The organism is Pararhizobium qamdonense (assembly GCF_029277445.1).
In the GTDB taxonomy this organism is placed as follows: Bacteria; Pseudomonadota; Alphaproteobacteria; order Rhizobiales; family Rhizobiaceae; genus Pararhizobium; species Pararhizobium qamdonense.
This window is the reverse complement of record NZ_CP119566.1, coordinates 3,973,193-4,087,471: the sequence shown is the minus strand read 5'-3', so window position 1 is coordinate 4,087,471 and position 114,279 is coordinate 3,973,193. Positions and strand designations below refer to the sequence as shown.

The following is a 114,279-nucleotide window of genomic DNA, read 5'->3' as shown; positions in this document are numbered from 1 at the left end:
GTGGATGCTGGATCGGCACTCCCGCCGTTTTCGGTGTCAGCGCTGTCCATCCTGTCGCCAAGGCCGGGCACATCCGCCATATCCGGTGTTTCCAATGCAAAGTCCGGCGTCTCGGCGCTCTGCCGTCCCTGAATGGCCGATGCGCCTGTTATCAGCAGCACGATGGTCAGGAGAATTCCGGCCAGGCCGCCGCCAAGGGTGAGCAGGTGCCGCTTCATCGAGGAAAAATGTCCTATTGGCTGGCCCAGATGATGCGGGCGATCCATTCGACGTCGCTGAGCTCAAAGGTCCGGTTGGGATGATCCGGATTGAGCGACAGCAACTCGATATTGCGCGGCGTCTGGCGCACGAGAACCTTGGCCATGACTTCACCCTCCGTGGTCTTGACCACCACGCGGTCGCCGCGGCGGATCTGCGCGCCGGGCTCGACGATCAGCACATCGCCGTCGCGATAGAGCGGCAACATGCTGTCGCCCTGGATTTCCAGCGCATAGACGCCGGCCTTGGTGCCGGGGGCGGCCGGAAACTCGACGACATCCCAGCCCTGGCCTGCGGGAAAGCCGCCATCGTCGAAAAAGCCACCGGCCCCAGCCTGGGCAAAGCCGAGCAGCGGAATGGAGCCGGTCTGCGGCGGAAAGGCGCCTTCAGGCAGTGCCCCGGCCGTTGGCCCCGGCCGCAGGAATTCCATGAACTGGTTGATCGTCGAGCCGGTCGCATCCAGCACCTTGGCGATCGATTCCGTCGATGGCCAGCGCTCGCGCCCATCGGCGGAATGGCGCTTGGACTTGTTGAAAGAGGTCGGATCAAGCCCGGCCCGCCGGGCAAGACCCGAAGGGGACAATTGATGCCGCTCGGCGAGCGCATCGATGGCGCTCCAGATCCGGTCATGTGAAAACATCGTTGCGCATCCTGCAAGCGGTGAAGCGTGACGCTTTCCTTGATATCCTGGCTTCGTGTTGACGTGGGTCTCTGCCGGTCGAGATTAGCCAAAATGTGGCAGCGAGTAAAGTGAGCAAGGAAAATAATCCTGTCGTTTCGACCTCCCGCGCACCGGCGTGATTGAAATACGCACCGCGCCGCCTATACTTCGCTGGACCTTATTCCGCTGGTTGCGAGGCGCCGCATTTGTTCTCCATCTTGAAGTCCGAAATCCTCCTTGCGGCGGCGCTTGCTTTTGCAGCCGTTGGCTTCCTGTTTGAACATGCGGTGCTGGAGGCGGGGCAAGTGGCGTCCCTTGCCGGCGCCGCGGTGCTGGTCTTTGCCATCGTGCTGGCCTCGTTGCGTGTCGCGCATCATGCCGAGGTTCTCGCCGCCAAGGTCGGCGACCCCTATGGCACGATGATCCTGACCCTGTCGGCAGTGCTCGTCGAGGTGATCATTCTGGCGATCATGATGAGCGGCGAAGAGATTTCGCCGACCCTGGTGCGCGACACCATCTATTCCGCCGTCATGCTCGATATCAACGGCATCCTGGGGCTCGCAGCCCTTCTGGGCGGCCTGAAACATGGCGAGCAATCCTATAACGACGATTCCAGCCGCACCTATAGCGTCATGATCCTGACGGCGATGGGCATTTCGATGATCGTGCCGGAATTCGTTCCGCAAGCCAAATGGCACCTCTATTCCGCCTTCACCATCGTCGCGATGGTGACGCTCTACGCGGTCTTTCTGAAGATGCAGGTCGGCGTACACAGCTATTTCTTCAGCTACAGCTACCCCAAGCGCGAGGGTGCGGAAAAGCGGACACCGGAAGAGGAGCCGGTGGCCGTATCCATCGGCATCCTGATTGCCGGCGTCGTGATCATCGGGATCCTGGCCGAAATCATGTCGGGTTTGATGACGGCTGGCCTGAAAGGATCCGGCGCGCCGCCGGTGCTTGCGGCGGTCGTGGTTGCTGCCATTTCGGCCTCGCCGGAAATCATGACGGCAATGCGCGCAGCACTTGCCAACCGCATGCAGGCCGTCGTCAATATCGCCCTCGGCGCCTCGCTCTCCACCGTCATCCTGACGGTGCCGGTGATGGAAGCAATCGCGCTCTATACCGGCCAGCCCTTCATCATGGCGATGACGCCGGTGCAGACGGTGATGGTAACGATCACGCTGGTGGTTGCGGCAATCAATCTCAACGATGGCGAAACCAATGCCATCGAGGGCATGACCCATTTCGTGCTGTTTGCCACCTTCGTCATGCTGTCGGTGATCGGACTTTGACACAGCGGCCGTGAAGCGCAGGGTTTGGCAGGTCGGCATGCGCCGTCCTTGCGCTTTATTTTCAGCTCCGCCCCCATTTTTCGCCACATGCCGCGCTGTCCTGCCTCTTCCTTGCACGCGGGCGCCGCGATATCACAGAGCGCGCGCGATTTGCGCAGCACCTGCGGGAGCCATGCGTGAATACCTCCATACTGTCGGGCATTCTGCTGACGATCTTTTCCTATTTCCTGTTCACGCTGCAGGATGCCTCGGTCAAATGGCTGGTGGTGGCGCTGCCGGTCTGGCAGATTCTCTTCGTGCGCAGCGTGACGATCTTTGCGATCTGCACTGCGATCGGCCGCCGTCCTCTCCTTGTCCGCGCGGTGCATTCCCCGGTTCTGAAGCCGATGATCCTGCGCAACCTTTTGCTGCTTGCCGCCTGGCTGTCCTACTATACCGCCGCCCGCGATCTTGGGCTGGCCGAACTGACGACGATCTATTATGCCGCGCCGATCCTGATCACCATTCTCGCCGTGCCGATCCTGAAAGAGGATGTGCCGCCGCTGCGCTGGATCGCCGTCATCGTCGGCTTCATTGGCGTGCTGGTGGCAACCGACCCGTTCGGCAACAGCATGAAGCTCTCCCTGCCGGTCTGGCTGGCGCTGCAGGCGGCCGTGTTCTGGGCGTTTTCCACGGTGCTTTTGCGCAAGACCGCGATGCAGGAGGTGACGATGGTGCAGATGACGCTGTCGAGCGGTTTCTTCATCCTTTTCACCGGCATTGCCGTTGCCGTCACCTGGGTTGCGCCCAGCCTTTTGGATGTGGCACTGATGGTGGGGACGGGGCTGATTGCCGGCATCGCTCAATATGCGCTGTTTGAGGGCATGCGCCGGGCGCCGGTCTCGGTGCTGGCGCCGTTCGAATACTCATCGCTGATCTGGGCCTTCGGGCTCGGCTTCCTGATCTGGGGCGATATTCCCGCGACCCAGGTTTTTGCCGGTGCCGCGCTGATCTTTTCGGCCGGCCTCATCATCATCCTGGGCGAACGCTTCGGACGCAGGCTGCGGGCCGGCTAATTTTGCCTGTCGATAAACCGGCGGAAGGCTTCCAGTGTCTCGACGCTGACATGATGCTCGATACCCTCGGCATCGATGCGCGCCGTTTCCGGGCTGACGCCGAGGCAGCGCAGGAAGGCCTCGACCGTCTGGTGGCGGGCCCGGCTTTCCAGCGCCATCTTCTGGCCGGCCTCGGTCAGGAAAACACCGCGATAGGGCTTTCGCGAGACCAGTCCCTCGGCGGCAAGCCGTGCCAGCATCTTGGCCACCGTCGGCTGCGCCACGCCAAGGCGAGCGGCGATATCCACCTGGCGCGCCTCGTTGCCGTCCTCGATCAGATCGGCGATCAGCTCGACATAATCCTCGATCAGCGCGCCGCGCCGTGCCTCACGGGTCTGCCGGAAGCCCTCGGAATGTATGTCCGCATCTGGGAGCGGATCCGTGCGGGGAACAGGGCGGCGCGGCAACGGGGCGATATCCTCTCAAAGATCTTCATCATGCTTTTGAGGTTTCATACCACGGGCTTGGATTTTTCATAATGATTTATCCCGTCTTCCACATTCCCGTCCTGGATGCGTTTTTATCTACCAAAACAGCCTGATCGATAAAATATAGCCTATTGCATAATGTTTTGCCTTGGCATAGGTTTTGGAAAAGTCAGCCCTTCCGCGTCCGGAGCCCGTCTATGTCCAATCCCGAAGCCGCCCTTCCACCTCAAAAGAGCTGGACGTTTGCCAAGCCGGAAGAGGATGCGCGCCCGAGCCTTCCCGAAGTCAATGCCAGCATTGCCGTCCCCTCGGGCGGTGTCTGGTTCCGTAGGCTTCTGGCCTTCATGGGGCCGGGCTACATGGTCTCGGTCGGTTATATGGATCCCGGCAACTGGGCGACCGATATCGCCGGCGGCTCGCAGTTCGGCTACACGCTGCTGACCGTCATTCTGCTGTCCAACCTGATGGCGATCCTTTTGCAGGCGCTGGCCGCCCGTCTCGGCATCGCCACCGGCCGGGACCTTGCCCAGGCCTGCCGTGACACCTATTCGCGACCCGTCAATTTCATGCTCTGGCTTGCCTGCGAAGCGGCGATCATCGCTTGCGATCTGGCAGAAGTCATCGGCACGGCGATCGCCCTGCAGCTGTTATTCGGCATCCCGCTGATCGCAGGCGCGCTGATCACGGCGGCCGATGCCTTCCTGCTGTTGCTCCTGATGAACAAGGGTTTCCGCTATCTCGAAGCCTTCGTGATTGCGCTTCTGATCGTCATTGCCGGTTGCTTCGTCATCCAGATTGCCGCCGCCGCACCGCCGATTGCTGCTGTACTTCAGGGCTTCCTGCCCTCGACCGAAGTCGTCACTAATCCGGCCATGCTCTACATCGCCATCGGCATTATCGGCGCCACCGTCATGCCGCATAATCTTTATCTGCATTCCTCCATCGTCCAGACCCGCAATTACAAGCGCACCGACGAGGGCAAGCGCGATGCGATCAAATGGGCGACCGCCGACAGCACGATCGCGCTGATGCTGGCTCTGTTCATCAACGCCGCTATCCTGATCATCGCGGCTTCCGTCTTCCACGCCAATGGCCGCACCGATGTGGCCGAGATCGGCCAGGCCTATGAACTCCTGTCGCCGCTGCTCGGCCTTGGCATTGCTTCGACGCTGTTTGCGGTGGCGCTGCTCGCCTCCGGCCTCAACTCCACGGTGACGGCAACCCTGGCCGGCCAGATCGTCATGGAAGGCTTTTTGCGGCTGCGCATTCCGCAATGGGCCCGGCGCCTCATCACCCGTGGCATCGCCATCGTCCCGGTCGTCGTCGTCACCTGGATCTATGGCGAAAAGGGCACGGCCGAACTTCTTGTGTTCAGCCAGGTCATCCTGTCGATGCAGTTGCCCTTTGCTGTCATCCCGCTGGTCCGCTTTGTCTCCGACAAAAAGAAGATGGGCACTTTCGTCATTCCGAAATATGTCGCAGCGCTCGCCTGGATCGTCGCCTCGATCATCGTGGTTCTCAATCTCAAGCTGCTCTACGATACGTTCATCGGCTGACGCTTGTTCAGGTCTGGTTCCATCGCCGGATCACCGGCTCGGTGCGGTTATGCTCGTAACCGAGCACGCTGATGCTTGCGGTATCCAGCACGAACTGCCTGCCGTCCCCGGGCGGCAGCCCCAGCCAGCGGGCGGCGAGCACCCGCAGGAAATGGGCGCTGGAGAAGATCAGCACCGCATCATCGATCTCGCGGATCTCCCGGATGATCCTGTCGGCCCGCGCTCCGGCATCCACTGCTGTCTCACCCCCAGGGCATCCGTCCCGGAACAATTGCCAACCGGGACGCGCAGTCAGGATTTGTTTCGTCGTCAGGCCCTCGTAGGCGCCATAATCCCATTCGGCAAGGTCGTCTTTTTTCACGCATCTGTCGCCAAAGCCCGCGAGCACGCAGGTGTTGAACGCCCTTTGCGACGGGCTTGACCAGACAATCGGGAAGGTCAGGCCCTGCATCCGGTCCGCCGGGCCACGGGCCGCATCCGCGCCCGCCTGGGTCAGCGGAATGTCGCTGCGCCCGGTATGTTTTCCGGAAAGGCTCCATTCCGTCTGTCCATGCCGTACGAGATGAATTTCGGGCAATGCATGGCTCATCTCACGTTCCTTCGATGACAAAGACGGCTTCCACAATGCGCAGGGTGGCCGCGCCAATCCTTCGGCTTCGGCGGACTTTTCGTCAATTCCCCTGGGGTCAAAAGGCATAAGCAAGCCCGCTTTACCGTGAACTGCAGCGCAAAAGCCTTCAATTCGCCGCGCGATGTCCCCATATGTCTGCCAAGAGGCGCGCGTTTGCGGGCCGGGAGTGAACGATAGGATTGGGTTTCATGTTGAGAGTTGGACGCGTTTTGGCAACCGTTGCGGTTGCTTCCATGATGATGCTGACGGTGGCCGACCTGGCGGAGGCCCGCCGTGGCGGCGCAAGCTTCGGCAGCCGCGGCACCCGCACATTCTCCGCACCGCCGGTTACCCGCACGGCGCCGGCCGATGCGACGCCGATCAACCGGACGATGACCCCGCAGAACCAGGCGACGACACCCGGTGCTGCCCAGCAGAATATGGGCCAGGCGGCGCGTCCCGGCGCGCAGCGTCCGGGTGGTCTCTTCGGCGGTTTTGCCGGCTCCATGCTCGGCGGTCTCGCGCTTGGCGGCCTGATCGGCATGATGATGGGCACGGGTTTCGGCGGCATGGCCGGCATGCTCGGCATGCTTCTACAGATCGCGCTGATCGGCGGCGCCGTGATGCTGGCCCTGCGCTTCTTCCGCAACCGCCAGACGGCGGCACCGGCCGGCTATGCGCCGCGCGGCAACTCGCCGATGCAGGGTTTTGGCCAGAGTTCCGGCTCCGGCTCCGGCATGCCGTCCTTCAAGATCCCGTCCATTGGCGGCGGCGCGCTGGGCGGGCTTGCTGGAGCGTCACAGGGTGCCGCCGCAAATGGCAATGGTGCCGCCCGGCCGGAGCAGCCCCGCATGGCCGATGACACGACCGACGAGATCGGTGTCGGCGAAGAGGATCTCGGCCAGTTCGAAACCATGCTGAAACAGGTTCAGTCCGCCTATGCCGCAGAAGATTACGGTACGCTGCGCAAGCTGACGACGCCGGAAGCCATGTCGTGGCTGGCCGAAGAGCTGAGCGACAATGCCACCAAGGGCCTGAAGAACGAGGTTCGCGATGTGCATCTGGTGCAGGGCGACGTCGCCGAAGCCTGGAACGAGGCAGGCGACGATTATGCGACCGTGGCCATGCGCTACGAAAGCATCGACGTCACCCGCGACCGCGCCACCGGCCGCGTCGTCGAGGGCGATCCGGACAATCTGACGGAAACCGTCGAACTCTGGACGTTCCTGCGCAAGCGCGGCGCCGACTGGCAGGTCTCGGCCATCCAGGGCATGGCGGCCTAAACGCCGCACCAAAACTGCGCCCCTCGACCGCCGGCTTTGCCGGCGGTTTGCATAGGTTCACCGTCTTATCCGGCATGTCTTCCAGTCTGATCTACCCCTCGAGGTGCCACGCGACGGCTCGGTCCTTCGCGGATGAAGGGCCGGAAACACCACGACAGCGGCCGGACGTTGTCTGCGCCTCAGAGAGAAAGCCTCGGCGGGCTAAGCTTTGCGGAAGGGCGAGAGGCTGCAGGCCTTAAAGTAGCCAAGTGAACTAGCGCTGATTTTTAGCATTTTCTGGCATGTCTGCTCCTGGTGCTGCGGCAACCGGTGGAATTCGCCCCAGGTGGCGTTTTGCTCAGCCATTAGCAGACAGATGCCGGGGGCCTGACATAGCCTGGGACGGCTGCAGACCGCTCCTCCGCAGCCAATTGTTTCGCATGCACGACATTCCAAACTCCGTCATCCATGTGCCTGTCACAGGGATCCAGCCGCCGCGCGTCTGCGCGGCGAAAGAACGCAGCAAGAGAAGAAATCCTTGCGCACCGCAGACGCGGCGCACTGGATTCCTGTGACAAGCACAGGAATGACGGAGGGGAGGTGTCCCAACCGGAAGAGCCGAGCGTGATGACCGCGTAGGACGCAAGACGCAATGGCGAGAGCCGCATTCAAGAAGGCGCTACCGTCCTCTCACAAGCCATGCAGATAATGCGCGATATCCTCCCAGTCCGGGTTCATCGCCTCAATCAGGTTGAGCTTCCATTGGCGTGGCCATTCTTGATGGTCTTTTCGCGGGTGATGGCCGTCGTCACGAGGTCATACTCCTCGAACCATACCAGCGTCTTGACGCCGTAGCGGCTGGTAGACCCCTTGGTGAGTTCGTTCTGATGTTCGAACAACCGGCCGGGCAGATCGCTCGTCACCCCGGTATAGAGCGTGCCGTTACGTTTCGAGGCGAGGATGTAGACATAGCCTTTCATGGCTGGAAAAGTGCGGCATGGGCGGCGGGCTGGCAAGGGTACGCTTTGGCGTTCTTCTTCCCTTTGAAGTTTGCTGTCTGGCGTGGAGCGTTTCATGAATTCCGTCATCCCTGTGCTTGTCACAGGGATCCATCCACCGCGCGTCTGCGCGGTTAGGGACCCATATCGTGCGGACCAAGAGAGTCTTGCGCGCCGCAGACGCGGCGCTGCTGGATTCCTGTGACAAGCACAGGAATGACGGAAGAGAGTGGGTGCTTGTCTCCCCTACCGAAGGCTTCGAGTGTAGTGTCCAGCCGACAAACCAGATGATTCGGCTGCCACACAAGCCGCACTTTTTGGCAAGAAACGTACCGAAACAAAAACAGGCCCGAAGGCCTGTTTGATCGCTCATACCGTTGCAATGCGTCACGCAGCCTTGGCCGCCGCTCCATACGGATCAAACCGCCCGTAAAACGTCTCGCCCTTCGCCGCCATGTCCTTCAACAGCGGCGTCGGCTGGAAATGTTCGCCGTAACGAGCAGCCAGCTTTTCGCACAGCGTTACGAAGGTCTTCACCCCCATTCCGTCGATATAGCTCAGCGTGCCGCCGGTATAGGGGGCGAAGCCGAAGCCGAGGATGGAGCCGACATCGGCTTCGCGTGGATCGGTGACGATGCCTTCCTCGATGGTGCGGGCGGCTTCCAGCGCGATGGTGACGAGGAAACGCTGCTTGAGGGTCTCGACATCAAAGTTTTCGGCCGGCTTCTGCTCAAACAGGTCCTTGAGGCCCGGCCAGAGCGATTTCTTGGCAGGTTTTGCCGGGTAGTCGTAAAACCCCTTGCCGTTCTTGCGGCCGCGGCGGTCGAGATCGTCGACAAGCTTGTTGATCAGCGTCATGTGGCGCGGATCGACGGAGCCTTCGCCGAGATCGGCGATCGAGGCTTTGAGGATCTTCTGGGAGAGGTCGATCGCCACTTCGTCGTTGAGCGACAGCGGACCGACCGGCATGCCGGCCATCTTGGCGGCATTTTCGATCATCGCCGGCGGCACGCCTTCGATCAGCATGTCATAGGCCTCGTGGATATAGCGGAAGACGCAGCGGTTGACATAGAAGCCGCGCGTATCGTTGACGACGATCGGCGTCTTCTTGATCGCGGCGACGAAATCGAGCGCAGTGGCCAGCGCCTTGTCGCCAGTTTCCTTGCCGAGGATGACTTCCGTCAGCATCATCTTTTCGACCGGCGAGAAGAAGTGGATGCCGATGAACTGGGCCGGGCGTTTGGAATTCTCAGCAAGGCCGGTAATGGGCAGGGTCGAGGTGTTGGACGCGAAGATGGCATCCTCGGACAACACCGCTTCGACCTTTTCGATGACGTCCTTCTTCACCTGGCGGTCTTCGAACACGGCTTCGACAACGAGCTTGACATGTCTGAGGTCGGTGTAGTCAGCCGAGGGCGTGATGCGGGCCAGCAGCGCGGCCGCCTCGTCCTGCGTCAGTCGTCCCTTACCTATGGAATCCTTCACCAGGCCTTCTGAATGGGCCTTGCCCTTGGTCGCGGCTTCGATGTCGCGGTCGATCAGGGTTACCTCGATGCCGGCGGCTGCAGCGACATAGGCGATCGAGGCGCCCATGAAGCCGGCGCCGACGACGCCGATCTGCTTCAGGTCGGACTTCGGAATACCCGCCGGGCGGCGGGCGCCCTTGCCGAGTTCCTGCATCGAGACGAACAGCGAGCGAATCATTGAGAAGGCTTCTGTGGTCTGCAGGATTTCGGTGAAATAACGCTGCTCGATCTTCAAGCCGGTATCGAAGGGAACCTGCAGGCCCTCATAAACGCATTTGAGGATGGCAAGGCCGCCCGGATAATTGCCGGAGGTTTCGCGGCGCAGGATCGCGGATGCGGCCGGCCAAAGCTGGGCTGCAGCCGGCGTCCAGATGCCGCCGCCGGGAACCTTGTAGCCCTTTTCGTCCCAGGGCTGGACGGGCTTCAGGCCATTCTTGATCATCGCTTTCGCGGCATTGATCAGTTCGGCGGGCTCGGCAATCTCGTGGATCAGGCCCATGGCCTTGGCGCGTTGTGGTGTCAGCGAAGAGCCGGTGGTCATCATCTGCAGGGCGTCCTGCGCGTTGGTCAGCCGCGGCACACGCTGCGTACCGCCCGCACCTGGGAAGATGCCGACCTTGACCTCGGGAAGCGCGAGCTTCACCGATTTCGAATTGGCAGCGACGCGGCCGTGGCAGGCGAGCGACAGTTCGAAAGCGCCGCCCATGCAGGTGCCGTTGATGGCCGAAACCCAGGGTTTGCCGGAGGTTTCGAGCTTGCGGAACAGGCCGGTCATCTGGCCGGTCAGCTCGAACAGTTTTTGCGCCGCATTGTCCGGGTCGATCTTCTTCTGTTCGGCCTGGAAGGTGAACATGCCCTTGATCATCGACAGATCGGCGCCGCCGGAAAAGGTCGATTTGCCGGAGGTGAAGACGACGCCCTTGACGGCTTCGTCGGCAACCGTCTGGTCGATGATGGCGTCGAGTTCCTTCATCACCTCGACGGTGAAGACGTTCATCGACTTGTCCGGCATGTTCCAGGTCACCAGCGCGATGCCGTCGGCGTCGGTTTCGATGGTGAAATTGGTGTAGGTTGTCATATGGGAATTCCTCTCCCTTGAAATCTTGGCTTCGCTCGATGCCGCCGCCTGAAATTAAGGGCGATCCGGCCGGGTTAAGCCCCTCCCCCTTGTGGGGAGGGGTTGGGGAGGGGCGTCCTGCCGTGCGGCGAAAACCCCTCCCGGCCCTTCGGGCCACCCTCCCCACAAGGGGGAGGGAAAGACCTCACACCCGCTCGATAATCGTCGCCGTGCCCATGCCGGCGCCGATGCACAGCGTCACCAGCGCAGTCTGCAGACCACGGCGCTCCAGTTCGTCGAGCACGGTGCCGAGGATCATCGCGCCGGTGGCGCCGAGCGGATGGCCCATGGCAATCGCGCCGCCATTGACGTTGATCTTGTCGTGGCTGATGTCGAAGGCCTGCATGTAGCGCAAGACGACGGCGGCAAAGGCCTCGTTGAGTTCGAACAGGTCGATATCGGCAATGGTCATGCCAGCTCGCTTCAAGAGCTTTTCGGTGACATCGACCGGGCCGGTCAGCATCAGCGCCGGATCGGAACCGATATTGGCAAAATGCTTGATGCGGGCGCGCGGCTTGAGGCCCATGGAGTCACCCCCGGCCTTGGAGCCGACCAGAATTGCGGCCGAGCCATCGACGATACCAGAGGAATTGCCGGCATGGTGGACGTAGTTGATGCGCTCGATTTCCGGATGTGCCTGGATGCCGACGGCATCAAAGCCGCCCATCTCGCCGGGCATCTGGAAGGAGGGGTTGAGGGAGGCGAGGTTCTGCATCGTCGTTGTCGGACGCATATGCTCGTCCTTGGCAAGGATGGTGATGCCGTTCTGGTCCTTCACCGGGATCACCGACTTGTCGAAATAGCCGCTGTCCCAGGAATGGCCGGCGCGCTTCTGGCTCTCGACCGCATAGGCATCGACGTCGTCGCGCGAGAAACCATACTTGGTGGCGATGAGATCCGCCGAAACGCCCTGCGGCATGAAATAGCCGGGGAAGTTGACCGACGGGTCCATGTACCAGGCACCGCCGGACATGCCCATGCCGACGCGCGACATCGATTCCACGCCACCGGCAATAACGATGTCATCGGCACCGGCCGCAATCTTGCCGGCGGCGAAATTCACGGCATCCAGGCCAGAGGCGCAAAAGCGCGAGATCTGCATGCCGGGCGCCCTGTTGGAATAGCCGGCCTCGAACGCGGCCGCCTTCGGGATCACGGCGCCGGCCTCGAACACCGGATCGACGCAGCCCATGATGATGTCATCGACGGTGGATGTATCCAGCCCATTGCGGTCGCGCAGCGCCTGCAGCACCTTGGCGGCCAGACGCGGCGTCGGCACTTCGTGCAGCGCCCCATCCTTCTTGCCCCGGCCGCGCGGCGTGCGCACGTGGTCGTAAATGAAGACGTCGGTCATGATTTTTTCTCCCTATGCAGCGATCATCAGACCGCGCGTCGTCTGTGTCAAATCGGTCGGGCTTCCTCTTCTCCCCAGCGGGGAGAAGGTGGCCCGCAGGGCCGGATGAGGGGGAGCCAAGACCGCAGCATGTTGCCGTAAGACCCCTCATCGCCTCGCTATGCTCGGCACTTCTCCCCGCTGGGGAGAAGAGGTTTTTACTCAAAACGCCGCTGCGTCCAGTGCCATCATCGTGTCGGCGCCGGTTTCGATGCGGGCTTTGCGCAGCGCCGTTTCCGGCATGATGCGCTCCATGAAGAATTTGGCGGTGATGAGCTTGTTCTTCAGGTAGGTCTCGCGCTCGCCGGCACCTTCCGCCAGTTTTTCCTCGGCGGTCTTGGCGATCTTGGCCCACATATAGCCGAGCACGACGAGGCCGAAGAGGTGCATGTAGTCGGTGGAGCCGGCGCCGGCATTGTCGGGCTTGGCCATGGCGTTGCCCATGAACCACATGGTGGCCGCCTGCAGGTCGTTCAAGCCCTTCTTAAGTCCCTTGGTATAGGCCGTGAGCTTTTCATCGGAGCGGTTTTCCTCGCAGAAATCGCCGATCTCCTTGAACAAAGCGGTGATGGCGCGGCCGCCGTTCAGCGCCAGCTTGCGGCCGACGAGGTCGAGCGCCTGGATGCCGTTGGCGCCTTCGTAGATCATCGCGATGCGGGCATCGCGGACATACTGGCTCATGCCATGCTCTTCGATATAGCCGTGGCCGCCGAACACCTGCTGGGCCATGACGGCGTGGTCGAAGCCCTTGTCGGTGAGCACACCTTTCAGGATCGGGGTCATCAGGCCGAGAATATCGTCGGCGGTCTGGCGGTCGGCATCATTGTCGCCGCGATGCGCGATATCGGATTTGAGCGCGGTCCAGAGCGTGAAGGCGCGGCCGGCCTCGTTGAAGGCCTTGATGGTCATCAGGGTGCGGCGCACGTCGGGATGGACGATGATCGGGTCGGCTTTTTTGTCCGAAGCCTTGACGCCGGAAATCGAGCGGCCCTGGAGACGGTCGCGGGCGTAGTTGGCAGCGTTCTGATAGGCGATTTCCGAAACGGAAAGACCCTGCAGGCCAACGCCCAGGCGGGCCTCGTTCATCATCACGAACATGGCGTTGAGGCCCTTGTTCTCCGCGCCGATGAGATAGCCAACGGCGTCGTCATAGTTCATGACGCAGGTCGAGTTGCCGTGAATGCCCATCTTGTGCTCGATCGCACCGCAGGAAACGGTGTTGCGCGCGCCAAGCGCACCATCGGCCTCCACATGGAATTTCGGCACGATGAACAGCGAAATGCCCTTCACACCTTCCGGTGCACCCTCGATACGGGCGAGAACCAGGTGGATGATATTGCCGGCCATGTCGTGTTCGCCAGCGGAGATGAAGATTTTCTGGCCGGAAATCCTGTAGGAGCCGTCGCTCTGCGGCACGGCCTTGGAGCGGAGCAGGCCGAGATCGGTACCGCAATGGGGCTCCGTCAGGTTCATCGTGCCGGTCCAGTCGCCGGCGACCATTTTCGGCAGGTAGGTTGCCTTCTGCGCGTCGGTGCCGTGCACGAGGATGGCGGCAATGGCGCCCTGGGTGAGGCCCGGATACATGGTCAGCGCCATGTTGGCGGATGACATATATTCGCCGATGGCCGTGTGGAGCGTATAGGGCAGGCCCTGGCCGCCGAATTCTTCCGGTACGGACAAACCCAGCCAACCGCCCTCGCGGTACTGGTCGAAAGCCTGCTTGAAGCCCTTCGGCGTCGTGACCGTCGCATCGTCGTTGCGTTTGCAGCCTTCCTGGTCGCCGGAAAGATTGACCGGGAACAGCACTTCCTCGGCAAGCTTGGCGGCTTCACCGACGATCGCCTCGATCATGTCGGGTGTCGCATCGGCAAAACCGGGCAGATTGTTGTAGCGCTCGATGCCGAGAACGTCGTTGAGAATGAAAAGCGTGTCTTCGACCGGGGCCTTGTAGCTGGGCATGTCTCGTGTTCCTCACCTGTAACCGTGTCATGCAGCGGCTTCTCCGGGAGCGCTCCATGTGATTTCCAGCATGCTACAAAACTTTGACGTGCGCGTAAACGTCAAAATTTGCGGAACGGCAAAATTTGATCGATGACTGGCCCTATCGGACCGGGTGTGCCGAAACTGTCTCTTCGAAGCCTCTCGACGCCAGCATGCGCGCAAATCGTTAAAAAATTTTTAGTCAGGTTAACGGGTTATTTACCACGTTTCGTGAAAGTGCGTGTTGAGATGGTCACAGTTGCAATAGTTTTGTCTTCGCGTCGTTGCAGCTCTGTCCGGATCGGTACCGGAACTACCGGAAGGCGGGGATTTGCCTTTCAGAAGCCCGGATTCCGATCAAGGCCGATGAAAGAGGCGAAGAACGATGAACGGATCGCGATCAAACACTCCACGTCCTGGCGCCCAGTCCTATGGCGACAGGTCGTCTCTCGACGCGCTGAACCGCACGATCGAGGGCCTGGAAGCGCGCATCGAAGGATTGATGGGAACGGCTGGACGCGATCAGCGGGGACGGATCCCGGCGGATGGCCCTGTCACCGTTGCCGATCCGGTCACGGAAATCATGCAGCGCCAGCGCACACTCTCGGCAACGCGGGACCGCGATGCTGTCCGGGAACGCGATGCCGTCCGGGAACGCACCTCCTCCCGTGCGGAGCCGCGTGCCTATGACGAGCGCAGCGTTCCCCCATTTCAGCCCCCAGCATTCCAGAGCCCCCCATTCCAGAACCCGGTACAGCCCCGTCGCGAGCTGCCGGTTGCCCCGCCGCTCAGCGAGCAGCTGCGCAGCGAGGTCTATCGCCGTGAGCCCGTCCGCCAGGAAAATCCGCGCCCAGACAGCCTGCGCGCCGATGCCTTGCGCACGGAGACCATCCGTCAGCAGACGGCCCAGCGTGCGGAGCCCGTCCGCAGCGAGCCGTTGCGTTCGCAACAGTACCGCAGCGAACCGCAGCGTCCCGATCCGGCCATGGCCGAGATTGCCCAGGCGCTGGTTGGTCTGCGACAGGAATTGAAGAAGGATATCGCTGACGGCCTGTCGCGCGAGATGACGGCATTGCGGATCGAAATCCGGGGCATTACCGTTGATGCATCCCAGGACCAGACGATGGCTGAGGACATTCGTGGCGATCTGCAGCGCCTGTCCGACAGCATCAACCAGCTCGGCCGCCAGGCATCGCCGTCGCAGGCCGATGCGTTGAAGGTCGAGTTCGACGAATTGCGCGTCATGATCGACGGCCTTGCCCGCGAAGACAGCGTGCAACGCATGGAAGCGCGCTGGACCGGTGTCGAAGACCGGATGAATGCGTTTGATTCCAACCGCGACGACGAACTGGTGGCGCTGGCCTACCGGCTTGACGAGATCAAGTCGCAGATCGGCTCGATGAACAGCGGCCCGGCCATTCATGCATTGGAAGACAAGCTGGTTTCGGTGGCGCAGGCGATTGAGATGATCGGCCGCCACATGCAGCCCGACGATCGCCAGATGGTATCGCAATTTGCCGATCTGGACGCGCGCCTCGACGAGATCAGCCGCGCCATCGTGGCAAGCGGCCGTGCTGCCGTTCCCGACAGCGCCGGTGTCACCCGCGTCGAGGGCCGCCTTGCCGACCTCTCCCGCCAGATCGACGGACTGCAACGGCCGGCCGACAATGGCGTCGGGTCCCGCATCGAAGCTTTGGCTGCACGGGTCGAGGAACTGGCCAACGAGGAAGCGGCGGTTCGCCTCGAGGAGCGCCTGGAACAGCTGTCGCAGATGCTGGAGCGTTCGCAAAAGGCATCCGCACAGCCGGATCTTACCGGATATCTGTCCGACATTTCGCGCAAGATCGATGCGATCGACCAGGGCTCGCTCAACGATGCGCTTGCCGGGCGTCTGGACGATCTCGCCCGCCGCATCGACCAGCTCGATGCGCCGCAGACGTCCTATGTCGGCGATGCCCGTTTCGACCGGCTGGAAGGCCAGCTGTCGGATATCGCCATCCGTCTTGAAGAAACGCACGCGGCGCCCTTTGACGACAGCGACATCCTGCGCAGCCTGCAGGACCAGATCGCCAATCTTTCGAGCCTCGTCAGCCAGCCGCGCGAGGCGGCGCCAGTGCCTGCCGAATTCGAAGGCCGGATGAGCGCGCTTGAGGATTATCTGGCGACCAGCGACGAATATATCATCGAGGCAGCCCGCCAGGCGGCCGAGGCGGTGATGGAAGCCTATTCGAAGAACGGCATCGGCCAGTCTGCGTCCGGCGGTTCGGACATGGCGGCGATCTCGGCGCTTGCCGACGACCTGAAGGTCTTGGAAGACATGAGCCGCTCGAGCGAGGAGCGCACGGCGCGCACGTTCGAGGCGCTGCACGAAACGCTGGTTCATATCGCTGAAAAGCTGGAGCGGCTGGAAGAGCGTGGCCAGGAACAGGATGCGCCGCGCGCCTTCGGTTCGCGCGGCCTCGACAGCCAGGCACCCATGCCGCGCGCCACGCAGCCGGTTTTCGAGACGCAGGACGATCCCTTCGCCGAAGCTGACTTTGGGCGCCGCTACGAAGATCTGAAGCGTGACATGCACGGGATCGCCGACGATGCCGAGCCCGCAAACCCCTCGCGTGAAGAGGTCGCGGAAGCCGTTGCCGAACAGGCGGCCGTGCACCAGAGCGATATCAAGAGCGCGCCGGCCGCTGCCGGCAAGCCCAGCCTCCTGGCCGGGATCGCCAAGCGGTTTACCGGCAAGCGGTCAGAGCCCGTGCGCGCCGTCGAACGCCAGGTTATCGATCCCTCGCCGTCGATCGATGCGGCCGATGCCATCGAGCCGGATGTGGCCAATCAGCTGCTGGAGCCCGGCTCCGGCGTTCCCGACGTGAAGAAGATCCTGGAGCGGGTGCGCGCCGGCCAGACCGGCCGCAACGCGCCGCCGAGCGAAGCGGACAAGGCGGACTTCATCGCCGCTGCCCGCCGCGCCGCCCAGCAGGCGGCCGAAGAAGTCGATTCGATGAACCGTGGCAAGGGCGGCGCCAGCGCCTCGCCGATGGGTGTCTTTTCCCGCAATCGCCGTCCGATCCTGATGGCTGTTGGTGCCGTGCTTTTGGCGATCATGTCCTATCCGCTGGTCAACACGCTGATCCGTGGCGATCAGGCGCCCGCCGTGGCGCCGGTGGCTGCGATCGAACAGCCGGTCACCAGCGAGCTGGGCAATGAAGCGATGAATGAAATGCCGGCTTCCGGCGAAACACCGGTTACGGCCAATGCGGCGCCCGCCATGCAGGCCGCCGACAACGACGTCGAGCCGCTCACCTCGTTGCAGCCACAGCCTGAGAACGAGACCTCCGTCCCGGCGGATGGTGTTGATACGCAAGTGATGCCGCCTGAAACGCCGGTTTCCGAAGCCACGCAGCCGGAGGCCAAGTTGCCCGACGCCGTGCAGCCGTCAACCGGCGCGGTCAACGCCCGCATGCTTTCGCCGGTCATCGAAGGATCAGCCACAGAGACGGCAGACGTCGCCACCGGTGCGGCAGCAACTGCGCCTGCTGCAGCCGAAGCGGCACTTACCGTTCCCGCCGACATCAAGCCGGAGGCGCTGGCCGAGGCTGCCCGCAAGGGCGATCCTCTCGCCATGTTCGAAATCGGCGCCGTCTATACGGAAGGCCGCGGCATCAAGGCCGATCTCGCCCAGGCGGCAAAATGGTATCAGCGCGCAGCCGATGCCGGCGTCACGCCTGCCGAATACCGGCTGGCAAGCCTGTATGAAAAGGGCACCGGTGTTGGCCGTGACCTGGCGAAGGCGCGCGCGCTCTATCAGCAGGCGGCCGACAAGGGCAATGCCAGCGCCATGCATAACCTTGCCGTCATGCTGGCAAGCGGCGGCGGCGCTGCACCCGATTTTGCCGGCGCCGGCAAGTGGTTTGCCATGGCTGCCGATCGCGGCATCCGCGACAGCCAGTTCAATCTCGCCATCCTCTATGCTCGCGGCAACGGGGTGAACCAGGACCTCGAAGAATCCTACAAGTGGTTTTCTGTGGCTGCCCGCGACGGCGATACCGATGCCGGCCAGAAGCGCGATGAAGTCGGCAAGGCCCTGAGCCCTGAACAGCTGAAAAGCGCCAAGGCGAAATTCGATGCCTGGAAGCTGACGCCGCTCGATCCCAAGGCCAATTCGGTCGATGTGCCGGACACCTGGGTCGGCAAGGGCACCAAGACCGCATCGGTCGATATGAAGAAGGCGCTGCGCAACATTCAGGCGATCCTCAACAATAACGGCTTCGACGCCGGCAAGCCGGATGGCGAGATGGGCCAGAAGACCGTCGCCGCCATCAAGGCCTTCCAGAAATCGATCAGCCAAAAACCGACGGGTCAGATCAACGACGCGCTGGTCAAGGAACTTCTGAAGCGGAACGGCTAAGCCTGCCTGTGTCCATCCGGGCACAGGACGGCGATTTGGCGGCTCCTGCAGGGGAACGGCGTGCGCGGCCGCAATAATGCCGCAGACCGGCCGGACACAGAGGCGCTAAAGGGTTAAAGCCTGCAAAAGGTTGACAGGCCGGACCCCGGGGCGCATGACGAAACGACGTTGAATTCGCAATTTTCACGATTGGTTTTCAAGACTGTTTCATTCCTTATCTCCCGTGGTGAATCACTTGCCACTTTGATGTTTTCCGCCCGCCTTGCGGGCTATTGGCATATTTTGAGGTCTGGCCGTGACGGTGTATCTGCCCATCGCAGAGTTGTCGGTGAACATTTTCATCATTCTGGGAATGGGCGCGGCCGTCGGCTTCCTGTCCGGCATGTTCGGTGTCGGCGGCGGCTTCCTGATCACGCCGCTCCTGATCTTCTACAATATCCCGCCTGTCGTTGCCGTCGCCACCGGCGCAAACCAGGTCGTCGCCTCCTCGATCTCCGGCGCCATCACCCATTTCCGGCGCGGGACGATCGATATCAAGCTCGGGACCGTGCTGCTCTGCGGCGGTCTGGCCGGGGCGACAGTCGGCATCTGGATCTTTTCGCTGCTGCGGCGCATCGGCCAGCTCGATCTGGTGATTTCGCTTGCCTATGTGCTGCTGCTCGGCACCGTCGGCTCGCTGATGCTGTGGGAGAGCATCAATGCGCTGCGGCGTGCGGCCAAGAACGAAACCGTGACGCTGAAGCGGCCGGGCCATCACAATTGGGTCCATCGCCTGCCTCTGAAGATGCGGTTCAAGAAATCCAAGATCTATTTGAGCGTCATCCCGATCGCAGCACTCGGCTTCTGCATCGGCATCCTGACATCGGTAATGGGTGTCGGCGGCGGCTTCATCATGGTGCCGGCAATGATCTATCTCCTGCGCATCCCGACCAATGTCGTCGTCGGCACCTCGCTGTTCCAGATCATCTTCGTGTCGGCCTATACCGTCATCGTCCAGGCCTCGGCCAACTATACCGTCGATATCGTTCTGGCCTTCGTGCTGATGATCGCCGGCGTCATCGGCGCGCAATATGGCGTGCGGGTAGGGCAGAGGCTGCGCGGCGAGCAGCTGCGGGCACTTCTGGCGCTTTTGGTTCTGGCCGTCGGCATCCGCCTTGCCATCGAGCTGGTGATCCCGCCGAAGGAAGTCTATTCGATCGTTTCCGCGGGGCTCGGCTTCTGATGCGGACCGTCTCGCAAATCATCCTCGCCGCTCTCCTGTTTGCCGCACCGCTTGCGGCAAAGGCAGAACCGGTCGATTTCACCGAAAAACTCGATATCGGCATTTCCACTGACGAGATCGCCATCACCTCGGATTTCCGAGGGGCGGATCTCACCATTTTCGGCGCCATTGACGGCGCCGATCCCGGACTGTTGGCGCAGGGAAAATACAATATTGTCGTGGCGCTGGAGGGCCCGAAGGAAAACACCACGGTGCGCAAGAAGGAGCGCGTCTTCGGCATCTGGATCAACACCAATTCGATGACCTTCGAAAAGGTGCCGGAATCCTATTCGCTGTCGAGCACGCGCGATATCGACACGATCGCACCCCCAGGCGACATGAACAATATGGGCATCGGCGTCGATCATATGCCGCTGACGCCGATCGGCTTTATCGGCGATGGCAGCAACCTCACCGAATTCCGCGACGCCTTCCGGCGGCTTCGGGAAACCACCGGCATCTACCAGCGCGATCCCGGCGGTGTGCAGTTCATCAGTTCCAGCCTGTTCAAGGCCTCGTTGCGCCTGCCGGCCGACGTGCCGAACGGATCGCATATCGTGCGCGCCTATCTGTTCCGCGATGGCCTTTTCGTCGCCGCCAAGGCGCTGGAACTGCGCGTCGTCAAGACCGGCCTCGAACAGGCGATCACCACGGCAGCACATCAGCAGCCCTTCCTCTACGGCCTCGTCGCCGTGCTTCTGGCCGTCGTCACCGGCTGGCTCGCCAGTATCGTCTTCCGCAGGGATTGATCGATCCGGCTTTGCCTCCTGGCAAAAACAGGCTATTTGCGATCGAAACATCAGGAGACTGAGCCATGAAGCCGATTTTCGTCCAGCTGCAATGCGCCCCCGGCAAAACCTACGAAGTTGCCGACGTGATCTACAAGAAGGAGATCGTCTCGGAGATGTATTCGACCAGCGGCGATTACGATCTTCTGATCAAGGTCTATGTCGATGAAGCGCAGGACATCGGAAAATTCATCAACGACAACATCGCCACCGTGCCCGGCATCAACCGCTCGCTGACGACGCTGACGTTCAACGCGTTTTAGAGCGCCGCGCACTGTTCTAGCGGCTGGGGCTTTTGTGCCGGTTGTATTTCAATGCTGCCGATGGGCGGCAAGCCGTCTCGACTGAAGAAAATGGGTAATGCCACTTTCTGGGATCCCCTTTCCCATGGGCGTCGATTTCAAGCTGATTTTAATAGGAAACTAAACTTTAGATTGTTTTATCGTCAATAAATCCATCATCATTGCAACTGGCCCAGTTGAGCAAAAGGGCACTGTGGTTTCGAATTTATGCAGGTTTTCAAAAATGGGAGTGCCAGAAATGGATAAAGCACTCGGCAAATTTACAGAATATTATTGCGGTCTGACAACAATTAAAAAAGTTATATTCACGGCACTGGCTGTATATTTTGTATTCTGTTCGCTCTTTTTCGAGCCTTATGCTCGATCAATGATTTTTGAGCATTTTAAAATCGTAAGGCTCAACGGGTGTCAACCAACAGATTACAAGAGAGGCGAGCTTTTCTGTGCAGAGCGCGCCAAGCAAAATGTCGCTTGTGAAAACCGTTCCGCAGGAAACCCATTTTATTGGTGGTGGTTGAATAAGGGTGAGCGACGCCTTTCTCAGAAATTAAACGAAAAATTTCAGGCACTCGGTCAAGATTTTCCGAAATTTGTAGAATGGATGGCCTGTCAAGGGTTCGCAATTAATAAATCTACGACGACAATAAATATTGGTTCACCATTGATATTTGGATATGGGCTTTTTGCGAATAATTTAATAGGTTTGGGGTATGCATCTTCGTTGAGAATAGAAAATATAGAGAGTGGTAAATTAAAGGTCAGGGTCGGATTTTCTTATTTATAGCTTCAGTTATCTGCGTCCTCCATCACCCCAGCAAATTCGCAAACCGCACCGAATAGATCCGATCCCGTCCCAGCATATGGGCGACAAGGCTCTGGTGGTCGAACAGGCCGCGCATGGCCTGGTGGCGCAGATCAAGGCCGCCGGTGGTGACGCCGAAGGCGGGCATGATCAGACGGCGGCCGTCGGTGGCAAAGCAGGCGCGGCGCATATATTTTTCGCGCCGACGTACCGTGGCTGACGGGTGGAGATGGCCGGCGATTTCGCCGGGCTTTGCGCTCAAAGCCGGTTCGTGTCGGAAGATCAGGCCGGAATGGATGAGTTCGTCCATGGATGCGCCGGGCAGGGCGGTTGTGCCGTCGGGATCGTGGTTGCCGTTGATCCAGATCCATTCGCGCCCGCGCGCCATGGTTTCGATCATGGTGCGAAACAGCTCCGGCATCAGGGCGGAGCCGTTGCGGTCGTGAAAATTGTCACCGAGGCTGATGACGGTTTTCGGATTGTGCCGGGCAATGATCGCATCGAGGATGCGCAGCGTCGCCAGCGTATCATAGGGCGGCAGCATCATGCCGCGCCGCGCAAAGGCCGAGCCCTTTTCCAGATGCAGATCGGACACGACGAGAATATCGAGATCGGGCAGATACAGCCCGCCGAGCGGATCGCAGATGCCGATCACGCCGTTCACGACGATGCGGGACGACAGCGCCGGATTGTCCGGAAGGGCAGAGATGGCGTGGGCGATACGGTACATGAAGTTTCCGGCGGCGTTGTTTTTTCAAGTCTTTGATCAAGCTTTATGGCGATGCCGTGGCCACCACATCCGCAAACAGTTCGTCGGCGGCTTCGGCAAGCAGAAAGTCCTGCGCGTCGCCATTGACCGATTCCCTGCCGATTTCGAGCATGACCGGAACGGCCAGCGGCGAAATCCGCTCCAGCGGGCGGTGGGTGATATGGCCCTTGATTCGCGACAGCATATCGCCAAGCCGCTCGATCTCCAAAAGCCCAGTGGATGCATCGTTGCGCGTGGCTTCCAAAAGGATGTGATCGGGCTCGTGGCTGCGCAGGACGTCATAGATGAGATCGGCTGAAACCGTCACCTGCCGTCCGCTCTTTTCCTTGCCGGGATGGCGCTGGTCGATCAGTCCGGCGATGACGGCGCAGTTGCGGAACGTGCGTTTCAACAGGAAGCTCTCGTTCAGCCAGGCCTCCAGATCGTCACCCAGCATATCCTCGTCGAACAGGTCGGCAAGCCGTGGCCGTCCGGCGGTGAAGGCGTCGCTTAGATCCTCCAGGCCCCAGATGGCGAGCGAATAATCGGTGGCGACGAAGCCGAGCGGTTTCAGCCCGGCGCGGTCGAGCCGCCGGGTCAAGAGCATGCCAAGCGTCTGGTGGGCAAGCCTGCCCTCGAAAGCGTAGATCACCATGTAATGGCGTGCACCGCGCGGAAAAGTTTCGATCAGGAGCTCGTCCTCCTTCGGCAGCATCGAAAGATCTTTCTGCAGCGCCAGCCAGTCGCGCACCTGATCCGGCAGGGTCGCATGCCGGCTGGGATCGGCGAGCATCTTGCGGACCTGCTGGGCGAGATAAGTGGAGAGCGGAAACTTGCCGCCATTATAGGAAGGGACCTTCGGATCGAGCTTGAAGCCCTGGCTGACCAGGCATTCGTTTTCGCGGATGCCTTCAAAACGCAGCACTTTGCCGGAAAAGAGAAACGTGTCGCCCGGAGACAGCATCTCGATGAAATATTCCTCGACCTTGCCGAGCGCCATTCCGCCACGGCCGATGCCGCCCCGGGCGTTGTGCTTGACCATGCGCACGTTGAGCATCGGCGATTCGATGATGGTGCCGACATTGAGGCGGTATTGCTGGGCAACCATCGGATTGGAGACGCGCCAGAGGCCTTCCGGCGTCTTGCGGATCTTGGCATAGCGCTCATAGGCGCGCAGCGCGTACCCGCCGGTGGCAACGAAATCGACGATGCGTTCGAAGGTCTCCCAGGAAAGGGTCGAATAGGGTGCGGCACTGGTGATTTCAGCATAGAGCGTCAGGGGATCGAAAGGCGCGGCACAGGCCATGCCGAGCACATGCTGGGCGAGCACATCCAGCGCGCCCTTGCCGACGGCGGGCGTGTCCTGCGCGCCGATATAGTTGGCATCGAGCGCTGCCTGGCATTCCATCACCTCGAAACGGTTGGCGGGAACTAGGATGGCGCGGCTCGGCTCGTCCATGCGGTGATTGGCGCGGCCGATGCGTTGGGCAAGGCGCGATGCGCCCTTCGGTGCGCCGACATGGATGACCATATCGACATCACCCCAGTCGATACCAAGATCGAGCGTCGAGGTGGCGACAACGGCGCGCAGCCGGTTTTCCGACATGGCCGCCTCGACCTTGCGCCGCTGGCCGACATCGAGCGAGCCGTGATGCAGCGCGATCGGCAGATTGTCGTCGTTGATGGTCCACAATTCCTGGAAGACGCGTTCGGCCTGGCTGCGGGTATTGACGAAGAGAAGCGTCGTTTTGGTCTCGCCGATCGCCCGGTAGATATCGCCGATTGCATAGGCTGCCGAATGCCCGGCCCAGGGCACGCGCTCCTCGGTGAAGAGGATGGAAATTTCCGGCCTTGCCCCGCCGGTCACGGTGATCAGGCCGGCATGATTATCTTCGCCCTCTCTCTGAGGGGCAAGCCAGCGCTGCAGCTCCATCGGGTCGGCGACCGTGGCGGAAAGGCCGATCGCCTGCATGGCGGGTGCGAGCTGGCGCAGGCGGGCGAGACCGAGCGACAGAAGATGGCCGCGCTTGGACGTGACCAGCGAATGCAGCTCGTCGAGGACGACATATTTCAGGTCCTTGAAGAAGCGCTCGGCCTCGCCATTGGCGAGAAGCAGCGCCACCTGTTCCGGCGTTGTCAAAAGGATATCGGGCGGATTGAGCTTCTGGCGCTGGCGCTTGGCGGCGGGCGTATCGCCGGTGCGGTTTTCAATGCGGATCGGCAGGCCCATGTCACCGACCGGCTTCATCAGGTTGCGCTCGATATCGACGGCGAGCGCCTTGAGGGGCGAAATGTAGAGCGTGTGGATGCCGGTAAAGGCCGAGCCGGGCGGGATTTTTCCGCGTTCAGTGAGGGAAACCAGCGAGGGAAGGAAACCCGCCAGCGTTTTGCCGGCACCGGTCGGTGCGATCAGCAACATGCTGTCGCCGCTCTGGACGCGGGACAGAAGCTCCAGCTGATGCGCACGCGGTTGCCAGCCCTTTTCCGCAAACCAGCGCAGGAAGGGCGGGGGCAGGAGAATTTGCGTCCTGGCGCGCGGGATGGAATCGATCTGGTTCACGCGAACAAATGTAGATCAAATGATGCGGATTTGAAGAGAGCCCTTTGAAATAGCGGGTATGCATAACGCCATCCGGAAGGATTCCGGTCGCCGTCAAAAATATGGCGGCTTGCGCCGGAACATTTCCGCAGTCCCGGCGTTGGAACAATTCTGCCGGAATCAAAGAGGCCGAATTCAAGCCAAATCAAGAAGGAGAGGGGCATGCCATCCTCCGCATCTGGTAAAACCATCATTCCGCCCGATCAGCATATCCTGACGGTTCAGGAGGCGCTGGAGCCGCTCTATCAGCGGCTGGAGCAGGAAGTGGAAACCAAGCTGGTGGAAGCCGCCGTCGATGCAGGCTGGTCCCCCTATGATGCACTGAGCGCGATCGATCAGCTGAAAAAACACGACGGGCTGTAGCGGCGTCGTCCGGTCATAAAGAATATGTGCCGTTGGTTAGCGCTGCGGCGTAAACACCGCGCAGGGTGCGGCGATGCCGCGCAGGCTATGATCGCCGAGGGGATCGAGCGGCTGCGTCGTTTCCGCCGCAAAGGCGCCGGAGACGAGCACCGTGCATCCGAGCGGGCGGCAGAGGCCCTCCAGCCGGCTGACGAGATTGACGGCAGGGCCGATGGCGGTGAAATCCAGCCGGTCGGCCGTCCCGATATTCCCCCACAGCATATCGCCGAGATGAAGAGCCACGCCGAACGTGAGGGGTTTTTGTCCTTGCGCAGAGCGGACTTTATCGAGGTGATCCATTCCAGCGCGTGCGGAAGATACCGCGCGCAAAGCGGCGTCGCAGGCGGCTGTCGCGCCGCGCTCGCCGACCGGAAAGATTGCCAGAACCCCATCGCCGATGAATTTCAGCACCTCGCCGCCAAAGGCATGGACGGCGCCCGCGACGCGGTCGAACCAGGCGTCGAGCGCTGCGATCACCTCTTTTGCGTCCGTTGTCTCCGACAATTCGGTAAAGCCGCGCAGATCGGCAAACAGAAGAGCGGCCCGGATCGTCTCTCCCGGGTCGCGCCGCAAACGTCCGGCCAGCACCTGCGCGGCGCTGCGGCGGCCGAGATAGGTCGTCAAAAGCGCTGAGAGCGTTGAGCGGGCAGCAAGCACGGCAAGCGGCGCTGCCGCAAAGCGTGCGACTTCGCGTAAAAGGTCTGCCTCATCCGGGGTGAATGGCCGGTTTGCCGACCAGGCGAGCGTCGCGCCACCGGCGGCCTCCTCCTGAATGCTGGGGGTGCCGAGGCCTGCCAGCCAAGTCTGTGCGATGTCAGTCCGCTTTCCGATGTCAGTACGGGCGCTGTCAGCACCGGCGATGTCAGTCTTCGCGATATCGCTGCGGCCGATATCAGCGGGTTGGACTGCGGCGGGACCAAAGGCACCCGTCAGTCCCAGCGCCTCGATCACCCGTCCGGTATCCGCCCGCCAGAGCCAGATGCGCCGCTCGATGACGGGATGCGGTGCTGCCTGCGTCAGCGCACCTCCGGTCAGCGGCAAGCCATCGGCAACAAGCCGTGCGGCCAGCGCCGTCAGGAACGCATCGCCATCAGGCATGTCGATCGCGGCATCGGCGAGGAAAGAGAGAGCAGACGGCAGTTGCATAGCGGCCATCATGCCGTGGGGCCTGCCTGCTGTCACGAGATTTTGCATCTTGCGCAACAGGCAGTTCGGCTTAAATTGCGGCCTGAATGTGAGACTGGAAGGACATCCCGATGACGGAAACGCTTCACAGTGAAATCCAGATCGCCGCGCCGCAGGCAACGGTTTTTGCGTTTCTGACAGATCCCGACAAGATCTTGCGCTGGATGGGCACCTCGGCGACGATCGAGCCGCATCCCGGCGGCATCTATCTGCTCAGCATGAACGACCGGCAGACCGCAAGAGGCCAGTTTACCGAGGTCATCCCGGTGCACCGCCTGGCCTATAGTTTCGGCTGGGAAGGCCATGACACGGTGCCGCCGGAATCCGGCCTGATCGAAATCGACCTGATCGAGAAGGACGGCGGCACGCTGGTGCGGCTCACCCATAGTGGCCTGCCCGACGAGAAGGAACGTGCCAATCACGCAAAGGGCTGGGCCCATTATCTGCGCCGCATGTCGATTGCCGCCGCCGGTGACGATCCCGGCCCGGACAGCATGAACGGATAGGATACGTTTTGGATAGTCCTCCCGGGTGCCTCGACGTCCCCTGGCGGAGCACGACGCCTCGGCGTGATTACATCGCGATATAGCGGTCCTTGCGGTGGTTCATCGCCAAGGTGACGTTCATGACGACGGCGCCCGCGATCGAACAGGCGATGATGAAGGGGCTGGCAAGGAAGAACGAGCAGGCAACGATCGCCCCGTCGAAACCGAGCTGGGTGAAGCCTGCCCGCCAGCCGAAACGATCCTGCAGATAGAGCGCCAGAATGCCGATGCCGCCCAGGCTGGCGCGATGGCGGAAAAGGGCGAGGAGGCCGGCACCGACCACAAGCCCGCCGAACAGGGCGCCGATCAGCGGATCGATCTGGGTGATCCCCAGCGCACGCGGCAACACTTCGGACATGGCCGAGGTCATTGCGACAGCGATGAAGGTCTTGACCGTGAAGGCAAGGCCCATGCGGCGGAAGGCGAGGTAGTAGAAGGGCAGGTTTACCGCAAAGAAGCAGGCGCCGAAGCTGAAGCCCGTCGCGTAATGGACGAGAAAGGCGATGCCCGGCGTGCCGCCCGTTAACAGTCCGGCGCTGGAAAACAGCGTAATCCCGAGCACGCAGAGCATGCTGCCGGAGATCACGCCCTGCGCGTCGTCGGCGATCGAATGCCGCTCGGCGCTTGAATTCATCAGGGCCGCAAAGGCCGATTTTGCAGGTGTCGCCATCATCGTCATAGTTCCCGTCGCCAGTCTCCTGCTCTTCTATCCTCAGGTTTTGCGAACGCAAGCGCTGTGACGGATTTCCCCGCTTGACGGCCGGAATAATCATGGATATAAATTATCCACGATAGAAAACGGAGGCAAGAGAATGAAGCTGGGTGACGGGGTCGAGCAAGCAATCCACAGCGTGGCGATGCTGTCCGGCCTGTCCGAAGGCGGGGTCCTGTCGGCCGCCGCAATCGCCGAGTTTCATGGCGTCTCCACGAGCTATCTGCTCAAGCATCTGCAATCTCTGTCGGGGGCCGGCATTCTCGATACGGTGCCGGGCCCCAAGGGCGGATACCGGCTGGCGCGTCCGGCGCAGAAGATCACGCTGCTCGATATCGTGCTTGCCGTCGAAGGCCCGGCCCCGGCCTTTCGCTGCAATGAAATCCGCCAGCGCGGGCCGAACCCCGTCGGCAATCACCTGTTTTCCAAGCCCTGCAATATCTCGGCCACCATGCTGAGGGCCGAGCGCGTCTACCGGGCGGAACTGGCCAAGACCACAATTGCCGATCTCGGCGTGCAATTGGCCGAGATCGACGACGGATCGATCGCAGCAAGAGGCTGCGCCTTCCTTGAACTTCATGAGCGCAAAACGGCTCGCTGAGCCATCAACACAGGAGAAGACCCATGCAAACGCGTTTCAACTTCGCCAAAGTTTCGCCTGCCGCCTACAAGGCCGTCGCTGCTCTGGAGCAGTATGTCCAGGAGAGCGGTCTTGAGCGCCGTTTCATCCACCTGATCAAGCTACGCGCGTCGCAGATCAATGGCTGCGCCTACTGTGTCGATATGCACGTCAAGGAATCCCGTCATGACGGCCTGAGCGAGCAGTGGATCAACCTGTTGTGCGTCTGGCGTGAATCGCCGGTTTATGACGTCCGCGAGCGGGCTCTGCTCGGCTGGGTCGATGCCGTCACCAACATTGCCCAGACCGGCGCGCCGGACGACGTCTTCAACGCGCTGAAGGAGCATTTTTCCGAAGCGGAGATCACCGACATCACGGTTGCTATTGGCGCCATCAACGTCTGGAACCGGCTGGCCGTCAGCTTCCGCTCGCAGCATCCGGTCGACAAGGTGGCAAAGGCCGCCTGACCGGCAAAACGGCTACGGGGCTGCGCATCCGCAACAGGTGCAGCGCCGGGGAGCGGGAAGGGCTTGTCCCGCTCTCACATCAATAGGAATAAAAGGGTTGGACGAGGGGGCGGCCGGTGCTGCCCTGGCATTGGCGCGGCGCATTGTTCGACAAATGCGCATCGGCCCCCTCGTCACCTCGCTTTGCACGCGGCGTCTCCTCCGCCTGGAGGACGCGCGTTTTACAAAGCGATATAGCGGTCGGAGCGGTGGTTGATGGTCAGGAACAGATTGAGCACGACTGCGCCCAGTACCGAATAGAACACGACCGGCGGCGTGGTGACGAAGAAGGCGGCGGCCAGCACGCAGAGATCGATGGCAAGCTGCACCAGACCGGCGCGGATGCCGAACCGCTCCTGCATATAAATGCCGAGGATGCCGACGCCGCCAAGGCTGGCGCGGTGGCGGTAGAGCGCCAGAACACCAAACCCCAGGAGAACGCCGCCCAGCAGCGCCGCCCAGGCCGGGTGGATATTGGCGATCTGGAACACATCACCCTGCAGATTGGTCAGGACCGAGGTAATGGCGATGGCAATGAAGGTCTTCACGGTGAAGGCCATGCCGAGGCGCTTCCACGACAGGTAGAAAAACGGCAGGTTGAGCACGAAGAAGGCGAGGCCGAAATTGATGCCAAGCGCATAATGCAGCAGGAAGGCGACCCCGGCGGTGCTGCCCGTCAGGAGACCGGCGCTGGCGAGCACGTAAAGGCCAAGGGCAGCGACCAGGCTGCCCGAAAAAATACCCTGCACATCCTCGACCGGCGTATGGCGCGTAGCACTGGTATTCCAGAAGCCAAGGGCATTGATAATGCTCATGTCACACTCTCCGAAGATGGCCAGGCCGCGCCCGGATAGCCCGGACGGCGATGTTGGGATGGACTGAAAATGCAGGTTCGCTCGCAGCCGTTCTGATAATCACGGCTGGGTGCAGTGCAGCAATTATCGGATTCTGCCTGTCGCAATCAAGCAAAATATGTAAGCAATGCTGACCTATTTTAACTTCGCAAGAAAACTGCGTTCAGGCCGGTTTTCGCGTAAGGAACAGAATGCCAAGCACAGGTTTTCCGCCATCATTGCGAATGGGTGTTTTGCTGACAGCGACGATCTCGAGTCCAAAGCGTTTGCAGAGGCCCTGGATATAGGTTTCGGAATGGGCGTAGCGGAGCGATGGACGCAAGATAAAATCGCCTTCCACACCGGCATCCTCGACGGAAAAAGCAAACAGGCCTGCGCGTCCCATCAGCTGTAGAGCGATGACGAAGACGCTGTCGAGGCGGCCCAGATACATCAGCACATCGGCGGCGCTGACCAGATCGGCGCGGTGCTCCGGCATGCCGGAAAACAGCCCGGACGTTTCCGGCGGCAGCGAAAGATCGGCTTGGGCTAAGTGATCATAAAGGCCCTTTTCCTGTGCCTTTGCCAGCATGTTGGCAGACAGGTCGAAGCCTTCCAGACGGTCCGCCCTGGCGCGGATGCGCTCGCCGAACAGGCCGGTGCCGCAGCCGAGATCGGCCACATCGGTAAACCGCATGCCGCCCGCATGTTCGGCGATCAGAGCCTCCAGCTTTTCCGGAACGCGATAGTCGAGCTTTTCGACAAGCGCCTTGTCGAAGCGGCCGGCATAGTCGTCGAACAGCTGCGCCACGTAGAGGCTTGACGGCTGACCGGGAGCTTCGGAATCGCCAAGAAGAGCGAGTTTCAAACCGGCCCCGAACATATCCTCCGGATTGAGCGTCAGAACTTTTTTGAGGGCGCTGATGGCTGCCTCTTTGCGGCCGGATTTTTCCTCATAGTCGGCGAGACGGAACCAGCCGGCCGCCCAGCCGGGCGCAAGCTCCAGCGCCTGGGTCATTAGGTCGGCCGCGTCCATATGATCGCCGCTATCGGCGAGCATATGCGCATATTCGGCGCGGCGGTCGGCAATGAGATCGCCGGAGGAAAGCTGGTTGAGCATCATGATTCCGGGTCTCGATTGCGCGCCGCGTGTGACGGGCTTGGGCTTTAAGCGCTTGTGGCGCGCAAGTTCAGAAATGGCAAGCGGCGATTTAACGGCGGTATCGACAGCTTGCAGCAAGGGCCATGGCGACCTATGTGAAGAAAAACAGGAGAATCATGGGCCATGGCCGATGGAGTGAACAGGTTTCTGGGCGATTCGCCCCTTCGGGTCCTCGTCAAGCTTTTGGTGGTCTCGATCATCGTCGGCTTCGTCATGGCGGTTTTTGGATGGACGCCCTATGGCATCCTCTACACGGTACGCGATTTCGTTCTCGATCTCTGGCATTCGGGCTTTGCAGCCCTTGGCCGCGTCGGCGACTATCTGCTTCTGGGTGCCGCCGTGGTGATCCCGGTCTTCATCATCCTGCGCATTCTCAGCTACCGGCGGTAACATGCACGATCAGACAGTCCTTGCTTCCCGCCGCACCTTCCTGCGCGCAGGCGCGGTTTTCTCGCTCGGCCTTCTCGCCAGTTGCGGCACGCCCAAGCTCACCCCGAGCGGCGATGGCAGCGATCAGACGGAGGCGACGCTCGGCTATATCAATGCGTTGAGAAAGCAGAAGGGTCTGCAGCCGCTGGTGCGCGATCCGGCGGCTGCGCAAGCGGCACTGTCGCAGGCGTCCCGCATGGCCAAGGCCGGAAAGATGTCGCATCTGATCGGCCTGGGCGACAGTTTCCTGTCGCGGATGAAGAGCGGCGGCGTGGGGCTTCCGGCAGCGGAAAACATCGCCATGGGCCAGGACAGCGCCGAACGGGCCTATGCCGCCTGGTTCAACTCGCCCAAGCACCTGGAGAATATGCTGGGCCCGAACTATAGCGGCCTCGGCGTTGGCGTGATGCGCAATCCGGCGTCCGGAAACCGGCCCTATTGGGCCATGGTGCTCTCAGCCAGCTGACCGCTCAAGCGCTTCTGTCAGCCCAATACTCCGTGCGGCTGCCGCGGATATCGCTGATCGAGGCCAGCTTTTCGCGGTCGCAGAGGGCAGACAGGCCGCGCACGATCTTGCCAGCCAGCGCCGGCCCCTCATAGACCATGCAGGAATAGAGCTGGACGAGATTGGCGCCGGCGCGGATCTTTTCCGCAGCCGTTTCGGCCGACGAGACACCGCCGACCCCGATGATCGGCAGATCGGCGCCGACGCGCCTGCGCATCTTGGCCAGCACGATCGTGGATTTTTCAAACAGCGGTTTGCCGGAAAGACCGCCACTCTCCTTGGCCTGCTGCTGGTCGCGCAGCCCCTCGCGCGACAGCGTCGTGTTGGAGACGATCAGGCCGTCAAGCGCATGGTCGAGCGCGACCGCGGCAATATCGTCCATTCCTTCTTCGGTCAGATCCGGCGCAATCTTCAGGAACACCGGTACGCGGGTGCCCGCTTTCCTGGCTTCCTCATCGCGCGCCGCAAGAACGGCAGACAGCAGGGCGGACAGGCTTTCGCGTGCCTGCAGGTCACGCAGGCCCGGTGTGTTCGGTGACGAGATATTGGCGGTGAAATAGCGGGCGACACCATAGAAGGTGCGGATGCCGGTGACATAGTCGGCAACGCGGTCGGCGCTGTCCTTGTTGGCACCGATATTGACGCCGATCATTGCGGAACGGGCGCAGGATTTCAGGCGCTGGAGCGCTGCCTGATGGCCTTCATTGTTGAAGCCGAGGCGATTGATCACGGCCTCGTCCTCCACCAGCCGGAAGATGCGCGGCTTGTCGTTGCCGGCCTGCGGCTTTGGGGTCACGGTGCCGATCTCGGTAAAGCCGAAACCGAGGCGCAACAGCGCTTCCGGGACCTCTGCATTCTTGTCGTAACCTGCGGCGAGGCCGACCGGATTGGCAAAGGAGAGACCGGCGACGGTCTGCGCCAGACGTGGATCGGCGGGGGCAGCGCAGGCAGGCACGAGGCCGGTCTTCAGCCCCTTGATCGACAGGCCGTGCGCCGCTTCCGGATCGAGCAGGAAAAGACCGCGGCGGGCCAGCGACTGGAACATATCGATCATTGGTCAAGCTCCGGGAAGACATGGGCGCCATTGGCATCGAGCGGCAGCGGCTTTTCCCAGATGACCGCGTCAAGCGGCAGGGAGGCATAGAGATGCGGAAACAAAGCACCGCCGCGCGAGGTCTCGTAAACCAGCGCCTCTCCCAGCTTTTCGCCATCGACCGCAACCAGCAGCAGGCCGTCCTGCCCTGCAAAATGCCGTGCAGCGGTCTCCTGTGCTTGGTCCCCGGTTGAGAAATGAACAAAACCGTCGGTCAGATCGATCGCAGCACCTTTGAATTCTCCGCTTGCGCGCGCATCCTGCCATAGAGTTGCCGGAACGATTTTATAGATAATGCTGCTCATGCCGGCGTTTCCTGAAACTGTGGACGATCTCATTGCGGGATTGCCGCAATCTTCTGAAAATGTCCACCGGCAAGCGTGACGCAGCCCTGATTTTTGACGGGCGCCGTATCATGTCGATCAAGGAGAATGCGATGAACAGGATGCTGATGCCGGTGGTAGCCCTTGGCGGCATGGTTGCGGCGTCTGCCGTGGCGGCGCAGGAACCGGCGCCCGGGCGCTATGCCATGCAGAAGACCGATAGCGGTATCGCGCGGCTGGATACGCAGACCGGCGAGGTCTCGCTCTGCCAGGAAAAGGACGGCGATATCGTCTGCCGCATGGCGGCCGACGAGCGCACGGCCTTCGAGCTGGAGCTCGATTTGCTGACCAAGCGCGTCGAAACCCTGGAAAAAGCCGCCTCCGACGGCACGCTGGGCATCAAACCCAGGCTTCCGACCAAGGAAGAGATTGACCAGACGATGGGCGTCATGGAAAGAATGATGCGCAGTTTCATGGGAATTGTGAAAGATCTGGAAAGCGGGGACAAGCCGCCGTCGGACAAGACGGAGGACATGCCCCAAAAGACCTGACCGGATCTGGACGGCACTGCGGAAGAATTGGAGGATTTTTCCGCCGTGGCAGGCCTTCGGGCCAGGCTCTGGGGAGGGAGCGTCATGACATCAGGATTGACCATCATCATTGCGGATGACCACCCGCTGTTTCGCGGCGCCATGCGCCAGGCGCTGGGCGGCATGCCGGGCAATCCGGCGATCATCGAGGCCGGCGATTTCACCTCCGCGCGGCAAGCGGCGATCGGAAATCCATCGGCCGACCTGATGCTACTGGATCTCACCATGCCGGGTGTCAGCGGGCTTTCCGGGCTGATTGCGCTTCGTGCCGAGTTCCAGAGCCTGCCCGTCATGATCGTCTCTGCCCATGACGATCCGGCCACCATCCAGCGCGCACTCGAACTCGGCGCCTCCGGTTTCCTGTCCAAATCCGCAGGTATCGACGAAATCCGACAAGGGATCGACACGGTCATGGCCGGCGATATCTTCACGCCGCCGGGCTTCCAGCGCGGCATGGAGCACGAGCCGGAAGTGGCCGCCCTTCTGCACCGTTTGCAGACGCTCACCCCGCAGCAATCGCGCGTGCTTGGGATGCTCGCCGAAGGCCTGCTCAACAAGCAGATCGCCTACGAACTCGGCGTCTCCGAAGCAACCATCAAGGCGCATGTCTCGGCCATCCTGCTCAAGCTCAATGTCGATAGCCGCACGCAGGCGGTCATTCAGCTGGGCAAGATTTCGGCTGTGGCGGCTTAACGTCCGGTCGCCAGCTTTGCCGGCGCGATATGCGTGTTGATATCACCACGCTCCTGGTTCGATCGATGGATGTCGATAACGATGTCCCTGCCGAGCAACGACAGGGCGCGCATCAGCCTCCAGACGGAATAGTCACCCACATTGCCGTTGACGATTCTCGATATATCGGGCTGCTTCAAATTGGTCAGTTCCGCAGCCGCCTTCTGGCTCAAGCTCTTGTCTTCGACGGCGAGAGCGATCTCGTTTGAAAGCAGGAATTTGACCCGCATTTCTGCGGGGTCACTATAGCCGCGGTCCTTGAGATAGTTCCCGCTTCCCAATTTGGTTGGTCCAGCTGCTGCATCCGTCATGTCTTTGAACCTATTCCGATTGCCTTCGCCTTTGCCGTGCGTCGTAACGTTCGCGCAGCAACACCCGATTTCGGGTATAAAATTGGTCTGCCTGACGTTTTCTCTCCAACAGCCGGACAACCTGTTCTGCCGGAATCTCGCCGCCCTGTTTCGACTTCTTCATGCCCGCGTCGATCAGGATCACCACCTCGTCGTAGGCCGCAAGATAGTATGTCCGGTATGTGTTGCTGTCGTGAAAGACGCGGAGCTCATCGATCCCCTTCGCATTCCCCGATAGCGCCTGGTGATGTCTTGCAGGCAGGCGCCGAAGGTTCTGGACTGCGGTTATCCGCGCATCGAATGCTTCAATCACTTCAGCGGGTTGCGCAAGGTAGTCCTCTTCGACACGCGGCGACAGGAACAGCACCTCTTTAATATCGATCGCATCGTCCGACGTCATATCAATACGAATATAGCAATTTCACTATAATTCAATCCTGTTTATTCCGCCGCCGCCTTCATCGATACCGACAGCTGCGTCAGCCAGGCGCGCATCGAGGCCGGGCGGACGGGTTTGTTTTGCAAGGTGATGCCGTCGCGCTCGGCGCTTGCGCGCACTTCGGGGGAGCGGTCGGCGGTGACCAGGAGTGCCGGAATATCGGTGCCGGAATGAAGCCGGATGGCGCGGATCATGTCGATGCCGGTGCCGTCGTCGAGGTGATAGTCGGCAATGATCGCGTCGGGGCGCAGGTCTTGAGCGGTTAAACTGCGCTGCCAGACATCGAGCGACGGTGTGGTCGTCACGCGGCAGCCCCAGCCCTCCAAAAGCAGTTTCATGCCTTCCAGGATCAGCGGCTCGTTGTCGATGCAAAGGACGCGCAGGCCATGCAGCGGCTCGACGGTGCGGATCGGATCGGATGGCGTGATCCGGGCGCTGCCCGCCGCCGTCCGGTCGATCGGCAGGGTGACGCGGAAGCGGGTGCCCTTGCCGGGCTTGGATTGCAGATCGACGCTGTGATTGAGCACGCGCGAAATGCGATCGACGATTGACAGGCCAAGGCCAAGTCCGGAGGCGGTCTTGGCGCCCTCGTCGAGGCGGGCGAACTCCTTGAAGACGGTGCGGAACTTGGACGCGGGGATGCCGATGCCGGAATCGAGCACCTGGATGACCGCATTGCCGTTTTCGCGCCGCACGCCGACGAGAATCTTGCCCGCCAGCGTATATTTGATCGCGTTGGAAACGAGGTTCTGCACCAGGCGGCGTAACAGGTTGGGGTCGGTGCGCACGGTGAGCGATGTCGGCATGACGGTGAGCTTGAGCTTGGCGGCGCGGGCAACCGGCGCAAAATCGGTCTCGATCCGCCGCAAGAGGTCGTTGAGCGGCACCGATTGCAGGCGCGGCTTCATGGCGCCGGTATCGAGCCGCGAAATATCGAGAACGGCCCCGAGGATGGTCTCCACCGATTCCAGCGAGGAATCGATATTCTGCACCAGCGCGCTGTTTTCCGATTCGCCGAGACGTTCCACCAGCGACGACGAGTAGAGGCGGGCCGCATTCAGCGGCTGCAGGATATCGTGACCGGCAGCGGCAAAGAAGCGCGTCTTGCCGATATTGGCCTCTTCGGCAGCGGCGCGCGCCTCGGCGACTTCCTTGTTGACGCGGGTGAGTTCTCCCGTGCGCTCGGCAACGCGCAGTTCCAGCGTCTCGTTTGCCTGCTTCAGCGCCATGTCGGCGGCCACGCGCTGGGTAATGTCGGTATAGGTGGTGACGATGCCCTTGTCGGGCATGGCATTGGTGCGCACCTCGATGATGCGGGCGCCGCCTGACAGCTCGAGCAGGAAGGGTTTGTCGAGCGTCAGGAAATTGGCAATCAGCCGCTTGCCGTCATCCTTGCGGATATCGCCGCGCTGGGTCAGCATCGAAACGATGTCTGCGAGCGGAAAGCCGACCTGTCCGGCGCTTTCCGGCAGGTCGAGCAGCTGGCGGAACCGGCGGTTCCAGATGATCAGGTTGTTGGAACTGTCGAAGACGGCGATGCCCTGGTCCATCTGCGAGAGTGCGGTCTGCAGCATGTCCTGATTGTATTGCAGCGCTTCAGATGCCTGATCGAGCAGCCAGGCCGTGTCCGACGAGGTGTCGTCCAGCCGCTGCAGCACGAGCGACAGAACGAGCCGGGCGGACGAGGAGCCGATGGCGCTGCCGAGCAGCTGTTCGGAAAAATGGATCAGCCCCATATCGGCCGGCAGATGATCCTCCAGCCAGCGGCCCGTCTGGCGCTCATAGGTCTGGAAGGAGCGCTGCATCCGTTCCTGGCCGAGATAGCGGGCGATGGTGGTCTTCAGATCCAGCACGGTGATCTTGGTCTTGCGCCCGCGAAAGGCTTTTTCGCTGCGCGATTTGCGGCGGATGAACACGCCTGCCTGCAGCCGCTCCAGCGGCTTTGGGGCGCGCGTCAGCGAGCCAACGACATAGGCGATCACGTTGACCAGCAGGCTGAGCGCCGAGGCATTGACCAGCGGATCGGCGTCGGCGCCGGAAAACAGGGTGGTGAAGGGGAAGAGAAAGCCGAGAACGGTTGCCGCGACATGCGAATTGTCCGGTCCGCCGAGGCTGGGCAGAAACAGGAGATAGGCCCAGACAAAAAATCCGAGCGTCATCCCGGCGATGGCGCCGCGGGCATTGGCCTGGCGCCAGACAAGACCGCCGAACAATGCCGGCGCCATCTGCGAGATGGCGGCGAAAGCAAGCAGGCCAAGCGAGGCAAGACCCGCACTCATGTCGGCGGAGCGGTAATAGGCGTAACCCAGTAGCAGCACCACGAAAATCGCCGTGCGCCGGACATTGAGCAGGGTACCCGCCACATCCTGCGAGCCGCCGCGGCCCATCAGGTTGCGCCGCAGGAATACTGGCATGATGATGTCGTTGGAAATCATGATCGACAGCGCGACCGATGCGACGATGACCATGGCCGTGGCTGCGGAAAACCCGCCGATGAAGGTGATCATGGTGAGCACCGGAATATCTGCCGCCAGCGGCAGCGTCAGCAGGTAGAGATCGGCATCGCCGGTACCGGCAAAGGTCAGCACGCCGGCAATCGCGACGGGCAGCACGAACAGGTTGATGGCAACAAGGTAGATCGGAAACAGGATGCCTGCGGTGCGCAGGTCCTTTTCCGTCCGGTTTTCCACCACCGTTACATGGAACTGGCGCGGCAGCATGATGATGGCAAAGGCGGACAGGACGACGAGCAGGATCCAGCGCGGCAGCGGCGTCTGGTAGTGCAGTGCCGTCATCACCTGCTGGTTGGCCAGAGCCTTGGCCCACAAGTCACTTGGACCGTCGAACAGGAAGAAGACCACGTAGATCCCGGCCGTGACCAAAGCGAGCAGCTTCACCACCGATTCCATCGCAATCGCCAGGATCAGTCCGTCCTGATGTTCGGTCGCGTCGGTATGGCGCGTGCCGAAAACGATGGCGAAGCAGGCGAGGAAAAGCGTCACCAGGAGCGGCAGGTCGATGAAGTCCTGCCCCGAACCGATGCCGTAGCCGCTGGTATCGACCAGTGCCGAGACCGAGCTGGAGACCGCCTTCAGCTGCAATGCGATATAGGGGATGGCGCCGACCAGCGAGATCAGCGCGACGATGGCCGCAACCATCGGGTTCTTGCCGTAGCGCGCGGCGATGAAATCGGCAACGGATGTGAGCTTCTCGGCCTTGGCAAGCGCGATGATGCGGCGGATCACCGGCAGGCCGATGGTGAACATCAGGATCGGGCCGATATAGATGCCGGTAAATTCGAGGCCGCGCTCGGCGGCAAGCCCGACGCCTCCGAAATAGGTCCAGGACGTGCAATAGATCGCCAGGCTCAAGGCATAGACCAGCGGCCTGCCCTTGCCGGCAGGTGCGGCCTTCCAGGCCTTGCGATCGCCATAACTTGCCACTGCAAACAGCAGCAGCAGGTAGCCGAAGGCGGCAGCGAAAATGATCGAGCCCGAGAGCATGTCTCCTCCTTCTCCCGTGTGAAGCATAGGACAAGACGAGGGGGAAGAAAATCGGGTCCGCCTAAGCCTTAAGTCAAAGAAACGGCGGCTCTTTCCGCATCGAATCGTGATAGGCCACGCCACGCTATTTTTGATCGCATGATTTACATGATTTCGATTTCGGCTAGCATCCGGTTTGTACCCGGTTGCGTCAGAACAGGCTGACACAGCTGGTTTAAGGCCAAAGACAAGGAGAGAGTAATGATAAATGAATTCAAGGCATTTATTGCCCGCGGCAATGTCATGGACCTTGCCGTCGGTATCATCATCGGCGGAGCTTTCACGCTGATCGTCAATTCGCTGGTCAATGACATCATCATGCCGATCGTCGGCGCGATCATCGGCAGCATCGATTTTTCCAATTTCTTCATCCCGCTCTCCAGCACCGTGACCGCGACATCGCTTGCCGCCGCGCGCGAGCAGGGCGCTGTCTTTGCCTATGGCAACTTCCTGACCGTGGTGCTGAACTTCCTCATTCTCGCCTGGATCATTTTCCTGCTGGTCAAGGCCGTCAACAGGATGCGTGCTTCTCTCGAAAAGCAGAAGAACGAAGAGCCGGCAGCACCGCCGCCGGTGGACGTCCAGCTCCTCACCGAAATCCGCGACCTGCTGAAAACGCAGCGCGTATAGGACGCGTTGCGCGGTCTTCAGGCGGGTTCGATACATCACCAGAATCGATAAATCCGTCACCGAATATCGCGTGATCGTGATGTGAAAAACAGCTAGAAGCGGCGGGCCAACAGGAGCCCGCCGATGACCATACTTGCCAGCCTCAGCCCTCGATCCCTGTCCGCTCCGGAAAGCGGCATCGTCGAACTGGTCAATTATGCACGTGGGCGCGATGGGCTCATTCCGCTCTGGGTCGGCGAGGGGGACCTGCCGACACCGGATTTCATCTCGCAGGCAGCCCAGGATTCGTTGAAGGCCGGCGAGACCTTCTATACCTGGCAGCGCGGCATCCCGGCCCTGCGCGAGGCGCTGTCGCGCTATTACCAGCGCCATTTTTCCAAAACCCTGTCGTCCGACAATTTCTACGTCACCGGTTCGGGCATGCAGTCGATCAAGCTCGCCATTGAAGCGGTGACTTCGCCGGGCGACGAGATGGTCTTCCTGACACCGGCCTGGCCGAATTTTGCCGCCAGCGCCGAACTGTCCGGCGTGCGCGCAGTTGCGGTGCCGCTGAGCTTCGAAGACGGCAAATGGCAGCTCGACATCGGCAGGCTGGAAGCGGCGATCACCGGAAAAACCAAGGCGCTGTTCGTCAACACGCCCTCCAACCCGACCGGCTGGACGGCCACACAGGAAGATTTGCGGGCCATTCTGGCGCTCGCCCGTAGACATGGCCTGTGGATCATGGCCGACGAGATCTACGCGCTCTATTCCTACACTGGTGATCGCGCGCCATCCTTCCTCGACGTGATGGAAGACGACGAGCGCATCCTGTTCGTCAATTCGTTTTCGAAGAACTGGTCGATGACCGGCTGGCGGGCGGGCTGGATCGTGGCACCGCCGGCGATCGGCCAGGTGCTGGAAAATCTCATTCAATATTCGACCTCGGGCGTGGCGCAGTTCATCCAGGCGGGTGCCGTGGCGGCGCTGGACCAGGGCGATGCGTTCGTTGCCGAAAACGTCGCCAAGGCAGCGCGCTCGCGTGAAATCCTGTGCGATGCGCTGATCGCCACCAACCGGGTGCAGACGCTAAAGCCCGATGGCGCGATCTATGCCTTCCTGAAGATCGATGGCGTCACCGATGCGCGCCGCGCAGCGCTCGATATTGTCGATAAGACCGGCGTTGGCCTGGCGCCGGGGACGGCCTTCGGCGAGGGCGGATCGCTGTTCATGCGCGCCTGTTTCCTGCGCGATCCCAAGCAGATCGCCATCGCCGCAGAACGGCTGGCAGGCTATATCGCCGCGCTCTGATCCTTGGCCCCGCAATCAGTTCCTGCACATAACCCTTGTGAATCGCGCCGCGAACGGGTTTTATCCCGCTCACTTGAACAGCGCAGGAGCAGGCAATGGCAGTATTGGTAACGGGCGGCGGCGGTTATATCGGCAGCCACATGGTCTGGGCATTGCTCGATGCCGGCGAACAGGTTGTCGTCATCGATCGCCTCTCGACCGGCTTTCGCTGGGCAATCGCGCCTGAGGCCCGTTTCTATGAAGGCGATATTGCCGACACGGCGCTGATGCAGCAGATCTTTGCCGACAATGAAATCGATTCGATCATTCATTTCGCCGGCTCGATCGTCGTGCCGGAATCGGTGGCCGATCCGCTCGGCTATTACGAGAACAACACGGTCAAATCGCGCAGCCTGATCGCCAGCGCCGTCGAAGCCGGTATTCCCTATTTCGTATTTTCCTCGACCGCAGCCGTCTATGGCACGCCGGATGTGCTGGAACCGGTGACCGAAAGCGTCAACCTCAAGCCGGAATCGCCCTATGGGTCGTCGAAGCTGATGACCGAGATCATGCTGCGCGATACGGCCGCCGCTCATGCCTTCACCTATACGGCCCTGCGCTATTTCAACGTCGCCGGTGCCGATCCGAAGGGCCGCAGCGGCCAGTCGTCGGCGCTTGCCACGCATCTGATCAAGGTTGCCTGCGCAACCGCACTCGGCAAACGGGACTCGATGAGCGTCTTTGGCACCGATTACCCGACACCGGACGGAACCTGTGTGCGCGATTATATCCATGTCTGGGATCTGGTTCAGGCGCATCTGAAGGCGCTGCAGCGCATGCGCGCCGGTGGTGGTTCGCTGGCGGCCAATTGCGGTTACGGTCATGGCTTCTCGGTGCTCGAAGTGCTCGATGCGGTGCGCAAGGTGCATGGGCAGGATTTCCCCGTCACCTTCTCGCCGCGCCGCGCCGGTGATCCCGCCATGATCGTCGCCAATCCGGCCTTGGCCAAGCAGGAGCTTGGCTGGGTGCCGCAATATGACGACCTGAACGGCATCATCCGCAGTGCGCTGGACTGGGAATTGCATCTGATGCGCAAGAATTCCTATTGATATCAGCCTATTAGCAACACGTTTAGCCGCTCCAGTTTGACGACAGCTTCACGCTCTAGGGTACCGGTCAGAATAGGCTGACTGGACCCGGAGCATGATGGAGCTTTTGCGCTTGAAAAACCCTATGACGGCAAGGCCTGGGGCTCTGCAGTCAAAGGTGGCGCTTCGTCTCCAGTCTGTCCGGCCGCTCGCAAACAGCAATTTTTCTCCCTCCCGCCCAGCCATCGCCGGTTCCGCCTGCGATCGTCTTGGCGTTTAAGCGGAGGGGCGGATGAAAGCTGTCATTCTCGCCGGCGGCCTGGGGTCGCGCATTGCCGAAGAAACGCATCTGAAGCCAAAGCCGATGATCGAGATCGGCGGCCGGCCGATCCTGTGGCATATCATGAAGCTCTACTACGCCCATGGCGTGCGTGACTTTATCATCTGCTGCGGTTTCAAAGGCTATGTGATCAAGGAATATTTCGCCAATTACGGCCTGCACATGTCGGACATCACCTTCGACCTGTCGCAGAACTCGATCGAATTTCATCGCCAGAGTGCGGAAAACTGGCGGGTGACGCTGGTCGATACCGGCGAAAACTCGATGACGGGCGGCCGGTTGAAGCGGGTCGCGTCCTACCTGAGGGATGACGACGCTTTCTGCTTCACCTATGGCGACGGTGTCGGCAATGTCGATATCGGCAAGACCATCGCCTTCCACAAGAGCCATGGAAAACAGGCCACGGTGACCGCCGTTCGCCCCCCGGCGCGCTACGGCGCCCTGCAGCTCGAAGGCACCGAAGTCCAGGGCTTTATCGAAAAGCCCGAAGGCGAAGGCGGCTTCATCAATGGCGGCTTCTTCGTGTTGTCACCCCGCGTCATCGACCGGATCGAGGCGGATCATTCAAGCTGGGAAGGGGATCCCCTGATGGGACTGGCCAGAGACGGCGAGTTGCAGGCTTATTTCCATGAAGGCTTCTGGCAGCCGATGGATACCCTGCGCGACAAGAACCATCTTGAAAACCTGTGGCAGAGCGGCGCCCCACCCTGGAAAACCTGGTGATGACGATGATGAACGAATTCTGGCGCGGCAAAAGAGTTCTGGTGACCGGCCATACCGGCTTCAAGGGCAGTTGGCTTGCACTCTGGCTGCGCGAACTGGGCGCCGACGTATCGGGCCTGTCGCTTGCGCCGCAGACCGAGCCGTCGCTGCATCGTCTGCTCGGCGGCGGCATGGACGGCCCCGGCATTATCGATATCCGCGACCGCGATGCCGTGACGCATCATGTGCTGAAAACCAAGCCGCAGATCGTCTTCCATCTGGCAGCCCAGGCGCTTGTGCGCGCCGGTTATCGCAATCCGGCCGAGACCTACGATATCAACGTCATCGGCACGGCCAATCTGCTCGACGCCCTGCGGGTCTCGGAGGATGTGCGCTCGATCGTCGTGGTGACCACCGATAAGGTCTACCACAATGCCGAGAACGGCCTTGCCTTCATGGAGAGCGATCCGCTCGGCGGCCATGATCCCTATAGCGCCAGCAAGGCGGCAGCGGAAATCGTCGCGGCAAGCTACCGCGCCTCGTTCTTTGCACCCCGCAGGATCGGCCTTGCCACGGCACGCGCCGGCAATGTCATCGGCGGCGGCGACTGGGCGCAGGACCGGCTCATCCCCGATGCGGTGCGGGCCTGGCAGGACGGCGCCATCTTGCAGGTCCGCCGCCCGCGCGCCGTGCGCCCCTGGCAGCACGTGCTTGAGCCGCTCGGCGGCTATATGGGATTGGCCGAGCGCCTGTGGCAGGCGCCAGATGGCGTTGAGAGCTACAATTTCGGCCCGGATCACGGCGAAGCGGCCTCCGTCGGCGCGGTCCTGAAAATGGCGGAACGGCATTTCGGTGGCGGCGCGATGGTGCTGGGCGACGGGACGGACGGGCCCCATGAAGCCGGTTATCTGGTGCTCGACAGCGCCAAGGCGCGCGCCGATCTCGGCTACCAGCCGCGCTGGCGGCTCGCTGAAACCGTCAAGCGGACCATGGAATGGTACAGATCGCAAGGCGAGGGGCAGGCGGCACTGGATTTGTGCCTTGCCGACATCCGCGATTTTGCCGGGCTTACCGTCCGGAACGAACCTTTGCGGGCGGCCGGATGAGCGCGCGGTTCACGGCGCATGTCACGCCACTTGAGGGGCTTGCCGTCATCAGCCGCAAAACCCTGTCGGACGACCGGGGTTTCCTGTCGCGGCTGTTTTGCGAAGAGGATCTTGTTCCCTTCGGCTGGCAGGGGCACATCGCCCAGCTCAACGAAACCGGTACGCGCCACAAGGGCACGGTTCGCGGCATGCACTTCCAGCACCCACCTTATGCCGAGATCAAGCTCGTCACCTGTACGCGAGGCCGTGTGCTCGATATCGCCGTCGATATCCGGACACAATCGCCGACATTCCTTCAGCATTTCGCCGTCGAACTGTCGGAAGACAATGCCTGCTCGCTGCTGATCCCCGAAGGTTTCGCGCATGGGTTCCAGGCGCTGACTGATGATGTGCGCATGATCTATGCCCATTCCAAGCCCTATGCGGCGGCGTCCGAGAGCGGTCTCAATCCGCAGGACCCCGCACTTGGCATCGGCTGGCCGCTGCCGGTTGTTAACCTGTCGCCGCGCGATCAGGCGCACCCGCTGCTATCACCGGATTATCGGGGGATCGCCGCATGAAATGCCGCCACTGCGGATCAGCGCATATGGTGCCCTTCCTGGATCTCGGCACCGCGCCGCCGTCCAATTCCTATGTCAATGCCGATGCGCGCCATCTGCCGGAACTCTGGTATCCGCTGGTGATCCGCTGCTGCCGGGAATGCCGCCTAGTGCAGACCGAGGATTTTGCCGATCGCGAAACGTTCTTTTCCTCAAGCTATGCCTATTTCAGCTCGTTTTCCACCTCCTGGCTTGATCATGCCAAACGTTATGTCGCCGATATGCAGGCTCGTTTCGGCCTGAACGGGACCTCCCATATCGTCGAGGTCGCCGCCAATGACGGCTATCTGCTGCAATATGCGCAGGCGCGCGGCATCGGCTGCCTGGGCATCGAGCCGACGGCAAGCACGGCGGCGGCGGCGCGCGCAAAGGGTATCGAGATTGTCGAGGAATTTTTCGGTGCCGAACTTGGCGAAAGGCTGGCTGCGGAAGGCCGTTCCGCTGATCTGACGGCCGCCAACAACGTGCTGGCGCATGTGCCCGATATCAACGATTTCGTCGCTGGCTTTGCGCGGCTGTTGAAGGAAAACGGGGTCGCCACGTTCGAGTTTCCGCACCTGCTCAACATGGTACGCGAGGCTCAGTTCGATACCGCCTATCACGAACACTATTCCTACCTGTCGCTGACAGCGGTCAACCGCGTTTTCGAGGCGAACGGCTTGTCCGTCTTCGATGTCGAGACGACGCCATGGCATGGCGGCAGCCTGCGGGTGTTTGCGCAGCGCAGCGATACCGGCAGCCACATCGTGACGGCATCGGTCGCGGCCACGCTGGCTGAGGAGCAGGCGGCGGGCATGCTGGACGATGCCTTCTACACCGGCTTCCAGGCGGCGGCGCAAACCGTGCGCGACGGCTTCCTGACATTCCTGATCGAGAGCCGGCAAAAGGGCCTGAAAGTCGCAGCCTATGGCGCAGCCGCCAAGGGCAATACGCTGATCAATTTCTCCGGCGTCAAACCCGATCTGCTTGCTTTCGTCGTCGACAAGAACCCGGCCAAGCAGGGCTTCCTGCTGCCCGGAAGCCGCATTCCGATCGTTACGGAAGAATTTCTCAAAGCTGAAAAACCGGAAAGAGTGGTGATACTGCCATGGAACCTTCAGGCCGAAATCAGGCAGCAACTTTCGTATATCAGCGATTGGGGTGGCAAGTTCGTGACCGCAGTGCCGGACCTGACGGTGCACCCGTAGCAGACAGCACCCATGCCGTTTTGCCCGATGTCGTTGCCGAAATGCCGGTCAAGAAGGCCGACGCGGCCAACGTCGAGACCGGTTGAGCGCGGCTATTTTCCGCTTTCGCCGAGAATATCCTGCTCGTGCGCGATCGAATGCCGGATCAGCCGCGCCCAGATCTCCTCGTAGAAATCCGGATCCAGCCCCGCCGCCTCCGCGCTCCGGCGGGCATTCAGCCGGACTTCATCGACGCGCGAGGGGATGTCGGCCTTCAGCCCTGCCGGTTTCTTGATCTCGGCCGCGCGGCCGATATAGCCCCAGCGTTCCTGAAAGAGCGCCATCAATGCCTGGTCGATCCGGTCGATCTCGACGCGGATCTCGCTCATCGATGTGCAGTCTGCCGGACGTTTGTGCATGCTGGTCTCCGGATGTCTTCCTGGCGGCTTGCGCGCATCGCAAGACCGCATCAGCACGCTGCTTACCAAGCCACCGGCGCCGTGAAAAGCCGAAAACCGGAGCCGATGTCAAAGGGCCGCGGGCAAGCCTCGCAAAAGCCTACGCCGCTAGTCTGCGGCAAACGGAGAAACTTCATGTTCGCCCAGCCGAAACTGACGATTTGTGTGCCCTCGCGAAACCGCCAGCGGTATTTCCAGGAAACGATCAGAAGCCAGTTGATCAACCTGCGCACGGATGTCGAATATGTTTTTGCCGATAATTCCGATGATGCCGGGATCATGAACGGTTTCATGCAGGATATTCTGGGCGATCCCCGGGTCAAATATCTGCCTTCGGTGGACCGCGTCCTGTCCATGGTCGAAAACTGGGACCGTTGCGTCGAGGCCGCCACCGGCGAATTCGTCTGCATGATCGGCGACGACGACTATGCCGACCCCGATGTCGCCGACCTGATTGCACGCACGCAGGCCGAATATGCCAAGGTCGATGTGATGGTCTGGAGCCGGTTGACCTATAATTGGCCGGGCAACCGCGAAAAACGCTGCAATGTCTCCGTTCCCTTGAAAACCGGCGTCCACAAGATCCCGCGCGCGGCGCTCTACCGGGAGTTCTTTTCCTGGAAAGGCGACAAGGCGACACCCAACATGGCGTTCGGCTTCTATCACGGCGCCGTCTCCATGCAGGTGATGAACAAGATCAAGGGCCGTTTCGGCGGCAAATATTCCGAATATCCGACGGTCGATTTCGAAAATGTCTGCAAGGTTCTCGTCACGGCAGAGCACCTTTTCTATTCGGAACGGCCGTTTTCGGTGCTGGGATCCTGCGCCGAGAGCAATTCCGCCAAGTTGACGCAACTCGCCAACGCGAAGGAGCGCAACGCACTGTTCATGAGCGAATCGGGCCGGAATATCGACGAAGACCCGCACATGAAGGCGTTTCCCTTTCCATCGATTCTGGGGCTGGCCGCCTGCATCGCCCAGGTGCAGAACTGGTTTTTGACGACCTACGGCTACAAGCCGATCGCCGGTTGGGAAGCCAATTTTGCAAAAGCCTGCGGCCTCAGCTGCAGCATGATGGATGATCGTGCGGCTTACGAAACCATCGCGGATGGATACAGAGCCGTCTTCGCGCGCTGGAAAGGCGGCAAATATCTCAAGGATTTCAAGCCGGTGGACTATATCCATCGCCCCGACACCGGTTTCTTCACGGGCATTTCCGACGATATGCTGTTGATGGATGAGGAGATCGGTGGGGTCGAGACGCCGATGGAGCTCTATCAGCTGGTCGAGCAGGTGGTCGCGCCAATGCACGAACTCACCTTTAAATCGCACGAGACCTTCAAGGCGGCGTGAGGCAGCCTCACGAAAGCCTTCGGCGATAGGATCTGTGATGGCCCTGTCTGCGGCTCCCAATGATGGCCGCATATGTCGGCGCCATGCGCACAATGTTTGAACGGATCATGAGCCGGACCATCGTCATCTCACAATCGATGTACTTTCCCTGGGTGGGTCTGCTTGAGCAGATTCGCCTGGCGGATGTTTTCGTTCACTACGACGATGTGCAATATTCAAAGGGCAGTTTCAGCAATCGGGTTCAGATCAAGGGCGTCAACGGTACAGGCTGGATGACGCTGCCTTTGCGCGACTACCATCTGGGCCAGCGCATAGACGAGGTGCTTTTGGACAGCAGGACGGATTGGCGTGGCAAGCATCGCGAAATGTTGCGCCAGGCCTATCGCAAGGCCCCGTTTCGCGACGAGATGCTTGATGTCGTCGATCGCGTCTTTGCCGGGGAAGCCGCAACGGTTGCGGATGTATCGCGCCGGTCGATGCTGGAGCTTTCCCGCTATTTCGGTTTGGACAAGACGCAGTTTTTATCCTCGGACATGCTGCCTGTCCCTGGTGCCAGCAGCGAGCGGGTCTGCGACATCGTCGGTCATCTTCAAGGAGATGTCTACGTCACCGGGCACGGCGCTCGCGCCTATCTGAACCACGCGCTTTTCGAGGAGCGGGGTATTGCGGTGGAATATATGCACTATCAGCGCACGGCGTATCCGCAACTGCACGGCGATTTCACGCCGTATGTGACCGCTTTGGACCTCATAGCCAATTGTGGTGCGCAGGGCGCAGCCATGATTCATTCAGGAACTGTCGGTTGGAAGGAATTCACGCAATGAAGACAGAAAATCTCGATGCCGTCGCAACCGAGTACCGTCCGGATGCCGCAACGGCGATCGAAAATGATCTCATCCTCAACTGGTACCCGGAGCGCATCATCCGCCGCTTCGGTTCGGTTGGCTCCATCCTCGAATTGGGGATCGGCCATGGCTTTACGCCCGGCCTGTTCAACGCTGCCTGCGAGCGGCACGTCATCATCGAAGGCTCGCAATTCGTCATCGATCAGTTCAAGACGAAAAGCCCGGACTTCAAAGGTGAAGTCGTCTTCTCCTATTTCGAGGAATTTGAAACTGACGAGCGGTTCGACGTCATCGTCATGGGCTTCATTCTCGAGCATGTGGATGATCCGGGCATGCTCTTGGAGCGCTTCAAGACGTTTCTGAAGCCGGGCGGGCGCATCTTCGTGGCCGTTCCCAATGCCAAATCGATGAACCGGCGGCTCGGTGTCGAGCTAGGCAAGATCGACGATATCTACAGCCTCAATGCCAATGACCACGCCTTCGGCCACAAACGCCAATATTGCCGGGACACGCTCAAGCATGAAATGCAGAGCCATGGTTATGCGGTGAGCCTGGAAGAGGGTATCTACCTCAAACCCCTGCCGCTCGGCGTTTTGAAGACCCTTCCCGATTTCAAGGAAAATCTCGATGCCATGCTGCGCGTTGGCATCGATTTTCCGGATCTGTGCGTGGCGCTTCTGATGGAAGGCCAGCTGCAATGACGATGATAGGCTAGGCACTGATATGCCAAACAGTGCCGTGAAAAAGTCAGGCGAAACGATCACCGTTGTGGTGACGGCAGTCGGCGCGCTGATCGGGCAGGGGATCATCCGGTCCCTGCGGCTGTCAGGCATGTCGGTGCGGATCATCGGTGTGGATCGCGACCCCTGCGGTATTGGCCCCTTTTGGTGCGATGCGTTCTTTGCCAAGCCCGCTGTTGACGAAAGTTCGAGCGCCTATCTCGATTTCTGGAAAAACCTGCTGACCGACGAGGCCGTCAATCTCGTGCTGCCAGGGCTCGAACTCGACGTTCTGTTCTTCAGCCGCAACCGGGCCGATTTTGCCGGTCTCGATGCGCGCATCGTGCTCAATGATGCCGGGGTCATCGAGCTGGCGCAGGATAAATGGGATTTCGGCCTGGAACTGGAACGGCTCGGATTGCCGGCAATTCCGGCGCGGCTCGGAGCGGGCTGGACAGATTGTGCCCGGGAACTCGGCCTCCCGCTTTTGCTGAAGCCGCGTCAGGGCAACGGTTCGCGCGGCATCGCCGTCCTGCATGACGAGGACGATTTCAACTACTGGAGCCGCAAGAGCAAGGACGCGTTTCTCATTCAGAAATTCATCGGCAGCGATGAGCAGGAATTCACCGTCGGCGCTTTCGGCTTTGGCGATGGCACCGCGCTGCGGCCGATCATTTTTCGCCGGAAACTGTCTGTCGCCGGCAACACGCAATATGCCGAGGTCGTCGATCACAAAGTGCTGACTGACATGGTGACCCGGCTGGCGGCAATCTTCAAGCCGGTGGGGCCGACCAATTATCAGTTCCGCATGGATGGCGAAACGCCTTATCTTCTGGAGATCAACCCGCGCTTTTCCAGCAGCACGTCCCTGCGTGCCGCCTTCGGCTATAACGAGGCGGCGATGTCAGTTGAATACTATCTGCACGGCAAGAGACCCGAAACGCCCAAAATCCGCCCCGGCCGTGGCTGGCGCTATTACGAAGACCTTGTGGCACCATGATTGCGATCATTTCGGATGTTCACGGCAACCTTCCCGCACTGAAGGCCGTGCTTGAAAAGATCGATGCGCTCGGATGCAAGACCATCATCTCGCTCGGGGACGTCGTTGGTTACTATGCCCAGCCGGGCGAATGCGTCGATCTGCTGCGCCAAAGGGGTATCGTCAACATCCTCGGCAATCACGATCATTATATCGTCAGCGGCGAGGGCTGCCCCCGCTCGAAGCTGGTGTCGGATATTACCGAGTATCAGCGCGGTATCATCACGCCGGATCAGGTCGCATGGCTCGCCCAGTCCCGGTCCACCATAACAGACGGCTCGACCTGTTTCGTCCACGGTGGCTGGCAGGATCCGGTCGATCAGTATCTCTATGCGATCGCAGAAACGGATATTCCCACCGGGGCCGAAACGCTCTTTGCCGGGCATACGCATGTGCAGGTTCTGCTTGACGTGAACGGCAAGACCTTCTGCAATCCCGGCGCCGTTGGCCAGCCACGCGACGGCGATCCGCGCGCTGCATTTGCCACCTATGAGAATGGGCGGATCGAGCTGCGCCGGGCCGACTACGACATCGACCAGACCGCCTTTCACATGCGGGAAGCCGGCTTCCCGGCCAAATGCTATGAAAACCTCTATATCGGCGCGCAGATCGGTGGCCGGATCGATAAGATCGTGCTGGCCTGACGCTTCTGTTGGCGTTCCACGTCAAGTGAAAAGCGGCTTGTGCAATGCCGATGCATGGCGCAAGTCTCATTGTCTGTGTGGCGTGTGTGGTCAGGCCGGATCGGGCAGGCGGACGCAATAACCGCCCGGCGATGAGGCAAGAACGAGCTTGCCGTTGATGACCGGATCGACCTCAAAACGGTCTGTTTCCTTCAGATAATCGTTGAGCGCGGTCAGTGGATCATTGCCGCGGAACCAGGATTTTGAGCGTTTTTTCGGAGACTGATCCTCGCCCACATGTCCAACGGCCGTATCGGCAACGACGAGGTAGCAGCCCGGCGTCACCAGCGGACCGTAAGCGCGGCATTCGGCAAGCACGTGGCCATAGGAATGATCGCTGTCGAGAACCACCATCACCCGTGCACCTTGGGGGATCAGATCGCGCACGGCATCGAGCGTGCTGTCATCGACAGAGCCGCCCTCGATAAGCGCAATGCGGCTGGCCATCGGATGCGTCTCGATGGCTTCGCGGTTATGCGCGCGGATGTCGATATCGACACCGATCACCTTGGCCTTGTCGTTGCCGGTCATGGCCAGGATCGACGCCATGAAAATCATCGAGCCGCCGCGCGCAACACCGGTCTCGATGATGATGTCGGGTTTCGTGTTCCAGATGATTTCCTGCGTCGCCATGATATCGGCGGGAAGCTGGATGATTGGAACCCCCATCCAGCTCCAGAGATAGGAATAGTCATAGGTATCGAGCGCAATCATCGTGTCGATCGACTGCCTGAAAACCTGTGTGTCCCTGCCGAGCGCCAGGCACATTTCTTCCTTATGGGCCTCAAACTCCTGGCGGTCGTCGGTGGTCGTCATGGGACTTGCCTTTGTCGGTGAAGGCGGCCGTCTGAGGCCGTGTGGGAGGCGGCGGACTGCGCCGGTGTTTCAGGCGGACTTCGCCATGTATGGTTTGCCGGTTGCACGGGTGCCGGTCAGGCTGTCGATGACATCGGTCACGCGGTCGATCTCCGCCTCGGTCATGTCGTGATAACTCGGCAGGTTGATGGCGCGCTCCGGAATATCCCAGGCATGCCGGTTTTCGCGCCGCTCCGCAAACATCGGCAGGCTCGTCAAGGGGTGGAAGAAGACGCGCGCATCGATATTGGCCGCAGCGAATGCCTGCTGCAGCAGCTCGCGGGTGATGCCGGTATCGCGGTCGAACACGGCCGTTGGCATCCAGGCGCCGTTGATGGTGCCGGTATTTTCGGGGTTGAGGCTGATGCCCGGATAGCCGTTCAGCTTGTCGGCATAGCTCGCGAGAATTGCGCGTTTGCGAGCGATCAGCTCTTCGACCCGCTCCAGCTGGGCGCAGCCAAGCGCGGCCTGGATGTTCGACATCTTGTATTTGAAGCCGAGATCATCCGGCCAGAATTGTTTTTTCTGGTTGCGGGCGCGGCCATGGTTGCTGAGCGTCAGCACCTTTTCGAACAGAGCGCTGTCGCTGGTCACGAACATGCCGCCTTCGCCTGTCGTCAGCGTCTTGGTGCCGTGAAAGGAGAAAGTGCCGAAGGTTCCCATCGATCCCGCGCGCCGGCCGTGCCATTGCGACCCGATCGCCTCGGCAGCATCTTCAATCACCGGGATGCCGTGGCGGCGGCCAATATCCAGCAGCCGGTCCATGTCGCAGAGATTGCCGTAGATATGGGTGGCGATGATCGCTTTGGTGCGCTGCGTCACGTGGCGCTCGACCTCGGCCGGATCGATGCACCAGCTGCCGGGCAGGATATCGACAAAGACCGGCGTGGCGCCGAGATGGACGATGGGGGCGGCTGTGGCGATCCAGTTCGTGTCGGCGAGGATCACCTCGTCGCCGCGCCCGATCCCGAGTGCGCTCAGGCCCATATGCATGGCGCCGGTGCAGCTCGATGTGGCGATGGCATGGGCGGCGCCGAGATGCCGGCGGAAACCATCTTCGAACCGGACGATATAGTCGTAGCAGCGGTCGCCCCAGCCATTGGCAGCGGCGTCGGCCGCATAGGCGATCTCCAGCTCGGTGATCGAAGGCCGTGTATAGGAAATTCTCGGCGCGGCCCCGGTCATGCGGCTCTGTTGTCCTTGGTATAGAGCGCGCCGCCGCAGATCAGCCCGATCGGCGCCAGCATCAGCCGGACCGTCCTGTAGAATTCCCGGGCGTCGCGGGCGCCGGCGATAAACCGGTCGATCAGCAGGACGCCGTCATGCAGGCCGCGCCGTTCATCCCTCTGCCGGATCTCATGATATTCCGGCCGGAAGACCGGTGCGAGATGACCGCCTTCGAACGCCTGCAGCGCCGCAAAATAGGCATTGCCCTTGGTTTTAAAGGCCTCGCGGTCCGTCTCCATCATGCAGTCGATCATCAGCGCCCGCACAAAGGCTTCGCTGCCGCCGGACCACGGCGTATCGAGTTCGCGCAGGACATGGAACTGGACCTCTGCCACCGCACTGGCAAGGCCGATGCCGGAATGGAAGGGGAAATTCCAGGGGTGGAGCGGCGGTTGGGCGGCAAAAGGCACGATGTCGATCGCCGACATCGGCCGGGCGCAGAAGGCGAGTTCATTGGCAAACAGAAGCACCTTGGCCGCCCATTCATATTGCGGCGATGGCGTTGACCAGTCCTGCGGCTCCGGCAATTGCAACAGCACGTCCAGCAGCGAGCGCCGGATGGCGGCGTGATAGAGGCCGAAAGGCATTTTCGGCACGTTCAGGCTGTTTTCCCAATAGAAGAAAGCCTTCAGCATGGCGGTCTTGTCGAACGTCTCGATATGGTAATTGGCGGGAATGGCAATCGAGCTTGCCTTGCCGGGTTCGGCATGGCGGTCGATCTGGAAAGCATTCCACGCAAGCGCATCGACATTGGGCGAGGTGGTTTCGAGAAAGGCGACCATCGTGGCGAGATCGCTTTCAAGGACGTCCGATGGATTGATCAGCGTCACCCAGTCGCCCTTGGCAGCCTGAGCCGCCTGGCGCCAGAGATGCTGGCGGGCGGCACCGGCGGCTGCATCGGTAATGGAGATATTGGCGCCGCCGGCCGCAAGCTCGATGACGCCCTTTGGGAGCGCGACATCCGCCGGCTTTGCAATGACGATCTCGAAATCGTTGCTTTGCTTTTCCAGAAGCATCGCCACCAGCGCCAAAACGTCCTGCGCGGCGGTTTCCACGGGAATGCAGATCGAGAGTTTGGTCATGGCTTGCCTCGTGCGTATCGCGGTCGCCGCCCGGGCGCCACCGCGAGCGGCGCTTCCCGAAGGCTGGTCACATCAGCAGGCAAGTCCCTTCTGCACCAAGGAGGGTGCGGTCCTGTCTCGCAGCGGAAGGCATTGCCTGCTGATATGTGCTTGAGAGGTAGCGCGGGAAACTTGAGCGAAGCTTTGCATCGAGGATGGCGAGCCCGGCGCGTCAGGCGCCGAGCGAGAGTTTGATGGCAAAACCGACAATGGTGACTGTCACTACGCCGAGCAACCACAGGCCGACGAACCACAGGAGCTTTTTCGCGACGCTGTTTTCGCCTGGCATCAGTGATAGCCCTCCTCGGGATCGATCTTGCCGCGAAACACCCAATAGGCATAGCCGGTATAGATCAGGATGATCGGGACCAGGAAGGCCGCGCCCCATAACAGGAAGGCAAGGCTGGAATCCGGCGCTGCGGCATCCCAGATGGTCACCGATGGCGGCACCATATAGGGGTAGAAGCTGATGCCGATGCCGGCAAAGCCGAGCACGAACAGCCCGAGTGCCGCCAGAAACGGCTGCGCGTCACGCTTGGCGCGGATGCCGATCAGCAGGAGCGCAAAGCAGCCGAGCACCAGCACCGGCACGATAACGCTGAAGATCGCCGTCGGCCAGCTGAACCAGCGTTCCAGGTAGATGGGTTCGAGGAACGGCGTCCACAAGCTGACGATGCCCATGGCGGCGATCGTGGCAAAGCAGGTCCGCAGCGCCACCTTGCGGGCTCTTTCAGCGAGATCGCCGGTGGTCTTCAGGATCAGCCAGGTCGAGCCGAGAAGCGCATAGCCGATCAGGATGGCAAACCCAGTGGCGATGGAAAACGGCGTCAGCCAATCCCACCAGGCCCCGGCATAGGCGCGGTCTGCGACCGGGATGCCCTGCACCAGGGCGCCGAGCGCCACCCCTTGCGCAAACGCCGCAATCATCGAGCCGCCGGCAAAGGCCCAGTTCCACAGGAACTCGCCGCGCCGGGTGCGCCAGCGATATTCGAAGGCAACGCCACGAAAGACCAGACCGAGCAGCATGGCGATGATCGGCGCATAGAGGGCCGACAGGATGACCGAATAGGCGAGCGGAAAGACCGCCAGCAAACCGCCGCCGCCAAGCACCAGCCAGGTCTCGTTGCCGTCCCAGACCGGGGCGACGGAGTTCATCATCACGTCGCGGTCGCGTTTTTCCGGAAAGAACGGAAAGAGGATGCCGACGCCGAGGTCGAAACCGTCGAGAATGACATAGGCGAGCACCGCAAAGGCGATGATGGCCGCCCAGACGAAAGGAAGATCAATGACCATGATGGCTGCTCCCATGGGTGTGTCCGGTTGCGGGTCCCGGCATGATGCCGGAGGTTCTGATCGGCCCGTCGTCGAGATCGGGCATCGGATCGCGCGGCAGGCGCTTCATCAGCCGCAGGATGTAGAAGGTGCCGGCGCCGAAGACGAAGAAATAGACGACGATGAAGGCGATCAGCGAGGCGGCGACGGCCGGGGCTGCAATCGGTGAGATCGAGTCCGCCGTCAAAAGCTGGCCGTAGATCGTATAGGGCTGGCGGCCGACCTCGGTGGTGATCCAGCCGGCGAGGACCGCAACGAAACCGGCAGGCCCCATCGTAACGGCTGCCCGATGCAGCCAGTCGCTGCTGTCGAGCGTGCCTTTGAAGCGACACCACAGGCTCCACAGGCCGATGCCGAGCATGGCAAACCCGATACCCACCATGACCCGGAAAGACCAGAAGACGACGGCGACCGGCGGCTCGAGATTGTCCGGGATGGTATCGAGGCCGGCAAGCGGTGCGTTCAGGTCATGCTTGAGGATCAGGCTTGAAAGTTTCGGAATCTCGACCGCGTAGTCGATGCGTTTTTCCGCCGTATTCGGAATACCGAACAGGATCAGCGGCGCGCCATCGGGATGGCTGTCGAAATGGCCTTCCATCGCCATGACCTTCACCGGCTGGTGTTCCAGCGTGTTCAGGCCATGGAAGTCGCCGGCCATGATCTGGATCGGCGCAACGATCGTCGCCATCCACATAGCCATCGAAAACATCGTGCGCGAGCGGCGCGGCGCGGTGTTTTTCAAGAGATGCCAGGCGCCGACGGCGCCGACCACGAAAGCGGTGGTGAGATAGGCGGCCAGCACCATATGCACCAGGCGGTAGGGGAAGGAGGGATTGAAAATCACCTTCCACCAGTCGAGCGGAATGAACTGTCCGGCCTCGTTCATGCCGAACCCTGCCGGCGTCTGCATCCAGGAATTGACGGCAAGAATCCAGGTGGCCGAGATCAGCGTGCCGAAGGCGACCATGAAGGTGGCGAGGAAATGCAGTTTCGGGCCGACGCGGTTGAGCCCGAACAGCATGACGCCGAGAAAGCCGGCCTCGAGAAAGAAGGCGGTCAGCACCTCATAGCCCATCAGGGGACCGATGACCGGCCCGGCCTTGTCGGAAAACACGCTCCAGTTGGTGCCGAACTGGTAGGACATGACGATGCCCGAGACGACGCCCATGCCGAAGGCCACGGCAAAGATCGTCTTCCAGAAATTGAACAGGTCCATATAGACCTGGTCTTTCTTCCACAGCCACAGGGCCTCCAGCACGGCGAGATAGCTCGCAAGGCCGATGGAAAAGGCTGGGAAGATGATGTGAAACGACACCGTAAAGGCAAATTGGATACGGGCGAGCAACGTCGCGTCAAAACTCTCGAACACGGTACAATCCTTTCGAGGGTCTGGCCGCCGTCTCCTGGTTTCTCCACCGCCACGGTTTGTCCCCGTCGTGGCGGATGAGCATGACGCTGGACCCCTGGGACATAGTCTGCGCCAATAGCGCTGGAAATCAATGACATCGGCGCAACCATGATGTCACACTGCGACAATGTTCCACCTGCGGCATAGTTGCATCCGGCAGGCCTTATGTATGCGCACCGTCACGCATCGGATAATGCGGGAGGGATTGTCTCGAAACGCGGCATCGGTAAAATTTTAATGGTTCGCTTAAGTGTGCCGCAAACGCTGGCGGCTATGGTTGGTCATCGAAGAACGGAACCTGCCGGACGGCCCTGTTGCATGATGACATCAGCGCCTTTGCCAGGCTTCGATCTTGATGGGCTGCACCGCCGGTCAAAGCTTTTGCCGCCGCGTGCAGGCCCGGAAATTTGATGGATCGCACCTTGCGATAGACGTGCCTACACTGTCCCGACTTGCCGCAGGAACGTCCCTTCCTGCGGCTTTTTCTTTTTTGAAATGTCAGGTCCGGGCGAGATAGGCTTCCGCCAGCTCGGTCCAGAACGCGGCGCCGACCGGCAAAAGGTCGTCGTTGAAATTGTAGCCGGGATGGTGGAGCGACTTCTCATTCCCGGTGACGCTGGAGCCGAGGAAGAAATAGGTGCCCGGCCGGTCCTTCAGCATATAGGCAAAGTCCTCGCTGCCCATGAAGGCGCGCTCGAGATCGACAACCTTGTCGGCGCCGGTAAAACGGATCGCCAGATCGCGGACGAAATCGGTTTCCGCCTTGTGGTTGATCGTCGCGTCGTAGCTGCGGGTATAATCGACGCTTGCCCGCATGCCGTAGCTTGCCGCCTGATTTTCGGCGATCAGCCGGATGCGGCGTTCCAGCTCGTCGCGCACCTTGGGATCGAAGGAGCGGATGCCGACGACGATTTCGGCGCGTTCGGGAATGATGTTGCTGGCCGAACCGCTGTGAAACGAGCCGACGGTGATGACGGTCGGGTCCATCGGGTGGATGTTGCGCGAGACAATCGACTGCAGGGCCATGACGATCGAGGCGCCGCAGACGATCGGGTCTGCGGTTTCCTGCGGTTCGGCGCCGTGACCGCCCAGCCCATGAACGGTGATCCGTGCCTCATCCACCGCAGCCATGATCGGGCCTTCGCGCAGCGCGAACTGGCCAAACGGTAGTCCCGGCTCGTTGTGGAGCGCAAACACGGCGTCGCAGGGGAATTTATCGAACAGGCCTTCGTCCATCATGATCTTGGCGCCGCCGAAATTCTCTTCCGCCGGCTGGAAGATCAGATGTACGGTGCCGTCGAAATTCTTGCGCTCGGCAATGGCGCGGGCCGCACCCAGAAGCATGGTCGTGTGGCCGTCATGGCCGCAGGCATGCATCAGGCCGGGGGTTTTCGAGGCGTAGTCAAGACCGGTTTCCTCGAAGATCGGCAGCGCATCCATGTCGGCGCGAATGCCGATCGAGCGGTTGCTTGTGCCGTTCTTCAGCGTGGCGACGAGGCCGGTCTTGGCGAGCCCCCGCGTCACCGTGTAGCCAAGGCCTTCCAGGCATGTGGCGACGAAATTGGAGGTGCGGACCTCCTCAAGCCCCAGTTCCGGATGGGCGTGCAGGTCGCGGCGGATGGCCACCAGTTCAGGCATGGAGTTGGTCAGGTTCACGTTGACAGTCATATCAGGCACCACGGGTTGGTATGCGATTTTCGAGGTAGCGGAAGGCGACGACCAGGATTCCGGTCAGGCACATGTAGATCAGCGCAAGCAGCAGAAGCGGCTCGTAGGTGATGTAGGTATCCTGCCGGACCTTGGAGATCACGGCATAGACGTCGATGACGGTAATGGTGGCAACCAGGGGCGTTGCCTTCAATTGCAGCACGGTCTCGCCGTTCAGCGTCGGCAAAGCCCGGTGAATGGCACGCGGCAGCCAGATGCGGCGAAACAGCGTCCAGCGGCTCATGCCATAGGCTCGCGCCGCCTCGATTTCGCCGGCCGGAACGCCGGCAAAGGCGCCGCGCATGACCTCGCCTTCATAGGCTGCAAAGGAGATCGTCAGCGCCGCCACCCCATAGGGCCAGGATTCACGTAGATAGGGCCACAGGAACGACTGGCGGATGGCGGGGAACTGCGGAAACAGCGAGCCCAACCCATAATAGAGAAGCCAGAGCTGCAACAGAAGCGGCGTGCCGCGAACGACGGTGCAGAACCCCTTCGCCAGCGCTTTTAACGGCCAGGGACCGGTCACCTGCACCAGTCCGAGCGGTACGGCCAAGAGAAAGCCCAAAATCGACGTGCTGAACAGCATCGCGAGCGTGATCATGATGCCATAGCCGAGCCGTGGCAGATATTGGGGAATCCAGTCCCAGCGCATGAACCAGACGATGCAGAAGATCAAAGCGGCTGCGATTGCCAGGAGGACTATGCGGTGCGGCTTGAAGAAGCTCGCAGCCGTCGGCAGGTCTTCCGGCGTGATTGCCATGGCATGCGTGGTGACGTCGGTGGCGGGGGTCTCGCTCATGATTGCTCCACGAAACCGCGCCGGGCGCGGCGCTCGATGAAGCGGATGATGAGATCGGAAATGAGGGTCAGCATCAGGTAGAGCACGCCTGCCGCACAAAAGAACAGCAGATACGCCTTGGTGGATCCGGCCGCCTGCCTCGTGACCAGCGTCAGTTCGGAGAAGCCGACGACGGCCAGCAGCGCCGTATCCTTGGTGGCGATCAGCCAGAGATTGGAAAGGCCGGGAATGGCATAGGGCAGCATGGCGGGCAGGGTGACACGGGTCATAACCTTGAACGGAGACATGCCATAGGCACGCGCCGCCTCGATCTGCCCGGCCGGCACCGCCTTGATGGCGCCGCGCAGGACCTCGGTCGTATAGGCGCCCTGCACCACGCCAATGACGAAGATGCCGGCGACCAGCCCGCTAATATCCACCTGGCCGATGCCCACGAGCCCAAGCACATAATTGAGCGCATCGGTTCCGGCATAATAGAGCAGCAGGATCAGGACCAGTTCCGGTACCGCGCGCACGATGGTCGTATAGCATTCCATCAGATCGCGGGTGATCGGGCCGCCATAGAGCCTCCCGCAGGCGCCGCCGATGCCGAGCAAAAGGCCGAACGCATAGCCGCCGATGGCGATTTCGATGGAGTTAAGAAGGCCGCGCAGCAGCACCCCGCCCCAGCCGGGCGGCTCCAATGCCAGAAGGCTCCAGTTTATGAAGGATACGGGATCGGCCATGGGTCCTCTTTACCGGGAGCTCTGCGTCTGTGGCATCACCCCCCTCTGTCACTGCGTGACATCTCCCCCTCAAGGGGGGAGATCATTCTTTTCCCGCACCGGCTTCCTTGTGGTGGACGCACAGTAGATGCGGTCAATCTCCCCCCTTGAGGGGGAGATGTCGGCGTCGCCGACAGAGGGGGGTGGGCCCTCCGCGGGCGCTCAGCGCATCACTGCCCGTAAACGTCGAAGTCGAAATACTTCTTCGAGAACGTGTCGTAGGTGCCGTTGGCGCGGATCGCCTTGATGGCGGCGTTCAGCTTGGTTTTCAGTTCGTCTTCGCCCTTGCGGATGCCGATGCCGACACCGGCGCCGAGGATGGCCGGGTCATCCTTGACCATGCCCTTCAGGTCGCAGCATTCCTTGCCCTGGTCGCTCTTCAGGAAGGCGCCAAGTGCGATGGAATCGGCCTGAACGGCGTCGAGACGGCCGGCGGCGAGGTCGTTATTGGCTTCGTCCTGCGTCTGGTATTCCTTCACGGTCGCGCCGTTTTCACCGAAATATTTCGAGGCATAGACCTGGTGGATGGTCGAAACCTGGACACCGATCGTCTTGCCCTTCAGGCCTTCCGGCGTGGCTTCAAACGTTTCGCTCTTCGGGCCGATGACGCCCGTCGGGGTGTTGTAATACTTATCGGTGAAATCGATGGTCTTCAGGCGTTCCTCGGTGATCGACATCGAGCCGATGATCATGTCGATCTTCTTGGAGGTCAGTGCCGGAATGATGCCATCCCAGGCCACGGGCGTGATCACGCACTCGAGCTTGGCTTCGGCGCAGATCGCCTTTTCAAACTCCACTTCCCAGCCTTCCCAGTTGCCGGATGCGTCCGGCGAGGTGAACGGCGGATAGGGCTCGGCCGCAAAGCCGACCTTCAGCGGTTCGGCAGCGACGGCACCGGCGGCAACGATGCCGAGCGCAAGCGACAGGGCGATGGTTTTGAGCGTCTTTTTCATGCTGTTCCCTTTTTTGTTTTCGTGGTTTTTGGTCTTAGTGGATGGAGCTGATGAATTTTTTCAGGCGTTCGGATTTCGGATTGCCGAAGATCTCGTCCGGCGTTCCCTGTTCGTCGATGACGCCGTCGGCGAGGAAGACGATGTGATTGGCGACGTTGCGCGCAAATTTCATCTCGTGGGTGACCAGGATCATCGTCCGCTTTTCCTTGGCGAGGTCACCGATGACCGTCAGCACTTCGCCGACCAGCTGCGGATCGAGCGCCGAGGTCGGCTCGTCAAACAGCATGACCAGCGGCTGGATCGCAAGCGCGCGGGCAATGGCCGCACGCTGCTGCTGGCCGCCGGAGAGAAAGGCGGGATAAGCATCGCGCTTCTCGAACAGGCCAACCCTGCGCAGGAGCGCTTCGCCGGTGGCCGTTGCCTCATCCTTGGATTTGCCGAGCACATGGACCGGAACTTCGATGACGTTCTGGAGGATGGTCATGTGTTGCCACAGATTGAAGCTCTGGAACACCATGCCGAGCTGGGTGCGCAGGCGCTGCACCTGTTTGCGGTCGGAAGGCATCAGCCCGCCGTGACCGTCTTTCTTCATGGCGATCGTTTCGCCATGCACCGTGACCGAGCCGGATGTCGGCAGTTCCAGCATGTTGATACAGCGCAGGAAGGTCGATTTGCCCGAACCGCTGCCGCCGATGATGGCGATCACGTCGCCTTCATTCGCAGTCAATGAAACGCCCTTGAGCACTTCAAGCGGCCCGAAACGTTTGTGGAGGTTTGTAACCGCAATCGCCTGGGCTGGTTCCGTCATGAAAAGTCAGTCCTGTCGAGACAGGTCGCCACGTCTGAACGCATGAAAACAGTTCCCCTGTTTGTCTGTCGTGCGGCATTTTTGCCTGTCACGCTGTTCCATGAAACGCATCGTGGCACTTGTGCAGAAATTATTCAACCGTATAATAATTTCGACGCTGCTTTTTCTGGCAGCCCCCGCTAATGAACAATTTTCCAACAGGAGTAGATGATGACGGCTTATGGTTCGCAGGAGATGTCGGCCAATCTGGCACGCGTGTTGATGCGGCGTCCGGGCGCAAGCCTTGCGTCTGCCGATCCTGCGAAATGGCACTACGGTCCGACCTTTGACGGTGAAAAGGCGGTGCACCAATACAACGAATTCGCCCGCCTGGTGGAAAAGTCGGGTGCCGAAATCCTGTGGCTGGAAGACAAGGGCGACGGGCTTGCCGACGCCATGTTCACCCATGATCCCTCTTTGATGTCAAACCACGGCGCCATCCTCCTGCGCATGGGCAAGCCGCTGCGCGAAAAGGAAACGGCGCTGCACGAGGCAGCCTACAAGGCGGCCGGCATTCCGATCTTGGGCCGCATCCTTGCGCCGGGCACCGTCGAAGGTGGCGATTGCATCTGGCTCGACGCCGAGACGCTGGTCGTCGGCCGTGGCGTGCGCACCAATGAAGACGGCATCGCCCAGTTGACCGAGATGCTCGATCCGCATGGGATCACCGTGCTTGGCTATGATCTGCCGCTCTGGCACGGGGAGGAGGCCTGCCTGCACCTGATGTCGGTCATGAGCCCGCTGTCGCGCGATCTGGCGCTGGTGTTTGCGCCGCTCCTGCCGGCGGCATTCTATCAGCTCCTGAAGGAATGGGGCATCACCCTGATCGAGGCCCCGGCCGACGAGTTCCATGCCAGCAATGGTCTGAGCCTCAACGTCCTGCCGGTCCGCCCGAACGAAGTGATCATGGTTGCCGGCTTTCCCAAGACCAAGGCTGCGATGGAAGCGGCGGGCTGCAAGGTCGAGACCTTCGAGGCCGACGCGCTGTGCATTGCCTGCGAGGGCGGCCCGACCTGCCTGACCCGGCCGGTCCTGCGGCGGGCTGCATGAACCGCCGGACGTTCCATCGCGCGCCGGAGGGGGAGCGGCGGCAGGAGTTGATCGAGGCAACCCTCGATACGATTGCCGAGCTTGGCCTGCGCGGTGCGACCGTCCGCCAGATCGCCATCCGGGCCGGCGTCACCGCCGGCCTCGTGCGGCATTATTTCGCCTCCAAGGACCAGATGGTGGAGGAGGCCTACCGTTCAGTTCTGGCCACCTTCGCCGCCAAGGCAACGGATGTCACCGGCGATCCGGGCACGCGGCTGAAGCGCTTCATCACGCTGAACCTGACTGCCCCGGTCGCCAATGACCGCAGCCTGTCGCTCTGGGCATCGTTTATCAGCCAGGTGCGGCTCGATCCGGAGCTCGCCGCCATCCACCGCGAAGGCTATCTCGGTTTCCGCAACGATTTGCAGGGCTTGATCGGCGATTTTCTGAAGGCGCACGACCGGCCTTCCGGCGAAGCCGAGTGCCGCCGCCACGCCATTGCCATCAATGGCATGATAGACGGGCTGTGGCTGGAGGCTTGCCTTGCGGGCGAGCTTTTCGAGGAGGCCGAGCTTGTGGCCATCGCCGTGTCGTCGAGCGAGGCCCTGCTGGGATTGCCGTTCGGCGGGAACGAACACGATTTTTGACTGAGGGTAGGAGAACCCCTATGCGCTATTCATCGATCACCGACCGTCTGGCCGATCTCGGATCGGAAAAATGGGCTCTGCACATCCGCGCCCGCCAGATGCAGGCAAGCGGCACGGAGGTCATCCAGCTGACGATCGGCGAACCCGACATGCCGCCGGATGCCGCGCTGCTCGCCGAGGCGCAGCGCGCGATGAATGCCGGGCGCTACCGCTATTCCAACGGCCGCGGCGAACCCTCGGTGGTCAATGCGCTGACGGCCCGCTACGCCAAGCGCCGCGCCGACGTCACGCCGCAGAACGTGCTGTGCTTTCCAGGCACCCAGACCGCGCTTTTCGCCGTCATGCTCGGGCTGGTCGAGGCTGGCGACGGCGTCCTGGTCGGCGATCCGCTCTATGCCACCTATGACGGCGTGATCCAGGCGGCCGGCGCCCATCGTGTTACCGTGCCGTTGAAGCCCGAGCATGGGTTTCACATGCAGGCCGACGATCTCGAAAAGGCGATCACGCCGCAATGCCGCGTGCTTTTGCTCAACACGCCGCACAATCCGACCGGTGCCGTGCTGACGGCAGACGAGATCAGGGCGATCGGCGGCATCTGCCGCAAGCACGATCTCTGGATCGTCTGCGACGAAGTCTACGAGGAGCTGATTTTCAACGGTCCGTTCGCCTCGCCCTTCGACGATCCGGAGCTTGCCGAGCGCACGATCGTGGTCTCGTCGATCTCCAAGTCGCATGCTGCCCCCGGTTTCCGCAGCGGCTGGGCTGTCGGCCCTGTTGAATTTGCAAGCCGCCTGCTGCCGGTGTCGGAGACCATGCTGTTTGGCGTCCAGCCTTTCATCGCCGATATGACGGCCTATGCGCTGACCCATGAGATCGGCACGTCAGCCGCCATGCGCGCATCGTACAAGACCCGCGCCGACCTGATCGTCGAAGGGCTTTCGAATGTGCCGGGGATCGTGCCGCTGCCGCCCGAAGCCGGCATGTTCACGCTGATCAATGTTGCGGGCACCGGTCTGACGGGCGAGGCATTCGCCTGGATGCTGCTGGAGCAGGAGCATGTCGCCGTGATGCCCGGCGCATCGTTCGGCAACGAGGCAGCGTCCTTCGTGCGCGTCAGTCTGACGGTGCCGGACGAGGTCATCCAGGAAGCCTGCCAGCGGATCACCAAGCTGGCGATCCGGCTACAGACGCCGAAGGAGCGCCGCGCATGAGCGAAACCTTGAAAACCGTCGGCGAGGTGCTGGTCGATCTCCTGGAAGCCAATGGCGTCGAGGTGGTGTTCGGCATTCCCGGCGTCCACACGGTCGAGCTCTATCGCGGCCTTGCAGCCTCGAAAATCCGGCATGTAACGCCACGCCACGAACAGGGCGCCGGCTTCATGGCCGATGGTTACGCCCGCGTCAGCGGCAAGCCCGGCGTGGCCCTTGTCATCACCGGGCCGGGGCTTACCAATACGATTACGGCCATGGCGCAGGCGCGCCAGGATTCGATCCCGATGCTGGTGATCTCGGGCGTCAACCGGCGTGATTCGCTCGGCCATGGCCGCGGCCTGCTGCACGAGCTGCCGGACCAGCACGGCATGATCAAGACGCTGGCGCTTTATTCGCAGACCCTGCTCAATCCGGCCGACCTCGGCCCGGTGGTTGAGCGCGCCTTCGCCATTCTCACCTCCGGCAGGCCCGGCCCCGTCCATATCGAAATCCCGACGGATGTGATGACGGCCCGCATCGCCGCACCCCCGCTCCGGCAGGCGACGGCAACCCGGCCGAGGGCGGATGCGGAAACCTTGCAAAAGGCCGCCATTTTCTGCGGCGATGCGCAGCGGCCGGTCATCCTGTGCGGTGGCGGCGCGATCACGGCGGAAGCGGAGATCCAGGAATTGGCCGAACGGATCGGCGCCCCCGTCGTCATGACCGTCAATGCGCGCGGCATGCTCGCCGGCCATCCGCTCCGGGTCCCGGCAAGCCCGAGCCTCAAGGCCGTGCGCGCGCTGATTTCCGATGCCGACCTGGTGATCGCGCTCGGCACCGAGATGGGCCAGACCGATTATGACATGTATGCCGATGGCGGCTTCCCCATCCTCGGCAACCTCATCCGCACCGATATCGACGCTGCCCAGCTGGCACGCGGCCCGCATGCGGCCCTGTCGATCCTGTCGGGCGCCAAAGCTGCGATCTCCGGTATTCTGGTATTTCTGACAGCAAAACCGGCAGCGCGGAGTGCCGAGCGCGCAGCGGCAACCCGCAAGGCGGCATTGGCAGAGCTGACGGCGAAGATGCGGGCCGAAATCGGCGTCATCGATGCGATCTATCAGGCTCTGCCAGACTGTGTCATCGTCGGCGATTCCACTCAAGCCGTCTATGCCGGCAATCTCTATTGCGATGCGCCGAGGGCAAAGAGCTGGTTTAATTCGGCGACAGGTTTTGGCGCGCTCGGCTATGCGCCGCCGGCCGCTGTCGGCGCGGCCGTGGCCGATCCGCAAAAGCCGGTCATCTGCCTCGTCGGCGATGGCGGCATCCAGTTTTCGCTGGCCGAGCTGGGGTCGGCAGCCGATATCAACGCCAATGTCATCTTCGTCGTCTGGAACAATGACGGCTATCAGGAGATCGAGAGCTTCATGGTCGAATCCGGCATCACCCCGGAAGGCGTCAAGCCATCGGCCCCCGATTTCCTGCTTGCGGCTAGCGCCTACGGCGTCCCGGCGGTTCGGCTTTCCAAGGCCGGCGATCTGACGGCGGCACTGGTGGAAGCCCGCAAGCGCGGCGGTCCCTCGCTGATCGAAATCCACCAGACGCGCACGGCAGGCGTCACGGCGTGAAAGCGGCGGGGTTGAGGATGTTCAACAGGCCTGCCTGATGGTAAGATTTGACTTTGGCGGCGGGCGATGGTTTTTAGGCCCGCTTGCACGCTGAATCGGCGTGCAATTCGGTGATTTGCCGTGAAAACGGCACGCCAACGGGAAGGACGATGTCCTCTATGGGCATGAATGGCAACAGCATCGACCGGAACCAGGCAGGCAAGTTTTTTGCCGTGCTGTGGATTCTGGCGGCGGCCATTGCCATGCAGTTCGTCGCGTCCGCCCAAGGGTTTTCGTCGCGGTTCTCCACGCAGCAAAGCGCTGGAAATTTCTCCATTCCCGAAAGCGGCACATCCGACACGGCCCTTTCGCGCCATGCCGTGCGTGCCTTTCCTGTAGCGGATCTGCGCTTTACTGCAGACCGAGCCGATGGCAAGGCTTCGCCGGGCGGGCCGGGGCCGTTTCTTCTTCCCGCTCCCGTCTTCGTTGCCGCCGTATCGTACGGCAGCATGCCGATTGCAGTTTTTTCCGATGCGGTCATCACAGGCGCTCCCGGCGATATCGCCCGTGCGCGCGGCCCTCCGGCGTTGAACGCCTGATCGCTGTCCTTGCGGACAGTTCTTGCGCGTCAGCGCATATTTTCCTTTACGCACACATCCGCTGTCCTCTGACATAGTCTGAGGAACGCGGGCTATCATGGAACCTCAACATGCGCACTTCGAAATGGGCCGTTCTGGCCTATGTCGCGATTACCCTCTTCGGGATCATCGCGGCGCTGCCCAACGTGCTGCCGGCCTCCGTCCAGCAGCAATATGCTTCCTTCCTGCCGGTCAAGCCGGTCACGCTCGGCCTCGACCTCAAGGGTGGTTCGCACCTGGTTCTGGAAGTGGATGCGGCTGGCCTGCGCCAGGCGCGTCTTAACACGCTGCTCGACGATATCCGGGGCGCACTGCGCACCGAGCGTCTTCCGACGTCCTCGGCCCGCATTGCCGGCGATTCCATTGCCGTCAAGATTCCCGAACAGGCTGATCGCGACAAGGTGATGCCGAAAATCCAGGAACTGGCAGCCCCGGTTGGCACGCTCGGTTTCGGTACATCGACCTCCGATATCGACGTCAGCACGGCCGGTGACACGATCACCATCCGGCAGACGGAGGCTGGTCTCAACGAGCGCATGACGGCGGCCGTCGATCAGAGCCTTGAAATCATCCGCCGCCGCGTCGACCAGGTCGGCGTTGCCGAGCCGTTGATCCAGCGCGTCGGCTCCGACCGTATTCTCGTCCAGCTGCCCGGTCTGCAGGACCCGACACGCCTGCGCCAGCTGCTCGGTTCGACCGCGCAGATGAGCTTCCACATGGTCGATACATCGGTCGATCCGAACACCACCACGCCGCCGCGCGGCGTCGATATCCTGCCGGGGACCAATGACGGCGCGAAATATGCCGTCGAAAGCCGTGTGGCGATTTCCGGCGAGCGTCTCGCCGATGCCAAGGCCGGTTTCAACCAGCAGAACAACGAACCCATCGTTTCCTTCACCTTCGACAGCCAGGGTGCGCGTCAGTTCGCTGAAATCACCCGCGACAATGTCGGCCTGCCTTTCGCCATCGTGCTCGACGGCAAGGTTTTGACGGCGCCGCGCATCAACGAACCGATCCCCGGCGGCCAGGGCCAGATCAGCGGTAACTTCACCGCTCAGGAAGCAACGGTTCTCTCCGCACTGCTGCGTTCCGGCGCCCTGCCGGCTCCGCTCACCATCATCGAGGAACGTTCCGTCGGCCCGAACCTCGGCTCTGACTCCATCCGCATGGGCATCTACACCGGTCTTGCCGGCTTTGCCTTCGTCGTCGTGATGATGCTGGTGCTCTACACATCCTGGGGCGTCATCGCCAATATCGGTCTCGTCTTGCACACGATCCTGACGATCGCCGTGCTCGGCATGCTGGGCTCGACGCTGACGCTTCCCGGTATCGCCGGTATCATTCTCGGTATCGGCATGGCGGTGGATGCCAATATTCTGATCAATGCCCGTATCCGCGAGGAAACGGCGGCCGGTGCCGGTGCCATGAAGGCGCTGGATGTCGGCTTCAACAAGGCTTTCGCCACGATCGTCGATGGCAACGTGACGACCCTGGTCGGCACGATCCTGCTCTTCATGTTCGGTACCGGACCGGTTCGCGGTTTCGCCATCACGATGATGATCGGTATCGTCATCTCGATGTTTACGTCGATCACCGTTGTGCGCCTGATGATGTATCAAATGGTCGTGCGCCAGAAGCTGAAGAAGATCGAAATCCATTCCATCTTCGGCAAGGTTCCGGCCATCCCGGCCTTCTCCTTTATGCGCGGCCGTTTTGTTGCCATCGGCATGTCGGCGTTCCTGTCGATCAGCTCCGTCGTGCTGTTCTTCACGCCAGGCCTCAACTACGGCATCGACTTTGTCGGTGGTATTCAGGTCGAAGCCACGTCCGAGGCGCAGCTCGATCTTGCCGCCCTTCGGCCCAAGCTTGAGGACTTGAACATCGGCGAAGTGGCGCTCCAGGATTTCGATCAGGGCAAGGCCGTCCTGATCCGCGTCCAGCGTCAGCCGGGCGGCGAAGCGGAACAGACCGTGGCGCTGAACGCAATCAAGGAAGCGGTCAGCCAGGCCATCCCGGGTGCGTCTTTCGAGCGTACCGAAGTGGTCGGACCGACCATCAGTGCGGAACTTGCGCGCTCGGGCTTCCTCGCCGTCGGTCTCGCGATGGTGGCGATCCTGTTCTACATCTGGTGGCGCTTCGAGTGGCACTTTGCCGTGGGTGCGATCGTGACACTGATTCTCGACATCACGAAGATGATCGGGTTCTTTGCGCTGACGCAGATCGACTTCAACCTGACGGCCATTGCCGCCGTGCTGACGCTGATCGGTTATTCCGTCAACGACAAGGTGGTGGTGTACGACCGCATGCGTGAAAACCTGCGCAAGTACAAGTCGATGCCGTTCTCCGACCTGATCGACCTGTCGATCAACCAAGTGGTGATGCGATGCATCTTCACGTCGGTCGCCATTCTCGCCTCGCTGCTGCCGATGGCGATCTGGGGCGGCGATCCGGTAAAGCCATTCGCCTGGCCGATGGTGTTCGGCGTCATCGTCGCAACGACCTCGTCGATCTATATCGGCGGCCCGATCCTGCTGTTCCTTAGCCGCTGGTGGAAGGAACGCGAATCAACCCGCGCGCCCGGCACCGAACTCGCCAAGAACTGACCGGATCACAAAAAACCGAAAGGGCGGCCCGGCCGCCCTTTTTTTGTCTCATGATGCGCCTACATAAGCCCATGAGAGCAATGCGTGGTCTTCTTAGAAAGTAGATTTTCATTCTAGGATATCTAACTTCGGGAACACACCTTGCTGCACATGCCAGAAATAACGACTGAACTAGTATTATTTTGCGCGGATAGCCAAATTTAATTGACTAAATTTGTGGTCTATCCTATCTTGTGGTTGTTCGCAGATGGCAAGAGCCGGAGCGGAGACCTTGAACCAGCCCGGACAGCATCCTGCCGGGCCTTGCCGAAGGAGAGAGCCATGTTTGACAACGCCCGCATCGCGACTTTCCGGGGCACGCATTCCCATTGTCGCACAACGAAAGACCTTTGCATTCGCACGTGGCGAATGTGACCTCGACGCAGTCTTTTCCTTGAATGTTGCACGATTTGAATGATCCGCGCCAAGGCGTGGTAGGAGCGCTTTCCCATGAGCAAGCAGGTAATAGAATTTGGCGGCGAAGCCGTCGGTGTTGTGGTCCCGGATGCAGGCCGGCTGAAGTTTGTCGCGGTGAAATATCACGTCTGGGATCTTGATTCGCGGCATTTCCGGTCGGCCGACGAGGCACGGGCGGCAGTACGCCAGTTGATCTCAGGCCAGGCTTCGCGGCGGGCAATGTTGCGGGTTCAGGACACTCCAACCGCATTGGCGGTCGCATAAGCCACAAATATCCATGAAAACCGCAGTTTGGCCATGTTTTCCCTAAATCGGTATATTGGCCCGGCTTCTCTTGTGATATGCCGGATTATATGAGGGCAATCAGCAGATAGGCGCTGTTTTCAGTGCCTGTTTGTAAAAAGAGCGAACTGCGATGCTGACCAAAAAGGGAAAATACGGATTGAAGGCGCTGGTCGATCTGGCGCGGCTCGATCCGGGTGAGACAGCTTTCATTACCGAGATTGCCACCCGCAACAATATCCCGAAGAAGTTTCTCGATACGATCCTGCTGGAACTGCGCAATGCCGGCATTCTCCGCTCGAAAAAAGGGCCTGGCGGCGGCTACTCGCTCTCGCGCCCGGCCTCCGAAATCCGCATTGGTCAGGTTGTACGCACGCTGGATGGCCCCCTGGCGCCGATCCGCTGTGCGAGCCGCACGGCTTACGAAGTCTGCGACGATTGCAATGATCCTGATACCTGCGAAGTGCGCCGGTCGATGACGACAGTGCGCGATGCCATCGCCGATATTCTCGATACGATGACACTGGAAGCCTTCGTCAACAATCCCGGCCAGATCGGCGTTGGCGACGATGAAATCATCGCGCAGCGGGCAGGCTGAGCCCGCAGACCCGCAGTTTTGGCCTGCAGGCTTGACGATTTTGCCAATTTTACCAATAAGAGCGCAAATCCGCCTTTTTGGTTTGATCTGAGGTGCTCTGGTTGAAACCGGATGCCCCGTTGTGGTTTTGGAGTAATAGCATGGGTCTTAGGCAAGTCGATACGAACCCTCCGCAGGCAGGTCTTGTCCTTGAATCGCTGCGGCGCTCGATTGCCACGGCGGTTGACGGGATCAATGCCTTTGCGACCCAGTTTGCCAACGATCCAGCGCTTTCGCGCAGCCTGGTCGATGCGGTTGAGTTGATTGCCGGCGGCCGGGGCCGCGTGGTCGTGTCAGGTGTCGGCAAAAGTGGCCATATCGGCCGCAAGATCGCGGCGACCATGGCATCGACAGGTACATCCGCCTATTTCGTGCATCCGACGGAAGCCAGCCATGGCGATCTCGGCATGATCACCTCCGAGGATCTTCTCATTCTTTTGTCCTGGTCGGGAGAAACCGTCGAGCTTGGAAACATGCTGGCCTATGCCAAGCGCTTCAATGTTCCGGTCGTGTCGATCACGTCCAATGCCGAAAGCCTGCTGGCGCGCAATTCCAGCGTCGCCCTGACCCTGCCGAAAGTGGTGGAAGCTTGCCCGCACGGTCTGGCGCCGACCACCTCTGCAATGCTGCAATTGGCCGTGGGCGATGCCCTGGCGATCGCACTTCTGGAGCGGCGCGGCTTTTCTGCGCAGGATTTCAAAACATTCCATCCCGGCGGCAAGCTCGGTTCTCAGCTGCTTCTCGTGCAGGAACTCGCCCATGAAGGCGATGCGATCCCGCTCCTGCCACTCGGCAGCCCGATGGGCGATGCCGTCATCCAGATGTCGTCGAAAGGCTTCGGCGTCGTCGGCATTACCGGCGAGGCGGGCAAGCTTGCCGGCGTGATCACCGATGGCGACTTGCGCCGCCATATGTCGCACGATCTGCTGGTCGAGACCGTCGATACCGTCATGTCGCACAACCCGCGTGTCATCAAAGGCAGCATATTGGCCAGTGCCGCGATGGAAATCATGCAGGCACAGAAGGTGACCGTGCTGTTCCTGGTGGATGATGATGGCGCGCCAAGCGGCATCCTTCACATCCACGATCTTTTGCGCGCCGGTGTCGTTTGATGTGACGATGCGGAGTGGCTGATCAACCCTTAAACTTTTAGCCTGCTCCTGCAAGAGGTGGAGTTCCGAACATGGCCTCGCGAGCAAATGCCCTTGTCTGAGCAGCACCAAATTGCGGCTTCAGGTTCAGAGCAACCGTCAAGCCAGGCAGCTGGCGGTGGTTCTCTCCCTATCAAAAAAATCACGACGTACGCCTTCCACATTCATGAGTGGAAGCAGGATATTTTCCGGCGCTATTTTCCGGACCGCAGCTTTATTTTCGTTTCGATGTATGTGAGCGAACCCGATTTTGAAGATTGGGCTGCCCGCATTCTTCTTGAGGACAATCCGCAGATTTTCGTCTGGAGCCTGCGCACACCGCAGAAGCTCAAGCCATTTGCGGCCAAGCATGGCATTCCTGTCTTCTATATCGAGGATGGGTTCATCCGTTCGGTCGTGGCCACGGCCAGCTATACGCCGCCCTTGTCTCTCGCCTTGGACCAGCGCACGGCATATTTCGATTGCCGCGAGCCCTCCGACTTGGAGCGGCTGTTCTGCACTTATGATTTCGATGGCGCACCGGAGCTTCTGGCACGGGCAGTCGCCGGTATCCGCTTTCTGCTCGAAACCGGCGTTAGCAAATACAACAGCGATACCAGCGTCGATATCGATCGTCTCTACGGCCCAAAATCCGCAAAACGCGTGTTGGTGATCGGCCAGGTCGAGGATGACGCATCGATCCAGTTTGGATGTCTCTCCGCTGTCACCAACAACGACCTGGTGCGCCTTGCGGCCCACGAAAATCCGGGCGCTCAGATTATCTACAAACCCCACCCGGATATTCTCAACCGCGTACGCCTCGCCCAATCCAATCCGAGGGATGTCCAGCATCTCTGCCAGATCATCACACAGCCGCTGTCCATGGGACAGGCGTTCGAAACGATCGATCATGTCTACACGATCACATCGCTCGCCGGCTTCGAGGCCCTGCTTCGAGGCCTGACAGTCACTGTCTATGGATGCCCATTCTATGCCGGCTGGGGACTGACGGATGATCGCCAGCCCAACGAGCGCCGTGGCCGGAACCTCAGCATCGAGGCGCTGTTTGCGGGTGCCTATCTCCTATACCCCCGATATTTTGACCCCGTGAGTGGAAAGAACGTCTCCTTTGAGGAAACGGTAGATGGAATATCGCGGCACTTCGCAAAGGAAAAACGGGAGCCTGAGCCTGCACGACGGTCGATCCGCCTTGGTCCGCCATGGCGGGCGTGGGGACCTTACGGCATTCTCGGCTGGAGACATCTGCTGACGCCGCCTTTGGCGTTCATCATTTCGAAAATCGGCAACAACCATGATGCACAATGGTTCCGGCAGGACCCGATCCTGTTCTTCCGGGAAGTGTCCAATCCAAAGTTCCGGCTGATTGGCCGCATCCTCTATCCGTTTGGATAGCACAGCATTGCCCGGCGGATCATGCCAGCGCTGTCAACCGAACACCGTGTAGACACCGAACCCAGCTCGTGGGCTCAATGGCCGTGGGCACGATGATTGCGAAGCGTTCTCTCAAGCGCCAGACCAAGAACCATGACCGCACAGGTCCACCCGATAATATAGGTCAGCGACAGCATATGGGTCGGATAGGTGGGATAAAATGCGGTTCGAAATAGCCCCACAAAATGCATGATCGGGTTATAGGCCAAAATATTCTTGATCTGAGGCGGCATATATTCCGGTATGAAGAACACGGCGCTAAAGAAGATCTGAACGCGCGAAAACATGCCCCAGATGAATTTCCACAACGGAAACAGGAAGATCAGGAACGAGTTGATCAAACCGATTCCGAACGCAAAAAACGAAATCAGAATAATGAATTGCACAAGCGCGATCGGATTGAACGGTACGGCATAACGCGACAGATCAAAAGCGGCGATCAGCGCGAAGAAGCCGATGAAGGCCATCGTAAAAGATAGAAATTCCACAAAAGCGCGGGCAATAGCGTAGTCGATCGCCTCGATAAAGGGGATGCTGGTCACGGCTTTTGCCGCCTCCAGCGCAGAGGCCGTGCGGATGCTGATGCTTCGAAAGAACAGAACGGGAAGAATACCCGTCGTGATGAACAGCAGGAGACTGTCCCCGATCAGCAAATGCCGTCCGAGAAATGTGAAAATGATGAAATGCGCAACGATGAACACGACAGCTTCGAGCAGGTCGAACAGCTGCGAGAATGCATGCTTGCTATTGCGCAGCCGCACTTCGCGGATCGTCAGCGCGCTAACGATCCGCATCTGCCGGGAAACACCGAGCGCGATTGTATTCATGGACGCAGCCTCAGTTCCAATCCACCTTGATCAAGCATGGTCACGGATACTGTAGTAGATCAGCGTCAGGACCACCCAGATACCGATGGCGGACAGAAATACCAGCAGCGTATCGACAAAAACACGCGGGTAGGATGCGATCTGCGCAATGCCCGGCTGGACATACGTAGCCAGATAGGTCTGGTTGTTGTTGGCACGCATGCGCGCCTGTTCGTAGTTTGTCAGAGATGACGTGTAGAGTTTCGTCGCAATGTCCACATCGGTCTGCAACTGATCGTATTTCGTAATTCTCTGAGCGTCATCCAGACTGCCAGGCGTCGTGTCGTCGGCATTCGATATCTGCGTCTGCAAATTGGCGATCTGCTCCCGTGCAGCTGCAATCTGGTTCTTCAGAACAGTTAGGCGCGGCGAGGTCGGATCCATATAGCTCGACAGGGCCGAATATTGCGCTTCGAGTTCAGAGAGATCTCCGCGCAATTTATTGTTCAATACGATTTTACCTTCGGCATCTTTTCTGATGTCGATGCTTTTCTGACCGGACCGCAATTCCGTTTCGCTCTGGCGAACCTCTTTCAAGCGAGCCTCGGAACGGTCAAGCTCGCCCTTTGAGAAAGCCATCTGGCTCTGGCGCGCCTTCTCGGAGATGTCGTTGACCAGTTGCTCGCACAAGGCTTGCAAGGCGACGGAAATCTTATGGGCGTCCTGGGGCGAAAAGGCAGTGACTTCGATGACGTTGATACCGGTCATGATATCGTAGCTGGTCGAAACGCGCTTGCGCCAATATGCAACGAGCTTTTCGAGCGATGCGCCTTCAGGGAGGCGGGACAAGCCATCGATGCTGCCGTCGGAATAGAGTTCACGCAATCCGATCTTTGTTTCCAGCGCCTCGACCGCATCGCGGCTCAAGGCATAGTCAGAGACGATATAGCTGTTGGACATGGCAAGTGCCGCGTCCGCAGCTACACTGGACGCCATGGCACTGCCGTCTGTCGGGCGAACCGAGAAACGGAACTCGGACATATATTGCGGTGATGCCACGAATGCGAAATAAAGCGCGCCGATGATCGTCGGCAAAACAACCATGAGGAAGAACGAAACCGCCGTACTGGAAATGCCGCCCTTTGCCTTGGCGACCATGCCGGTTATGCGCTGTGACTTGTAGATTATGGTTGTCTTGCGGGGAAATTGCTTCGGCAAAACAGACGGTGCGGCGCCAGGCTGCTGACGCGCCGGCCGCACTTCGTCAAGCCTGAGAACCAGCGCGCCGCTATCGTCCGAGCGTGCTTTCGATTTGTCGAGCTTTGCCGCCCCGGACATGTCCTTCAAACTTCATCTCCTGAATCGAGCCTCGTATGCTCTGAGACAGCCTCATAGCATGGATTTGCAACCCGAAAAAGTCCACCAAACGAGAAGCTCCATCGGCATGGCCGACGGAGCTTTAAGCATGACAACTGGGCAGCTTTGAGATGACACGCCTTTTAAAGTGTTATCGTCCCAAATCAGACAATGTGTTTGAAACCGATGCCGCCTGTGCGATCGGTGCTGCCGTCGAACTCACCAGAGTTGCAAATTTGCGAACTTCGGCAAGTGACGAATTTGCAATATAGATCAGGTCGCGATTGCGCAGCGTAAACCCTTTCAACAGGAAGAAGCCGCTCGGATCGGTCAGATCGACCTGATAGATAACGTTGGCTGTCGGGCCGTAGGAGGAGAAATCCTTTTCCGGCATCAGGCGGCGAAGCAGCTTCGTCGATTCCGTCCGATAGATGAACACACCCTTGGCATTGGCCCGTTCGTCGTTCAGGCCGCCGACCTTGGCAAGCGCTTGGTTGAGGTAAAGCTGCGATTCGTCGAACTGTACCGATGCGTTGGCGGTCGATGCCCCAAACACCGTAAAACTCCGGGGCTGGCGGATTAGCGCTACGACATCGTCCGACTGCACATAGATATTTTCGGTCGGGTCGGAAATCAGACGTTCCATCGGTATGGTTTCCGTCCGCCTGCCGCGCGTGATCTGCACGGAAAGCTGGTGGGATTCCATACGCGGACCGCCCGCTATGGCGATGACATCCAGCAATTTCTCACCGCGCGGGGACAAAGGAATTCGCCCGCTGCTGGCCACTTCACCGGTAACCGTGACCGTATTGGACACGTTTTTGACGACGCTGACCAGTACCTGCGGCTGAACGGCCATGCGGATGAGGGCCTTCTCGACAGCTTCCTTGACCTGGTCCGGGGTGCGGTTTGCCGCCTGGATAACGCCGGCATAGGGAACGCTGATGGTTCCTGCTTCCGATACCGGCTGTTCCGGTATCTGAGTTCCACCGCCGCGGCCCGCGCCACTGGAGAACAGGCCGTCAGGGGACGCTTCCCAGATCGAAATTGCCACCGTATCGCCGACGCCAATCAGCGCCGAGCTACGCTTCCTGCTGTTTCCCAGTGTGACGGCGAGTTGCTGGTCCAGATTCTGGTCCAGGGCCGAAACGACGTTGGGGTTCACATTGATCAGCGTGTAGGGGGCATATGTCTCTTTGGCTCCCGACTGGATCTTGTTCGCGCTGGGGCCGGAGCTTGGCATCGTGCAGGACGACAACGCAACGCATAACGCAGCCAACGAAAGTCTGGTGAATGTATTCAAACGCCCCATGGGAACCCTGTACTGCTGACTCGTATCCAAGCCCATTTTCAAACTCAATTTCCGATTCTGTTTTGGATATCGCACCGGCTGCCCGCAGACAATGACATTGCCTGACGAAAGAGCAGGTTTGAGTTAAAGGCGACACACAACATCATCGATGACCCATCAATAACGATTTTTTTGCAACACTTCCGGTGAGCAGTCCCAGACTTTGTCCTCGAACCGAACCGCACGCGGCAGCGGAAACGCGTTAAAAAGCGCCTCTCCGGTATAATCGAGCGGCTGCCAATGCGTATCGACAAATGCCATTGCCTTTTCCCAGTCCGTCGCTTCATGAAGCGGATGCAGGTAGCTCAAGACCGAATCCCGCCCTGCGCCGCCATAGAAATCGATCATGCGATGATCGATCGCCCGCGACCCGTCGATGGGCAGAAAACCGGACTCGCCCCGGTTTGTTGAGAACCAGGCACAGGGGATGTTGTAGGTCTCAGCAATGACCAAACCGTGAAGACTGGTGGAAAGAATGCGGCGGCAGGAAACGATTTCCTCGATTTTGTCGCGCATGCCGGAAAGGTTGGCACCGGTATAGGTATTGATTATTTTGATATTTTCGGAAAGTTCGGGCGCAATATTGTAGCGGATGAGATTTTCGCGAACCTTGGCTTTCGCCGTGGCCTCATCCAGTTCCGAAATATGAACGATGACGCCCAGCTCGTATTTTTTCTGAAGATTGGCAAAGGGAAAGATGCGCGGAAGGAACCAGACCGGGTCGCCGAAAATGTCGGGCACGTCGATGCCAAGCCTGCGCAGGCCCTCCGCCGTCTGCTTTCCTCTGACGGCATGAACGACCAGCGCGGTCTCTTCGGGGAGCTGATAGGCACCGACAGCGCCGGTCGGCCCGCGATTGAGATCAAAGCCGGTGCCCCAGATATGCACCTTTCCGCCACGCTGCGCGTGACCGATCGTGCCGACTGCAGCTATTCGTTCCTGAGAATGATCGAAAGCTGCCGGCTCTATTTTCAAGCCGGACATCGCCGATACCATGACGGCACTTAATGCATCGCCAAGGTTTGCATCCGGATGCTGTTTGGTGGTCCAGACCCAGGACAGCCGGACCCGTTTGGCCGTGGATCGTCCCTTGGTCAGCGCACCTGCTGCTGGCGAGGTTTCCCAGCGCAGCAAGCGCTTTACTGTTTTCAACCCCATGGATACGACCACCTTTTAGCGCGTGCGCCGGAAAATACGCGAAAGCGGGCCAAGTTTAGCGCGTTCGAGAATGTTGGGTTCCCGGCCAACCGGCACGGCGCGGATCAATGGATGATCGAACGCGCTACCGGTCGGGCCTTTTTCCAGCATGGCGGACGGCAATGGAAAGGCTTCGATGAGCGGATCCTCGTCGAGATATTTCTGTTCCCAGACGCGATCGATCGTCTGGATCAACGCTTCCCAATCGGTTTGCCGGCTGCGCGGCTGGTACCAGACATCCAGGTGATCCTGGCCAAGGCCGCGGTAAAGATCGACAAATCGCAGATCAAGGCCCTCTTCGAGCGTCAGATCGATGCGGCCCAGTCCGGCTTTTGTGGATCGCGGGGAAAAATAAAGACAGGGGATGCCGTAGGATTCCGCAAACACCATGCCATGAAGACTTGTCGATACAATCCGCTTGCAAGCGAGGATCTCGTCGAGCCTTTCTCTCAAGGCGGCGATCGAGACAGGTGTTACCGTGTTGATCAGCTTCACGGTCTGCCGGTCATCGCCCTCGATGATGTGGCGCTTCGTGTCCGCCTTTGGATGCGCTTCATGCTCGCGGTCTGCCAGTTCCGACAGGTGCAGAATGACGCCGAGTTCGTAGGTTTTTTCCTTCGGCGCCTCGTGAAAGCGCGGCAGAAGCCACAAGGGATCGCCATACACCGCCGGGCCAGTTGCCTCGGGCACCAGAACCCGCCGGCTGAAGGGCCCCCGTGTTGCATAGGCATGAAACTTGGTGCCGGCAGGCCGGACATAGGGGATTTTCGGCTGTTCCGATTGATTGGGATTGGCGTTGGGAGAGGTGCCGGTTCCCCAGAAGGAAACATTGCCGCCGGCGAACATATGGCCGATCGTGCCAACTGCCGCCAGTCTCACAGCATTCGTCTTTGTCGCTACATGCTTGACTGGCAAACCCGACATCATGGAGACAATGACGGGAGACAGCGCGTCGCCCAAATTGAGATAATTCTGATCTTTACGGGTTGAAACCCACGAGAGCGGGATCGCTGCTTGGGAGCGAATAATATCAATGAGTTCTTGCGACAAATTTCACCATACTGGCTTACGATAAAAGCTTCAGGCAATGCCTATGAAGTGCCACCGCCGTTTCAGTTACGGCGGCCTATACCATACCGCTTTAATGTGCGAAAGTGGCGCAAGTGGGAACCCAAAGAGAGTTCCGGTCGCCCCTTGAACAGCATTTGCGACGTGTAGGCATCCATGTATCGTCTTTCAATGCGGCCTCTTTCGATCGAAACGCCGCGTGTTCTTTTTGACATTTCGCGTCTTGTCCGCAGTTACGGAAAATCGTTCGGTACAGGCGTCGATCGTATCGATCTGGCCATCGGCCTCGACCTTTTGCAGCGGTTTGGAACCAACTGTCATTTCGTGCATGCCGGCATCCACGGCATTTGTATTCTGCCGCAGGATCTTGGAAAGGACGTTCTGGAGCATCTTCAGCGGGCGTGGAATGACGATGCGGAACTTAAAATAAAGACGAGTCCCTCAAAGAGGCTTCGCCTTTGGACCGAGCCCTTTATCCGGCGCTTTCTGGCTGCAAGCGGGCAGATCGTCTCCGAACAAACGACCTATGTCGTGGCGTCGCATTCGGGTGTGGGCAAGGTCAAGGGAGGGATGCGTCGTCTCGACCCATGCCGCAAGATGCAGCGCCTCATCTATATCCACGATCTCATTCCACTCGATTACCCGGAATATCAGCGGCCCGAAACGAAGCGGCAATTCCTTGGCTTTCTGAATGAGCTGACGGACGCGCCGGTGACCGCTGTTGGCAATTCATGGGACACGCACCAGCGCGTTGTATCCTTCGCCTCGGACAATGGCTGGCAACTGAAGGCAACGGATGTCATCGTGCCCACGCTGGATTTCAAGCCTGCGCGCGAAACACCCCTTGCGCCGCCTGTGAAAGCGTTTTTGCAGGATAGGAGACCTTTTTTCGTCGTGCTTGGCACGATCGAACCCAGAAAAAACCACCTTCTTCTGTTGCAGGTCTGGCGTGAACTGGCGCAGCAGGAAAACCCGCCGCGTCTTTGCATCATTGGCAAGCAGGGCTGGGAAAATGAAAATGTGCTGGATATGTTGGAACGATGCGAGGTGATCAAGGATTCCGTCTTCGTATTTTCCGGCCTTTCGGATTTTGATGTTCAGACAATGCTGCAACAGGCAAAGGCACTTTTATTTCCATCTTTTGCGGAAGGGCTGGGCATACCCCTGTTGGAAGCCGCAGCGCTTGGCGTCCCCAGCATTGTCTCCGATATTCCTGTGTTTCGAGAAATTGCCCCGCCCGGTACAATATTTTTAAACCCGCTGGACGGCACCGGCTGGCTTGCAAAGATTGCCGCACGGGCAGGCGGTCCGACAAACGGCAGGTGAGAGGCTGAACGCGATGATCGAATTTATCAATGTCCACAAGACGCTCCGTCAGAAGTCCCACCGGACCAAGGTTCTGGAGGGTGTCGATGTCGAATTCGGCCCTGATCGCCTGACCGGCATTCTGGCGCCGCCGCGCAGTGGAAAGACCGTTGTCGCCAACCTGACGACGGGAAAACTGCGCCCTGATATAGGACGGGTGCGGCGATCGTCGCTCGTCTCGTTTCCGGTGGCCTCCGGCGGCGTTTTCAACGGAGCTCTAACCGGCCGTGAGAATCTGGCATTCCTGTGCCGGGTCTTCGGTTTCGATCCGGTCCCGATCATCCGCTTCGTGCTGGATTTCACGGAAATCGGCAAGTCGATCGACAAACCCTTCAGGCACCTCAACCGGGACGAGCGCACCAAGCTTCTGTTCACCTCATGCTATGCCATTCCTTTCGAAACCTATATTATCGACGAGAGCCTTATTGGCGGCCGTGGTGCTTTCAGAACCAGATGCGAAGAGCTGGTGACCGAACGTATGCGCTCAGCCGGTTTCCTCATCGTGACCTCCTCGCCGACGCTGTTAAGAAAATACTGCAATGACTTCTTCATCATCGACGAGTTCAAGATTCAGGAAGTCAATTCCGCTGAAGAAGCGGAAAACTGGTTCGGAAAAGACAAGCTCAAGGATGGTATCGGAGAACTCGAACATGTCGCGGATGGTGACGAGAACGATATCATTCCTGTGTAATGCCGCGTCGTCCGCTACCGGCACTCTCAACTGGCTGGATAATGGGCATACCGTCTCTTTCTAATCACCGGAAAACAAACTATCGGTAAGGCCGTCACCGCAGGACCGCCATCTCTGCCACACATGTTTTCTCTAGCACATCGTCAAATAGGCACTCCCGACGTCATCGCATGCCGGTCGCAAAAGGTTGCGTCCAAAATGGCAATCCCCTAGATAGCAAGCGACTGTGTCAACGCAGGTCATGCGCAGCGTTCTTGCCAGGCGCTTGCACACAGGCGCAAGGCCGGCGAAATGCAGGATCCGGATCGGGTTTGACCGGTAACAATTAGGATTTTTAATTCATGTCCAATGCCCGCATCATGGTCGATGGTTATAATCTTGCCCTGGAGAAGGGGACAGGGGTAGCGACCTATGCCCGGAACCTGAGCGAACAGCTGTCTGCGCTCGGCCACAAGGTGGACCTGATGTACGGGGTCCGGTCGTCGGCTGGGAAAAATGACCTTCTGGCAGAAGTCAGCTTCTTTGATCCTTCGATAAAATCGATGAAGACCCATGAGGTCGTGCAGCGGCTGATCACGTCGCCGCTTGGGGCCACCGCGAGACAGGTTCCGATCACCGGCAAGGTCATCGCTAAAACCGCAACCGGCGGACTGCCGGCGCATGACAGGATCGTCAATTCGCGCGACCTCTTCACGCTGTCGCGCTGGCATTTTAAAACATACGGTCAGTTTTTGAATGTCGATTATCCTGGCGCTGCTGACGTTGCGCATTGGACATACCCGCTGGCCGTGACGCTCAAGAAAGCGGTCAATCTCTATACGATCCATGATCTCGTGCCCTTGAGGCTGCCTTACACGACCCTCGACAACAAGAAAGAGTTCTTGAAGAAGGTCCGCCGCATCGCCGAGAAGGCAGATCATATCGTCACCGTCTCGGAAGTATCCAAGCGCGACATTATCGATCTGCTCGGCGTCGATGAGAGCCGTGTGACCAACACCTATCAGGCGGCCAGTCTGCCGAGCTATATTCTCAACCGTCCGGAGGATGAAGTGCGCCAGGAGGTGCGCTCCATTTTCGGCCTCGAGCACAAGGAATATTTCCTGTTTTTCGGTGCGATCGAACCGAAAAAGAATGTTGCCCGTATCATTGAGGCCTACCTGGCCAGCCAGACGAACCGTCCGCTCGTCATTGTCGGCCAGCTGGTCTGGAAGAATGCGAATGAGTTGCGCCTCCTCGGTGTTCCCACCGATACCGATAAATCGCGCAAGGGCCAGCCTGCCGATCCGACGATCGGCCATGTGTCGAAAACGTCCTCGGTCGTCCGGCTGGAATATCTTCCGCTCAACCTGCTGACATCGCTGATCCGCTGTGCACGGGCCGTCGTATTTCCCTCGCTCTATGAGGGCTTCGGGCTGCCGATCCTGGAGGCCATGCAATTGGGCACGGCTGTCATCACAGGCAGCGAAGGTGCCAATCCGGAAGTTGCAGGCGAGAGTGCGTTGATCGTCGATCCCTACAATGTTAATGCAATCTCGCAGGCGATCAGAGACATGGCAAATGACGATGGGCTGGTTGAGCACTATCAGACGCTGGGCGTGGAACGGGCAAAGCTGTTTTCTCCGGAGAAATACCGCGAGCGCCTGCAAGACCTTTATGCCAAGTTCAAATAAGATATTTTAAATCGTCAGGCGAAATTTTATGACGCAGAAATCAGGCCGTCGATGACCGATCACAAATCGTCTCTGAATGAACTCATCGCAAGAGCGAGAGAGGCAGCGCAGGCGGCGCCGGACCAGAATACAACGGCGCTCCTTCTCGAAGTCTGTTCCGCCGCGTCGGACCTGATGGACAAACAGGACGAAATCCGCAAAGAGGCGTTTCGCGATGGCATCCGCGGGGCCGCAAAGGTCATTCGCAACCGCCAGGCAGCGCCGGGATCGGCACTGTCCGAATTGTTTACCGGCGATGGCGGCAATCCGGATGTGTTTGCCGACGAATTGACCGGCATAGCAGATAACCTGACCGTGACCGTTGCCGACTTGCGCAAGCTGCGACAGAAGATCAATGCCGCTACCGAAGGTGCCGACGACATCGATGACGATATCCGCCGGGTCTATTATTCGGTGATGAACGAGCGCAATCCCACATCCGCTGATGTCTTGCCGCCGGGTTCGCCGTCGCGCTCGCTGGATGTCGCCACCTTCGTGATCGAAAAGATATTACGCAAGGGATGGTGGACGCTTGGCAATAGCGGCGTGGATGCGGATGACAAGCCGGTCGGCAAGGTCGGCCTCAGCGCCAACGAGAGTTCCAAGCCCCAAAGTGCTGCAACCCCGCCGCTGACATTGCTGTCGACCCTGGTACTGGCACTCATCGAAAGCAGCAAATCCCGCTAGACGCCGCATGCCCGATTGCCGCACCGCCAGACCGGTCAATGAGGACGGCGATTGATCTTGGCTGGTTTGCGGCGGGGAGGCGGGTCGGTAAAGCCGCCGGGTTGATTGAGCGACCTGTCGTGCAGTCTGTTGGCGATCGCATCTGCGCCGGCATCGGTGCCGGTGGCCGAGTAGAAATTTCCCCTGACCTGGATTGCTGCCGCCAGCAGGCGGAAAAACGCTGATCGCACGGCGTCCTGCGGGCCCGCCGGAGCTTTCCAGAATTGCTCAAGGTCCGACTGATCGCTGAGACCGGCGATGTCGAAGACGGCGGTTCCAAGCACCTTCACGGGCTTGCCGAGTTGCAGGGCATGAAACCCGACGGTGGAATTGATGGTCACGACACCGCTGGTTTTCATCAAGAGCGCATTCAGGTCGCCGCCATCCAGAAATTTGACCCGGCTGCCAATACCAAGTTTTGTGGCCAGCGCCTCGACATAGGCCCGCCAGTCGATCAGCCCATTGTCGAGCGGATGGATCTTGACGATCAGGCTGGCTGTCTCCGGTGCGTGGGCGGCGAAGGAGGTGATCACCTCGGTGATGGCTTCCCGCTGATCATGATAGGGCGAATGGGCCCGTAGCTGGAAATCGGTCTGCAATTGCAGCGGAAAAACGAAAAATGCGGTGCCGGAGGAAAGAAGGGTGTCAACGAGCGCCGTTGCCGCCAATGTTCTTTTCTTGCCCCCCGCCAGCCGCAACACCCAGCCGGCATATTCAGCCAGGGGATGAAACAGGGCGTGGCGGCGGTAGTGCGGGAAGAGAAACCACAGGAACACATTGGGTAAATTGTAGAGAAGATCATAAGCCGCTTCGGCGGCAAAGCTCTGCGTGTAACGTCGCGCCCAATCCGGTTCGGGAAGGGTACGGGCCGCATCGATGATCGCCTGCGGATCGTTGGGAAAGTGCGAGTTGGAGGACATGCCGTCGCGCTCGAGCGTCAGCCAATCCGGCCGCAGATAACCCATTTCGACGACCGCTACCGCGATGCCGTGGTGATTGGCAGCCTCGATCGCAATGAGATGATAGGGGCGCTCCTCACCTAAGAGGACGAGGTCGGTGACGCCGTGCTGGACGAGAAAGGCGGCAATATAGATGCGCCAGTCCTGTCCGCCGCGGCCGCGGTAATGGTAGCCACCTTTGCGCCGCCAAAAGATCTGGTCGCCCGGATTGAGGTTGATCCGCAGGCAGAGATGGCCCTTGGCCTCCAGCCGGTCGGCAATCTTGGCAAAGATCGGTGAGGATGGCCCCTGCAGGAAGAGGAAGACACGCCGCTCCGGCCCGGTTTGCATCCCCATCATCGCGGCCCCCTTGAAACCAGCGCCGGCACTATCGCAGGTCGTCCTTGTGCAGATTGGCGTGTTTTAGCATGGCTTCCATCAGCTTCCAGGGTTCCTCGTTGCGGGGAAATGTCGGCGCATTGTGGAGCGTGCGGGCGGCCGCCAGGGGTACGATGAAATAATCGGTGCGCGGATCGGGAAAAGGGTCGGCGAAGGATTTCAACAGCGGCGCGTGGTCGCCGTAGAAAACCAGCCAGACGGGGCGGTCGAGCCGGTTGAGATGATCGACGAGTTCGCCCAGGGCCTTGTCGGATTGCTGCAGGATCTCGAGATAGATCTTAACCGGATCGGTCACGCCTTCGACACGGTTCGGCTCCCAGGGGCCATGATTGGCCATCGATGCGACGAAGAGAAAGCTACCCTTGCTGTCGGTCTGGCTTTCCACATCGGCAATCACCTTGCGGGTTAAGGTCTTGTCCGACACATAAGGGCCATCGCGGCCCGGATCATGGTCGAACTCATCGAGCATGGTCATTTTCTCGAAGCCGAGCTGCGGCATGGCCTTGTGGCGCAGGAAGAAGGTCCGGTCATAGGGATGCATGAAATGCGTGCTCCAGCCCGCATTCTTCAGCTTCGTCGGCCAGACCACATTGGTATAGTGGCTTGCCCGCAGATAGGGGTAGCTCGCGTCGATATGCAGATCGTCGGGAACAAGCCCGCTCAAGACGGCAAACTCCGTGCGCAGCGTGTAGCCGCCTTCAAACACGGTTGCCAGGCGCCCCCATTGCACGGCCATTTTCTGCAGCCTGTCGATGGCCGGCAGCTTGACGCCGCTGACGCCGCAATGGCGCATGTCGATGAAGGATTCCGACTGCCAGACGATGACGAGTGGCGCCTTGTTATCGGCATCGTGGCCAATGAGGTCGTTGACGGCGGCAAAGAAGCGTTCCTGCAGTTCGGCAACGATCTTTTCGCGGCGGCGGCCGAGCCAGAGGACGAAATGAAAGATGACGGAACCGAAGGTTCCAAAACGGATCGTGCTGACCTTGACGTTGGGCTTGCCGACCAGATGCTGCACGAAATCGGCGACCGGCCGGTTCACCGGGCCGTAGAACAAAAGAAGCCAGGGCACGTCGGCAACGAGGATCATCAGTATGATCCAGAGCAGCTTGTGGCTGTTGGGCAGGACGCTGGGCTCGAAATACATGTACAGCGCCGAGACGCCGAACACATAGAGGAAGGCGACGATCCAGAAGACGATGTTGAGCGAATTGGCGTAGAAGATCGACTTGTATTTGAAGACGTCGGCCACCAGGGCAATGTCTGAAAAGACCAGAGGCTCGCGGATGAACCTGTATTTCGCCCGGGAGATGCCGGTGAAAATGACGAAAAAGCTCATCGTGCCGGCGCTTGCGTAAAGCGGGCGCCAGGAGATCGCGAAGAAGCCTGCAAAGACCAGCGCCATGATCGGCAGCCGCGAGATGGTATCGACGAGGCCACGCCGGCGGCTGACGGCCGGGCGGTGTCTCCGGCGCTCGCGCGCGGGCAAGGCAAACTTGTCGGTATAGAGGATGACAGCACAGGCCAGCGCGAAGCAGAAGAAGGTCAGCATAAGCGGATGGGTGTGCATGTAGAGCGACGTCAACGCCAAACGAATACCTTTGATCTTTCATCGGTCACGGACGCGTCATGCATCGCCGCGACGAAGGGACAGTTAAAACCTATTGGTGGCGGATACAAGCAGGCTCTCATGTTCAGCGCCTTGGTATCATCCGTCGAATGCCCCGGTCGAACCACCAGTTGAGAACCGGCTTGACCGTCGCGCCAAAGCGTCCGAGCGCCCACAGCGTCCAGCCGAAAAATACTTCGAATTGGCCTTTGTCTATCGCACGCACGATCCGCAAGGCAACGGCAGAGGAGGGCCAGGGGGCAACGCGTCCCATGATCACGGTTGCTTCCAGCGGCCGGTGTTCCAGTTCGCGCGCAAATTGCGGCGTTTCGGTATCCGGCGGAAAACAAACGGAAATAGTGACCCCATGAGGCTTTGCTTCGGAGCGCAGAGCATCGGCGAAACCATGCAGGGCGAATTTCGAGGCGCAATAGGCGGCATACCCGTAGATGCCAATCAAGCCCGCGCCGGACGAGACCAGCATGATCTTTCCGGAGCGCCGCTCTTTCATCGCAGCATAGACGGCGCGTACCGCGTTGACGCTGCCAAAAAGATTGGTCTCGATCTGCTGACGGAAGACGGCGGATGTCTGCGTTTCGAACCGTCCGGGTTCGACAATTCCGGCAGAGGTGATCAGGATGTCACAGGGGCCGAACGCAGCCTCGCATTTTCGTATGGCCGCCAATGCCTGACCTTCGTCGCTGGCATCGGCACTTTCGATACGCACCGATGTCTCGCCGTGTCGCCGCGCAAGTTCTAACCTGGCGGCTTCAAGTGCGGGCAGGGAGCGTGCCAGGAGAGAGAGGCGTGCACCGCGCTCGGCGTAAATGCGGGCCAGCGCCAGCCCGATGCCGCTCGAACCACCGGTAATGATCACATGGGTCATGCCGCAACACCGGTTCGGTTCATGGAGGTTGGCCTGGCTGTTTGCGCAGCGCGTTAGCGGGCGGCGAGCATCTTCATCATCTGCTGCACATCGATCGATGCGAGACCGAAATTCCGCTCGGTGAGATCCTTGAGCTTTTCCGCCGTCAGGGCCACGGTCTGGCGGATCTGGTCTTCGGTATGCTCGCTGGTGATGAAGAACCGCAGCCGGGCCATGCCTTCGGGAACGGCGGGGTGAATGATCGGCAGAGCGTTGATCCCCGCAGCAAGAAGATCATTCGACAGCTGCACCGCACGCAGGGAATCACCGACCAGAACCGGAACCACGGAAAAACCGGCACTCAAGCCGGTATCGAGGCCCGCTTCCTGGGCAAGCTTGAGGAACAGCGAACCGTTGCGCCGCAGCGCTGCGACGCGTTCCGGTTCGCCCTCGAGAATATCAAGGCTCGCAATCGCCGACGCTGTCAAAACCGGTGCAAGTCCAACGCTATAGACGAAGCCGCCGGCGGTTGCCTTCAGCACGGCGGCCAGAGCAGCGCTGCCGGCAATATAACCGCCGCAGCTCGATGTCGTCTTGGAGAGCGTCCCCATCCAGATATCGACCTGGCGCGGATCGATGCCGAAATGTTCGGACGTGCCTTTGCCGCGCTTGCCGAGAATACCGAGCGAATGGGCTTCATCGACCATCAGCCAGAAACCATATTCGGCTTTCAGCTTCATGATCGACGGTAGATTGGCGATGTCACCATCCATCGAATAGACGCCTTCGACGATCACCAGGATACGGCGGTAATCGCCTGCAACTGTCCGCAGAACATGTTCCAGATCGTTGGCATCATTGTGTTTGAACAGCCGGCGTGTCGCGCCGGAGAGCTTGATGCCCGCAAGCGCGCTGTTATGAATGAACTCGTCGTGAACAACGAGGTCCTTGGGACCCATCAGGCAGCTGATCGCCGCGACATTGGTGAGGTAGCCGCTGACGAAGCAAACGGAGGCTTCAACACCATAGAAAGCGGCGATGCGCTCTTCCAGCTCGGCATGGGCCGGGCGTTCGCCCGCCACAAGACGGCTGGCAGATGCGGAGATGCCGAATGTATTGATGGTGTCGCGGGCCTCGGCCAGGACATGCGGATGCCGGTTGAGGCCGAGATAGTCGTAGGACGCGAAATTGATCAGCTTGCGACCATCGATCACCGTCGTTGCGCCAGCCGCCGTCTGGTGCGCCCGGTAGAACGGGTTGTCGATACCCAACTGTTCGCTGGCGATCTTCTGGGTCTGGACCTGTTTATATTCCGGCAAGTCCTCAAACCGCGTCTGCTTGCGCCTGACGGGCGGAGGAACGTCGCGCTCGGAACGGGCCATGCGGTTACGCTCCGAGGACTGATGCGCATTGCGCATCTTGTCCAGAAGGTTCTCCTTCAGGCTGCTGTTCATTTTCGAAGCGGTGTTGCGTTCCTCGTTCTCGCTCATTGGCTCGCTACCTTTTCCGTACCGTTGCCGGTATGGCGCTGCGCAAGCTCGTTGACAATCTTGTTGTCAGCGGGCTCGCTGTCTTCGTCGCTGCCATGATCCCGCTTGCTCACCTTGTCGTAAAGCTTGCGCGCGACGTCCCCGACCGTGGTGTTGTCGGCAACGCCGCTCAACGGCATGTCGAAGCCGGTATTCTGCTGGAAACTGATGCCCAGTTCCACAGCCATCAGACTGTCGAGGCCGATTTCCTTGAGGATCTTGTTGCGCGAGATCGTATCCTTCGACACGCGCAGGATCGCGGCAATCTCGTTGGCGACCAGATCATAGAGGATATCCTCGGCTTCCTGCGGCGATTTTCCATCGATCATCGCCACGAGATCCATAGTCTTGCCATCGCCGCCGGCCGTGTTCTGGTCAGCCGTCCGCAGGATCACCTCGAACAAGGCGTTGCGAACAACCGGCAGGTGACGGGCCGCAGCCCAATCGAGCTCGGAAACCATCGCAACGGCCGCATCGACAGTGCCCGGATCGGAGCGGATATAGCTCTCGACCTGGAAAAGGGCGGATTGCGCCTTCAGCGCCGTCTTGCCGATGCGCTTGGAGAGCAGGTCGTTGACGTCTGTATTCGCGGCCAGATAGCCCTTGTCGGCGATTGCGCCGAAGCCGATGGCAAGCCCCGGCAGGCCGTCGATCCGGCGTGTCCGCGCAAGGCCCTCGAGATAGCCATTGGCGGCCACATAATTGGCCTGGCCTGGATTGCCGACCAATGTCGTTGCCGAGGAAAACATGATGAAATGATCGAGCGTATCGGCGCGGGTCAACCGGTCGAGAACGGCAGCCCCTTGCGCCTTCACGTCGATAACTGGCCGGTTGCGTTCGCGGCTGAGATTGTTGATCAACGCGTCATCGAGAACCATGGCGGCGTGAATAACGGTTTTCAGCGGGCCGATCTGGCGAAGCGTGTTCAAAAGCGCGTCTGCGGCAGCCTCGTCGGTGACATCGCAGGCATGCACGGTCGCCGAGACGCCCATGTTTTCCCAGCGCTTGATTGCCTCAAGCGTCTCGATATCGGCAATGCCGCGGCGGGTTGCAAGCGCGATGTTGCGCGCACCCTTTTCCGCCAGCCAGTTGGCAGCGGCAAGACCGAAGCCGCCAATACCGCCAACGACCAGATGCGTGCCGAGGCTATCGACAGACATGCGGCCGGCCGGCAGATTGGCAACCTCATCGCGCCCCGCGACAGGCGGTATGACGACGATCTTGCCGATATGACCGGCATTCTGCATCAGGCGGAAAGCATTGCCGATCTCGTCGAAGCCAAAGGCGCGATAAGGCAGGGGCACAAGCTTGCCCTCTTCGAACAGCGCACCGATTTCGGTGAAGATCCGCTTGGTGAGATCCGGAGCATTGACCAGCAGCTGGTCAGCATCGATGCCGAAATAGCTGATATTGCGACGGAAAGGCCGAAGACCGATCTTGCTGTCGCCGTAATAGTCGCGCTTGCCGAGTTCAAGGAAGCGGCCGAACGGCTTTACCAGCGACAGGCTCTGTTCCATGGCCTCGGCAAACAGCGAGTTCAACACCAGATCGACGCCTTCGCCGCCGGTCACGCCGAGGATATCGTTGACGAAGGCGAGCGAGCGCGAATCAAAGACGTGGTCGGCGCCGAGCATTTTCAGGAAACGGCGCTTTTCGCGCGTTCCCGCCGTGGCGATGACCTTGGCGCCGGCAAGCTTCGCAACCTGCAGGGCGGCAAGACCCACCCCACCGGCAGCACCGTGGATCAGGATCGTTTCGCCGGCGCGGATGCGGCCAAGCTCGATCATGGCGTAATAGGCCGTGAGGAAGGCGACGGGAACGGTGGCCGCCGCAACGGGGCTGACGGTTTCCGGCAACCTCGCGACACCCGAGCGCGACACGACGACATGGGTGGAAAAGGCTGCAGGCGCGATCGCCATCACGGCATCGCCGACCGAAAGATCCTTGACGCCGCTGCCGATGGCGACGACATGGCCGGAAAGCTCCATGCCGATCGTTGCCCCGGCAAAGCCGTCCTCGAGTGCTTCTTCCGGCAGAAGTCCCATCGCCCACATGACGTCGCGGAAGTTGAGGCCGGTTGCGGCAACCGCAACGACGACATCGTCGGGACCTGCCTGCGGGATGTCCGACTGTTCCCAGGCAATGCTGCCGACCTGCGAGCTGACACGCTGGCGAATGGTGGCCGCCTTGAAACTGGTCGTCTTGCGCAAGCCCTGATCGACCGGGCCGGGCACGGCGCGGATTTCAGACAGCATGCCGCTTTGACCATCCAGCAGCCATTCGCGGTTTTCGCTGGTATCACCGAGCATCGAGATTGCTGCCGCAAGCTGATTGCCCGCTTCTACCTTGGGACCGGTGAAATCGAGCGAATGGATATCCAGGATATCATATTCGTTTTGAAGCACGCGGGCAAAAGCCCACAGGCCGCTATTGACGCTGGAGCCGGAGACAGGCTTGCCGCGCGCAGCCAGTGTGACGGGCGCACCGCCGGGGGCAGCGATGACCAGGCGCGGGCGCTGATCGGCTGCAGGCTCTGCATGCGCATAATGCTGGCGAAGTGCTTCCGCAAAGGCGCTGAGCGAGAGAACGCGATCTTGCAGGGCAGCCGAATCCTCTTTGCGATCTGCCGCAGTCGGCGAAGACAGATAGACGGCCCGAACCGGTTTTTCGTTCAGCCCTGTGATCGCGTCGGCAATCCTGTCCCTGTCGCTATCGAAATCGCCGGTCAATTTGACCTGGATAAGAGGCGCCTGAATGACGTCCTTGCCCGGGAGCTTGCTCTGCAGGTTCGAAACGCTGCCATCGTGAAGCACGAGCACCGGCGTGGCGACCTGCGCAGGCTGGGCGTCGGCCGCCTGTGCCGTATCAACGAACCGGCCGCCTTGCGCCTCGACCGTAATGATATTGCCATGCGACAATTCACGGTCTTCGACGGTGATATTGCGCAGGCCCAGATCGGTCAGATCCTTCTGCCATTGCGTGACCGTTGCCAGCTTGCCGATCGGAAACTCGACGGCCTGGGTGCGGGCAAACCAGTTTTCGGTCAGGCCGAACGCAAAATCGCTGAATACGGTCGGTGCATTGGTCGCGGCGACAAGAGCCCCGTTTTCCTGCAAACCGACACGCAGGGCGTTGCGAATGGCACCGTCTTCGTCGATCAGCGTAAAGACCGTATCCGAGGCGCTAACGACGAGATCGAAAGCCGCAAGCGATGCGAACGCATCCTTTTTCAGGACGCGAACATGCGCATCTTCCTCAAACGCGATCTCCAGATTGCGCTGGGCATTTTCGCGGGGTTCGACGACGATCAGGCTGGCGCCATGGTTTGCCGCCAGCGTCGCGAGCTGGCGGGTGAAACCGGCAGAGACGGTGCCCGCTTCGACAATCCGCAGACCGGTCTTGCCTGTTTCCTTGGTAAGAGCCTTTTCGACCGCAGCCAGCACCAGATCCATCCGCTGACGGGTGGATTCGGAATGCACGGTCTGGTGGTCGAGCGTTGCATCGCTGATGAAGCCCTGCGGCTTGGCCGCATCGTCCGGCTCGCTGCCGGCTGTTTCCAGCGCAAACAAACTGTCGATGCGATCCAGCGCTTCGGCATAGGAATTGTTGATCAGCACCGCTTCCACGGCGCGCTCGGAGCGCTCGCCATAGATTTCCTTGAGGATGTCGCCAACGGGCGGAAGCGAAAATTCGGTTGCGATCTTCCAGCTACCCGCCCGGTGTTCGCAAAGACCGGCATCTTCCAGGACATAGAGGCAGTTGGCCAGGAAACTGCGGAACGCAAAATCGCCGGGGAGGGACCGCGTATCGACCTTGGCCGTGCCCTTGCCGAGCTTGAGCGCAATTTCATGACAGGCGCGGTAGATCGCCGCGTTGAACAGCAGCGTCGTATTGTCGATGCCGCTCTCGTCCATGGCAGCAAGCAATGGCAGAGGCAGAACCTTCGACTGCCCCAACACGCCAAGCGGCGTGGCGCGATCGGACGGCACGGCCTCATAGTGGAAGGACAGCATGTCCAGCGTCTTGTGCTGGCGCAGATAGGTCCGCCGAAAGCGGCAATCGTCGAATGCTGCAACGACCTCGCCGTTCTTGCCGAAGAAGCGGAACTTCGCCTTGATCGAATTTGCGCTGATGCGCTCGATCTCGACCACGGCGCGTTTGATGGTCACGCCCGAATTGCTGAGGCGCACGGCGCCGAACCGCACCGGAATATAAGGCGCGCCGCCGGCATCACCGGTAAACCGGTCAAACAGCGCCACCATCCCATGGAATGTCGCATCCACGGAAATCGGATTGAGGCTATAGTTGACAAACGGATTGCCGGTCTTTTCAGGATCCCTCAGCTCCACATCGATGAAACGGTCGCCATAGCAGACGGCCTTCGCCATCAGCTGGAACCGGGGACCGTAATCCAGGCCGAACTGGCGCGCGGTTTCATAGGCTTTCACCGGCGTCACGGTTGCCGTCTTTTCCATTCCGGCAAAGGCGTTTGCGGGAGTGATCGCCTCTGTGGGGATGGGTTTGCGGCTTCTGGCCACCGCATTCACGGCCCAATCGTCTTCCGAAAGACGCTCGCGCGAGCGAATTTCGATATCACCGGTTTCGGGAGACAGGATGGTCGAAAGTTCCATCATCCGGTTGTCGGCCAGCTCCAGCGGCCGCACGATTTCCAGATTGGTAATATCGACTTGCGTTGTGCCGTAATATTGCTGCGCGGCGGAGATGGCGATCTCGATAAAGCCGCTGCCGGGAAGGATGGGTTTGCCATCGACGACATGTTCCGCCAGATCGGGAAACAGATGTGCGTCGACATGGTTCTTCCAGCTGCCGCTGTTCAGATCAGTCCGCCAGCCTGCCAGCGTATAGGGTGTCTTGGAGCCGCGGCCGAACAGATCGCTGGCGTCGCTCGTCGAGGCCGGGCGCAGTTCGATCTGCTCGAAGGGCAGGTTGGGCAGCCGGACGAACGCATTGCGCTTGCCAAACAGGCGCGCTTCGTCGAACGCCGCCCCATGGGCGATGGCACGCGCCATGGCACGCGAAATCGGATCCTGGCCCTTTTCGCCGGTATCGCGCAGCAACGTCGCAACGACCGTGCCCGGGATCGACGATTGCTTCACCGTTTCCTTCAGATAGGAGGAAAGGATCGGCCGTGGCGAGATCTCGATGAACAGGCTGCAGCCAAGGTCGATGGCGGCTTCGGTCGCGGCCTGGAAGCGGACCGGCTCACGCACGTTCTTCCACCAGTAATCTGGATCAAGCTGCGTGCCGTCCATGCGCTCGCCGGTGACGGTCGACAGATAGGCAAGCTCTGATTTGCGCGGCGCAATATCCGGGATATCGGCGAGGAAAGCCTTCTTGGCGCGATCGATGATCGGGTGATGGAACGGGTAGTTGATATCGAGAATCTGGACCGGGATTTTCGCCTTGCGGGCGGCATCGCGAAACGCAGAGACCTCATGCGCCGGGCCGGACATCGTCACGGAATTATGCGCGTTGATGGCGGCGACGCAGATCTGGTCGAGGCCGCGCGCCTTGGCAAACGCGTTGGCAGCCTCTTCGCCCAGCATGGCGGCGGCCATGGTGCCCTGGCCAGCCAGCAGATCCTGGTGCAGCGAGCGCTTGGCAACGATCGACACCGCATCGACCAGCGACAGCGCGCCGGCCGCATAAGCGGCCGCGATTTCGCCGACGGAATGGCCGAAGACGGCCGTCGGCTTGATGCCCATGGCAACCAAAGAATCCGACAGGGCCGCCTGGACCGCAAACAGGAGCGGCTGGGCGAATTTCGTGTCGGACAGCTTCTTGTCGAGATCCGGGTCGGTCAAGAGGTCGGTGAGCACGATGTCCGAGTGAAACTTGAACAACGCGCTCACGGAGGTGAAACACTGGCGGAAATGCAGGTTTTCGCGGAAGGCCTCGACCCCCATGCCGGCCCATTGCGAACCGTTTCCGGAAAACACGAAGGCGACCTTCGCATCCTTCGTCACCACTTCGCCGGTTTCGCCGATATCCGACGCCGGCTTTTCCAGGTGGCTGGCAATGGCGCGAATAATGTCTTCGGGATGATCGCTGCGCGCCGCAAAGCGGTGGCGCATCTGCGTGCGGTTGGCCCCGGACGCGGCAATGACAGCCCGCGCTTCGTCCTTGGAGGTCTTGGCAAATGTCGATTTGTACGACTTCAGCAATTCGTCGAGGCTGTGGGCGGTATGGGCACTGGCCATGAAAACATGGCCGGTCGCATGATTGCGGCTGCGTTCGTCCTGGACGGGATCGGGATCGCTGATGACCACATGGGCGTTGGCGCCGCCAAAGCCGAAGGAGTTGATACCGGCGAGGCGCGCGCGCTTGCCGCGCAGAAGTTCGATCGGGTTGGCGGTGACGCGCACGTTCAACCCGTCGAAATCGATATTCTCGTTCGGCGTCTCGAAATGCAGCGATGCAGGCAGATAATTGTTTTCAAGCGCCATCACGGCCTTGAGCATGCCGAACAGGCCGGATGCCGGCTCCGTATGGCCGATATTCGATTTGATCGAGCCGATGGGAACGGGGGCGCGCCGGTTGGCGCCGATCACCGTGCCGATCGACCAGACTTCGGAGGGGTCGCCGACCTTGGTCCCTGTTCCATGGCCTTCGACGAAGGCAACCTGGTTGGAATCGATATTGTTGCCCTCATAGATCGAACGCAACAGATTGGCCTGCGCTTCGCGCGACGGTAATGAAATGCCGTTGGTACGCCCGGCCGAGTTGACGCCTGTCGCAACGATCTTGGCGTAGCTGCGGTCCTTTTCCTGCCGGGCCCGATCGGAACGGCGCAGAACGAACACGACGCCGCCCTCGGCGCGCACATAGCCTGCACCGTCATTATCATAGGCGCGGCAGAGCCCTTCCGGCGACAGCATGCGCGCCTGCGCAAAGCCGACAAACGGCAGCGGGTGGGCAAGAACATTGACGCCGCCGACGATCGCCGTATCGATTTCGCCGGCATTCAACGCCCGCATCGCCTGATCGAGCGCAACCAGCGACGACGAACAGGCGGTATCAACCGTCATGCTGGGGCCGCTGAGACCAAAAATGTGGGAAATACGGTTGGAAACAATCGAAAGCGTATTGCCGGTCATAAAATAAGGACCGGCCGCCGCCGGGTCCTCGACCGTCAGATTGGCATGGTCAAGGCTGGACGCCCCGATATAGACGCCGACATTTTCGCCATGCAGCGAAGGAATGGAAATATTGGCGTCTTCCAGCGCGCGCCAGGCCAATTGCAGCAAAACCCGCTGCTGCGGGTCCATATGCATGGCTTCGCGCTGCGACATGCCGAAGGCTGCCGGATCGAAAGCATAGATGCTGTCGAGAACACCGGCCGCAAAGGAATAGGTCTTGCCCGGATTGCCGGAAACAGGGTGCCAGAAGCGCGCAAGATCCCAGCGGTCGGACGGAATGCGCGTGACCGTGCATATGCCCTGCCGCAAAACCCGAAACAACGCCTGCGGCGAATTCGCTCCAGGGGCGAGACATGCGCGCCCTATGATTTCAACTGTCATATTGTCTCGAACGTTTTAGCTGGCTGTAAGTTGCCTTGCTGATTGCACTTGATACGCGAAAAAGCAATTGGAACTTCTTCATCAGGTTCGCAGGTGGCCGGATTGTTGTCTTTACTGTGATCTATATTAGCATCTTTTTTAAATTATGGTCACGAGGTTTCAACCCCTCTCGCGGGAACATACACACGGTCTGGCCCACTCCAAGACAATTATCAATTCAACACGTAACCGTTGTGAGCAATCTGTTGCCGGAAAGGCGCACTGCGCATCCTCTAGTATAAATTACGGTAAATTATAACGCAATGATTGTATTTTTCAGCACGCAATTCAGCGAATGTTGCAATCGTGCAGCGGCGCTGTGGATAACCGAGATGGCCGCGACTGAAAGTTTCAAGGCTACGATAACACGCTCTTTCCGCACGCCGGTGGATGACACTAAAAGTCGGTTTTGGCATGTCTTTCGACATCGCCGAAGAGGCTAAGCCAATCATGTCACGACGCTGCATCTGAGCATTGACGCGCATCTGGTGCCCGTTCGCAAAAAGTTGCTTTTGCGGCATAAGAAAATTTAGTCCGTATAGAAATTTTCACTGCGAACATCGCGCCGGACCAGTTTCAGCGATCGGTCCGGTTGCAGGATATACGTTTCATCGGCAACACCGCCCAGGACCCGGAAGGTATTGTGCACGACGCTGCCGATGGGCGCCTTCGTCAGCTTGGTGCGGGGCTGGCCGTCATAGGTAATGCTGCCAGGGATCGGCTCGACATCCGGTGTCGTGCATGAAGCCAGCATCAGCGCTGCTATACCGAGTAAAACGAAAGATTTCATCGGACCTACTCCACAAGAGCACTTACCGAAAACAAGTGCTCGGATAGAAAGCATGTACCGCGATCGTTCCTGTATTCAAGCTCTGGCACCTTGCCGATCTGATCCGTGGGTTGACCCGTCGTCCGGCAGTTCGCTTCCTTTGAAGGCCGTTAAAGCTCTCAACAAACCTTATCTAATGCTTTGGCCTGTCCGTGTTCGAAACCGGGAACACGAAATGCAATTGCCCCGACTTGATCGAGGCCCGCTCGATCAAAGCTCTGTGCTCTTCCCGCATCGCCTTTGACCGCTCCCTGAACGCCCTCGATCGCGCCAGAACCGCCTGCGTGCGTGCCGTAATCTCGTCAACATGGCTCATGTCATACCTCTCGACGGTTATCCGATGGAACAGTCCTGCAGGCGGTGTTTGACCGTCTGCCAAATGGAATCTACTTCATTTGTTCACTATATGTTCTACTCCTCGCAACAAGTCAAGATGCAGCCTTTACGGTGCATCGCGGTGATTGTGCTCGAGAATTGGTGGCAGAAGAGAGTGTTGCCAAAGGCGGCCCCGAACAAATTACCCGGCGCCGCGAACGACCTTCCGGAACGTGAGGGAGATCCGCCTGCCGCGTTCCACTTTCGCTCCGAGCACGATATCCGACTTCCGCGCTGGAATTTCATGTGTCCAGTCATAGCGGCCTGCCCTTGTCAGCGCTATTCCCGAGCGTGGCTGGAGCAGCACAGGGAGCGACCTGGAGCTCGACCGCTCCCGGAACACCATTTCACATTGCGACAACAGGCTTATCGAAATGATCGTGTCGCTGAAACACGGTACGCAATCGACATGCGCGCTGATGCCTTGGCCGGGAAGATACTCATTCGCGATCACCTGGTCCGGTTGATCGGCGCAATATCCGCTCGCCACCAAGCGCTTGGCCAATGTTTGAAGCCATTCCGGCAATTGGCCGAGATAAGCGTCTGCGGCCACTGCGCGCGCCTTGTAGTCATAAAGATATCCGAAATGCTGGACGCGGCGTTTCAGAATATTGCTCCATTCGCCAGCGTCGAGCCGAAACCTAATCGTTTCCTCTTCTGCGCAGGACAGAAAATCGCTAAAATATAGGACGCCTGGGGGCAGGTGCGGCGCTCTCAAGATGGCGTCCATTTGCGGTCAGCTCTCCAATCAAACCGAAACACATCCTCATTTCAACGGGCCGTCGGCCCATATCAAAAACGCATCACGGGCGGGCTATATTGTCGGTGAAATGCGCATCGCCGGCATTCGGCAGAGAGCCGCATCGCCGAGCTTCTTCGAAGCCAAATCGAACATATGAAACCTGCCAAACCAGAGAACAAATCTGCAAATCAAATAAGTCGGTCAAGCTACTGGAAATCAAAAACGCGGAAGAAGGAAGAACTAAAAATGGTGCCCGGAGGCGGATTTGAACCACCGACACGCGGATTTTCAATCCGCTGCTCTACCAACTGAGCTATCCGGGCATCCTTGCCTTGCGGGCAATGGTTCGTTTTGAAGAACCGTGGGGCGTTGGTTGCGCCCCGGAAGCGAGCGGGGTTATAACATCTTGTTCGGCGGTGTCCAGCACCAAATGACGTTTTTTCGACAGGAAAATTTCATTTGGTGCAAATGCCTGAAAAACAACGGATATCCCGCGAAAATCAGGGTGCGGTCATTCCTCGCCGTCGGCTTTTGCCTCGTCGTCGGCTACGGGAATGGCGTAGGAACCGGTCAGCCATCTGTTGAGATCGACATTGCGGCAGCGGTCTGAACAGAAGGGATAATGTTCGCGGTGCGAGGGGCGTTTGCACTCCGGGCACGGCACGGTCTTGCGCAGCGGCGCCACGTTGGAGGCACCCTTGGTTTCGTCTGAGCTCATGGCTGTCAGCCCTTCATCCAACTGTCATGCACGTCAAAGCCTTCGCCGGAAAGCAGGCTCACGGTCTCGTAGAGCGGCAAGCCGACGACGTTGGTGTAGGAGCCCACCAGCTTGACCACGAAGCTGCCGGCGATGCCCTGAATGCCATAGGCACCTGCCTTGCCGCGCCATTGTCCCGAAGCCAGATAGGTGTCGATATCGTGGCTGGAAAGACGCTTGAAGCGAACCTTGGTGTCGATGACCTTCTGGCGCACGGTCTTGTCCGGCGTGATCAGGCAGACGCCGGTATAGACGCGGTGGCTGCGGCCAGACAGAAGATGCAGCGCGCTCGAGGCTTCGCTGACCAGTTCGGGCTTTGGCAGGATGCGGCGGCCGACGGAGACGACGGTATCGGCGGCAAGGATATAGCTTCCCTCCCAGCCCGGTTCGCCCTTGATGGCTGACAGCGCCGCCCTTGCCTTTTCGGCAGACAGCCGCCAGGCCAGCGAACGCGGATGTTCGGTGCGCTTGGGCGTCTCGTCGAGATCCATCGGCATCAGGCGCGCGGGCTCGATGCCCGCCTGCGCGAGCAGTTCGACACGCCGCGGCGAGCCGGAGGCCAGGATCAGCTTATGTGTCAATGCCATCGCAACAGGGCCATCGATCTCGAGTTTGCGGCCAGGCCGCGCCGCGCTTACTTGAAGCGATAGGTGATACGGCCCTTGGTCAGGTCGTAGGGCGTCATTTCGACAAGCACCTTGTCGCCGGCCAGAACCCGGATGCGGTTCTTGCGCATGCGGCCGGCCGTATGGGCAATGATTTCATGCTGGTTTTCGAGCTGGACGCGAAACGTTGCATTGGGAAGCAATTCGGTAACGACGCCCGGGAATTCGAGGACTTCTTCTTTCGCCATGTAGGATATTTCTTTCTGTGCTTCGATAGAGGCGCGTGCCGCGCCTTTTAAAAATTTGGCGGAAACTACACAATCGCCGCGGTTTTGTGAACAGCAGCGACTTCATTTTCCGGTTTTGCCACATTTTCCGGTTTTGTCAGCGCCCTATGCCATCTTATCCGGCATTTGTCCAAGCAAACGATGCTTGAGAAGGGTTGCAATGTGATTTCGAACCTCGCGATAGGCCGAAACGATCTGTTCCCGCGTGCCGGTCGCAACCGTCGGGTCCGGTGTCGGCCAATAAACCACATCGATCGCCATCGATCGCGTCAGCTCCAATGCCGCATGATGCGCTTCAGGCGCCAGCGTCACGATCAGGTCGAAATAATCATCCTCCAGCTCGTCCAGCGTATGTGGCTGGTGGCGTCCGGCCGTCAGCCCGATCTCCTCCAGAACCACATCGACGAAGGGATCGCGCTCTCCCGGCCGCACGCCGGCCGAGGCAATATAGGTGCCCGGTGGCAGCATGGCTTTTGCCAGGACCTCGGCCATCGGCGAACGGATCGCGTTCATCCCGCACATGAACAGCACCGATCCCGGCGATTTCGCGCTGCGCTGCGGCTCGTTGGGGGAAGCAGCGACCGTCACGCTCATCCCCGCCAGTAGAGCACACAGACCAGCGTGAACAGACGCCGCGCCGTATCGAAATCGAGTTTGATCTTGCCCGACAGCCGGTCCATCAGGGTCTGCGAGCCCTCGTTGTGGATGCCGCGCCGGCCCATGTCGATGGCTTCGATCTGGCTCGGTGTCGAGGACCGGATGGCCTCGTAATAGCTTTCGCAGATCATGAAATAATCCTTCACGATCCGCCGGAACGGCGTCAGCGACAGGATATGGGTGGCAACGCCGGCGTCGGTTTCGGTGGTGATCGCAAAGACCAGCTTGGAATCGACCAGCGACAGCTTGAGCCGGTAGGGGCCGCCGGCATGGCCGGCCGGCTCGAAGACATTCTCCTCGATCAGATCGAAGATCGCAACCGCCCGCTCATGCTCGACATCGGGCGTCGAACGGCCGATGGTCTCATCCAGCACGACATCGCAGAGACGGTGGCTGGATGTCATCCCTCGCCCCCGAGATTGAGCCTGATGGCGACAGAGCGCGCATGCGCTTCCAGTCCTTCCGAGCGGGCAAGGGCAATGGCTGCGGGTCCAAGATCGCGCAGCTGGTCGGCGCCAAGCCGCAGGATCGAGGTGCGCTTCATGTAGTCAAGCACGCCGAGACCGGAGGAAAACCGGGCAGACCGCGCCGTCGGCAGCACATGATTGGAGCCGCCGACATAATCGCCGATGACTTCCGGCGTGTGGCGCCCGACGAAGATGGCGCCGGCATTGCGGATCTTCGGGATCAGCGCATCCGCATCGGCAAGGGCAAGCTCGAGATGCTCAGCCGCAATCCGGTTGGCCAGCGGCACCGCCACGTCAAAGTTAGGCACCAGGATGATGGCGCCAAAATCGCGCCAGCTGGCGCTTGCCGTTTCTGCCCGGGGCAGGGTGCGCAGCTGCCGCTCCACCGCCGCCTCGACCTCAGCCGCAAACAGCGTGTCGTCGGTAATGAGGATCGATTGCGCGCCGACATCATGCTCGGCCTGCGCCAAAAGATCGGCGGCGATCCAGTCCGGATTGTTGTCGCTGTCGGCAATGACGAGCACTTCCGAAGGTCCGGCGATCATGTCGATGCCGACGGTGCCGAACACCTGGCGCTTGGCCGCAGCGACATAGGCATTGCCGGGACCCATGATCTTGGCGACCGGCGCGATCGAGGCGGTGCCATAGGCAAGGGCTGCGATCGCCTGGGCGCCGCCGATGCGGTAGATTTCCTCGACACCGGCCATGCGCGCGGCCGCGAGAACCGCCGGATTGATCACGCCGCCATTGGCAGGAACCACCATGACGATGCGCTCGACACCGGCAACCTTGGCCGGAAGCGCGTTCATCAAGACCGAGCTCGGGTAGCTCGCCGTACCTCCAGGTACATAGAGGCCGACGGCATCGATTGCCGTCCAGCGCGATCCAAGCCCGACCCCCATCGAGTCCTCGTAGATATCGTCCTTCGGCCGCTGGCGGGCATGATGCGCCTCGATGCGCACGGCAGCGACTTTCAGCGCGCCCAGCACTTCGGATGGCACGGCATTGATGGCCGCGTCGATCTCGTCTGCCGTCACGGCCATGCCGGTCACGGAAAAATCAAGGCCGTCGAACTTTCGGGTATAATCGGCAAGTGCCGCATCGCCGCGCAGGCGCACATCATCGATGATCGCCTTGACGACGGTATTAACGTCCTCGGACACTTCCCGCTTGGTCGTCAGAAAGGCTGCAAACTCGGCTTCAAAGCCGGGGTTCAGATAGTCGAGACGGATAGCCAATGAAAACGTCCTTATGGATGGTCGGCAACGATGCTCGGCCGTTTGAGGCCGCGAGGGGTCAGGATATCAGGCGCCGGCTGGATGGCGCGGCTTGAAACCGGTTTCCCATGCGCCGCCGGTATCTGCAAGCTGAACCTCGATACATTCCACATCGAGCATGATCGAGGCTTCGCCCGACAGGATGAACTCGACGGTCCCATCCGGCCCTTCGCCAGTCTGCTCGAACTGGACGGCAAGCAGCGATAGAACCTTGTCGTCGTCCTTGCGGTCGAAACCGATGGAGCGGACGGCGGTCACCCGTTTGAAGGCGAGAAGGCTGCGGCGGCGCTCGAACGACTTGCCGCGGCCCTCCGCAGTTTCCCAGACGAAGCGGTTGATCACCAGCGACAGCTGCCTGGAGCGCGGCGCGTAATCCAGCCCGGAAACCTTAAAGACCGCATCCTGCACATGGGCGGATACGATCTCCAAGTCTTCCTGATCCAGCGCCATCAGCTTCAAAACATCCATGCCACTCATCCCTTGCCTGCGCAGCGCAAGCTGCCATCATCATGACACAGGACATAGGACGCCGGCATCGAATCCGCAACAGCATGCGCGGATGCGCGGCTTCGCATCAGTCGCTGACGCGCTCCACCTGGGCGCCGCAATTGTTGAGCTTTTCTTCCAGCCGCTCGAAACCGCGATCGAGATGATAGACGCGCGACACCATGGTTTCGCCTTCGGCCGCAAGACCCGCAATCACCAGCGATACGGAAGCGCGCAGGTCCGTCGCCATCACAGGCGCACCCTTCAGGCGGTCAACACCCTCGATCTTCGCGGTCTGGCCAGACAGCGTGATCTTGGCGCCAAGACGAGCCAGTTCCTGCACGTGCATGAAGCGGTTTTCAAAGATCGTCTCGGTAATATGCGAGGTGCCGGCTGCCTTGGTCATCAGGCCCATGAACTGTGCCTGCAGGTCGGTCGGGAAGCCGGGGAAGGGGTCGGTCACCACATCCACCGGCTTGATGCCGCCGCCATTGCGCACCACCCGAAGGCCGCTCTCGGTTTCGGTGATTTCGGCACCGGCGCGGCGGACGGCTTCGATCGCCGTGTCGAGCAGCTTGGCATTGGTGCCCTCGAGCACGACGTCGCCGCCGGTCATGGCAACGGCCATGGCATAGGTGCCGGTCTCGATCCGGTCGGGCAGAACGCGGTGGCGCGCACCCGACAGCGAGGTGACGCCCTCGATGGTGATCGTCGAGGTGCCGGCACCGGTGACCTTGGCGCCCATGGCGTTCAGGCAATTGGCGAGATCGACCACTTCCGGCTCGCGCGCGGCATTGCCGATTGTCGTCGTGCCATTGGCCAGCGTTGCCGCCATCATCATCACATGGGTGGCGCCGACCGAAACCTTCGGGAAGACGTAGCGCGCGCCGACGAGGCCGCCCTTCGGCGCCGTGGCATTGATATAGCCGCTATCGATTTCGATGTTGGCGCCGAGCGCCGTCAGGCCCTCGATGAACAGATCGACCGGCCGCGTGCCGATGGCGCAGCCGCCCGGAAGCGAGACGCGGGCCTTGCCTTCACGAGCAAGAAGCGGGCCGATGACCCAGAAGCTGGCGCGCATCTTGGAGACCAGCTCGTAAGGGGCCGTCGTATCGACAATATTGCGCGAGGTGAAATGGATGGTGCGGGAATAGCCTTCGCCCTGGCGCTCGCGGCGGCCATTGACGGAAATGTCGGCGCCATGATTGCCCAGGATGCGGATCAGCTGCTCGACATCGGCCAGATGCGGCACGTTTTCGAGCGTCAGCGTGTCATCGGTCAAAAGCGAGGCGATCATCAGCGGAAGCGCTGCATTCTTGGCGCCGGAAATCGGGATGATGCCGCGCAGCTCGTTGCCGCCGGTGATTCTAATGCGATCCATAGGGTACCTTACGGGACGCTGCCCGCCTTTCCTGATAGTCCGAACGTAAAGAGATTGGCGCCTCCATAAAGGAAGCCCCGTGAAATGAGAAGCAAATTGAGCTGATATTAAAGCGCATCCTAAGGGAGGCAGCGGTAATACCCGTCATGACTGGTCTTCGTGGTGATGATTCATCAGGTTGGATGACGCATCGGGGTTGCGGGAAGGACATGGCTGACCATCGCAACCCGCCCCCGGATCCGCTCGATGGTGTTGGCGCAGTCTAGTCCGCAGATTCGTCCGTTTTTGCGGCAGGCAGGCCGGATGTTTCATCGGCCGCCCCGGCGCGGCGCGCCCGTCCCTGCTGCTTGCGCCGCATGAGATTGTCGCGCAGGGTCTTGGCCGCCCGCTCGCGCCGCGCCTCCGCCTGCCGCTCCGCTTCGTGCCCAGGTTCGAGCTTGCCCGGCTCCAGCTTAGCAGGCTCCGGCTTTCCCTGTTCCTGCGCGCCCTGTTCATGCTGGCGAGAGCCAGCATTTGCCGCAACGCCCTTGCGTGTCTGATCGTTGTTATCTTGCATGACCGCTCAAATACCGCAAAACCAAGCGCTCCGGAAGGGTGCCACGGTTTTCGGCCGTGTCATCCCATGAAAACTTCGCTTTGCGGCTTGCGCTCCGCAACAAGCTATGGCAATAGGCCCTCGCTCGCGCCGGACAAACACTGATCCGACCGCACGATGCTGCTATAGCTCAGGGGTAGAGCACTCCCTTGGTAAGGGAGAGGCCGAGAGTTCAAATCTCTCTAGCAGCACCATTTCCTCCCGCTCAAATCATCAGGATTTTCCGCAAGAGGGTCAATCCGTCCGCCATTTATGCGTATGTGCGAATGAACTGTTCAGGCGTCCTGCTTTTGTATATTGGCTGGCAGTTGCGGATCATTGTGCAAAGGACTTTCCGGTGAGATCGATTTTTAACGCGCTGGTGGATCGTGCATCCGGCAAGAAGTCCAATCCTCTGGCACGCTATGCCCGCCGTCATGGCAAGGTTCCCTTGTCCTGGGCCGGGTCCACGTCCACGATGGATTATCTGAATGTGGGCGATGCGCTGAGTGCTGTCATGGTGGCGCTTCTGTCGGGGCGCGATATTGAGCGTATTCCATCCCAGTCGCAATCGCTGCGCATGGCCTGCGTCGGCACGATCGGCCATGGCTTTGCCGGTGGCGAGGTCTGGTTTTGGGGGACAGGCGCGTCGCTGTGGGAAAATCCGAGCGCTCCAGTCGAGGATCGCCGCCTCTTCAGCGTTGCCGGCGAAAAAGGCTTTCACGTTGCAGCGACGCGAGGCCCCTATTCGGAACAGCTTCTGACGGGGCGGCCGGAAGGATCGGTCGGGGTCTATGGCGATCCCGTCTGGCTGCTTCCGCGTTTTTACAATCCGGCGCCCGTGAAGAAATGGAAGCTCGGCGTCATCGTTCATCTCTCGGAGCTTTCCGACCGCGATCCGGAGCCTCATATCCGGCCGGAGCTTTTGCGCTACGGTATTCCCGAGCACCTGCGCGGCGATATCCATCTCATCAACACCGTAACGCCGATCGGAATGGACCCCATCAAGGGCAAGATCGACGAGATCCTTGCCTGCGAGCGGATCGTCTCGACGAGCCTGCATGGCATGGTCTTTGCCGAAAGCTATGGCATCCCGTGCCTGCATTTCCCGGTACATGGGCCGCAAAACGGACTGCATAGCCGCGATCTCGGCGAAGGCTGCGATCTGGATACGCGCGTGATCGATCTTTACCGGGGGCTCGGTCTTTCAAAATTGCCGGTATATACGCAGGCCCACCGGGAGCCGACGAACTGGGAAGACCTGATGGCCGCGATCGACCGCGCCTGGGTGGAAAAAGCCTTCGATGCTGAGAAACTCATCAATGCCTTTCCACTCGATCTGGAGCCGCTGCAGGCCCCGCAGGGCAAAACCATCTGGGACCATCCCGTGCTTCAGGCGCTGGTGCTTCAGCATGATGTCAATGAATTGAGACGGCTCGACAAGCTTCGCGCCGGTTAGATAATCGTGCTGTCAGTTGCGCGGCCCAGCCCGCCCGCCCTCAGGTGAACCGTCGCCATTCTGTGTGATTTTGGTGACGGCTGGCTTCTATGTCGAGGAGGCATCGGCCGCGCGGTAAGGGCTGCCTTCGAAATGTCCTAATAAGAAGTGAACAGATGCAGTGTCCGTCATTTGCAACGATCCGGCCCGTCTTGCGTTCATTATACCGGGTTGGGATCGCTGCAGCATTCGATGACTGTTGTGAATCTATCGACTGAATGGCCGCGTGCATTATGACGGCCCCGGTTTGAGAAGGAAAAATGATGAAGAGAACCCTTGCTTTGGCGCTGACCACCGCGACCCTGGCTCTGACCGGCACGGTTGCCGCTCGGGCTGCCGATCTGGCCAATGGTGCGCCGGCTCCCAGCTATGAAGAGAGCGATGTGCGCGGCGGCGTGAAAATCGGCTACCTCGAATGTGAAGTCGGCGGCGGTGCCGGCTACGTTCTGGGCTCGGCCAAGGAAATTGATTGCACGTTCCATTCCTCGGTCGGCCGGGAACGGACGGATCACTATAGCGGCGCAATCCGCAAGATGGGTGTCGATCTCGGCTTTACCACGCGCAGCAAGCTCGTCTGGGCAGTGCTTGCGCCGACAGCTGGCTACCATCAGGGCTCGCTCAGCGGTCTCTATCAGGGCGCCAGCGTTGAAGCCACGGTCGGTGCGGGCGTCGGTGCCAACGTGCTCGTTGGCGGCACCTCGGGCTCCATCCACCTGCAGACGATCAGCGTAACCGGCCAGCTCGGTCTCAACCTGGCTGCCGGTGGCACCTCGGTGACGCTGACAGCCGTCAACTAAACAGCTTGGCTTCTCCCCTTCGCGTGTCTGCGGAGGGGAGAAACCGCAACTCTTTTATCTCTTTTATTATTCTGCCGGTTCGGGATTGTCCGTGCGCAGGCTTTTCGGCCTGAGCAGGCGGATGGTTTTCCCCGCCGGGCTGCTTTGCAGCTGCAGCACGCGTGTAAAATAGCGGTTGCCGGAAGCGACCCTGCCGATATTCACCACGGCCGCATGGCCTAAGGCCTGTTCCATGAAGGTCAGCACCTGCTGGTAGGCGTCGCGGTCGAGCGTATCGAGCGTTTCGTCGATGATCACCCAGCGCGGTTTGTGCAACCCCAGCCGCGCAATGGCAAGCAGCCTGATCTCCACCTCGTTCAGCTTCAATTTCGTCCGCATATCCTGATCGAAGCTGTTTTGCAGCTTGCTCAGCCCCACCCTCGACAAAACCGAGACCAAATCGCTTTTGCTGAAACTGCCGGGATTTTCGGGATAGCTGAGCACTTCTTCCAGCGTTCCGGGCGGGAAATAGGGCGTTCGCGGCACAAAGGCGATGTCCGCGCCGTCGGGCAGCGCAATGCGCCCCTGTCCCCAGGGCCAGAGACCGGCCAGGGAGCGGAAGAAGGGCGCCTTCTCCACATCCGATTCGCTGGTCACCAGAACCCGGTCGCCCGGCCGGATTTCCACATGCTGTTCGGCAAGCTTGATGCACCCTGACGGCAGGGCGATTTCCAGCCGGTCGATGGTCAGGCGGTCGCCGTCGGCCTTGGCGAAATCGATACGCTTGTCGTTTTCGTGGCGCTCGTCGGTCATCAGGATCGCAGACCGGAAGGCGGCGACGCGAAGCAGCGTCGCGCGCCAGTCAGCGATGCCGTCAATATTATCGACGAACCAGCGCAGGGACGTGTTCACCTGGTTGAAGGCACCAACCGCCATCATCAGGCCGCCAAAGCTCAGATCGCCGTTGAAATAGACCGGGGCTGCAATGACGATGGGGGCAACGACCGTCAGCCATCCATAGCCGGAGGTGACCCATGTCAGCCGCGTCAGCGCCATCATCAGCCTGTTGCTGATTTCCAGAACCGAGGCGAGATCGCGCTGGAGTCGTCGCTTTTCATTGCCCTCTCCCGAAGACAAAGACACCGCCTCGATATGTTCATTGACCCGCATCAGCGAGAAGCGCAGGGCGGCTTCGCGCGCATAATGGTCGCCATTGATCTTGACGAGGGGACGACCAACGAACCAGCTGACGGCCGCCGCAGTCCCGGCGTAAAGGAAGGCGGCCCAAACCATATAGCCGGGAATGTTGAGATCGTAGCCGCCGACGTGAAAGATGAAGCCGGCCGAGAGCGACCACAAAACGCCGACGAAACTGGCGAGCAGAATGCCCGACTGGAACAGGCCGATGGTGAGGCCCGCCGTCAGATCGGCGAGATGGCGGGCGTCCTCATGCACGCGCTGGTCGGGATTGATGCCGATGGAACCGGCATTGGCAAGGCGGAAGGCGCGCGCCGGCTTCATCCATTCGCCAATCAGATCAAGCGTCAGCCCCTCCCTCAGCTTGATCCGGATCCATTGATTGAGCCAGGTTTGCAGCACGTTGAGAACCAGAAGCGTCCCCGCGATCTGGCCGAAGGTGATGAATTGCCGCAGAAATGCCGAGAGATCGCGTCGCTCCAGCGTGTCGTAAAAGGGTTTGTACCATCGGTTCAGCAGGATCTGCCCGAAGGCGGTCGCCAGGATGACGGTGATGATCCCGATAGAAAGCCAGATGATGGTCTTGCGGACAGGCGAGGCGACAAAAGCCCGTTGCATCATGCGGAGCTGGTCGAAGAAGGGCTGCTCGTCGTCTGTCTCTAAGGGCTTCTTGCTCTTCCCGTTCATGTCATGCGGCATTGGCGCGAATCTCTCCACCACGGTCTTCACCTGCGAAATATAGCGCGTCCGGAGCGCTCCCCCTAAGAAAGATTAGCAGAGCAGCATGGAGCGAGGCAGTTCAGATCATCTGTTGCCGGCTATTATCGCAAATTGGCAGTGAGATGGCTGTTCACGTTTCGCGGAGCTTGCGGTGCACAAAGGCCTTCGCGATCGCGATGGCGGCTGGAAGCGCGTCGCCATGGGCAAGGCGCGCTGAGATCGCGCTGGCCAGCATGCAGCCGGTGCCGCGTATCGCCGCCGCCAGGCGCGGGGAGGCAAAGGGTTGCTCCTCATGTCCGGCCCGGAAGAGGATATCGATCGCCTGCCGGCCGTCAGCGTGCCCGCCCTTGACCAGAACCGCCTCGGCTCCCGCCGCCAAAAGGTATCTTGCCTGATCGGATGTGTTGCCCGGCATGGCGACCAGCACCGAAAGCTCCGGCAGATTGGGGGTGACGAGCGTGCACGCCGAAAACAGACCGGGCAGAGCTTCCGTCGCGTCCGGATCCAGCAGAGCGCGGCCGGAAGTGGAGACGAGAACGGGATCGAGCACCACGGGGATGCCGGGATGATCGCCAAGCACCCGGGCAACGGCAAAAATCGTCGCCGATGTCGCCAGCATGCCGATCTTGATTGCGGCGATGGGATTGGACGACAGCGCCGCGCGCATCTGTTGCGCCACGCGCTCCGGCGCCACGGGATCGGCATGCTCGACACCATGATGGGTCTGCACGGTGATGGCGGTGATTGCCACCGAGGCCTTGACGCCGAAGGCGGCCAGCGTCTCGATATCGCGAACGATCCCGGCGCCGCCGGAGGAATCGGAGCCTGCAACGACAAGCACGTGCGGCATGGCGGTCATCTCGTTCTGCTCATCGAAAGCGCCGGGTATGCTCTATCCATTCCCGCACGCGGGTATCCGGATCGGCGTTGAGGGTGATGTCGGTGACAACAGCGGCACTGTCGGCGCCATGGGCAAAGACGCTGCCGATCCGCTCGATATTGAGGCCGCCGATAGCCACCAGCGGCAGCGATCCGATCCGCGTCTTCCAGTCGCGCAGCTTCTCCAGCCCCTGCGGCGCCCATTTCATTGTCTTCAGGATGGTCGGCCAGACCGGCCCAAGCGCCACGTAATCCGGCTCGGCTTTCAGTGCCGTCTCCAGTTCCGCCTCGTCATGCGTCGAAAGCCCGAGCTTCAGCCCGGCAGCCCGGATGGCGGCTATGTCGGCCTCTGCCAGGTCCTCCTGGCCGAGATGGACGAAATCACACCCCTCATCGATCGCAACGCGCCAAAAATCGTTGACAATCAGCTGGCAATCATGCGCCGCACAAACCGTTTTCGCGCGGCGGATGGCATCGCGCAAGTCCGCATCGCTGCAGTCCTTCATCCGCAACTGCACCAGCTTGACGCCGAGCGGCACGAGGCGCTCGATCCATTCGGCGCTGTCGACGATCACGTAGAACGGGTCGAGCTTCATGAAAACACCGCCTTGCCGATGACCGGGGTGGATGGAACCGCCATGTCGCGTGGCTCCAGCATTCCGGCGTGAAAGGCCGAGCGCCCCGCATCGATCGCGCCGGTGAAGGCCGCAGCCATGGCGACGGGGTCGGCCGCACCGGCAACGGCTGTGTTGAGCAGAACAGCGTCGAAGCCGAGCTCCATCACGGTGGCGGCATGCGAGGGGCGGCCGATACCGGCATCGACGATGAGAGGCACATCGGGAAAGCTTGCCCGCAGGCTGCGCAGCGCTGGCAGATTGACCGGCCCCATGGCCGAGCCGATCGGCGCACACCACGGCATCAGTACCTGGCAGCCCGCCTCCAGCAATCGCTCCGCCACCACAAGATCATCTGTCGTATAGGGAAAAACCTTGAAACCGTCGCCGCTCAAAATGCGAGCCGCCTCCACCAGCGCAAAGACATCGGGCTGCAGCGTGTCGTGATGACCGATCACCTCGAGTTTGATCCAGTCGGTGGCAAAGACGTCGCGCGCCATTTTCGCAGTCAGCACCGCTTCGGAAACCGTGTGGCAGCCGGCGGTATTGGGCAGGACCCGGACGCCCAGCGCCCGGATCAGCTCGAAGAAGGCGCCGCCGGTGCGGCTGCCTGCGCTTTCCCGGCGCAGCGAGACAGTGACAATACCGGTTTTCGAGGCGCGGACGGCATCGGCCAGAATAGCGGGCGAGGGATAGCGCGCCGTGCCGAGCAGCAGGCGGGAGGATACGGTGGTGCCGTAGAGTTCAAACATATCAGCCTCCCTGCATCGGCGACAGGATCTCGACGCGGTCGCGGTCGCTGAGCACGAACCCAGTCCGCTCATCGCGGTGCACCAGTTCGCCGTTGACGGCCGTTGCCAGCCAGTCGCCCTCGTAGTCCAGAGACGTCAGAAGCTGGGACAGATCGGAAATGTCGGTTTGATGGTCTTCACCGTTGATTGTCAGTTTCATCGGCTTGCTCCCATGGGATTTTCGGATCGGCGATGGATGATCGCGGCCGGATCGAACGGCTTGACCGGCCGGATCGCGTTGGTTTTCGAGGTGGAGAAAATGTGCGCCGCAACCTCCTGCGCGAGCGATGGCGCAAGCAGAAAGCCATGCCGGTACAATCCGTTGACCGTTATCATGCCGTCCTTCTCCGAAAACCTCGGCAGGTTGTCGGGATAGCTCGGACGGACCCCGGCGCCGGTCTCGATGACACGCGCCTCGCCGAAGGCCGGGTGCAGCGCATAGGCGGCATTGAGCAGTTCCATCAGCGAGCGGGCGCTGACCGGTCCGCCATCGTTGCTTTCGATCATCGTCGCGCCGACCATGAAGCGGCCATCGCCGCGCGGCACGATATAGAGCGGAATGCGGGGATGCAGCAGGCGGACTGGGCGTGACAGCGTCACATCCGGTGTCTCCAGCACCAGCATTTCGCCCCGCACGCCGCGCAGGCCCGCCGATGTCCCGATGGCGCTGGCGCCTGTGCAATCGATTATGTGGTCGAAGCCATCGCCGGGAAAATCCTGCGCGGTGCCGAAATGGAAGATCACACCCATTGCCGCCAGTTTGCCGGAGAGCGCCGTGATCGCGCGCCTCGGATCCAGATGGGCTTCCTGCTTGAAGATAAGCGCCGTCCGGAACCGTCCGGCAAGGTCCGGCTCCAGCGTTTCGATCTCTTCGCCGTCCAGCCAGCCGAATTCCGATGTGCGGGCCGCAAAGCGTCTAAGTTCCGCCGTATCGCGCGGCGGCGCAACGACCAATGTGCCCTTGCGGACGACATGGCCGGGCAGTGCCGCGTCCCACCAGTCTGTCGATCTGCACCCCAGCGTCACCACTGTTTCCGGCGCGCTTTCGCGCTCGCACCAGGGTGCCAGCATGCCGCCGGCAAACCAGGAGGCGCCGCCGCCGGGTTTGGCTGCAATCTCGGCTACGGTGACGTCGATGCCGGCAATGGCAAGTTCATGGGCCACCGTGAGGCCGGCGACGCCGGCCCCCCTGATCAGCACGCGCATGGCTACTCTCCGGCCGTTACGATATTTCCATCCGGATCGAGCGGCATATAGAGCGCGCCGCCCGCCTGGAATTTTGCGGCCATCGCCTCCAGCCCCTCCTTCTGCGCCTCGGCGCGTATGTCGTGGGAAATCCGCATGGAGCAGAATTTCGGCCCGCACATCGAGCAGAAATGCGCCACTTTGTGAGCTTCCTTCGGCAGGGTCTCGTCATGGAAGGAGCGGGCCGTTTCCGGATCGAGCGACAGGTTGAACTGGTCCTCCCAGCGAAACTCGAAACGGGCCCGCGACAGCGCGTCGTCGCGCAGCTGGGCGGCGGGGTGCCCCTTGGCCAGATCGGCGGCATGGGCGGCGATCTTGTAGGTGATGACCCCGACCTTGACGTCGTTGCGATCGGGCAGTCCCAGATGCTCCTTCGGCGTGACATAGCAAAGCATCGCCGTGCCGAACCAGCCGATCATCGCAGCACCAATGCCCGAGGTGATATGGTCATAGCCGGGCGCGATATCGGTCGTCAGCGGCCCGAGCGTATAGAAGGGCGCCTCGCCGCAGACTTCCAGCTGCTTGTCCATGTTTTCCTTGATCTTGTGCATCGGCACATGGCCAGGGCCTTCGATCATCACCTGGCAGTCCTTGGCCCAGGCGATCTGAGTGAGTTCGCCCAGCGTTTCCAGTTCCGCAAACTGCGCGGCATCATTGGCATCGGCGATCGAGCCGGGCCGCAGCCCGTCCCCGAGCGAGAACGTCACGTCATAGGCGCGGGCGATGTCGCAGATCTCGTCGAAATGCTCGTAGAGAAAGCTCTCCTTGTGGTGATGAAGACACCACTTGGCCATGATCGAGCCGCCGCGCGAGACGATGCCGGTGACGCGATTGACGGTGAGCGGAATATAGGCGAGCCGCACGCCGGCATGGATGGTGAAATAATCGACGCCCTGTTCGGCCTGCTCGATCAGCGTATCGCGATAGACCTCCCAATTGAGATCCTCGGCTATGCCATTGACCTTTTCCAGCGCCTGATAAAGCGGCACGGTGCCGATCGGAACCGGCGAATTGCGGATGATCCACTCGCGGATATTGTGTATATTGCGGCCGGTCGACAGGTCCATGACGGTATCCGCACCCCAGCGCGTCGCCCAGACCATCTTCTCGACCTCTTCCGCCATCGACGAGGTGACGGCGGAGTTGCCGATATTGGCATTGATCTTCACCAGAAAGTTCCGGCCGATGATCATCGGTTCGGATTC

The 114,279-nt window shown here is 60.5% G+C and carries 104 protein-coding genes, 2 tRNA genes and 1 pseudogene (2 of these 107 only partly in view); 47 read left to right on the top strand and 60 right to left on the bottom strand.

Features of this window, described 5'->3' with window-relative positions; genetic code table 11:
* Nucleotides 1-218: the start of a thermonuclease family protein gene (locus PYR65_RS20015; protein WP_276119234.1), read on the bottom strand. Its footprint begins 619 nt before the window's first position; the window shows 218 of its 837 coding nt (coding positions 1-218); it begins with the start codon at nt 216-218; its stop codon lies off the left edge, out of view.
* A gap of 14 nt (nt 219-232) precedes the next feature.
* On the bottom strand, nt 233-898 hold the full coding sequence (locus PYR65_RS20010; RefSeq protein WP_276119233.1) for a S24 family peptidase: 666 nt from the start codon (nt 896-898) through the stop codon (nt 233-235).
* Between the two features lie 227 nt (nt 899-1,125).
* On the opposite strand from PYR65_RS20010, the gene PYR65_RS20005 reads away from it, so the two are divergent.
* Nucleotides 1,126-2,211 carry a calcium:proton antiporter gene (locus tag PYR65_RS20005; RefSeq protein WP_276119232.1) on the top strand — a complete coding sequence of 362 codons (1,086 nt, stop codon included), beginning with the start codon at nt 1,126-1,128 and terminating at the stop codon, nt 2,209-2,211.
* 176 nt (nt 2,212-2,387) lie between these two features.
* Entirely contained in the window at nt 2,388-3,266 is an 879-nt protein-coding gene (locus tag PYR65_RS20000; protein WP_060636164.1) for a DMT family transporter, read from the top strand.
* On the opposite strand, the gene mntR is transcribed toward PYR65_RS20000, so the two are convergent.
* A complete protein-coding gene (gene mntR, locus PYR65_RS19995) occupies nt 3,263-3,712 on the bottom strand; it encodes a manganese-binding transcriptional regulator MntR (protein ID WP_060636163.1) in 450 nt (149 codons plus the stop codon). The genes PYR65_RS20000 and mntR overlap by 4 nt on opposite strands.
* Before the next feature lie 218 nt (nt 3,713-3,930).
* Between mntR and PYR65_RS19990 the strand changes: the two genes are divergently transcribed.
* Nucleotides 3,931-5,289: an Nramp family divalent metal transporter gene (locus PYR65_RS19990; RefSeq protein WP_276119231.1), complete on the top strand. Its 1,359-nt coding sequence runs from the start codon at nt 3,931-3,933 to the stop codon at nt 5,287-5,289.
* 7 nt (nt 5,290-5,296) lie between these two features.
* Here PYR65_RS19990 and PYR65_RS19985 read toward each other — a convergent pair whose 3' ends face one another.
* Entirely contained in the window at nt 5,297-5,878 is a 582-nt protein-coding gene (locus PYR65_RS19985) for a histidine phosphatase family protein (RefSeq protein WP_276119230.1), read from the bottom strand.
* Nucleotides 5,879-6,108: 230 nt separating this feature from the next.
* On the opposite strand from PYR65_RS19985, the gene PYR65_RS19980 reads away from it, so the two are divergent.
* Nucleotides 6,109-7,182, top strand: coding sequence for a Tim44 domain-containing protein (locus PYR65_RS19980; RefSeq protein WP_276119229.1), 1,074 nt, complete (start codon nt 6,109-6,111; stop codon nt 7,180-7,182).
* A 669-nt stretch (nt 7,183-7,851) separates the two neighbouring features.
* On the opposite strand, the pseudogene PYR65_RS19975 reads toward PYR65_RS19980, so the two are convergent.
* The 4 genes and pseudogenes from PYR65_RS19975 to PYR65_RS19960 all read right to left on the bottom strand — a co-directional run bounded on the left by PYR65_RS19975 (nt 7,852) and on the right by PYR65_RS19960 (nt 14,154).
* Nucleotides 7,852-8,141: pseudogene (locus tag PYR65_RS19975) on the bottom strand (GIY-YIG nuclease family protein).
* Nucleotides 8,142-8,546: 405 nt separating this feature from the next.
* Entirely contained in the window at nt 8,547-10,763 is a 2,217-nt protein-coding gene (locus PYR65_RS19970) for an FAD-dependent oxidoreductase (protein ID WP_276119228.1), read from the bottom strand.
* Nucleotides 10,764-10,947: 184 nt separating this feature from the next.
* Nucleotides 10,948-12,156 (bottom strand): acetyl-CoA C-acetyltransferase, encoded by a 1,209-nt coding sequence (locus tag PYR65_RS19965; protein ID WP_060636158.1) that lies wholly within the window; start codon nt 12,154-12,156, stop codon nt 10,948-10,950.
* 201 nt (nt 12,157-12,357) lie between these two features.
* Nucleotides 12,358-14,154 carry an acyl-CoA dehydrogenase C-terminal domain-containing protein gene (locus PYR65_RS19960; RefSeq protein ID WP_276119227.1) on the bottom strand — a complete coding sequence of 599 codons (1,797 nt, stop codon included), beginning with the start codon at nt 14,152-14,154 and terminating at the stop codon, nt 12,358-12,360.
* 406 nt (nt 14,155-14,560) lie between these two features.
* Here PYR65_RS19960 and PYR65_RS19955 point away from each other — a divergent pair, with 406 nt between their 5' ends.
* From PYR65_RS19955 to PYR65_RS19935, 5 genes are all read left to right on the top strand, one after another.
* A complete protein-coding gene (locus tag PYR65_RS19955; protein WP_276119226.1) occupies nt 14,561-18,577 on the top strand; it encodes a peptidoglycan-binding protein in 4,017 nt (1,338 codons plus the stop codon).
* Nucleotides 18,578-18,872: 295 nt separating this feature from the next.
* Nucleotides 18,873-19,799, top strand: a complete 927-nt coding sequence (locus PYR65_RS19950; RefSeq protein WP_060636155.1) for a sulfite exporter TauE/SafE family protein — start codon at nt 18,873-18,875, stop codon at nt 19,797-19,799.
* Nucleotides 19,799-20,587 carry a TIGR02186 family protein gene (locus PYR65_RS19945; RefSeq protein WP_276119225.1) on the top strand — a complete coding sequence of 263 codons (789 nt, stop codon included), beginning with the start codon at nt 19,799-19,801 and terminating at the stop codon, nt 20,585-20,587. Before PYR65_RS19950 ends, PYR65_RS19945 begins: the two co-directional genes overlap by 1 nt.
* 65 nt (nt 20,588-20,652) lie before the next feature.
* Nucleotides 20,653-20,889, top strand: a complete 237-nt coding sequence (locus tag PYR65_RS19940; RefSeq protein ID WP_060636153.1) for an Lrp/AsnC ligand binding domain-containing protein — start codon at nt 20,653-20,655, stop codon at nt 20,887-20,889.
* A gap of 277 nt (nt 20,890-21,166) precedes the next feature.
* Nucleotides 21,167-21,712 carry a hypothetical protein gene (locus tag PYR65_RS19935; RefSeq protein ID WP_276119224.1) on the top strand — a complete coding sequence of 182 codons (546 nt, stop codon included), beginning with the start codon at nt 21,167-21,169 and terminating at the stop codon, nt 21,710-21,712.
* 22 nt (nt 21,713-21,734) lie between these two features.
* Here PYR65_RS19935 and pdeM read toward each other — a convergent pair whose 3' ends face one another.
* Nucleotides 21,735-22,460, bottom strand: a complete 726-nt coding sequence (gene pdeM / locus PYR65_RS19930) for a ligase-associated DNA damage response endonuclease PdeM (RefSeq protein WP_276119223.1) — start codon at nt 22,458-22,460, stop codon at nt 21,735-21,737.
* A 43-nt stretch (nt 22,461-22,503) separates the two neighbouring features.
* Nucleotides 22,504-25,038, bottom strand: coding sequence for a ligase-associated DNA damage response DEXH box helicase (locus PYR65_RS19925; protein ID WP_276119222.1), 2,535 nt, complete (start codon nt 25,036-25,038; stop codon nt 22,504-22,506).
* Nucleotides 25,039-25,239: 201 nt separating this feature from the next.
* On the opposite strand from PYR65_RS19925, the gene PYR65_RS19920 reads away from it, so the two are divergent.
* Complete coding sequence (locus PYR65_RS19920; protein WP_060636150.1) at nt 25,240-25,440, top strand: hypothetical protein; 201 nt, start codon at nt 25,240-25,242, stop codon at nt 25,438-25,440.
* A 36-nt stretch (nt 25,441-25,476) separates the two neighbouring features.
* Here PYR65_RS19920 and PYR65_RS19915 read toward each other — a convergent pair whose 3' ends face one another.
* On the bottom strand, nt 25,477-26,625 hold the full coding sequence (locus PYR65_RS19915) for an adenylate/guanylate cyclase domain-containing protein (protein WP_276119221.1): 1,149 nt from the start codon (nt 26,623-26,625) through the stop codon (nt 25,477-25,479).
* Between the two features lie 110 nt (nt 26,626-26,735).
* On the opposite strand from PYR65_RS19915, the gene PYR65_RS19910 reads away from it, so the two are divergent.
* The gene (locus PYR65_RS19910) at nt 26,736-27,170 is read left to right on the top strand and encodes an SRPBCC family protein (protein ID WP_276119220.1); all 435 of its coding nucleotides are present in this window, start codon (nt 26,736-26,738) and stop codon (nt 27,168-27,170) included.
* A 67-nt stretch (nt 27,171-27,237) separates the two neighbouring features.
* On the opposite strand, the gene PYR65_RS19905 is transcribed toward PYR65_RS19910, so the two are convergent.
* Nucleotides 27,238-27,879, bottom strand: a complete 642-nt coding sequence (locus PYR65_RS19905; RefSeq protein ID WP_276121116.1) for a YitT family protein — start codon at nt 27,877-27,879, stop codon at nt 27,238-27,240.
* A gap of 142 nt (nt 27,880-28,021) precedes the next feature.
* Between PYR65_RS19905 and PYR65_RS19900 the strand changes: the two genes are divergently transcribed.
* Together PYR65_RS19900 and PYR65_RS19895 are read left to right on the top strand one after the other, a co-directional pair.
* Nucleotides 28,022-28,522: an RrF2 family transcriptional regulator gene (locus PYR65_RS19900; RefSeq protein WP_060636148.1), complete on the top strand. Its 501-nt coding sequence runs from the start codon at nt 28,022-28,024 to the stop codon at nt 28,520-28,522.
* Between the two features lie 23 nt (nt 28,523-28,545).
* Nucleotides 28,546-29,007, top strand: coding sequence for a carboxymuconolactone decarboxylase family protein (locus PYR65_RS19895; protein ID WP_060636147.1), 462 nt, complete (start codon nt 28,546-28,548; stop codon nt 29,005-29,007).
* Nucleotides 29,008-29,228: 221 nt separating this feature from the next.
* On the opposite strand, the gene PYR65_RS19890 is transcribed toward PYR65_RS19895, so the two are convergent.
* Both PYR65_RS19890 and PYR65_RS19885 read right to left on the bottom strand, forming a co-directional pair.
* The gene (locus PYR65_RS19890; protein ID WP_060636146.1) at nt 29,229-29,861 is read right to left on the bottom strand and encodes a YitT family protein; all 633 of its coding nucleotides are present in this window, start codon (nt 29,859-29,861) and stop codon (nt 29,229-29,231) included.
* A gap of 202 nt (nt 29,862-30,063) precedes the next feature.
* Entirely contained in the window at nt 30,064-31,002 is a 939-nt protein-coding gene (locus PYR65_RS19885) for a methyltransferase domain-containing protein (RefSeq protein WP_276119219.1), read from the bottom strand.
* Between PYR65_RS19885 and PYR65_RS19880 the strand changes: the two genes are divergently transcribed.
* Genes PYR65_RS19880 through PYR65_RS19870 form a run of 3 tightly spaced genes read left to right on the top strand, consistent with a single transcriptional unit; the run spans nt 30,992 to nt 31,936 of the window.
* Entirely contained in the window at nt 30,992-31,180 is a 189-nt protein-coding gene (locus PYR65_RS19880; RefSeq protein ID WP_276119218.1) for a hypothetical protein, read from the top strand. The genes PYR65_RS19885 and PYR65_RS19880 overlap by 11 nt on opposite strands.
* Complete coding sequence (locus tag PYR65_RS19875; RefSeq protein WP_060636144.1) at nt 31,165-31,431, top strand: DUF6460 domain-containing protein; 267 nt, start codon at nt 31,165-31,167, stop codon at nt 31,429-31,431. The genes PYR65_RS19880 and PYR65_RS19875 overlap by 16 nt, the downstream gene beginning before the upstream one ends.
* A gap of 1 nt (nt 31,432) precedes the next feature.
* Nucleotides 31,433-31,936 (top strand): CAP domain-containing protein, encoded by a 504-nt coding sequence (locus PYR65_RS19870; RefSeq protein WP_276119217.1) that lies wholly within the window; start codon nt 31,433-31,435, stop codon nt 31,934-31,936.
* 4 nt (nt 31,937-31,940) lie between these two features.
* Here the strand turns inward: PYR65_RS19870 and PYR65_RS19865 are convergent, their stop codons facing one another.
* Together PYR65_RS19865 and PYR65_RS19860 are read right to left on the bottom strand one after the other, a co-directional pair.
* Nucleotides 31,941-33,029 carry a quinone-dependent dihydroorotate dehydrogenase gene (locus tag PYR65_RS19865; RefSeq protein ID WP_276119216.1) on the bottom strand — a complete coding sequence of 363 codons (1,089 nt, stop codon included), beginning with the start codon at nt 33,027-33,029 and terminating at the stop codon, nt 31,941-31,943.
* Nucleotides 33,026-33,373: a DUF952 domain-containing protein gene (locus PYR65_RS19860; RefSeq protein ID WP_276119215.1), complete on the bottom strand. Its 348-nt coding sequence runs from the start codon at nt 33,371-33,373 to the stop codon at nt 33,026-33,028. The genes PYR65_RS19865 and PYR65_RS19860 overlap by 4 nt, the downstream gene beginning before the upstream one ends.
* A gap of 131 nt (nt 33,374-33,504) precedes the next feature.
* Between PYR65_RS19860 and PYR65_RS19855 the strand changes: the two genes are divergently transcribed.
* Together PYR65_RS19855 and PYR65_RS19850 are read left to right on the top strand one after the other, a co-directional pair.
* Complete coding sequence (locus tag PYR65_RS19855; protein WP_276119214.1) at nt 33,505-33,942, top strand: hypothetical protein; 438 nt, start codon at nt 33,505-33,507, stop codon at nt 33,940-33,942.
* A gap of 84 nt (nt 33,943-34,026) precedes the next feature.
* Nucleotides 34,027-34,674, top strand: coding sequence for a response regulator transcription factor (locus PYR65_RS19850; protein WP_276119213.1), 648 nt, complete (start codon nt 34,027-34,029; stop codon nt 34,672-34,674).
* Here the strand turns inward: PYR65_RS19850 and PYR65_RS19845 are convergent.
* Genes PYR65_RS19845 through PYR65_RS19835 form a run of 3 tightly spaced genes read right to left on the bottom strand, consistent with a single transcriptional unit; the run spans nt 34,671 to nt 39,005 of the window.
* Nucleotides 34,671-35,024 (bottom strand): helix-turn-helix domain-containing protein, encoded by a 354-nt coding sequence (locus PYR65_RS19845; protein ID WP_276119212.1) that lies wholly within the window; start codon nt 35,022-35,024, stop codon nt 34,671-34,673. The two genes, PYR65_RS19850 and PYR65_RS19845, sit on opposite strands and share 4 nt — an antisense overlap.
* A 10-nt stretch (nt 35,025-35,034) precedes the next feature.
* The gene (locus PYR65_RS19840) at nt 35,035-35,463 is read right to left on the bottom strand and encodes a type II toxin-antitoxin system RelE/ParE family toxin (RefSeq protein WP_276119211.1); all 429 of its coding nucleotides are present in this window, start codon (nt 35,461-35,463) and stop codon (nt 35,035-35,037) included.
* Between the two features lie 41 nt (nt 35,464-35,504).
* Nucleotides 35,505-39,005, bottom strand: a complete 3,501-nt coding sequence (locus PYR65_RS19835) for a PAS domain-containing hybrid sensor histidine kinase/response regulator (RefSeq protein ID WP_276119210.1) — start codon at nt 39,003-39,005, stop codon at nt 35,505-35,507.
* A 240-nt stretch (nt 39,006-39,245) separates the two neighbouring features.
* Between PYR65_RS19835 and mscL the strand changes: the two genes are divergently transcribed.
* From mscL to PYR65_RS19800, 7 genes are all read left to right on the top strand, one after another.
* Nucleotides 39,246-39,674 carry a large conductance mechanosensitive channel protein MscL gene (gene mscL, locus PYR65_RS19830; RefSeq protein WP_060636137.1) on the top strand — a complete coding sequence of 143 codons (429 nt, stop codon included), beginning with the start codon at nt 39,246-39,248 and terminating at the stop codon, nt 39,672-39,674.
* A gap of 123 nt (nt 39,675-39,797) precedes the next feature.
* A complete protein-coding gene (locus tag PYR65_RS19825; protein WP_276119209.1) occupies nt 39,798-40,964 on the top strand; it encodes a pyridoxal phosphate-dependent aminotransferase in 1,167 nt (388 codons plus the stop codon).
* A gap of 95 nt (nt 40,965-41,059) precedes the next feature.
* On the top strand, nt 41,060-42,052 hold the full coding sequence (gene galE / locus PYR65_RS19820) for a UDP-glucose 4-epimerase GalE (RefSeq protein WP_276119208.1): 993 nt from the start codon (nt 41,060-41,062) through the stop codon (nt 42,050-42,052).
* A gap of 271 nt (nt 42,053-42,323) precedes the next feature.
* Nucleotides 42,324-43,094, top strand: a complete 771-nt coding sequence (rfbF, locus tag PYR65_RS19815) for a glucose-1-phosphate cytidylyltransferase (RefSeq protein WP_276119207.1) — start codon at nt 42,324-42,326, stop codon at nt 43,092-43,094.
* On the top strand, nt 43,094-44,179 hold the full coding sequence (gene rfbG, locus PYR65_RS19810) for a CDP-glucose 4,6-dehydratase (protein WP_276119206.1): 1,086 nt from the start codon (nt 43,094-43,096) through the stop codon (nt 44,177-44,179). The genes rfbF and rfbG overlap by 1 nt, the downstream gene beginning before the upstream one ends.
* Nucleotides 44,176-44,739 (top strand): dTDP-4-dehydrorhamnose 3,5-epimerase family protein, encoded by a 564-nt coding sequence (locus PYR65_RS19805; RefSeq protein WP_276119205.1) that lies wholly within the window; start codon nt 44,176-44,178, stop codon nt 44,737-44,739. The genes rfbG and PYR65_RS19805 overlap by 4 nt, the downstream gene beginning before the upstream one ends.
* A complete protein-coding gene (locus PYR65_RS19800) occupies nt 44,736-45,965 on the top strand; it encodes a class I SAM-dependent methyltransferase (protein WP_276119204.1) in 1,230 nt (409 codons plus the stop codon). Before PYR65_RS19805 ends, PYR65_RS19800 begins: the two co-directional genes overlap by 4 nt.
* A 92-nt stretch (nt 45,966-46,057) precedes the next feature.
* On the opposite strand, the gene PYR65_RS19795 is transcribed toward PYR65_RS19800, so the two are convergent.
* Nucleotides 46,058-46,363: a chorismate mutase family protein gene (locus tag PYR65_RS19795; RefSeq protein ID WP_060636130.1), complete on the bottom strand. Its 306-nt coding sequence runs from the start codon at nt 46,361-46,363 to the stop codon at nt 46,058-46,060.
* 174 nt (nt 46,364-46,537) lie between these two features.
* Between PYR65_RS19795 and PYR65_RS19790 the strand changes: the two genes are divergently transcribed.
* The 5 genes from PYR65_RS19790 (at nt 46,538) to PYR65_RS19770 (ending at nt 51,002) form a co-directional block, all read left to right on the top strand.
* Nucleotides 46,538-47,755: a glycosyltransferase family 2 protein gene (locus tag PYR65_RS19790; RefSeq protein ID WP_060636129.1), complete on the top strand. Its 1,218-nt coding sequence runs from the start codon at nt 46,538-46,540 to the stop codon at nt 47,753-47,755.
* A 107-nt stretch (nt 47,756-47,862) separates the two neighbouring features.
* Entirely contained in the window at nt 47,863-48,579 is a 717-nt protein-coding gene (locus PYR65_RS19785; RefSeq protein WP_276119203.1) for a WbqC family protein, read from the top strand.
* The gene (locus PYR65_RS19780) at nt 48,576-49,301 is read left to right on the top strand and encodes a class I SAM-dependent methyltransferase (RefSeq protein WP_060636128.1); all 726 of its coding nucleotides are present in this window, start codon (nt 48,576-48,578) and stop codon (nt 49,299-49,301) included. The genes PYR65_RS19785 and PYR65_RS19780 overlap by 4 nt, the downstream gene beginning before the upstream one ends.
* A 22-nt stretch (nt 49,302-49,323) precedes the next feature.
* Nucleotides 49,324-50,319: an ATP-grasp domain-containing protein gene (locus PYR65_RS19775; protein ID WP_276119202.1), complete on the top strand. Its 996-nt coding sequence runs from the start codon at nt 49,324-49,326 to the stop codon at nt 50,317-50,319.
* Nucleotides 50,316-51,002 (top strand): metallophosphoesterase family protein, encoded by a 687-nt coding sequence (locus tag PYR65_RS19770; protein WP_276119201.1) that lies wholly within the window; start codon nt 50,316-50,318, stop codon nt 51,000-51,002. The genes PYR65_RS19775 and PYR65_RS19770 overlap by 4 nt, the downstream gene beginning before the upstream one ends.
* A gap of 90 nt (nt 51,003-51,092) precedes the next feature.
* On the opposite strand, the gene PYR65_RS19765 is transcribed toward PYR65_RS19770, so the two are convergent.
* The 10 genes from PYR65_RS19765 to PYR65_RS19720 form a co-directional block, all read right to left on the bottom strand.
* Nucleotides 51,093-51,857: a cephalosporin hydroxylase family protein gene (locus PYR65_RS19765; RefSeq protein ID WP_276119200.1), complete on the bottom strand. Its 765-nt coding sequence runs from the start codon at nt 51,855-51,857 to the stop codon at nt 51,093-51,095.
* Between the two features lie 69 nt (nt 51,858-51,926).
* Nucleotides 51,927-53,081 carry a DegT/DnrJ/EryC1/StrS family aminotransferase gene (locus PYR65_RS19760; protein WP_276119199.1) on the bottom strand — a complete coding sequence of 385 codons (1,155 nt, stop codon included), beginning with the start codon at nt 53,079-53,081 and terminating at the stop codon, nt 51,927-51,929.
* Nucleotides 53,078-54,205: a hypothetical protein gene (locus PYR65_RS19755; RefSeq protein WP_276119198.1), complete on the bottom strand. Its 1,128-nt coding sequence runs from the start codon at nt 54,203-54,205 to the stop codon at nt 53,078-53,080. The genes PYR65_RS19760 and PYR65_RS19755 overlap by 4 nt, the downstream gene beginning before the upstream one ends.
* 327 nt (nt 54,206-54,532) lie before the next feature.
* Complete coding sequence (gene cydB, locus PYR65_RS19750) at nt 54,533-55,537, bottom strand: cytochrome d ubiquinol oxidase subunit II (RefSeq protein WP_276119197.1); 1,005 nt, start codon at nt 55,535-55,537, stop codon at nt 54,533-54,535.
* Nucleotides 55,527-56,945: a cytochrome ubiquinol oxidase subunit I gene (locus PYR65_RS19745; RefSeq protein WP_276119196.1), complete on the bottom strand. Its 1,419-nt coding sequence runs from the start codon at nt 56,943-56,945 to the stop codon at nt 55,527-55,529. Before PYR65_RS19745 ends, cydB begins: the two co-directional genes overlap by 11 nt.
* A gap of 537 nt (nt 56,946-57,482) precedes the next feature.
* A complete protein-coding gene (locus PYR65_RS19740; protein WP_276119195.1) occupies nt 57,483-58,652 on the bottom strand; it encodes a M20 aminoacylase family protein in 1,170 nt (389 codons plus the stop codon).
* 1 nt (nt 58,653) lies between these two features.
* Nucleotides 58,654-59,493: an ABC transporter permease gene (locus PYR65_RS19735; RefSeq protein WP_156382999.1), complete on the bottom strand. Its 840-nt coding sequence runs from the start codon at nt 59,491-59,493 to the stop codon at nt 58,654-58,656.
* Nucleotides 59,490-60,218, bottom strand: a complete 729-nt coding sequence (locus PYR65_RS19730; RefSeq protein ID WP_276119194.1) for an ABC transporter permease — start codon at nt 60,216-60,218, stop codon at nt 59,490-59,492. The genes PYR65_RS19735 and PYR65_RS19730 overlap by 4 nt, the downstream gene beginning before the upstream one ends.
* 209 nt (nt 60,219-60,427) lie before the next feature.
* Nucleotides 60,428-61,210, bottom strand: a complete 783-nt coding sequence (locus PYR65_RS19725; protein ID WP_060636118.1) for a transporter substrate-binding domain-containing protein — start codon at nt 61,208-61,210, stop codon at nt 60,428-60,430.
* Between the two features lie 34 nt (nt 61,211-61,244).
* Entirely contained in the window at nt 61,245-62,018 is a 774-nt protein-coding gene (locus tag PYR65_RS19720) for an ABC transporter ATP-binding protein (protein WP_060636117.1), read from the bottom strand.
* Between the two features lie 210 nt (nt 62,019-62,228).
* On the opposite strand from PYR65_RS19720, the gene PYR65_RS19715 reads away from it, so the two are divergent.
* From PYR65_RS19715 to PYR65_RS19670, 10 genes are all read left to right on the top strand, one after another.
* The gene (locus tag PYR65_RS19715; protein WP_276119193.1) at nt 62,229-63,107 is read left to right on the top strand and encodes a dimethylarginine dimethylaminohydrolase family protein; all 879 of its coding nucleotides are present in this window, start codon (nt 62,229-62,231) and stop codon (nt 63,105-63,107) included.
* Nucleotides 63,104-63,733: a TetR family transcriptional regulator C-terminal domain-containing protein gene (locus tag PYR65_RS19710; RefSeq protein WP_276119192.1), complete on the top strand. Its 630-nt coding sequence runs from the start codon at nt 63,104-63,106 to the stop codon at nt 63,731-63,733. Before PYR65_RS19715 ends, PYR65_RS19710 begins: the two co-directional genes overlap by 4 nt.
* 20 nt (nt 63,734-63,753) lie before the next feature.
* Complete coding sequence (locus tag PYR65_RS19705; RefSeq protein ID WP_276119191.1) at nt 63,754-64,944, top strand: pyridoxal phosphate-dependent aminotransferase; 1,191 nt, start codon at nt 63,754-63,756, stop codon at nt 64,942-64,944.
* On the top strand, nt 64,941-66,551 hold the full coding sequence (locus PYR65_RS19700; protein WP_276119190.1) for a 5-guanidino-2-oxopentanoate decarboxylase: 1,611 nt from the start codon (nt 64,941-64,943) through the stop codon (nt 66,549-66,551). Before PYR65_RS19705 ends, PYR65_RS19700 begins: the two co-directional genes overlap by 4 nt.
* 149 nt (nt 66,552-66,700) lie before the next feature.
* Nucleotides 66,701-67,129 carry a hypothetical protein gene (locus PYR65_RS19695; RefSeq protein WP_276119189.1) on the top strand — a complete coding sequence of 143 codons (429 nt, stop codon included), beginning with the start codon at nt 66,701-66,703 and terminating at the stop codon, nt 67,127-67,129.
* Between the two features lie 110 nt (nt 67,130-67,239).
* Nucleotides 67,240-69,771, top strand: a complete 2,532-nt coding sequence (gene secD, locus PYR65_RS19690; protein ID WP_276119188.1) for a protein translocase subunit SecD — start codon at nt 67,240-67,242, stop codon at nt 69,769-69,771.
* Nucleotides 69,772-70,260: 489 nt separating this feature from the next.
* Nucleotides 70,261-70,491 (top strand): hypothetical protein, encoded by a 231-nt coding sequence (locus PYR65_RS19685; RefSeq protein WP_276119187.1) that lies wholly within the window; start codon nt 70,261-70,263, stop codon nt 70,489-70,491.
* A gap of 151 nt (nt 70,492-70,642) precedes the next feature.
* The gene (locus PYR65_RS19680) at nt 70,643-71,107 is read left to right on the top strand and encodes an RrF2 family transcriptional regulator (RefSeq protein WP_276119186.1); all 465 of its coding nucleotides are present in this window, start codon (nt 70,643-70,645) and stop codon (nt 71,105-71,107) included.
* Between the two features lie 140 nt (nt 71,108-71,247).
* On the top strand, nt 71,248-72,258 hold the full coding sequence (locus PYR65_RS19675) for a KpsF/GutQ family sugar-phosphate isomerase (protein ID WP_276119185.1): 1,011 nt from the start codon (nt 71,248-71,250) through the stop codon (nt 72,256-72,258).
* 267 nt (nt 72,259-72,525) lie between these two features.
* The gene (locus PYR65_RS19670; protein WP_407951254.1) at nt 72,526-73,689 is read left to right on the top strand and encodes a capsular polysaccharide export protein, LipB/KpsS family; all 1,164 of its coding nucleotides are present in this window, start codon (nt 72,526-72,528) and stop codon (nt 73,687-73,689) included.
* Between the two features lie 74 nt (nt 73,690-73,763).
* On the opposite strand, the gene PYR65_RS19665 is transcribed toward PYR65_RS19670, so the two are convergent.
* The 5 genes from PYR65_RS19665 to PYR65_RS19645 all read right to left on the bottom strand — a co-directional run bounded on the left by PYR65_RS19665 (nt 73,764) and on the right by PYR65_RS19645 (nt 79,317).
* A complete protein-coding gene (locus PYR65_RS19665) occupies nt 73,764-74,555 on the bottom strand; it encodes an ABC transporter permease (protein WP_276119183.1) in 792 nt (263 codons plus the stop codon).
* A 30-nt stretch (nt 74,556-74,585) separates the two neighbouring features.
* A complete protein-coding gene (locus PYR65_RS19660; RefSeq protein WP_276119182.1) occupies nt 74,586-75,881 on the bottom strand; it encodes a hypothetical protein in 1,296 nt (431 codons plus the stop codon).
* A gap of 160 nt (nt 75,882-76,041) precedes the next feature.
* Complete coding sequence (locus PYR65_RS19655; protein WP_276119181.1) at nt 76,042-77,250, bottom strand: polysaccharide biosynthesis/export family protein; 1,209 nt, start codon at nt 77,248-77,250, stop codon at nt 76,042-76,044.
* Between the two features lie 108 nt (nt 77,251-77,358).
* The gene (locus tag PYR65_RS19650; protein WP_276119180.1) at nt 77,359-78,399 is read right to left on the bottom strand and encodes a polysaccharide pyruvyl transferase family protein; all 1,041 of its coding nucleotides are present in this window, start codon (nt 78,397-78,399) and stop codon (nt 77,359-77,361) included.
* 15 nt (nt 78,400-78,414) lie between these two features.
* The gene (locus PYR65_RS19645) at nt 78,415-79,317 is read right to left on the bottom strand and encodes a polysaccharide pyruvyl transferase family protein (protein WP_276119179.1); all 903 of its coding nucleotides are present in this window, start codon (nt 79,315-79,317) and stop codon (nt 78,415-78,417) included.
* A 345-nt stretch (nt 79,318-79,662) separates the two neighbouring features.
* Here PYR65_RS19645 and PYR65_RS19640 point away from each other — a divergent pair, with 345 nt between their 5' ends.
* The 4 genes from PYR65_RS19640 (at nt 79,663) to PYR65_RS19625 (ending at nt 83,958) form a co-directional block, all read left to right on the top strand.
* Nucleotides 79,663-80,832 (top strand): glycosyltransferase family 4 protein, encoded by a 1,170-nt coding sequence (locus PYR65_RS19640; RefSeq protein ID WP_276119178.1) that lies wholly within the window; start codon nt 79,663-79,665, stop codon nt 80,830-80,832.
* 13 nt (nt 80,833-80,845) lie between these two features.
* A complete protein-coding gene (locus tag PYR65_RS19635; RefSeq protein WP_276119177.1) occupies nt 80,846-81,562 on the top strand; it encodes a P-loop NTPase family protein in 717 nt (238 codons plus the stop codon).
* A 341-nt stretch (nt 81,563-81,903) separates the two neighbouring features.
* The gene (locus PYR65_RS19630) at nt 81,904-83,232 is read left to right on the top strand and encodes a glycosyltransferase family 4 protein (RefSeq protein WP_276119176.1); all 1,329 of its coding nucleotides are present in this window, start codon (nt 81,904-81,906) and stop codon (nt 83,230-83,232) included.
* Nucleotides 83,233-83,283: 51 nt separating this feature from the next.
* Nucleotides 83,284-83,958, top strand: coding sequence for a hypothetical protein (locus PYR65_RS19625; RefSeq protein WP_276119175.1), 675 nt, complete (start codon nt 83,284-83,286; stop codon nt 83,956-83,958).
* Nucleotides 83,959-83,993: 35 nt separating this feature from the next.
* Here PYR65_RS19625 and PYR65_RS19620 read toward each other — a convergent pair whose 3' ends face one another.
* From PYR65_RS19620 to PYR65_RS19535, 18 genes are all read right to left on the bottom strand, one after another.
* Nucleotides 83,994-85,295: a capsule biosynthesis protein gene (locus tag PYR65_RS19620; protein WP_276119174.1), complete on the bottom strand. Its 1,302-nt coding sequence runs from the start codon at nt 85,293-85,295 to the stop codon at nt 83,994-83,996.
* A gap of 28 nt (nt 85,296-85,323) precedes the next feature.
* Entirely contained in the window at nt 85,324-86,904 is a 1,581-nt protein-coding gene (locus PYR65_RS19615) for an LTA synthase family protein (RefSeq protein WP_276121115.1), read from the bottom strand.
* 124 nt (nt 86,905-87,028) lie between these two features.
* Complete coding sequence (locus tag PYR65_RS19610; protein WP_276119173.1) at nt 87,029-87,829, bottom strand: SDR family oxidoreductase; 801 nt, start codon at nt 87,827-87,829, stop codon at nt 87,029-87,031.
* A 53-nt stretch (nt 87,830-87,882) separates the two neighbouring features.
* Nucleotides 87,883-89,298 (bottom strand): aminotransferase class I/II-fold pyridoxal phosphate-dependent enzyme, encoded by a 1,416-nt coding sequence (locus PYR65_RS19605; protein WP_276119172.1) that lies wholly within the window; start codon nt 89,296-89,298, stop codon nt 87,883-87,885.
* Nucleotides 89,295-96,878: a type I polyketide synthase gene (locus PYR65_RS19600; protein ID WP_276119171.1), complete on the bottom strand. Its 7,584-nt coding sequence runs from the start codon at nt 96,876-96,878 to the stop codon at nt 89,295-89,297. The genes PYR65_RS19605 and PYR65_RS19600 overlap by 4 nt, the downstream gene beginning before the upstream one ends.
* Nucleotides 96,879-97,446: 568 nt before the next feature.
* Complete coding sequence (locus PYR65_RS19595) at nt 97,447-97,707, bottom strand: hypothetical protein (RefSeq protein ID WP_276119170.1); 261 nt, start codon at nt 97,705-97,707, stop codon at nt 97,447-97,449.
* A 172-nt stretch (nt 97,708-97,879) separates the two neighbouring features.
* A complete protein-coding gene (locus PYR65_RS19590) occupies nt 97,880-98,062 on the bottom strand; it encodes a hypothetical protein (protein ID WP_276119169.1) in 183 nt (60 codons plus the stop codon).
* 201 nt (nt 98,063-98,263) lie between these two features.
* Nucleotides 98,264-98,851 carry an alpha-ketoglutarate-dependent dioxygenase AlkB gene (locus PYR65_RS19585; RefSeq protein ID WP_276119168.1) on the bottom strand — a complete coding sequence of 196 codons (588 nt, stop codon included), beginning with the start codon at nt 98,849-98,851 and terminating at the stop codon, nt 98,264-98,266.
* 259 nt (nt 98,852-99,110) lie between these two features.
* A tRNA-Phe gene (locus PYR65_RS19580) sits at nt 99,111-99,186 on the bottom strand.
* Between the two features lie 188 nt (nt 99,187-99,374).
* Nucleotides 99,375-99,581: a DNA gyrase inhibitor YacG gene (gene yacG, locus PYR65_RS19575; RefSeq protein ID WP_060636090.1), complete on the bottom strand. Its 207-nt coding sequence runs from the start codon at nt 99,579-99,581 to the stop codon at nt 99,375-99,377.
* 5 nt (nt 99,582-99,586) lie between these two features.
* The gene (locus PYR65_RS19570) at nt 99,587-100,207 is read right to left on the bottom strand and encodes a Maf-like protein (protein ID WP_276119167.1); all 621 of its coding nucleotides are present in this window, start codon (nt 100,205-100,207) and stop codon (nt 99,587-99,589) included.
* Nucleotides 100,208-100,254: 47 nt separating this feature from the next.
* The gene (infA, locus tag PYR65_RS19565; RefSeq protein ID WP_037105236.1) at nt 100,255-100,473 is read right to left on the bottom strand and encodes a translation initiation factor IF-1; all 219 of its coding nucleotides are present in this window, start codon (nt 100,471-100,473) and stop codon (nt 100,255-100,257) included.
* A gap of 144 nt (nt 100,474-100,617) precedes the next feature.
* A complete protein-coding gene (locus PYR65_RS19560) occupies nt 100,618-101,106 on the bottom strand; it encodes an arsenate-mycothiol transferase ArsC (RefSeq protein WP_060636088.1) in 489 nt (162 codons plus the stop codon).
* Nucleotides 101,103-101,573, bottom strand: a complete 471-nt coding sequence (locus PYR65_RS19555; RefSeq protein WP_060636087.1) for a UPF0262 family protein — start codon at nt 101,571-101,573, stop codon at nt 101,103-101,105. The genes PYR65_RS19560 and PYR65_RS19555 overlap by 4 nt, the downstream gene beginning before the upstream one ends.
* Entirely contained in the window at nt 101,570-102,874 is a 1,305-nt protein-coding gene (hisD, locus tag PYR65_RS19550) for a histidinol dehydrogenase (RefSeq protein ID WP_276119166.1), read from the bottom strand. The genes PYR65_RS19555 and hisD overlap by 4 nt, the downstream gene beginning before the upstream one ends.
* Before the next feature lie 66 nt (nt 102,875-102,940).
* The gene (locus tag PYR65_RS19545; protein WP_276119165.1) at nt 102,941-103,381 is read right to left on the bottom strand and encodes a DUF2948 family protein; all 441 of its coding nucleotides are present in this window, start codon (nt 103,379-103,381) and stop codon (nt 102,941-102,943) included.
* A gap of 106 nt (nt 103,382-103,487) precedes the next feature.
* The gene (gene murA / locus PYR65_RS19540; protein WP_276119164.1) at nt 103,488-104,780 is read right to left on the bottom strand and encodes a UDP-N-acetylglucosamine 1-carboxyvinyltransferase; all 1,293 of its coding nucleotides are present in this window, start codon (nt 104,778-104,780) and stop codon (nt 103,488-103,490) included.
* Between the two features lie 262 nt (nt 104,781-105,042).
* Nucleotides 105,043-105,231, bottom strand: coding sequence for a hypothetical protein (locus PYR65_RS19535; protein WP_060636251.1), 189 nt, complete (start codon nt 105,229-105,231; stop codon nt 105,043-105,045).
* Between the two features lie 263 nt (nt 105,232-105,494).
* On the opposite strand from PYR65_RS19535, the gene PYR65_RS19530 reads away from it, so the two are divergent.
* The 3 genes from PYR65_RS19530 to PYR65_RS19520 all read left to right on the top strand — a co-directional run bounded on the left by PYR65_RS19530 (nt 105,495) and on the right by PYR65_RS19520 (nt 107,649).
* Nucleotides 105,495-105,569 (top strand) — tRNA-Thr (locus tag PYR65_RS19530).
* A 143-nt stretch (nt 105,570-105,712) separates the two neighbouring features.
* Nucleotides 105,713-106,813, top strand: coding sequence for a polysaccharide pyruvyl transferase family protein (locus PYR65_RS19525; RefSeq protein ID WP_276119163.1), 1,101 nt, complete (start codon nt 105,713-105,715; stop codon nt 106,811-106,813).
* A 302-nt stretch (nt 106,814-107,115) separates the two neighbouring features.
* Nucleotides 107,116-107,649 carry a DUF992 domain-containing protein gene (locus PYR65_RS19520; protein ID WP_276121114.1) on the top strand — a complete coding sequence of 178 codons (534 nt, stop codon included), beginning with the start codon at nt 107,116-107,118 and terminating at the stop codon, nt 107,647-107,649.
* A 66-nt stretch (nt 107,650-107,715) separates the two neighbouring features.
* Here the strand turns inward: PYR65_RS19520 and PYR65_RS19515 are convergent, their stop codons facing one another.
* From PYR65_RS19515 to thiC, 7 genes are all read right to left on the bottom strand, one after another.
* The gene (locus PYR65_RS19515; protein WP_276119162.1) at nt 107,716-109,545 is read right to left on the bottom strand and encodes an ABC transporter ATP-binding protein/permease; all 1,830 of its coding nucleotides are present in this window, start codon (nt 109,543-109,545) and stop codon (nt 107,716-107,718) included.
* A 130-nt stretch (nt 109,546-109,675) separates the two neighbouring features.
* Entirely contained in the window at nt 109,676-110,404 is a 729-nt protein-coding gene (locus PYR65_RS19510; RefSeq protein ID WP_276119161.1) for a hydroxymethylpyrimidine/phosphomethylpyrimidine kinase, read from the bottom strand.
* 10 nt (nt 110,405-110,414) lie between these two features.
* Nucleotides 110,415-111,020: a thiamine phosphate synthase gene (locus tag PYR65_RS19505; RefSeq protein WP_276119160.1), complete on the bottom strand. Its 606-nt coding sequence runs from the start codon at nt 111,018-111,020 to the stop codon at nt 110,415-110,417.
* Entirely contained in the window at nt 111,017-111,790 is a 774-nt protein-coding gene (locus PYR65_RS19500) for a thiazole synthase (RefSeq protein ID WP_276119159.1), read from the bottom strand. The genes PYR65_RS19505 and PYR65_RS19500 overlap by 4 nt, the downstream gene beginning before the upstream one ends.
* Before the next feature lies 1 nt (nt 111,791).
* Entirely contained in the window at nt 111,792-111,989 is a 198-nt protein-coding gene (gene thiS, locus PYR65_RS19495; protein WP_060636081.1) for a sulfur carrier protein ThiS, read from the bottom strand.
* Complete coding sequence (gene thiO, locus PYR65_RS19490; RefSeq protein WP_276119158.1) at nt 111,986-113,035, bottom strand: glycine oxidase ThiO; 1,050 nt, start codon at nt 113,033-113,035, stop codon at nt 111,986-111,988. The genes thiS and thiO overlap by 4 nt, the downstream gene beginning before the upstream one ends.
* Nucleotides 113,036-113,037: 2 nt before the next feature.
* Nucleotides 113,038-114,279: the 3' portion of a phosphomethylpyrimidine synthase ThiC gene (gene thiC, locus PYR65_RS19485; RefSeq protein WP_276119157.1), read on the bottom strand. Its footprint extends 594 nt past the window's final position; the window shows 1,242 of its 1,836 coding nt (coding positions 595-1,836); the start codon falls outside the window, past its right edge — the gene reads right to left on this strand; it ends in the stop codon at nt 113,038-113,040.

Excerpts from the sequence above, each read along its gene's own strand:
- PYR65_RS19730 (WP_276119194.1), bottom strand. The coding sequence starts at position 60,218 with ATGGCCGATCCCGTATCCTTCATAAACTGGAGCCTTCTGGCATTGGAG.
- rfbF (WP_276119207.1), top strand. The coding sequence starts at position 42,324 with ATGAAAGCTGTCATTCTCGCCGGCGGCCTGGGGTCGCGCATTGCCGAA.
- PYR65_RS19775 (WP_276119202.1), top strand. The coding sequence starts at position 49,324 with ATGCCAAACAGTGCCGTGAAAAAGTCAGGCGAAACGATCACCGTTGTG.
- PYR65_RS19735 (WP_156382999.1), bottom strand. The coding sequence starts at position 59,493 with ATGAGCGAGACCCCCGCCACCGACGTCACCACGCATGCCATGGCAATC.
- PYR65_RS19740 (WP_276119195.1), bottom strand. The coding sequence starts at position 58,652 with ATGACTGTCAACGTGAACCTGACCAACTCCATGCCTGAACTGGTGGCC.
- PYR65_RS19705 (WP_276119191.1), top strand. The coding sequence starts at position 63,754 with ATGCGCTATTCATCGATCACCGACCGTCTGGCCGATCTCGGATCGGAA.
- PYR65_RS19675 (WP_276119185.1), top strand. The coding sequence starts at position 71,248 with ATGGGTCTTAGGCAAGTCGATACGAACCCTCCGCAGGCAGGTCTTGTC.
- PYR65_RS19935 (WP_276119224.1), top strand. The coding sequence starts at position 21,167 with ATGGATAAAGCACTCGGCAAATTTACAGAATATTATTGCGGTCTGACA.
- PYR65_RS19980 (WP_276119229.1), top strand. The coding sequence starts at position 6,109 with ATGTTGAGAGTTGGACGCGTTTTGGCAACCGTTGCGGTTGCTTCCATG.
- PYR65_RS19800 (WP_276119204.1), top strand. The coding sequence starts at position 44,736 with ATGAAATGCCGCCACTGCGGATCAGCGCATATGGTGCCCTTCCTGGAT.
- PYR65_RS19635 (WP_276119177.1), top strand. The coding sequence starts at position 80,846 with ATGATCGAATTTATCAATGTCCACAAGACGCTCCGTCAGAAGTCCCAC.
- PYR65_RS19890 (WP_060636146.1), bottom strand. The coding sequence starts at position 29,861 with ATGAGCATTATCAATGCCCTTGGCTTCTGGAATACCAGTGCTACGCGC.
- PYR65_RS19725 (WP_060636118.1), bottom strand. The coding sequence starts at position 61,210 with ATGAAAAAGACGCTCAAAACCATCGCCCTGTCGCTTGCGCTCGGCATC.
- PYR65_RS19555 (WP_060636087.1), bottom strand. The coding sequence starts at position 101,573 with ATGACATCCAGCCACCGTCTCTGCGATGTCGTGCTGGATGAGACCATC.
- PYR65_RS19615 (WP_276121115.1), bottom strand. The coding sequence starts at position 86,904 with ATGCACACCCATCCGCTTATGCTGACCTTCTTCTGCTTCGCGCTGGCC.
- PYR65_RS19595 (WP_276119170.1), bottom strand. The coding sequence starts at position 97,707 with ATGAAATCTTTCGTTTTACTCGGTATAGCAGCGCTGATGCTGGCTTCA.
- yacG (WP_060636090.1), bottom strand. The coding sequence starts at position 99,581 with ATGAGCTCAGACGAAACCAAGGGTGCCTCCAACGTGGCGCCGCTGCGC.
- PYR65_RS19700 (WP_276119190.1), top strand. The coding sequence starts at position 64,941 with ATGAGCGAAACCTTGAAAACCGTCGGCGAGGTGCTGGTCGATCTCCTG.
- PYR65_RS19760 (WP_276119199.1), bottom strand. The coding sequence starts at position 53,081 with ATGACCGGGGCCGCGCCGAGAATTTCCTATACACGGCCTTCGATCACC.
- PYR65_RS19520 (WP_276121114.1), top strand. The coding sequence starts at position 107,116 with ATGAAGAGAACCCTTGCTTTGGCGCTGACCACCGCGACCCTGGCTCTG.
- PYR65_RS19510 (WP_276119161.1), bottom strand. The coding sequence starts at position 110,404 with ATGACCGCCATGCCGCACGTGCTTGTCGTTGCAGGCTCCGATTCCTCC.
- PYR65_RS19630 (WP_276119176.1), top strand. The coding sequence starts at position 81,904 with ATGTCCAATGCCCGCATCATGGTCGATGGTTATAATCTTGCCCTGGAG.
- PYR65_RS19610 (WP_276119173.1), bottom strand. The coding sequence starts at position 87,829 with ATGACCCATGTGATCATTACCGGTGGTTCGAGCGGCATCGGGCTGGCG.
- PYR65_RS19915 (WP_276119221.1), bottom strand. The coding sequence starts at position 26,625 with ATGCAACTGCCGTCTGCTCTCTCTTTCCTCGCCGATGCCGCGATCGAC.
- PYR65_RS19960 (WP_276119227.1), bottom strand. The coding sequence starts at position 14,154 with ATGCCCAGCTACAAGGCCCCGGTCGAAGACACGCTTTTCATTCTCAAC.
- PYR65_RS19665 (WP_276119183.1), bottom strand. The coding sequence starts at position 74,555 with ATGAATACAATCGCGCTCGGTGTTTCCCGGCAGATGCGGATCGTTAGC.
- PYR65_RS19835 (WP_276119210.1), bottom strand. The coding sequence starts at position 39,005 with ATGCTCTCGGGCTCGATCATTTTCGCTGCCGCCTTCGGCTACCTGCTG.
- PYR65_RS19795 (WP_060636130.1), bottom strand. The coding sequence starts at position 46,363 with ATGCACAAACGTCCGGCAGACTGCACATCGATGAGCGAGATCCGCGTC.
- PYR65_RS19625 (WP_276119175.1), top strand. The coding sequence starts at position 83,284 with ATGACCGATCACAAATCGTCTCTGAATGAACTCATCGCAAGAGCGAGA.
- PYR65_RS19955 (WP_276119226.1), top strand. The coding sequence starts at position 14,561 with ATGAACGGATCGCGATCAAACACTCCACGTCCTGGCGCCCAGTCCTAT.
- PYR65_RS19650 (WP_276119180.1), bottom strand. The coding sequence starts at position 78,399 with ATGGGGTTGAAAACAGTAAAGCGCTTGCTGCGCTGGGAAACCTCGCCA.
- PYR65_RS19900 (WP_060636148.1), top strand. The coding sequence starts at position 28,022 with ATGAAGCTGGGTGACGGGGTCGAGCAAGCAATCCACAGCGTGGCGATG.
- PYR65_RS19805 (WP_276119205.1), top strand. The coding sequence starts at position 44,176 with ATGAGCGCGCGGTTCACGGCGCATGTCACGCCACTTGAGGGGCTTGCC.
- PYR65_RS19670 (WP_407951254.1), top strand. The coding sequence starts at position 72,526 with ATGTATGTGAGCGAACCCGATTTTGAAGATTGGGCTGCCCGCATTCTT.
- PYR65_RS19765 (WP_276119200.1), bottom strand. The coding sequence starts at position 51,857 with ATGACGACCACCGACGACCGCCAGGAGTTTGAGGCCCATAAGGAAGAA.
- cydB (WP_276119197.1), bottom strand. The coding sequence starts at position 55,537 with ATGGTCATTGATCTTCCTTTCGTCTGGGCGGCCATCATCGCCTTTGCG.
- PYR65_RS19860 (WP_276119215.1), bottom strand. The coding sequence starts at position 33,373 with ATGAGCAGCATTATCTATAAAATCGTTCCGGCAACTCTATGGCAGGAT.
- PYR65_RS19970 (WP_276119228.1), bottom strand. The coding sequence starts at position 10,763 with ATGACAACCTACACCAATTTCACCATCGAAACCGACGCCGACGGCATC.
- PYR65_RS19790 (WP_060636129.1), top strand. The coding sequence starts at position 46,538 with ATGTTCGCCCAGCCGAAACTGACGATTTGTGTGCCCTCGCGAAACCGC.
- secD (WP_276119188.1), top strand. The coding sequence starts at position 67,240 with ATGCGCACTTCGAAATGGGCCGTTCTGGCCTATGTCGCGATTACCCTC.
- pdeM (WP_276119223.1), bottom strand. The coding sequence starts at position 22,460 with ATGTACCGTATCGCCCACGCCATCTCTGCCCTTCCGGACAATCCGGCG.
- infA (WP_037105236.1), bottom strand. The coding sequence starts at position 100,473 with ATGGCGAAAGAAGAAGTCCTCGAATTCCCGGGCGTCGTTACCGAATTG.
- PYR65_RS19825 (WP_276119209.1), top strand. The coding sequence starts at position 39,798 with ATGACCATACTTGCCAGCCTCAGCCCTCGATCCCTGTCCGCTCCGGAA.
- PYR65_RS19785 (WP_276119203.1), top strand. The coding sequence starts at position 47,863 with ATGAGCCGGACCATCGTCATCTCACAATCGATGTACTTTCCCTGGGTG.
- PYR65_RS19710 (WP_276119192.1), top strand. The coding sequence starts at position 63,104 with ATGAACCGCCGGACGTTCCATCGCGCGCCGGAGGGGGAGCGGCGGCAG.
- PYR65_RS19570 (WP_276119167.1), bottom strand. The coding sequence starts at position 100,207 with ATGGCATTGACACATAAGCTGATCCTGGCCTCCGGCTCGCCGCGGCGT.
- PYR65_RS19685 (WP_276119187.1), top strand. The coding sequence starts at position 70,261 with ATGAGCAAGCAGGTAATAGAATTTGGCGGCGAAGCCGTCGGTGTTGTG.
- PYR65_RS19590 (WP_276119169.1), bottom strand. The coding sequence starts at position 98,062 with ATGAGCCATGTTGACGAGATTACGGCACGCACGCAGGCGGTTCTGGCG.
- PYR65_RS19600 (WP_276119171.1), bottom strand. The coding sequence starts at position 96,878 with ATGACAGTTGAAATCATAGGGCGCGCATGTCTCGCCCCTGGAGCGAAT.
- PYR65_RS19875 (WP_060636144.1), top strand. The coding sequence starts at position 31,165 with ATGGCCGATGGAGTGAACAGGTTTCTGGGCGATTCGCCCCTTCGGGTC.
- PYR65_RS19895 (WP_060636147.1), top strand. The coding sequence starts at position 28,546 with ATGCAAACGCGTTTCAACTTCGCCAAAGTTTCGCCTGCCGCCTACAAG.
- PYR65_RS19990 (WP_276119231.1), top strand. The coding sequence starts at position 3,931 with ATGTCCAATCCCGAAGCCGCCCTTCCACCTCAAAAGAGCTGGACGTTT.
- galE (WP_276119208.1), top strand. The coding sequence starts at position 41,060 with ATGGCAGTATTGGTAACGGGCGGCGGCGGTTATATCGGCAGCCACATG.
- PYR65_RS19640 (WP_276119178.1), top strand. The coding sequence starts at position 79,663 with ATGTATCGTCTTTCAATGCGGCCTCTTTCGATCGAAACGCCGCGTGTT.
- thiO (WP_276119158.1), bottom strand. The coding sequence starts at position 113,035 with ATGCGCGTGCTGATCAGGGGGGCCGGCGTCGCCGGCCTCACGGTGGCC.
- PYR65_RS19500 (WP_276119159.1), bottom strand. The coding sequence starts at position 111,790 with ATGTTTGAACTCTACGGCACCACCGTATCCTCCCGCCTGCTGCTCGGC.
- rfbG (WP_276119206.1), top strand. The coding sequence starts at position 43,094 with ATGACGATGATGAACGAATTCTGGCGCGGCAAAAGAGTTCTGGTGACC.
- PYR65_RS19715 (WP_276119193.1), top strand. The coding sequence starts at position 62,229 with ATGACGGCTTATGGTTCGCAGGAGATGTCGGCCAATCTGGCACGCGTG.
- PYR65_RS19910 (WP_276119220.1), top strand. The coding sequence starts at position 26,736 with ATGACGGAAACGCTTCACAGTGAAATCCAGATCGCCGCGCCGCAGGCA.
- PYR65_RS19620 (WP_276119174.1), bottom strand. The coding sequence starts at position 85,295 with ATGATGGGGATGCAAACCGGGCCGGAGCGGCGTGTCTTCCTCTTCCTG.
- PYR65_RS19985 (WP_276119230.1), bottom strand. The coding sequence starts at position 5,878 with ATGAGCCATGCATTGCCCGAAATTCATCTCGTACGGCATGGACAGACG.
- murA (WP_276119164.1), bottom strand. The coding sequence starts at position 104,780 with ATGGATCGCATTAGAATCACCGGCGGCAACGAGCTGCGCGGCATCATC.
- PYR65_RS19905 (WP_276121116.1), bottom strand. The coding sequence starts at position 27,879 with ATGGCGACACCTGCAAAATCGGCCTTTGCGGCCCTGATGAATTCAAGC.
- PYR65_RS19560 (WP_060636088.1), bottom strand. The coding sequence starts at position 101,106 with ATGAGCGTGACGGTCGCTGCTTCCCCCAACGAGCCGCAGCGCAGCGCG.
- thiS (WP_060636081.1), bottom strand. The coding sequence starts at position 111,989 with ATGAAACTGACAATCAACGGTGAAGACCATCAAACCGACATTTCCGAT.
- PYR65_RS19865 (WP_276119216.1), bottom strand. The coding sequence starts at position 33,029 with ATGATCGATATGTTCCAGTCGCTGGCCCGCCGCGGTCTTTTCCTGCTC.
- PYR65_RS19680 (WP_276119186.1), top strand. The coding sequence starts at position 70,643 with ATGCTGACCAAAAAGGGAAAATACGGATTGAAGGCGCTGGTCGATCTG.
- PYR65_RS19920 (WP_060636150.1), top strand. The coding sequence starts at position 25,240 with ATGCCATCCTCCGCATCTGGTAAAACCATCATTCCGCCCGATCAGCAT.
- PYR65_RS19720 (WP_060636117.1), bottom strand. The coding sequence starts at position 62,018 with ATGACGGAACCAGCCCAGGCGATTGCGGTTACAAACCTCCACAAACGT.
- PYR65_RS19945 (WP_276119225.1), top strand. The coding sequence starts at position 19,799 with ATGCGGACCGTCTCGCAAATCATCCTCGCCGCTCTCCTGTTTGCCGCA.
- mscL (WP_060636137.1), top strand. The coding sequence starts at position 39,246 with ATGATAAATGAATTCAAGGCATTTATTGCCCGCGGCAATGTCATGGAC.
- PYR65_RS19850 (WP_276119213.1), top strand. The coding sequence starts at position 34,027 with ATGACATCAGGATTGACCATCATCATTGCGGATGACCACCCGCTGTTT.
- PYR65_RS20010 (WP_276119233.1), bottom strand. The coding sequence starts at position 898 with ATGTTTTCACATGACCGGATCTGGAGCGCCATCGATGCGCTCGCCGAG.
- PYR65_RS19505 (WP_276119160.1), bottom strand. The coding sequence starts at position 111,020 with ATGAAGCTCGACCCGTTCTACGTGATCGTCGACAGCGCCGAATGGATC.
- PYR65_RS19605 (WP_276119172.1), bottom strand. The coding sequence starts at position 89,298 with ATGAGCGAGAACGAGGAACGCAACACCGCTTCGAAAATGAACAGCAGC.
- PYR65_RS19585 (WP_276119168.1), bottom strand. The coding sequence starts at position 98,851 with ATGGACGCCATCTTGAGAGCGCCGCACCTGCCCCCAGGCGTCCTATAT.
- PYR65_RS19840 (WP_276119211.1), bottom strand. The coding sequence starts at position 35,463 with ATGACGTCGGACGATGCGATCGATATTAAAGAGGTGCTGTTCCTGTCG.
- PYR65_RS19845 (WP_276119212.1), bottom strand. The coding sequence starts at position 35,024 with ATGACGGATGCAGCAGCTGGACCAACCAAATTGGGAAGCGGGAACTAT.
- PYR65_RS19695 (WP_276119189.1), top strand. The coding sequence starts at position 66,701 with ATGTCCTCTATGGGCATGAATGGCAACAGCATCGACCGGAACCAGGCA.
- PYR65_RS19855 (WP_276119214.1), top strand. The coding sequence starts at position 33,505 with ATGAACAGGATGCTGATGCCGGTGGTAGCCCTTGGCGGCATGGTTGCG.
- PYR65_RS19545 (WP_276119165.1), bottom strand. The coding sequence starts at position 103,381 with ATGGATGTTTTGAAGCTGATGGCGCTGGATCAGGAAGACTTGGAGATC.
- PYR65_RS19755 (WP_276119198.1), bottom strand. The coding sequence starts at position 54,205 with ATGACCAAACTCTCGATCTGCATTCCCGTGGAAACCGCCGCGCAGGAC.
- PYR65_RS19965 (WP_060636158.1), bottom strand. The coding sequence starts at position 12,156 with ATGACCGACGTCTTCATTTACGACCACGTGCGCACGCCGCGCGGCCGG.
- PYR65_RS19770 (WP_276119201.1), top strand. The coding sequence starts at position 50,316 with ATGATTGCGATCATTTCGGATGTTCACGGCAACCTTCCCGCACTGAAG.
- PYR65_RS19885 (WP_276119219.1), bottom strand. The coding sequence starts at position 31,002 with ATGATGCTCAACCAGCTTTCCTCCGGCGATCTCATTGCCGACCGCCGC.
- PYR65_RS19780 (WP_060636128.1), top strand. The coding sequence starts at position 48,576 with ATGAAGACAGAAAATCTCGATGCCGTCGCAACCGAGTACCGTCCGGAT.
- PYR65_RS19940 (WP_060636153.1), top strand. The coding sequence starts at position 20,653 with ATGAAGCCGATTTTCGTCCAGCTGCAATGCGCCCCCGGCAAAACCTAC.
- PYR65_RS19870 (WP_276119217.1), top strand. The coding sequence starts at position 31,433 with ATGCACGATCAGACAGTCCTTGCTTCCCGCCGCACCTTCCTGCGCGCA.